The sequence below is a fragment of the Citrobacter sp. Cpo100 genome, assembly GCF_030332595.1.
Taxonomy (GTDB): domain Bacteria; phylum Pseudomonadota; class Gammaproteobacteria; order Enterobacterales; family Enterobacteriaceae; genus Citrobacter; species Citrobacter portucalensis.
This window is the reverse complement of sequence record NZ_JAOWHM010000037.1, coordinates 912,481-1,027,823: the sequence shown is the minus strand read 5'-3', so window position 1 is coordinate 1,027,823 and position 115,343 is coordinate 912,481. Positions and strand designations below refer to the sequence as shown.

112 protein-coding genes and 3 tRNA genes (1 of these 115 running past the window's edge) are annotated in these 115,343 nt (G+C 53.1%); 65 read left to right on the top strand and 50 right to left on the bottom strand.

What is annotated here, in order from left to right; genetic code table 11:
* Nucleotides 1-21: 21 nt before the first annotated feature.
* Entirely contained in the window at nt 22-1,242 is a 1,221-nt protein-coding gene (gene mdtG / locus OGX96_RS20650; RefSeq protein ID WP_048235661.1) for a multidrug efflux MFS transporter MdtG, read from the bottom strand.
* 155 nt (nt 1,243-1,397) lie between these two features.
* The gene (locus OGX96_RS20645) at nt 1,398-2,318 is read right to left on the bottom strand and encodes a Kdo(2)-lipid IV(A) acyltransferase (RefSeq protein ID WP_003036136.1); all 921 of its coding nucleotides are present in this window, start codon (nt 2,316-2,318) and stop codon (nt 1,398-1,400) included.
* A 220-nt stretch (nt 2,319-2,538) separates the two neighbouring features.
* Between OGX96_RS20645 and trhO the strand changes: the two genes are divergently transcribed.
* Entirely contained in the window at nt 2,539-3,591 is a 1,053-nt protein-coding gene (trhO, locus tag OGX96_RS20640) for an oxygen-dependent tRNA uridine(34) hydroxylase TrhO (protein ID WP_048226980.1), read from the top strand.
* Between the two features lie 45 nt (nt 3,592-3,636).
* On the opposite strand, the gene OGX96_RS20635 is transcribed toward trhO, so the two are convergent.
* The 9 genes from OGX96_RS20635 to mdtH all read right to left on the bottom strand — a co-directional run bounded on the left by OGX96_RS20635 (nt 3,637) and on the right by mdtH (nt 10,383).
* A complete protein-coding gene (locus OGX96_RS20635) occupies nt 3,637-4,212 on the bottom strand; it encodes a YceI family protein (protein WP_286584151.1) in 576 nt (191 codons plus the stop codon).
* Between the two features lies 1 nt (nt 4,213).
* Entirely contained in the window at nt 4,214-4,780 is a 567-nt protein-coding gene (locus OGX96_RS20630; RefSeq protein ID WP_286584150.1) for a cytochrome b, read from the bottom strand.
* 262 nt (nt 4,781-5,042) lie between these two features.
* Nucleotides 5,043-5,156 (bottom strand): YceO family protein, encoded by a 114-nt coding sequence (locus OGX96_RS20625; RefSeq protein WP_003036148.1) that lies wholly within the window; start codon nt 5,154-5,156, stop codon nt 5,043-5,045.
* Nucleotides 5,157-5,211: 55 nt separating this feature from the next.
* Nucleotides 5,212-6,327 (bottom strand): N-methyl-L-tryptophan oxidase, encoded by a 1,116-nt coding sequence (solA, locus tag OGX96_RS20620; RefSeq protein WP_286584149.1) that lies wholly within the window; start codon nt 6,325-6,327, stop codon nt 5,212-5,214.
* 114 nt (nt 6,328-6,441) lie between these two features.
* The gene (gene bssS / locus OGX96_RS20615) at nt 6,442-6,696 is read right to left on the bottom strand and encodes a biofilm formation regulator BssS (protein WP_003036154.1); all 255 of its coding nucleotides are present in this window, start codon (nt 6,694-6,696) and stop codon (nt 6,442-6,444) included.
* A gap of 340 nt (nt 6,697-7,036) precedes the next feature.
* Nucleotides 7,037-7,282 carry a DNA damage-inducible protein I gene (gene dinI, locus OGX96_RS20610; RefSeq protein ID WP_003036157.1) on the bottom strand — a complete coding sequence of 82 codons (246 nt, stop codon included), beginning with the start codon at nt 7,280-7,282 and terminating at the stop codon, nt 7,037-7,039.
* A gap of 65 nt (nt 7,283-7,347) precedes the next feature.
* The gene (gene pyrC / locus OGX96_RS20605) at nt 7,348-8,394 is read right to left on the bottom strand and encodes a dihydroorotase (protein ID WP_032942952.1); all 1,047 of its coding nucleotides are present in this window, start codon (nt 8,392-8,394) and stop codon (nt 7,348-7,350) included.
* A 105-nt stretch (nt 8,395-8,499) separates the two neighbouring features.
* Nucleotides 8,500-9,060 (bottom strand): lipoprotein, encoded by a 561-nt coding sequence (locus OGX96_RS20600; RefSeq protein WP_020996498.1) that lies wholly within the window; start codon nt 9,058-9,060, stop codon nt 8,500-8,502.
* Between the two features lie 114 nt (nt 9,061-9,174).
* Nucleotides 9,175-10,383: a multidrug efflux MFS transporter MdtH gene (mdtH, locus tag OGX96_RS20595; protein WP_003832142.1), complete on the bottom strand. Its 1,209-nt coding sequence runs from the start codon at nt 10,381-10,383 to the stop codon at nt 9,175-9,177.
* A gap of 259 nt (nt 10,384-10,642) precedes the next feature.
* Here mdtH and rimJ point away from each other — a divergent pair, with 259 nt between their 5' ends.
* The 4 genes from rimJ to murJ all read left to right on the top strand — a co-directional run bounded on the left by rimJ (nt 10,643) and on the right by murJ (nt 14,592).
* Complete coding sequence (rimJ, locus tag OGX96_RS20590) at nt 10,643-11,227, top strand: ribosomal protein S5-alanine N-acetyltransferase (protein ID WP_003832145.1); 585 nt, start codon at nt 10,643-10,645, stop codon at nt 11,225-11,227.
* 34 nt (nt 11,228-11,261) lie between these two features.
* The gene (locus OGX96_RS20585; RefSeq protein ID WP_020996497.1) at nt 11,262-11,909 is read left to right on the top strand and encodes a YceH family protein; all 648 of its coding nucleotides are present in this window, start codon (nt 11,262-11,264) and stop codon (nt 11,907-11,909) included.
* 1 nt (nt 11,910) lies between these two features.
* Nucleotides 11,911-12,834 (top strand): Gfo/Idh/MocA family protein, encoded by a 924-nt coding sequence (locus OGX96_RS20580; protein ID WP_008784356.1) that lies wholly within the window; start codon nt 11,911-11,913, stop codon nt 12,832-12,834.
* A gap of 222 nt (nt 12,835-13,056) precedes the next feature.
* A complete protein-coding gene (gene murJ, locus OGX96_RS20575) occupies nt 13,057-14,592 on the top strand; it encodes a murein biosynthesis integral membrane protein MurJ (RefSeq protein WP_003832150.1) in 1,536 nt (511 codons plus the stop codon).
* A gap of 85 nt (nt 14,593-14,677) precedes the next feature.
* Here murJ and flgN read toward each other — a convergent pair whose 3' ends face one another.
* The 3 genes from flgN to flgA form a co-directional block, all read right to left on the bottom strand.
* Nucleotides 14,678-15,100, bottom strand: coding sequence for a flagella biosynthesis chaperone FlgN (gene flgN / locus OGX96_RS20570; protein WP_003036178.1), 423 nt, complete (start codon nt 15,098-15,100; stop codon nt 14,678-14,680).
* A 3-nt stretch (nt 15,101-15,103) separates the two neighbouring features.
* A complete protein-coding gene (gene flgM, locus OGX96_RS20565; protein ID WP_032942956.1) occupies nt 15,104-15,397 on the bottom strand; it encodes a flagellar biosynthesis anti-sigma factor FlgM in 294 nt (97 codons plus the stop codon).
* Nucleotides 15,398-15,490: 93 nt separating this feature from the next.
* Nucleotides 15,491-16,150 carry a flagellar basal body P-ring formation chaperone FlgA gene (flgA, locus tag OGX96_RS20560; protein WP_286584148.1) on the bottom strand — a complete coding sequence of 220 codons (660 nt, stop codon included), beginning with the start codon at nt 16,148-16,150 and terminating at the stop codon, nt 15,491-15,493.
* A gap of 157 nt (nt 16,151-16,307) precedes the next feature.
* On the opposite strand from flgA, the gene flgB reads away from it, so the two are divergent.
* The 11 genes from flgB to flgL all read left to right on the top strand — a co-directional run bounded on the left by flgB (nt 16,308) and on the right by flgL (nt 26,183).
* Nucleotides 16,308-16,724: a flagellar basal body rod protein FlgB gene (flgB, locus tag OGX96_RS20555; RefSeq protein ID WP_003036189.1), complete on the top strand. Its 417-nt coding sequence runs from the start codon at nt 16,308-16,310 to the stop codon at nt 16,722-16,724.
* A gap of 3 nt (nt 16,725-16,727) precedes the next feature.
* A complete protein-coding gene (gene flgC / locus OGX96_RS20550; RefSeq protein WP_003036191.1) occupies nt 16,728-17,132 on the top strand; it encodes a flagellar basal body rod protein FlgC in 405 nt (134 codons plus the stop codon).
* Between the two features lie 11 nt (nt 17,133-17,143).
* On the top strand, nt 17,144-17,842 hold the full coding sequence (gene flgD, locus OGX96_RS20545) for a flagellar hook assembly protein FlgD (protein WP_008784359.1): 699 nt from the start codon (nt 17,144-17,146) through the stop codon (nt 17,840-17,842).
* A gap of 26 nt (nt 17,843-17,868) precedes the next feature.
* Nucleotides 17,869-19,104, top strand: a complete 1,236-nt coding sequence (gene flgE / locus OGX96_RS20540; protein ID WP_286584147.1) for a flagellar hook protein FlgE — start codon at nt 17,869-17,871, stop codon at nt 19,102-19,104.
* A gap of 20 nt (nt 19,105-19,124) precedes the next feature.
* Nucleotides 19,125-19,880, top strand: a complete 756-nt coding sequence (locus OGX96_RS20535; protein WP_198801998.1) for a flagellar basal body rod protein FlgF — start codon at nt 19,125-19,127, stop codon at nt 19,878-19,880.
* Between the two features lie 13 nt (nt 19,881-19,893).
* Nucleotides 19,894-20,676 carry a flagellar basal-body rod protein FlgG gene (flgG, locus tag OGX96_RS20530; RefSeq protein WP_003036202.1) on the top strand — a complete coding sequence of 261 codons (783 nt, stop codon included), beginning with the start codon at nt 19,894-19,896 and terminating at the stop codon, nt 20,674-20,676.
* A 57-nt stretch (nt 20,677-20,733) separates the two neighbouring features.
* Entirely contained in the window at nt 20,734-21,432 is a 699-nt protein-coding gene (locus OGX96_RS20525) for a flagellar basal body L-ring protein FlgH (protein ID WP_032934415.1), read from the top strand.
* Nucleotides 21,433-21,465: 33 nt separating this feature from the next.
* Complete coding sequence (locus OGX96_RS20520; RefSeq protein ID WP_050579918.1) at nt 21,466-22,542, top strand: flagellar basal body P-ring protein FlgI; 1,077 nt, start codon at nt 21,466-21,468, stop codon at nt 22,540-22,542.
* Nucleotides 22,542-23,492: a flagellar assembly peptidoglycan hydrolase FlgJ gene (gene flgJ / locus OGX96_RS20515; RefSeq protein ID WP_016152632.1), complete on the top strand. Its 951-nt coding sequence runs from the start codon at nt 22,542-22,544 to the stop codon at nt 23,490-23,492. The genes OGX96_RS20520 and flgJ overlap by 1 nt, the downstream gene beginning before the upstream one ends.
* 64 nt (nt 23,493-23,556) lie before the next feature.
* Nucleotides 23,557-25,215: a flagellar hook-associated protein FlgK gene (gene flgK, locus OGX96_RS20510; RefSeq protein ID WP_071444809.1), complete on the top strand. Its 1,659-nt coding sequence runs from the start codon at nt 23,557-23,559 to the stop codon at nt 25,213-25,215.
* Between the two features lie 14 nt (nt 25,216-25,229).
* Entirely contained in the window at nt 25,230-26,183 is a 954-nt protein-coding gene (gene flgL, locus OGX96_RS20505) for a flagellar hook-associated protein FlgL (RefSeq protein WP_048226966.1), read from the top strand.
* A 78-nt stretch (nt 26,184-26,261) separates the two neighbouring features.
* Here flgL and OGX96_RS20500 read toward each other — a convergent pair whose 3' ends face one another.
* On the bottom strand, nt 26,262-27,461 hold the full coding sequence (locus OGX96_RS20500) for an MFS transporter (protein WP_286584146.1): 1,200 nt from the start codon (nt 27,459-27,461) through the stop codon (nt 26,262-26,264).
* A 21-nt stretch (nt 27,462-27,482) separates the two neighbouring features.
* Between OGX96_RS20500 and OGX96_RS20495 the strand changes: the two genes are divergently transcribed.
* Entirely contained in the window at nt 27,483-28,508 is a 1,026-nt protein-coding gene (locus tag OGX96_RS20495) for a LysR family transcriptional regulator (protein ID WP_286584145.1), read from the top strand.
* 40 nt (nt 28,509-28,548) lie between these two features.
* Here the strand turns inward: OGX96_RS20495 and rne are convergent, their stop codons facing one another.
* On the bottom strand, nt 28,549-31,812 hold the full coding sequence (gene rne / locus OGX96_RS20490; RefSeq protein WP_286584144.1) for a ribonuclease E: 3,264 nt from the start codon (nt 31,810-31,812) through the stop codon (nt 28,549-28,551).
* A 574-nt stretch (nt 31,813-32,386) separates the two neighbouring features.
* Here rne and rluC point away from each other — a divergent pair.
* On the top strand, nt 32,387-33,340 hold the full coding sequence (gene rluC / locus OGX96_RS20485; protein ID WP_003036228.1) for a 23S rRNA pseudouridine(955/2504/2580) synthase RluC: 954 nt from the start codon (nt 32,387-32,389) through the stop codon (nt 33,338-33,340).
* An 82-nt stretch (nt 33,341-33,422) separates the two neighbouring features.
* Here the strand turns inward: rluC and OGX96_RS20480 are convergent, their stop codons facing one another.
* On the bottom strand, nt 33,423-34,007 hold the full coding sequence (locus OGX96_RS20480; RefSeq protein WP_198802001.1) for a Maf family protein: 585 nt from the start codon (nt 34,005-34,007) through the stop codon (nt 33,423-33,425).
* Between the two features lie 197 nt (nt 34,008-34,204).
* On the opposite strand from OGX96_RS20480, the gene yceD reads away from it, so the two are divergent.
* From yceD to ptsG, 14 genes are all read left to right on the top strand, one after another.
* Nucleotides 34,205-34,726 carry a 23S rRNA accumulation protein YceD gene (gene yceD / locus OGX96_RS20475; RefSeq protein WP_003036239.1) on the top strand — a complete coding sequence of 174 codons (522 nt, stop codon included), beginning with the start codon at nt 34,205-34,207 and terminating at the stop codon, nt 34,724-34,726.
* Nucleotides 34,727-34,742: 16 nt separating this feature from the next.
* Complete coding sequence (rpmF, locus tag OGX96_RS20470; protein WP_003036242.1) at nt 34,743-34,916, top strand: 50S ribosomal protein L32; 174 nt, start codon at nt 34,743-34,745, stop codon at nt 34,914-34,916.
* Between the two features lie 123 nt (nt 34,917-35,039).
* Nucleotides 35,040-36,119, top strand: a complete 1,080-nt coding sequence (plsX, locus tag OGX96_RS20465) for a phosphate acyltransferase PlsX (protein ID WP_071846967.1) — start codon at nt 35,040-35,042, stop codon at nt 36,117-36,119.
* Between the two features lie 77 nt (nt 36,120-36,196).
* The gene (gene fabH / locus OGX96_RS20460; protein ID WP_003832181.1) at nt 36,197-37,150 is read left to right on the top strand and encodes a beta-ketoacyl-ACP synthase III; all 954 of its coding nucleotides are present in this window, start codon (nt 36,197-36,199) and stop codon (nt 37,148-37,150) included.
* A gap of 15 nt (nt 37,151-37,165) precedes the next feature.
* Nucleotides 37,166-38,095, top strand: a complete 930-nt coding sequence (gene fabD, locus OGX96_RS20455) for an ACP S-malonyltransferase (protein ID WP_003832182.1) — start codon at nt 37,166-37,168, stop codon at nt 38,093-38,095.
* 12 nt (nt 38,096-38,107) lie between these two features.
* Nucleotides 38,108-38,842: a 3-oxoacyl-ACP reductase FabG gene (fabG, locus tag OGX96_RS20450; RefSeq protein WP_003036255.1), complete on the top strand. Its 735-nt coding sequence runs from the start codon at nt 38,108-38,110 to the stop codon at nt 38,840-38,842.
* A 154-nt stretch (nt 38,843-38,996) separates the two neighbouring features.
* Nucleotides 38,997-39,233 carry an acyl carrier protein gene (acpP, locus tag OGX96_RS20445; protein ID WP_000103754.1) on the top strand — a complete coding sequence of 79 codons (237 nt, stop codon included), beginning with the start codon at nt 38,997-38,999 and terminating at the stop codon, nt 39,231-39,233.
* A gap of 85 nt (nt 39,234-39,318) precedes the next feature.
* Nucleotides 39,319-40,560: a beta-ketoacyl-ACP synthase II gene (gene fabF / locus OGX96_RS20440; protein WP_003036260.1), complete on the top strand. Its 1,242-nt coding sequence runs from the start codon at nt 39,319-39,321 to the stop codon at nt 40,558-40,560.
* A gap of 135 nt (nt 40,561-40,695) precedes the next feature.
* Nucleotides 40,696-41,505 carry an aminodeoxychorismate lyase gene (gene pabC, locus OGX96_RS20435; RefSeq protein ID WP_032942963.1) on the top strand — a complete coding sequence of 270 codons (810 nt, stop codon included), beginning with the start codon at nt 40,696-40,698 and terminating at the stop codon, nt 41,503-41,505.
* A 2-nt stretch (nt 41,506-41,507) separates the two neighbouring features.
* On the top strand, nt 41,508-42,530 hold the full coding sequence (yceG, locus tag OGX96_RS20430) for a cell division protein YceG (RefSeq protein ID WP_008784373.1): 1,023 nt from the start codon (nt 41,508-41,510) through the stop codon (nt 42,528-42,530).
* Nucleotides 42,520-43,161 carry a dTMP kinase gene (gene tmk / locus OGX96_RS20425; protein WP_008784374.1) on the top strand — a complete coding sequence of 214 codons (642 nt, stop codon included), beginning with the start codon at nt 42,520-42,522 and terminating at the stop codon, nt 43,159-43,161. Before yceG ends, tmk begins: the two co-directional genes overlap by 11 nt.
* Nucleotides 43,158-44,162, top strand: a complete 1,005-nt coding sequence (gene holB, locus OGX96_RS20420) for a DNA polymerase III subunit delta' (protein ID WP_286584143.1) — start codon at nt 43,158-43,160, stop codon at nt 44,160-44,162. Before tmk ends, holB begins: the two co-directional genes overlap by 4 nt.
* 10 nt (nt 44,163-44,172) lie before the next feature.
* The gene (locus tag OGX96_RS20415) at nt 44,173-44,970 is read left to right on the top strand and encodes a metal-dependent hydrolase (protein ID WP_020996495.1); all 798 of its coding nucleotides are present in this window, start codon (nt 44,173-44,175) and stop codon (nt 44,968-44,970) included.
* Nucleotides 44,971-45,386: 416 nt separating this feature from the next.
* The gene (gene ptsG, locus OGX96_RS20410) at nt 45,387-46,820 is read left to right on the top strand and encodes a PTS glucose transporter subunit IIBC (protein WP_003836725.1); all 1,434 of its coding nucleotides are present in this window, start codon (nt 45,387-45,389) and stop codon (nt 46,818-46,820) included.
* Between the two features lie 55 nt (nt 46,821-46,875).
* Here ptsG and OGX96_RS20405 read toward each other — a convergent pair whose 3' ends face one another.
* The 4 genes from OGX96_RS20405 to OGX96_RS20390 all read right to left on the bottom strand — a co-directional run bounded on the left by OGX96_RS20405 (nt 46,876) and on the right by OGX96_RS20390 (nt 51,867).
* Nucleotides 46,876-48,654: an aminopeptidase P family protein gene (locus OGX96_RS20405; RefSeq protein WP_286584142.1), complete on the bottom strand. Its 1,779-nt coding sequence runs from the start codon at nt 48,652-48,654 to the stop codon at nt 46,876-46,878.
* Nucleotides 48,655-48,669: 15 nt separating this feature from the next.
* Nucleotides 48,670-50,124, bottom strand: coding sequence for an AMP nucleosidase (locus OGX96_RS20400; RefSeq protein ID WP_032942969.1), 1,455 nt, complete (start codon nt 50,122-50,124; stop codon nt 48,670-48,672).
* 118 nt (nt 50,125-50,242) lie between these two features.
* Nucleotides 50,243-51,559, bottom strand: a complete 1,317-nt coding sequence (shiA, locus tag OGX96_RS20395; RefSeq protein WP_003832199.1) for a shikimate transporter — start codon at nt 51,557-51,559, stop codon at nt 50,243-50,245.
* An 80-nt stretch (nt 51,560-51,639) separates the two neighbouring features.
* Nucleotides 51,640-51,867 carry a hypothetical protein gene (locus OGX96_RS20390; protein WP_286584141.1) on the bottom strand — a complete coding sequence of 76 codons (228 nt, stop codon included), beginning with the start codon at nt 51,865-51,867 and terminating at the stop codon, nt 51,640-51,642.
* Between the two features lie 97 nt (nt 51,868-51,964).
* Between OGX96_RS20390 and OGX96_RS20385 the strand changes: the two genes are divergently transcribed.
* Nucleotides 51,965-52,186, top strand: a complete 222-nt coding sequence (locus tag OGX96_RS20385) for a hypothetical protein (protein WP_003036289.1) — start codon at nt 51,965-51,967, stop codon at nt 52,184-52,186.
* Nucleotides 52,187-52,380: 194 nt separating this feature from the next.
* Here the strand turns inward: OGX96_RS20385 and OGX96_RS20380 are convergent, their stop codons facing one another.
* The 11 genes from OGX96_RS20380 to OGX96_RS20330 all read right to left on the bottom strand — a co-directional run bounded on the left by OGX96_RS20380 (nt 52,381) and on the right by OGX96_RS20330 (nt 63,854).
* On the bottom strand, nt 52,381-53,535 hold the full coding sequence (locus tag OGX96_RS20380) for an MFS transporter (protein ID WP_286584140.1): 1,155 nt from the start codon (nt 53,533-53,535) through the stop codon (nt 52,381-52,383).
* A 78-nt stretch (nt 53,536-53,613) separates the two neighbouring features.
* Nucleotides 53,614-54,216, bottom strand: a complete 603-nt coding sequence (locus OGX96_RS20375) for a TetR/AcrR family transcriptional regulator (protein WP_032942979.1) — start codon at nt 54,214-54,216, stop codon at nt 53,614-53,616.
* Between the two features lie 371 nt (nt 54,217-54,587).
* Nucleotides 54,588-55,355 (bottom strand): Fe(3+) dicitrate ABC transporter ATP-binding protein FecE, encoded by a 768-nt coding sequence (gene fecE, locus OGX96_RS20370; RefSeq protein WP_103014541.1) that lies wholly within the window; start codon nt 55,353-55,355, stop codon nt 54,588-54,590.
* Nucleotides 55,356-56,312 (bottom strand): Fe(3+) dicitrate ABC transporter permease subunit FecD, encoded by a 957-nt coding sequence (gene fecD / locus OGX96_RS20365; protein WP_286584139.1) that lies wholly within the window; start codon nt 56,310-56,312, stop codon nt 55,356-55,358.
* Nucleotides 56,309-57,307, bottom strand: a complete 999-nt coding sequence (gene fecC, locus OGX96_RS20360; protein WP_286584138.1) for an iron-dicitrate ABC transporter permease FecC — start codon at nt 57,305-57,307, stop codon at nt 56,309-56,311. The genes fecD and fecC overlap by 4 nt, the downstream gene beginning before the upstream one ends.
* The gene (locus OGX96_RS20355) at nt 57,304-58,203 is read right to left on the bottom strand and encodes a Fe(3+) dicitrate ABC transporter substrate-binding protein FecB (RefSeq protein ID WP_286584137.1); all 900 of its coding nucleotides are present in this window, start codon (nt 58,201-58,203) and stop codon (nt 57,304-57,306) included. Before OGX96_RS20355 ends, fecC begins: the two co-directional genes overlap by 4 nt.
* Before the next feature lie 73 nt (nt 58,204-58,276).
* Nucleotides 58,277-60,601 carry a TonB-dependent Fe(3+) dicitrate receptor FecA gene (gene fecA, locus OGX96_RS20350; protein ID WP_286584136.1) on the bottom strand — a complete coding sequence of 775 codons (2,325 nt, stop codon included), beginning with the start codon at nt 60,599-60,601 and terminating at the stop codon, nt 58,277-58,279.
* 86 nt (nt 60,602-60,687) lie between these two features.
* A complete protein-coding gene (fecR, locus tag OGX96_RS20345) occupies nt 60,688-61,641 on the bottom strand; it encodes a ferric citrate uptake sigma factor regulator FecR (RefSeq protein ID WP_100272623.1) in 954 nt (317 codons plus the stop codon).
* Nucleotides 61,638-62,159 (bottom strand): ferric citrate uptake sigma factor FecI, encoded by a 522-nt coding sequence (gene fecI, locus OGX96_RS20340; protein ID WP_008784388.1) that lies wholly within the window; start codon nt 62,157-62,159, stop codon nt 61,638-61,640. Before fecI ends, fecR begins: the two co-directional genes overlap by 4 nt.
* Before the next feature lie 290 nt (nt 62,160-62,449).
* Nucleotides 62,450-63,433 (bottom strand): alpha/beta hydrolase, encoded by a 984-nt coding sequence (locus OGX96_RS20335; RefSeq protein ID WP_286584135.1) that lies wholly within the window; start codon nt 63,431-63,433, stop codon nt 62,450-62,452.
* Between the two features lie 345 nt (nt 63,434-63,778).
* Nucleotides 63,779-63,854 (bottom strand) — tRNA-Asn (locus OGX96_RS20330).
* 326 nt (nt 63,855-64,180) lie between these two features.
* Here OGX96_RS20330 and nac point away from each other — a divergent pair.
* From nac to OGX96_RS20315, 3 genes are all read left to right on the top strand, one after another.
* A complete protein-coding gene (nac, locus tag OGX96_RS20325) occupies nt 64,181-65,098 on the top strand; it encodes a nitrogen assimilation transcriptional regulator NAC (protein ID WP_008784390.1) in 918 nt (305 codons plus the stop codon).
* Between the two features lie 101 nt (nt 65,099-65,199).
* The gene (gene cbl / locus OGX96_RS20320) at nt 65,200-66,150 is read left to right on the top strand and encodes an HTH-type transcriptional regulator Cbl (protein WP_286584134.1); all 951 of its coding nucleotides are present in this window, start codon (nt 65,200-65,202) and stop codon (nt 66,148-66,150) included.
* 410 nt (nt 66,151-66,560) lie between these two features.
* Nucleotides 66,561-66,752: a hypothetical protein gene (locus tag OGX96_RS20315; protein WP_008784392.1), complete on the top strand. Its 192-nt coding sequence runs from the start codon at nt 66,561-66,563 to the stop codon at nt 66,750-66,752.
* 16 nt (nt 66,753-66,768) lie between these two features.
* Here the strand turns inward: OGX96_RS20315 and OGX96_RS20310 are convergent.
* Nucleotides 66,769-66,844 (bottom strand) — tRNA-Asn (locus tag OGX96_RS20310).
* A 99-nt stretch (nt 66,845-66,943) separates the two neighbouring features.
* The gene (locus OGX96_RS20305; protein WP_003846749.1) at nt 66,944-68,431 is read right to left on the bottom strand and encodes an EmmdR/YeeO family multidrug/toxin efflux MATE transporter; all 1,488 of its coding nucleotides are present in this window, start codon (nt 68,429-68,431) and stop codon (nt 66,944-66,946) included.
* Between the two features lie 160 nt (nt 68,432-68,591).
* Here OGX96_RS20305 and OGX96_RS20300 point away from each other — a divergent pair.
* A tRNA-Asn gene (locus OGX96_RS20300) sits at nt 68,592-68,667 on the top strand.
* Between the two features lie 82 nt (nt 68,668-68,749).
* On the opposite strand, the gene paaZ is transcribed toward OGX96_RS20300, so the two are convergent.
* Nucleotides 68,750-70,795 (bottom strand): phenylacetic acid degradation bifunctional protein PaaZ, encoded by a 2,046-nt coding sequence (gene paaZ / locus OGX96_RS20295; RefSeq protein ID WP_286584133.1) that lies wholly within the window; start codon nt 70,793-70,795, stop codon nt 68,750-68,752.
* A 285-nt stretch (nt 70,796-71,080) separates the two neighbouring features.
* Here paaZ and paaA point away from each other — a divergent pair, with 285 nt between their 5' ends.
* From paaA to paaY, 13 genes are all read left to right on the top strand, one after another.
* Nucleotides 71,081-72,010 carry a 1,2-phenylacetyl-CoA epoxidase subunit PaaA gene (paaA, locus tag OGX96_RS20290; RefSeq protein ID WP_008784410.1) on the top strand — a complete coding sequence of 310 codons (930 nt, stop codon included), beginning with the start codon at nt 71,081-71,083 and terminating at the stop codon, nt 72,008-72,010.
* Nucleotides 72,011-72,020: 10 nt separating this feature from the next.
* On the top strand, nt 72,021-72,308 hold the full coding sequence (paaB, locus tag OGX96_RS20285; protein WP_032943000.1) for a 1,2-phenylacetyl-CoA epoxidase subunit PaaB: 288 nt from the start codon (nt 72,021-72,023) through the stop codon (nt 72,306-72,308).
* A gap of 7 nt (nt 72,309-72,315) precedes the next feature.
* Entirely contained in the window at nt 72,316-73,071 is a 756-nt protein-coding gene (gene paaC / locus OGX96_RS20280) for a 1,2-phenylacetyl-CoA epoxidase subunit PaaC (RefSeq protein WP_286584132.1), read from the top strand.
* Nucleotides 73,072-73,083: 12 nt separating this feature from the next.
* The gene (gene paaD, locus OGX96_RS20275) at nt 73,084-73,581 is read left to right on the top strand and encodes a 1,2-phenylacetyl-CoA epoxidase subunit PaaD (RefSeq protein WP_008784413.1); all 498 of its coding nucleotides are present in this window, start codon (nt 73,084-73,086) and stop codon (nt 73,579-73,581) included.
* 7 nt (nt 73,582-73,588) lie between these two features.
* Nucleotides 73,589-74,659 (top strand): 1,2-phenylacetyl-CoA epoxidase subunit PaaE, encoded by a 1,071-nt coding sequence (gene paaE, locus OGX96_RS20270; RefSeq protein WP_168978368.1) that lies wholly within the window; start codon nt 73,589-73,591, stop codon nt 74,657-74,659.
* Nucleotides 74,656-75,423, top strand: coding sequence for a 2,3-dehydroadipyl-CoA hydratase PaaF (paaF, locus tag OGX96_RS20265; RefSeq protein ID WP_286584131.1), 768 nt, complete (start codon nt 74,656-74,658; stop codon nt 75,421-75,423). Before paaE ends, paaF begins: the two co-directional genes overlap by 4 nt.
* Before the next feature lie 2 nt (nt 75,424-75,425).
* The gene (paaG, locus tag OGX96_RS20260) at nt 75,426-76,214 is read left to right on the top strand and encodes a 2-(1,2-epoxy-1,2-dihydrophenyl)acetyl-CoA isomerase PaaG (protein WP_286584130.1); all 789 of its coding nucleotides are present in this window, start codon (nt 75,426-75,428) and stop codon (nt 76,212-76,214) included.
* A 3-nt stretch (nt 76,215-76,217) separates the two neighbouring features.
* On the top strand, nt 76,218-77,636 hold the full coding sequence (gene paaH / locus OGX96_RS20255) for a 3-hydroxyacyl-CoA dehydrogenase PaaH (protein WP_286584129.1): 1,419 nt from the start codon (nt 76,218-76,220) through the stop codon (nt 77,634-77,636).
* A complete protein-coding gene (paaI, locus tag OGX96_RS20250; RefSeq protein ID WP_003832239.1) occupies nt 77,629-78,051 on the top strand; it encodes a hydroxyphenylacetyl-CoA thioesterase PaaI in 423 nt (140 codons plus the stop codon). The genes paaH and paaI overlap by 8 nt, the downstream gene beginning before the upstream one ends.
* The gene (pcaF, locus tag OGX96_RS20245) at nt 78,051-79,256 is read left to right on the top strand and encodes a 3-oxoadipyl-CoA thiolase (RefSeq protein WP_286584128.1); all 1,206 of its coding nucleotides are present in this window, start codon (nt 78,051-78,053) and stop codon (nt 79,254-79,256) included. The genes paaI and pcaF overlap by 1 nt, the downstream gene beginning before the upstream one ends.
* Nucleotides 79,257-79,284: 28 nt before the next feature.
* The gene (gene paaK, locus OGX96_RS20240) at nt 79,285-80,604 is read left to right on the top strand and encodes a phenylacetate--CoA ligase PaaK (protein ID WP_003832244.1); all 1,320 of its coding nucleotides are present in this window, start codon (nt 79,285-79,287) and stop codon (nt 80,602-80,604) included.
* Between the two features lie 157 nt (nt 80,605-80,761).
* Nucleotides 80,762-81,688, top strand: coding sequence for a phenylacetic acid degradation operon negative regulatory protein PaaX (gene paaX, locus OGX96_RS20235; RefSeq protein WP_286584127.1), 927 nt, complete (start codon nt 80,762-80,764; stop codon nt 81,686-81,688).
* Nucleotides 81,689-81,699: 11 nt separating this feature from the next.
* Nucleotides 81,700-82,296, top strand: coding sequence for a phenylacetic acid degradation protein PaaY (paaY, locus tag OGX96_RS20230; protein WP_198802019.1), 597 nt, complete (start codon nt 81,700-81,702; stop codon nt 82,294-82,296).
* A gap of 22 nt (nt 82,297-82,318) precedes the next feature.
* Here the strand turns inward: paaY and fhuE are convergent, their stop codons facing one another.
* A complete protein-coding gene (gene fhuE / locus OGX96_RS20225) occupies nt 82,319-84,505 on the bottom strand; it encodes a ferric-rhodotorulic acid/ferric-coprogen receptor FhuE (RefSeq protein WP_286584126.1) in 2,187 nt (728 codons plus the stop codon).
* 349 nt (nt 84,506-84,854) lie between these two features.
* Between fhuE and hinT the strand changes: the two genes are divergently transcribed.
* The 8 genes from hinT to OGX96_RS20185 all read left to right on the top strand — a co-directional run bounded on the left by hinT (nt 84,855) and on the right by OGX96_RS20185 (nt 90,900).
* On the top strand, nt 84,855-85,214 hold the full coding sequence (gene hinT, locus OGX96_RS20220; RefSeq protein WP_003030826.1) for a purine nucleoside phosphoramidase: 360 nt from the start codon (nt 84,855-84,857) through the stop codon (nt 85,212-85,214).
* A 2-nt stretch (nt 85,215-85,216) separates the two neighbouring features.
* Nucleotides 85,217-85,591: a YcfL family putative periplasmic lipoprotein gene (locus tag OGX96_RS20215; protein ID WP_008784425.1), complete on the top strand. Its 375-nt coding sequence runs from the start codon at nt 85,217-85,219 to the stop codon at nt 85,589-85,591.
* A 13-nt stretch (nt 85,592-85,604) separates the two neighbouring features.
* The gene (gene lpoB, locus OGX96_RS20210) at nt 85,605-86,246 is read left to right on the top strand and encodes a penicillin-binding protein activator LpoB (RefSeq protein ID WP_008784426.1); all 642 of its coding nucleotides are present in this window, start codon (nt 85,605-85,607) and stop codon (nt 86,244-86,246) included.
* Nucleotides 86,227-87,051: a thiamine kinase gene (gene thiK, locus OGX96_RS20205; protein WP_198802021.1), complete on the top strand. Its 825-nt coding sequence runs from the start codon at nt 86,227-86,229 to the stop codon at nt 87,049-87,051. Before lpoB ends, thiK begins: the two co-directional genes overlap by 20 nt.
* 10 nt (nt 87,052-87,061) lie before the next feature.
* Nucleotides 87,062-88,087, top strand: a complete 1,026-nt coding sequence (gene nagZ / locus OGX96_RS20200) for a beta-N-acetylhexosaminidase (RefSeq protein WP_048214423.1) — start codon at nt 87,062-87,064, stop codon at nt 88,085-88,087.
* Nucleotides 88,088-88,108: 21 nt separating this feature from the next.
* A complete protein-coding gene (gene ycfP / locus OGX96_RS20195) occupies nt 88,109-88,651 on the top strand; it encodes an alpha/beta hydrolase YcfP (RefSeq protein ID WP_003030817.1) in 543 nt (180 codons plus the stop codon).
* Between the two features lie 236 nt (nt 88,652-88,887).
* Nucleotides 88,888-90,192 (top strand): NADH-quinone dehydrogenase, encoded by a 1,305-nt coding sequence (gene ndh / locus OGX96_RS20190; protein WP_003832263.1) that lies wholly within the window; start codon nt 88,888-88,890, stop codon nt 90,190-90,192.
* A gap of 168 nt (nt 90,193-90,360) precedes the next feature.
* Nucleotides 90,361-90,900 carry a glycine zipper 2TM domain-containing protein gene (locus OGX96_RS20185; protein ID WP_003030814.1) on the top strand — a complete coding sequence of 180 codons (540 nt, stop codon included), beginning with the start codon at nt 90,361-90,363 and terminating at the stop codon, nt 90,898-90,900.
* 57 nt (nt 90,901-90,957) lie between these two features.
* Here the strand turns inward: OGX96_RS20185 and OGX96_RS20180 are convergent, their stop codons facing one another.
* Nucleotides 90,958-93,138, bottom strand: coding sequence for a TonB-dependent siderophore receptor (locus OGX96_RS20180; RefSeq protein ID WP_286584124.1), 2,181 nt, complete (start codon nt 93,136-93,138; stop codon nt 90,958-90,960).
* A 255-nt stretch (nt 93,139-93,393) separates the two neighbouring features.
* Nucleotides 93,394-94,029, bottom strand: coding sequence for a TetR family copper-responsive transcriptional repressor ComR (comR, locus tag OGX96_RS20175; RefSeq protein ID WP_008784432.1), 636 nt, complete (start codon nt 94,027-94,029; stop codon nt 93,394-93,396).
* A 243-nt stretch (nt 94,030-94,272) separates the two neighbouring features.
* Between comR and bhsA the strand changes: the two genes are divergently transcribed.
* Nucleotides 94,273-94,530: a multiple stress resistance protein BhsA gene (gene bhsA / locus OGX96_RS20170; RefSeq protein ID WP_003030810.1), complete on the top strand. Its 258-nt coding sequence runs from the start codon at nt 94,273-94,275 to the stop codon at nt 94,528-94,530.
* Nucleotides 94,531-94,616: 86 nt separating this feature from the next.
* Here the strand turns inward: bhsA and ldtC are convergent, their stop codons facing one another.
* From ldtC to OGX96_RS20155, 3 genes are all read right to left on the bottom strand, one after another.
* On the bottom strand, nt 94,617-95,582 hold the full coding sequence (ldtC, locus tag OGX96_RS20165; protein WP_032944376.1) for a L,D-transpeptidase LdtC: 966 nt from the start codon (nt 95,580-95,582) through the stop codon (nt 94,617-94,619).
* A gap of 155 nt (nt 95,583-95,737) precedes the next feature.
* On the bottom strand, nt 95,738-99,184 hold the full coding sequence (mfd, locus tag OGX96_RS20160; protein WP_286584121.1) for a transcription-repair coupling factor: 3,447 nt from the start codon (nt 99,182-99,184) through the stop codon (nt 95,738-95,740).
* Nucleotides 99,185-99,302: 118 nt separating this feature from the next.
* Nucleotides 99,303-100,367: an acyltransferase family protein gene (locus tag OGX96_RS20155; protein WP_167819818.1), complete on the bottom strand. Its 1,065-nt coding sequence runs from the start codon at nt 100,365-100,367 to the stop codon at nt 99,303-99,305.
* A gap of 261 nt (nt 100,368-100,628) precedes the next feature.
* Between OGX96_RS20155 and lolC the strand changes: the two genes are divergently transcribed.
* The 5 genes from lolC to cobB all read left to right on the top strand — a co-directional run bounded on the left by lolC (nt 100,629) and on the right by cobB (nt 105,604).
* Complete coding sequence (lolC, locus tag OGX96_RS20150; protein ID WP_032934420.1) at nt 100,629-101,828, top strand: lipoprotein-releasing ABC transporter permease subunit LolC; 1,200 nt, start codon at nt 100,629-100,631, stop codon at nt 101,826-101,828.
* Complete coding sequence (gene lolD / locus OGX96_RS20145) at nt 101,821-102,522, top strand: lipoprotein-releasing ABC transporter ATP-binding protein LolD (protein WP_003832278.1); 702 nt, start codon at nt 101,821-101,823, stop codon at nt 102,520-102,522. Before lolC ends, lolD begins: the two co-directional genes overlap by 8 nt.
* Nucleotides 102,522-103,766 (top strand): lipoprotein-releasing ABC transporter permease subunit LolE, encoded by a 1,245-nt coding sequence (gene lolE / locus OGX96_RS20140; protein WP_003030804.1) that lies wholly within the window; start codon nt 102,522-102,524, stop codon nt 103,764-103,766. Before lolD ends, lolE begins: the two co-directional genes overlap by 1 nt.
* 89 nt (nt 103,767-103,855) lie before the next feature.
* A complete protein-coding gene (nagK, locus tag OGX96_RS20135; protein ID WP_020996481.1) occupies nt 103,856-104,767 on the top strand; it encodes an N-acetylglucosamine kinase in 912 nt (303 codons plus the stop codon).
* Between the two features lie 15 nt (nt 104,768-104,782).
* Entirely contained in the window at nt 104,783-105,604 is an 822-nt protein-coding gene (gene cobB, locus OGX96_RS20130) for a Sir2 family NAD+-dependent deacetylase (protein ID WP_003832281.1), read from the top strand.
* A gap of 21 nt (nt 105,605-105,625) precedes the next feature.
* On the opposite strand, the gene OGX96_RS20125 is transcribed toward cobB, so the two are convergent.
* From OGX96_RS20125 to potA, 5 genes are all read right to left on the bottom strand, one after another.
* Entirely contained in the window at nt 105,626-106,132 is a 507-nt protein-coding gene (locus OGX96_RS20125; protein ID WP_008784438.1) for a methyltransferase family protein, read from the bottom strand.
* A 137-nt stretch (nt 106,133-106,269) separates the two neighbouring features.
* Nucleotides 106,270-107,316, bottom strand: a complete 1,047-nt coding sequence (gene potD / locus OGX96_RS20120) for a spermidine/putrescine ABC transporter substrate-binding protein PotD (protein ID WP_003030797.1) — start codon at nt 107,314-107,316, stop codon at nt 106,270-106,272.
* A gap of 27 nt (nt 107,317-107,343) precedes the next feature.
* Nucleotides 107,344-108,123 carry a spermidine/putrescine ABC transporter permease PotC gene (potC, locus tag OGX96_RS20115; protein WP_003030794.1) on the bottom strand — a complete coding sequence of 260 codons (780 nt, stop codon included), beginning with the start codon at nt 108,121-108,123 and terminating at the stop codon, nt 107,344-107,346.
* Nucleotides 108,120-108,977, bottom strand: coding sequence for a spermidine/putrescine ABC transporter permease PotB (potB, locus tag OGX96_RS20110; RefSeq protein ID WP_032943032.1), 858 nt, complete (start codon nt 108,975-108,977; stop codon nt 108,120-108,122). The genes potC and potB overlap by 4 nt, the downstream gene beginning before the upstream one ends.
* A complete protein-coding gene (gene potA / locus OGX96_RS20105) occupies nt 108,961-110,097 on the bottom strand; it encodes a spermidine/putrescine ABC transporter ATP-binding protein PotA (protein ID WP_003832287.1) in 1,137 nt (378 codons plus the stop codon). The genes potB and potA overlap by 17 nt, the downstream gene beginning before the upstream one ends.
* 250 nt (nt 110,098-110,347) lie before the next feature.
* Here potA and pepT point away from each other — a divergent pair, with 250 nt between their 5' ends.
* The gene (gene pepT, locus OGX96_RS20100; RefSeq protein WP_020996480.1) at nt 110,348-111,574 is read left to right on the top strand and encodes a peptidase T; all 1,227 of its coding nucleotides are present in this window, start codon (nt 110,348-110,350) and stop codon (nt 111,572-111,574) included.
* Between the two features lie 102 nt (nt 111,575-111,676).
* Here the strand turns inward: pepT and roxA are convergent, their stop codons facing one another.
* The 4 genes from roxA to purB all read right to left on the bottom strand — a co-directional run.
* Nucleotides 111,677-112,798, bottom strand: coding sequence for a [50S ribosomal protein L16]-arginine 3-hydroxylase (gene roxA, locus OGX96_RS20095; RefSeq protein ID WP_003030786.1), 1,122 nt, complete (start codon nt 112,796-112,798; stop codon nt 111,677-111,679).
* A 92-nt stretch (nt 112,799-112,890) separates the two neighbouring features.
* Nucleotides 112,891-114,354, bottom strand: a complete 1,464-nt coding sequence (gene phoQ, locus OGX96_RS20090; protein ID WP_008784442.1) for a two-component system sensor histidine kinase PhoQ — start codon at nt 114,352-114,354, stop codon at nt 112,891-112,893.
* The gene (gene phoP, locus OGX96_RS20085) at nt 114,354-115,025 is read right to left on the bottom strand and encodes a two-component system response regulator PhoP (RefSeq protein ID WP_003846709.1); all 672 of its coding nucleotides are present in this window, start codon (nt 115,023-115,025) and stop codon (nt 114,354-114,356) included. Before phoP ends, phoQ begins: the two co-directional genes overlap by 1 nt.
* A 195-nt stretch (nt 115,026-115,220) precedes the next feature.
* Nucleotides 115,221-115,343, bottom strand: partial view of an adenylosuccinate lyase gene (purB, locus tag OGX96_RS20080; protein WP_167819828.1) — the 3' portion only. It continues 1,248 nt past the right edge of the window; the window shows 123 of its 1,371 coding nt (coding positions 1,249-1,371); its start codon lies off the right edge, out of view; its stop codon occupies nt 115,221-115,223.

The window sequence follows — 115,343 nt, the reverse complement described above, 5'->3', positions numbered from 1 at the left end:
CGGCGAATACAAATACACAAATCATCCCACGACCTCTGTACTCCGACGACGGCGCAGGCTATTCCACGAGTACAGGGCGTTAAACAGTACGACGCCCGCGGTCACACAGAAAACGGCACGAAAACCGTAGTTGGCGGATATCGCTGCCCCCATTAGAGGTCCTGTTACGTTACCGATATCGCGAAATGACTGGTTATAACTGAAAATACGTCCAGCTATTTGATTGGTCGAGTTGTAAACCAGCAGCGTTTGTACCGCCGGGAGCAGAGCGCCGTCGGCCGCACCCAATAAAAAGCGCAGAACACCAAGCTGCAAGGGCGTATGGACAAATGACATTGGAATAAGCAGTAACACAGAAACGATCAGCGCGACGATCAGGATCTTCTCCGGGCCAATTCGATCGCCTAATTTGCCAAGTTTCGGGGCGCTGATTAATGCCGCAACGCCGGGGACAGAGGCTATCATCCCACTGATAAATGCAATATTGCTGACGTTGCCAGCCAACTCTCGAACGTACAGGGTCAGTATTGGCGCGATAGAACCGGTGGCTACCTGAATGATCAAAGTGGTGATAAACAGGCTCAGCACCAGTTTGGGGTTCTTTAAAGAGGCCACGACTTCACGAATGTGCAGCATCTCCTTCTTGCTCACCGGCTGGAAACGCTCGCGGATAAAAAATAGCGTCAGGATGAAGCAGACCAGCAGCACGCTGGCGGTGATGAAAAATACAGGGCGTAATCCGTACTGATCCGCGAGCAGCCCGCCAGCTAGCGGCCCGAGCAGTGCGCCACTAACGCCACCGGTTGAAAGCGTTCCCAGTGCCCAACCGCTTTTATTGCGTGGAACCTGGGTGGCGATCAGTGCATTCGCATTGGGGATGAATCCACCAAGCAGCCCTAACAAGGCGCGCAGGATTAAGAACTGCCAGATATTTTGCGCCAGTCCCATCAGCAGCATCACAATTGCCATGCCCAACGCGGAACGCAGCAGCATGATTTTTCGTCCTTTGCGATCGGCAAGGCCACCCCAGAAAGGAGAGGCAATGGCTGAAAAGAGAAAGGTGATGCTGAAGACCAGGCCTGACCACATATTCAGGGCGCTATGACCCGTGACGCCGAGACTCTCGACGTAAAGAGGCAAAAAGGGCATGACCAGGCTAAATGCTGCTCCGGTTAAAAAACAACCTAACCAGGCAACGGTGAGGTTGCGTTTCCAGTTTATGGGGGCATCTGAGGGTGACATAGCGATCCGCAGTGTGATGCGCTGTTTGCGCTATCGATTGAATATAAGTAAGCAGGCTAATTATGCGCCTGGTTGATAGTTGCTGCAATGCGGATAGCAGTTAAACCTAAAACGGGTAGGGAGCGGGTTGCAGCCCATTGGGCTGCAACTCTGCGTCAGTACAGAGAAGGGGAGCCTTCAGGACGCGTCTTGAAGCGACGATGCAACCACATATACTGCTCTGGCGCCATCATGATGCATTGCTCAACAATTTTGTTCATCCACGCAGCTGTAGTCTCTGCGTCGTCCAACGGTGGTGAACATTCTGGAGGCAACATAATCAATTGATACCCTTTACCGTCAGGTTTGCGGCGGGGAACAAACGGTACCAGGCAGGCATTGGACATGCGCGAAAGCATCCAGGTCCCTGAGGTTGTTGCGGCTTGTTCAACGGCAAAAAGTGGTACAAACACGCTGGCGCGAGGGCCGTAATCATGATCCGGCGCGTACCAGACCACTTCGCCCTTTTTCAAGGCTTTAATCATCCCTTTCAGGTCTTTACGATCGAGCATTGATTTATTCGAGCGCATGCGGCCCCAGGTTTGTAGCCAGTCCAGCAGCGGATTGTCATTAGGGCGATACACACCAATACCCGGCTCCTGCAAGCCAAACTGGCGCGCACCCAGTTCCAGAGTCAGAAAGTGCAGACCCACTAACAGAATCCCGCGTTTTTGCGCCTGAACATCACGGATATGTTCCATTCCGATCACTTCCGTCCAGCGCGAAATACGCTTATCGGACCAAAACCAGGCCATCCCGGTTTCCATTACGCCCATGCCTACTGATTCAAAGTTCTTGACGACCATCTGCTGGCGTTCCTGCTCACTCATCTGCGGGAAGCACAGTTCCAGATTTCGGGAAACAATTTTTGCCCGACGTTTCATCAAACGTAGCGCCAGTCGACCTAACGCACAGCCCAACTTAAAGAGGATGGGGTAGGGTAACTGCACGATTAACCAAAGGATGCCAATACCCAGCCAGGTTAACCAATAACGTGGATGCAGTAACGCAGCCGAAAACTTGGGTAAATTCGTCATGTCTATCCTGTCTTCAAACGACCAATTCCCTGTATTGTCGCATTTTTTCGCGCGTATCAAAAATTTGTGACGGGAGAACGGTGATTAATTCCGCAATTGTTGTTGCGATTTTATCGTAAAGTATGAAATGTAGCGTAAAATGTGTGGATGTAAATTGGCGATGTTTGCTTTATTATGCCGCCGATTTTCATTTATTCCTTATTTGCAGGATACGTACACCATGCCAGTGTTACACAACCGCATTTCGAACGACGCCCTCAAAGCCAAAATGCTGGCCGAGACCGAGCCGCGCACGACGATCTCATTCTATAAATATTTCACCATTGCCAATCCTCAGCACACGCGTGATGCGCTGTACCAGATGTTCACCGCATTGAACGTCTTCGGGCGAGTATATCTTGCCCATGAAGGAATTAACGCGCAAATCAGCGTACCGCAAAGCAACGTCGAGGCATTTCGCCAGCAGCTCTATGCGTTTGATGCTGCATTGAAGGATTTACGTCTGAATATTGCGCTGGATGATGACGGTAAATCGTTCTGGGTACTGCGTATGAAAGTCCGCGAACGTATCGTGGCGGATGGTATTGACGATCCAGATTTTGACGCCAGCAACGTGGGTGACTACCTGAAGGCGGCTGAAGTGAACGCCATGTTGGACGATCCTGACGCGGTATTCATTGATATGCGCAACCACTATGAATATGAGGTGGGTCATTTCGAGAATGCGCTGGAGATACCGGCAGACACGTTCCGCGACCAGTTGCCGAAAGCGGTTGAAATGATGCAGGCGCATAAAGATAAAAAAATCGTGATGTACTGCACGGGTGGGATCCGCTGTGAGAAAGCCAGCGCCTGGATGAAACACAATGGATTTAGCAAAGTCTGGCACATTGAGGGCGGTATTATTGAATATGCCCGCAAGGCGCGTGAACAGGGGCTTCCGGTACGTTTTGTCGGTAAAAACTTTGTCTTTGATGAGCGTATGGGCGAAAGGATCTCTGAAGATGTTATCGCGCATTGCCATCAGTGCGGCACGGCGTGCGATAGCCATACTAATTGCAAAAATGATGGCTGCCATCTGTTGTTTATTCAGTGCCCGGCTTGTGCGCAGAAATATAAAGGCTGCTGTAGCGAGCTGTGTAGCGAAGAGAGTGAGTTGCCGGAAGAGGAACAACGGCGTCGTCGTGCGGGGCGTGAAAATGGCAATAAAATCTTCAATAAATCACGCGGTCACCTGAATACCAAACTGGGTATTCCAGACCCTGCGCAATAACATGATGCCGGATGAGGGGTAGTACCTCATCCGGTAATTCATGCGTTACTTCTGCTGAACACCTTCCACTGAGATGATCAAATCGACTTCCTGCGATGCAGGGCCGAGATCGGTGGTGATGTTGAAATCCTTCAGCTTAATCTTACCTTGCGCTTCAAAACCAGCGCGCGTACCGCCCCAGGGATCGCCACCCTGACCGATGAGCTTCGCGTCCAGCGTAACCGGTTTGGTAACGCCGTTCAGGGTCAAATTACCGGTGATATCCAGGTCATTTCCCTCTTTTTTCACGCTGGTGGAGCTGAAGGTCGCCTGCGGGAATTTTGCCACGTTAAGGAAATCTGCACTGCGCAGATGCTTGTCGCGTTCGGCGTGATTAGTGTCAACGCTGTTGGTGTTGATGGTTATGTTAACCTTATCGGCTGCGGGATTTTTCTCATCAAAGGTAAACGTACCGTCGAAATCTTTGAAAGTGCCGTACAGCCAGCTGTAACCCAGATGCTGAATACGGAAATTAACAAAGGCATGCTGTCCTTCCTTGTCAATTTTGTAATCTGCCGCCACGGCCGACCCGGTGGTGAATAACAGAGAAGCGAGTGTAAGTCCCAGCAGGTTTTTTTTCATTTTAAGCTCCATAGTCAGATGACGATTTTCCCAACATGCGATTGAGGGTATCGTCGTTATCAATAAAGTGATGTTTCAGGGCCATCAGTCCGTGTAGTAGGGATAAAATCACCACGGTCCACGCAAGCCACAGGTGCAAGCTACCGGCGAGGTCGGCCTGGGAACCCGCATTGGCCAGGGTGGCGGGAATGTCGAACCAGCCAAAGACGCTTATCGCTTTGCCATCTGCGGTGGAAATCAGATATCCGCTGATGACTATTGAAAAGAGCAGCAAATAAAGTACGAGGTGACCCATTGCCGCGACGATACGGGTTAAACGGGAGTAGCTTGCCAACGCAGCAGGCGGAGGGGAGAACAACCGCCAGATAACGCGGATAACCAGTCCCATCATGAGTAGGATGCCGATGCTTTTATGCAGTTCGGGGGCCTGGTGATACCAGCCATCATAGTAGCTAAGCGTGACCATCCATAACCCCAACGCAAACATGCCATATACAGCAATCGCAACCAGCCAATGTAATGTGGCTGACACTACACCATAGCGCTGTGGAGTATTATTGAATTGCATAAGCACACCGATTGATATTTCAGAAGTGAATGAAAATGGCGTGTAAAAGACATTAATGCAACTAATAAATAACAATAGTGATGATATTTATTTTTTGTTCAATAAAGTTGATTGATTGTTGAGGTAATCATCAAGGGATTAGTGCGAAAATATGTGGCGGGGCTTAGTCTATGGGGTGTTATGGTTTTTGTTATTATTCAGTTTATTGCAATAAAAATTAAGCTAATCTCAATTTTTGTCAACTATTGTCAGCGCGCAGGAATTAGAAAAACATAATATATATTACATCCATAATGGCCAGCAGCGACCATAAAATAATGTAGAGCATAAGGTGCTCGCGAATATTATTAACCAGATAGTGAAAGATACGGCGCATTGACGTTATTCCTGTCATTAAAAATGGCCTCACCAACGAGGCCATTCATTTATTATCACTTAAAACGGCTTAGCCTGAAGGGGGTCAGGTCAAATTCAGACGGTTTGTCCTGAGCGAAGTCTGCCGCAATCTCTCCCAGTACAGAAGCAAACTTAAAGCCATGTCCGCTCAGTCCGGTAATGATCAGCGTGTTGTCATGTTCCGGCAGAGTATCAATTATAAAGTCTTCATCTGGTGAATTATCGTAAGTGCAGGATGCGCCGTGCAGGCAACAGCCAACGCCAGGCAGAATTGTGCGCAGGAATGGGAAGGCTTCAGAACCGTCGCTGGCTACAGCGGCAAATGGCTTACGCTCTTCTGCAGAGTGAATTACCTGTCCGCCATTGTGCTTACCAATTTTCAGCTCGTCGTTTTCAGCCGGGAAACCGTAGTATTGATCGCCATTTGGCAGTTCGCCGGTGAAGGCCGGAAAGTTATTCTTAACGCTGTAGCGCCCATCGGCCTGATACCAGGCGAACACTTTGCGCACCGGTTGTATCGGTAGTTCAGGAACTAAAGCCTGCACCCAGGTACCGGCGCTGATCACTGCTTTCTTCGCGTGGTAGTCACCGTCAACCGTTTCTACCGTGATGCCATCATCAACGTGATGAATTGCGCTGACCGGGCATTTAAACAGTTGCGCACAGCCTGCTTCTTCCGCCAGACGGATCCAGGTTTTAATTGCTAACTCACTGCGTAAAAAACCGGACTCCGCTTCAAACAGACCGATATAGTTGTCAGGTACGCGAATTTCCGGCCAGCGAGCCATGATGGCCGCTGCATCTAATTGTTCAACGTTAAGTTGCCACTGTTTTGCGCTTTGCGCTGCAGTTGCTAAGAAGGTTGACTCTGCCGGACCGAGGTTGATAACTCCGGAGCGAACAAAAATCGGTTCTTCATTATGGGTGGACAGTTCATCCCACAATGTTTGCGCACGTAGCACCAGCGGAACGTATTTTTCGCCTTCGCCATAAGCATGACGAATTAATCGAGTATCGCCGTGGTGACTGCCCTGTTGATGTGGTGGCATATGCGCATCGATCATCAGAACCTTCAGACCGGCACGAGTGGCATAGTATCCAGCTGCGGCGCCTACCGAACCGCTGCCAATAATGATTAAGTCGTATTTCATCCGCTTCTCTCTGCAATCGCGATAGTAGAAGGGTAAATAACTGACCTGGAATATTCAACCTGGAAATAAGAAAGGCACCGCTAAGGTGCCTTTTGATGGTTGGATGTATCAGGTTTAATGTCGCTGATACTCATTTACCTGGTAATCGCCAGATTCAATTTTGGCGATTCCTGCTTCTAATATCGAAATAAATTGCCTGGCAACATCAGTGGTTAACCAGAGCGTTTGACCAACTTCAGTCCCATCCGGGTCAGGGCGGTTCGGGGTTTGGTAGTGCAAACGCAGCATCAGCGCATCGTAGCTATCAACAGTGCTGATGTCCCACCCTACAAGCGGATGAGTCTGAATGACTTCATTATTCTTTTCCATCATGCCCCCTAATTCGTGTTACTAGACAACGGTTTTCGAGGTTCAATGCGTTTTTTTCTGAAGCAACTTCAGTATATCAATAAATAAGGGTATTCATTGAAAATTTAAAGAGGGAAGGGCATAAATTTTTTGTTTTCAGCGTTATCTGACTAAGAAACCGACATGTTATTCATTTTTTTTTAGTATGTTGCACAATTATTTTGTTGTTTTGGTTAAAAGATAATCGGTGGGTTAATATTAAATTAAATGCTCGTCAGAAGAAATGCGCGATTGATTACAAGATAGCGTGTATAAAAAAGCCGGGGCGACCCGGCAAACAAACATCACTGCATATCATTATTTATTCGTTGATGAACCAGTCATCCGCGCTTTCCCAGGTTTCCTGTAGGATCTCGCTGATGCGCTCTTTGTCCTCTTTGGTCGCGCCAATAACCGACAGATTGTTTGCGCCGGCATAACGGACGGTAACGTTACCTTCGTTATCCGGAAAATGGTGCTGAATACGGCGGGAGAGTTCACCTGCCAGTGCGTCAATTGCACCGGCAGGTAAAGGTGAAGTTTTGGCAATAGTGACTTCAATACGCATAGTAGCCCCCTGTGGAATATACTGTTTATTTATACAGTTATTCGAATCGGTTGGCTACACTTTTTTTAGCTTTTTACTGACCAGCGTACCGTTTCGCCACCCAGGAAAGGCACCAGCGTATCGTCTTCCAACGCTATGCTCTCAGGAACCAGGTGCTCCACGCGTTCCAGCTCAATAAAGGTCTCATTTACCGGCAAACCATAGAACTGTGGGCCGTTGAGTGAGCAGAAGGCTTCGAAATGGTCCAGCGCATTCATCTCTTCAAACACGGTGGCATAGCTGCCTAGTGCGGTCGGTGCATTAAAGCATCCAGCACAGCCACAGCTTGACTCTTTGCGATGACGTGCGTGCGGCGCTGAGTCGGTACCGAGGAAGGCGCGCGTAAACCCGCTGGCAACCAGTTCACGCAGCGCCTGTTGGTGGACGTTACGTTTGAGGATCGGCAGGCAGTACAGGTGAGGACGAATCCCGCCAACCAGCATGTGGTTGCGGTTAAACATCAGGTGCTGTGGCGTAATAGTCGCTGCCAGAAGCTCGTTACCGTCGCGCACGTATTCGGCAGCATCTTTGGTAGTGATATGCTCGAACACTACTTTCAGCGAGGTCAAACGCTGGCGCAGCGGTTCCATCACTGTTTCAATAAAGCGCGCTTCGCGATCGAAAATATCGATATCTGCATGCGTCACTTCGCCGTGCACCAGCAGCGGCATACCCAATTTTTCCATCCTCTCCAGCACCGGCATGATGGCGTCAATAGAGGTTACGCCATGCGTCGAGTTGGTGGTGGCATTGGCCGGATAGAGTTTTGCTGCGGTGAATACGCCTTCGTTAAATCCACGTTCCAGCTCGTTGGGATCCAGCGTATCCGTTAAGTAGCAGGTCATTAATGGTGTGAAGTCGTGTCCGGCAGGTACCGCGTCAAGAATGCGCTGGCGATAAGCGATAGCCGCGTCAACCGTGGTGACGGGCGGTGCCAGGTTCGGCATGACAATGGCGCGACCATAAATTTCACTGGTGTAGGGCACGACAGTTTTTAACATGTCGCCATCGCGAAAGTGAAGATGCCAGTCGTCTGGGCGGCGGATCTTTAAAACCTGGGATGGTGCAGTCATTAATATGCTCCGGCTGAGGATAGTCTTTTTTGCCGGAAACAAAGGATAAGCGGAAACGTTTTCGTTTGCACGAAAAAAAAGGGCGCATCGGCGCCCTCAGTTTTATTAGTCGGTGAACGGGATGATGATTTCCCCCGGTTTCACCTCAATTCCCTTCGCCAGTTTTTTCGCCAGTGCTTCACCCTGGCTACTGTCATCCTGCAGAATGTAGGCTGGCTGCTGGTTGAAATAGTTACGCAGCGACTGGTTTAAATAAGGCATCAGCGTTTGCAGTACCGACTGCATTTTTTCTGGTGTAACGGTCGCATCCACGACTTCCATCTCTTGCAGATAAATTGCGCCTTTCTCTTTGTTGAATACCGGTAAGGCTTTTAACTTCAGCTTCATGGTCGCTTTTTGGCTGCCAAACAGGGAATTCATGTCCAGGTTGGCGTCACCGGTCAGGGTCACTTTATTGGGTTCTTCACGGCCAATCTGACTGGCGAGATTATTTAGTACGATGTGTGCTTCAGCAACGCCGGGCAAGCCGATATCTTTAGAAAAGTTATTATGCTTTGCCAGGGCCTGATTAATTTCTTGCTCGCTAACCGTGTATTGCGTGAGTTGATTACAACCAACCAACAGGCCGCTGACAATCAGTGCAGCGGCAAAAAAAAACTTTTTCATGGGGTTCCTCAACATGATGCATGTGGCGTAATCGTGACACAAAGCATCATCGAGTACCAGCGCCCCGGACGCCAGCAGAAAAAACTGAAAAGCGCCCGGAAGCAGGTTCGGCTATCAGGCGTCTGGCTCCAGCATGCCTCTCGTTGGGCGTTTGAGACTGAATTGCCAGCCCAGCGCCAGGAAGGTGATGAGGCCGATAATACCGAGCATCATCCAGGGCAACTCAGGCTGTGCCAGGGCTTTGCCCATGTCAAACAGCCAGCCGCCGCCGATATATCCAATTGCGCCTCCGATAGCGAGCCCCAGTCGACTGAAGCCCATATAGCTTCCTCTGGCACGTGCATTCGCCAGTGAGGCGCTAAGGGTTTCACGCGCTGGTTCGGCGATGATCGAGCCAATATAGAACGTACAGATCAGGGTGAACAACTGCTGCAAATTCCCCACCAGACCGATCGGCATCATGCTCAGAGACATCACCAGCAGACCGGCCATCAGACGATGTTCAAGGCGAAAACGTTTTTCACTCCAGCGGGCAATTGGGTAGAGCAGCGTCAATGAGAGGCACGCCTCGATGGCATACATCCATTTCACAGCGGCCGGTGAACCTGCGATGTCGTTCACCATGATTGGCAGCATCAGCATCACCTGTACCGCCAGCATGTAATAGCCCGCCAGTGTCAGCACATAGGTGACAAAGCGCTTGTCATGCATCACGTGGCTCATCCCTTCGCGCACTGGAATTTTCACTGTCGACAGCTTCCATGCCGGGAGCAGCCAGGCGTTAAACGCCGCGCACAGAACGAACAAAATTGCGCCGGTGGCACAGACAAGACGGAAATCGTATTGCAATAACCAACTGCCAAGCAACGCGCCAACCACGGCCCCGGCGCTATCCTGCATCATCAGAATAGAGAAAAAGCGCCCGCGCTTTTCCGGGCGGATCAGTTTAACCACCAGCGCCGAGCGGGGTGGGTCAAATAGTGTACCGCCCAGTCCGGAAAGAAAGCAGGAAAACCACAGCAGCCACGGCTCATGGGCAATGCCCATGGTGGCGAACCCGGCAGCGCGCATCAGCATGCCGGTGACGATCATCGGTTTTGCACCGAAACGGTCCGCAATAGCACCGCCGAAAATACCCAACCCCTGCTGGATAAATTGACGTAATCCTAGTGCAATACCGACCATCACGGCGGCCCAGCCCATTTGGTCGACGAAACGAATTGAGATCAGCGGGAAAACGACGAAGAAACCCAGCACGACCAGCATATTATCGATGAGAAGGAAGTATTTACCCAGGTTCCTTGCCTGCGAGACTTGCGACATTTCCCCTCCAGGGAAAAACTCGTCACTCTGGATAGAGTTTAAAAGATAAGCACCTCCTATTCTGCGGTGTCGTCATCGCTTTTCCCACCCTTCGCGGGACAATATTTTTTTATCAAAAGTCCGTCTTGATAGAGAGTTTTCATCAAAATGTGTGAATAATTCAAAAAATGGCATTTTGCTCTTTTCACAGGGCGTATTCGCACAGGTATAGTAATGCGAATAGCGTATTGAAGACGTTACGGGAAGGAGTAGGTATAGAATGTTTGGCTATCGCAGTAACGTGCCAAAAGTGCGCTTAACCACCGACCGCCTGGTCGTGCGTTTAGTGCATGAGCGTGATGCCTGGCGTCTGGCAGATTATTACGCAGAAAATCGTCATTTCTTAAAACCCTGGGAACCTATTCGCGATGAAAGCCACTGCTATCCGTCCGGCTGGCAGGCGCGTCTGAGCATGATCTCTGAGTTTCATAAACAGGGCACCGCCTATTATTTTGCGCTGCTCGATCCGGACGAAAAAGAGATTATCGGCGTTGCGAACTTCTCAAACGTGGTGCGGGGATCCTTCCATGCCTGTTATCTCGGCTACTCCATTGCGCAGAAATGGCAGGGGCAGGGGCTAATGTATGAAGCCTTAACCTCGGCCATTCGTTATATGCAGCGCACGCAGCATATTCACCGCATTATGGCTAACTACATGCCACATAATAAGCGCAGCGGTGACCTGCTGGCGCGATTGGGTTTTGAAAAAGAAGGGTATGCCAAAGACTACCTGCTGATTGACGGGCAGTGGCGCGATCACGTGCTGACGGCGTTGACCACATCAGAATGGACCCCCGGCCGCTAAGTTTCAGATGCAGCCATGATTAATGGAGAAGACGATGAAATACGAATTAACCGCCACCGAAGCACGAGTGATTGGCTGTTTATTAGAAAAACAAGTGACCACGCCGGAACAGTACCCACTCTCCGTTAATGGAGTCGTAACAGCCTGCAATCAAAAAACGAATCGTGAACCGGTGATGAACCTGTCGGAATCGGACGTGCAGGAGCAGTTGGATAACCTGGTTAAGCGACATTTTCTGCGCACGGTGAGCGGTTTTGGCAATCGCGTCACGAAATATGAGCAGCGTTTCTGCAACTCTGAATTTGGCAATCTGAAGCTTAGTGCCGCAGAGGTGGCCATAATCACCACACTGCTGCTGCGGGGCGCTCAGACGCCTGGTGAACTGCGTAGCCGCGCATCCCGTATGTACGAATTCAGCGATATGGCCGAAGTGGAGTCGACGCTGGAAAATCTGGCGAACCGGGAAGATGGGCCTTATGTGATCCGCCTGGCGCGTGAGCCGGGCAAACGTGAAAGTCGCTATATGCACCTGTTTTGTGGTGAGGTTGATGAAGCCATTGCCGCGGCAGATGAACCCCCTGTAGCCTCCGGTGATCTGCAGGCGCGCGTGGAAGCGCTGGAAACGGAAGTCGCAGAGCTTAAGCAGCGACTTGATTCCTTGCTGGCGCACCTGGGAGACTAACGTGAAAAAATTACGTATCGGCGTAGTCGGCCTGGGCGGTATTGCACAAAAGGCCTGGCTACCCGTGCTAGGCACCTCCGCGGACTGGACGCTGCAAGGCGCATTTTCACCTTCGCGCGATAAAGCACAGCGTATCTGTGACACCTGGCGAATACCCTACGTGGATTCATTGAAGAATCTGGCGCAAACCTGCGACGCGGTTTTCGTCCATTCCAGTACCGCGACGCACTATGCGGTAGTTAGTGAATTGCTGAATGCCGGAGTTCACGTGTGTGTGGATAAACCGCTGGCGGAAAACCTGCACGAGGCTGAGCAACTGGTCGAGCTGGCCGCGCGGAAAAAGCTCACGCTGATGGTCGGGTTTAACCGTCGATTTGCACCGCTGTACCAGGATCTCAAAACCCAGTTGAGCACCGCAGCGTCTGTACGTATGGATAAGCACCGTACGGATAGCGTTGGGCCGCACGATCTGCGCTTCACTCTGCTGGACGACTATCTGCACGTGGTCGATACCGCTTTGTGGCTGGCGGGAGGGCAGGCGCAGTTAAATAACGGCACGCTGCTGACCAATGAATCTGGTGCGATGCTCTACGCCGAGCATCATTTTTCTGTCGGTCAAATGCAGATAACGACCAGTATGCATCGCCGTGCCGGTAGCCAGCGCGAGAGCGTGCAGGCGGTGACGGACGGCGGCCTGATTGACGTCACTGATATGCGGGAATGGCGGGAGGAGCGTGGGCAAGGTGTTGTTCATAAGCCGATAGCGGGCTGGCAAACGACCTTAGAACAGCGTGGTTTTGCCGGATGTGCCCGTCATTTCATTGAGTGCGTGCAAAATCAGACGGTTCCTCAGACGGCAGGCGAGCAGGCGCTACTGGCCCAGCGTGTTGTTGAAAAGCTGTGGCGGGAGGCGATGGCTGAATAACCCCCTGTAACATCTGGCGGTAGTAATTCATTGTAATCCAGGTACTATATGCCCACTCAAAATAACACCTCTTTTCAACCATAGGCTGGTTTGTCGGCCTGATAAGGTGCCAGGGTGTCGCCATCAGGCACAGCAAAAGTGTCGGATGGCGGCGAGAATGCCTTATCCGACCTACGGGCAGGTTTGTCGGGGTTTTGCCTCAGAGTCTGGAATACAACATAGATGAATTTATTAAAGTCGCTGGCAGCCGTCAGCTCGATGACGATGTTTTCACGTGTGCTGGGTTTTGCGCGTGATGCGATTGTCGCCAGAATCTTTGGTGCAGGGATGGCGACAGATGCCTTTTTTGTGGCATTCAAACTTCCTAACCTGTTGCGCCGAATTTTTGCCGAAGGCGCATTTTCGCAGGCATTTGTGCCGATTCTTGCTGAGTACAAAAGCAAGCAGGGGGAAGATGCTACCCGCGTGTTTGTTGCCTACGTTTCCGGACTGTTGACGCTGGCGCTGGCCGTGGTGACAGTAGCCGGGATGTTGGCTGCGCCATGGGTGATATTAGTCACCGCGCCGGGATTTGCCGACACAGCGGATAAGTTTGCGCTGACCACTCAACTGCTGCGGATCACTTTTCCCTATATTCTACTGATTTCACTGGCCTCACTGGTTGGTGCGATCCTTAATACCTGGAACCGCTTTTCCATTCCTGCGTTTGCCCCGACCTTTCTGAATATCAGCATGATCGGCTTCGCGCTATTTGCGGCACCCTATTTTAACCCGCCGGTGCTGGCGCTGGCGTGGGCCGTTACGGTTGGCGGCGTGCTACAGCTGATTTATCAGCTTCCGCACTTGAAGAAAATTGGCATGCTGGTGCTGCCGCGCGTGAACTTCCGTGATGCGGGGGCGATGCGTGTCGTCAAGCAAATGGGCCCGGCGATCCTTGGGGTATCGGTCAGCCAGATTTCACTGATCATCAATACGATTTTCGCCTCGTTTCTGGCCTCTGGCTCAGTTTCATGGATGTATTATGCCGACCGTCTGATGGAGTTTCCGTCCGGTGTTCTGGGCGTGGCGCTGGGGACTATCCTGCTGCCATCGCTGTCCAAAAGCTTTTCCAGCGGTAATCATGATGAATATTGTCGTCTGATGGACTGGGGCCTGCGCTTGTGTTTCCTGTTGGCATTACCGAGTGCCGTAGCGTTGGGTATTCTGGCCAAACCGCTGACGGTGTCTCTGTTCCAGTACGGTAAATTTACCGCCTTTGATGCCGCGATGACCCAGCGTGCGCTGGTGGCGTACTCGGTAGGTTTGATTGGCTTGATCGTGGTGAAAGTGTTGGCTCCGGGCTTTTACTCGCGCCAGGATATTAAAACGCCAGTGAAGATTGCCATTGTGACGCTGATTATGACCCAGGTGATGAACCTGGCGTTTATCGGGCCGTTAAAGCATGCCGGGCTGTCGCTGTCGATTGGTCTGGCGGCATGTCTGAACGCTTCACTGCTGTACTGGCAACTGCGGAAACAGAAAATCTTTACCCCACAACCGGGCTGGAGCTGGTTCCTGGCGCGTCTGGTGATTTCCGTGCTGGTGATGTCTGCGGTGCTGGTTGGGATGCTCTACATCATGCCGGATTGGTCGCAGGGAACGATGTTGTGGCGTCTGCTGCGTCTGATGGCGGTCGTGGTGGCAGGTATTGCCGCTTACTTCGCAGCACTCGCCGTACTGGGCTTTAAAGTAAAAGAGTTTGTGCGTCGGACGGCGTAAAGGATCAATGCCGGATGGCGGCATAACGCCGTATCCGGCCTACAAAAGGCGTAGGCCTGATAAGCAAAACGTTATCAGGCTGACATCAAATAGAGAATTTTTTCCCGCCGCGGTGCGCAGCAGAGGTTTGACCGTTTGCGCCATACAACGCCGGTTCCTGGTGCGGTTTCAGCACTTGTATTGCTTGTTGATTACGCTCGATCTGCCCTTCCAGCAGCCAACCGTTGTGCTGGTTGAGGTCGCGTAAATGCTGTGTTTTCTTGGTGATAGTCTGCCAGCGTTCAGCAATCTCATCATTGGCGCTGCGCGTGGCGTCATGTTCCAGGCGGCGCTGCTGCTCAAGATAATCAAGGGTTGCCAGCAAGGAGCTTTTTTCTTCTGTAATACGCTGTAGCTGGCTGCCGTTGATATGCCCTGCGGAAAGCTGCTGCTGTTCAGCATCCATTACCGTTTTCAGGTCATTGAGGACGGTCGTCATCTGGTCAAGTATTTCTGACAAACGAGTCATACTTTATTTACTCTGTAGGTAGCTCTGCGCCTCGCGAATCAGCGAGTCGGCAATTTTTCCGGTATCCATTTTCAATTCACCGTTACGGATTGCGGTTTTCAGTGCTTCCACGCGTTCCATATTGATGTCATTGCTGCCGGGCTGCATCAGTTTGGCCTGGGCGTCGCTCAGCATGACGCTGGTGCTGGTGGTCGCGGTGGTTTTTTCCTTCCGCGCTTTTTGTACCGGCGCATCGCTGGTTTCACGCGGCTGAACGGTGCTTACTGGCTTCAATGGTGAGGTACGATCAATGCTCATTTTATTTTTCCTCATCGAGGGGTTACGCTATAGCGGCCCGCTGTAATCATTGGTTGTTTATCTATCGGCACACGCTAAAAAATCTTTAACCTATTATAGGTTAATAAGAATATTCCCATCAGAATCGACGACGCCGCTCACCACCTGGCCTGAAATCATCCGCACTCGCGCATTCTGTGCGACAGCGGCGTTGTTCAGCGCTTTACCTTCGGCATTGACCCGAAATCCATCTCCGTTGGCAATAACCAGTACGCGCTGACCGGCCTTGATCCGCCATGCCTGGCGCAACATCGAAAGCTGTATCGGTTGGCCCGGCACCAGATCGCGCAGGCTCACTGCATCCTGCACCTGACTTATATCCAGCACCGCGCGCGGCGGTAGTTGATCCAGTCGACCACGTTTCAGCGTTACGCTGGCTGGGGTCAGGGGGCTACCTCGCGCTACGGACGCAGCGGCAACAACGTAGTTTCCCGTCGCCTGCACGTTCACCTGCAGATAACGTTTTTCGTTGGCACAGCGGGCCAGCACATTCACATTACCCCACAGTTTCGCGCTACCTGACACGCTTAATGCTGGTTGCTCACAGCTCGGCAGTAAGTTAGGTGACGTTCGGATAGTGACTACCACCTCATCGCTAAATCCGGCCAGGCGCTGGGAAAACCATGCCGTTAGCTGCGAATTCAGGTCTTGTGCCAGCGTCATAGGGCTGAACAGCAGTGCTGCCACGACTATTCCACGTTTAAACGTTTGCATCAAAACCTCGCGCTTTTTCAGGTAGTGGCAGGATTTTACCTGTGTGACGCAGTCATCAACGCAACAAATAGCGACGCATTTTGCGTTTATTCCGGCGATAACGCGCGCGTAATGGGATTTAAGCTGTCGGCTGAATTTTGTCATTTGCGGAGGAGATATGCTCGATAAGCTCGACGCCGCCTTACGTTTTCAACAGGAAGCGCTGAATTTGCGCGCCCAACGCCAGGAAATATTGGCGGCCAACATTGCCAATGCCGACACGCCGGGGTACCAGGCGCGCGATCTGGATTTCGCCAGTGAATTAAAAAAAGTCATGGTGCGAGGACGGGAAGAAACCGGCGGCGTTTCGTTGACGCTGACCTCTGCACAACACATTCCGGCCCAGACCGTTTCTGCGCCGTCTACGGAGCTGCTCTACCGTATTCCTGACCAGCCATCTCTTGATGGCAACACGGTAGATATGGACCGGGAGCGCACGCAATTTGCAGACAACAGCCTCAAGTATCAAATGGGGCTGACGGCGCTGGGTGGACAAATCAAAGGCATGATGAACGTGCTGCAAGGAGGGAACTAATTCGTGGCGCTGTTAAATATTTTTGATATCGCAGGTTCTGCGCTGACGGCTCAGTCTAAACGCCTGAACGTCGCGGCCAGCAACATGGCGAATGCGGATAGCGTCAGCGGACCCGACGGTCAGCCGTATCGCGCGAAGCAGGTTGTTTTTCAGGTAGATGCTGCGCCAGGCGCGGCAACCGGCGGCGTAAAAGTTGCTGACGTCATTGAAAGTCAGGCGCCGGATAAGCTGGTTTATGAACCCGGTAATCCGCTGGCCGATGCGAATGGCTACGTAAAAATGCCGAATGTGGACGTTGTTGGCGAGATGGTCAACACCATGTCTGCCTCACGTAGCTACCAGGCAAACGTCGAAGTGCTCAACACCGTGAAAAGCTTGATGCTTAAAACGCTGACGCTAGGCCAGTAAAGGAGGCGCACATGTCTATTGCTGTAAAAATGAATGACCCGAGCACGACGGGGGTTAATGCCGCCACGGGGAATAGCTCCCTGACGGGCAGCAACGCCGCTGACCTGCAAAGCAGCTTTCTTACGCTGCTGGTTGCACAACTGAAAAACCAGGACCCTACCAACCCGTTGCAAAACAACGAACTGACTACCCAGTTGGCGCAAATCAGTACCGTGAGCGGGATTGAGAAACTGAACACCACGTTAGGGTCGATCTCCGGGCAGATCGACAACAGTCAGTCGCTGCAGGCCAGTACGCTGATTGGCCACGGGGTCATGATCCCGGGTACCACCATCCTGACCGGTAAAGGGACAGAAGAGGGTGCCAAAACCACGACAACACCATTTGGAATTGAGCTGCAGCAACCGGCAGATAAGGTTACCGCAACCATTACCGATAAAGACGGCAAAGTGGTGCGCACCATTGACATTGGCGGGTTGAAAGCAGGCGTTCATACCTTTACCTGGGACGGCACCATGACCGATGGCACGGATGCACCAAGCGGTTCTTACAACGTGTCAATTGCTGCCAGTAATGGCGGAACGCAACTGGTGGCCCAGCCGCTTCAGTTTGCGCTGGTGCAGGGCGTTATTCGCAGTAACGGCGGTAATACGCTGGATCTGGGCACCTATGGAACCACCACCCTCGACGAAGTACGGCAGATAATTTAAGCCTTCACACTTATCAGGAGTAAGTCATGGCCTTTTCTCAAGCGGTCAGCGGTCTGAACGCTGCAGCGACCAACCTCGATGTCATTGGTAACAACATCGCCAACTCCGCCACCTACGGTTTTAAATCTGGCACGGCATCATTTGCCGATATGTTTGCCGGTTCGAAAGTCGGTTTGGGCGTTAAAGTTGCGGGTATTACTCAGGACTTTACCGACGGTACGACCACCAACACCGGACGTGGTCTGGATGTTGCTATCAGCCAGAACGGTTTTTTCCGTATGGTAGACAGCAACGGTTCCGTTTTCTACAGCCGTAACGGTCAGTTCAAGCTCGATGAAAACCGCAATATCGTTAACATGCAGGGGCTGCAGCTGACGGGCTATCCGGCTACCGGTACACCACCGACGGTTCAGCAGGGGGCGAACCCGGCACCGATCACCATCCCGAATACGCTGATGGCGGCTAAATCAACCACCACTGCGTCAATGCAGGTCAACCTGAACTCCACTGACAAGGTCCCTACCAAGACCCCGTTTAACCCAAGCGATGCGGATTCCTACAACAAAAAAGGCACCGTTACCGTTTTCGATAGCCAGGGTAACGCCCATGACATGAACATTTTTTATGTCAAAAACGCAGAGAGCAACACCTGGGAAATTCACACTCAGGATGCTTCAACTGGCGAAGCTGCAAAATCAGCCGGGTTTATGAAGTTTAACAACAATGGCGCGTTTTTAGGGATGAGCGCCACGGCAACTGGGACGCCAGCAGGAACGGATATCACAATTACAACCGGTCCGATCAATGGCGCAGTTCCGGCGAACTTCTCCCTGAGCTTCCTGAACTCCATGCAGCAGAACACCGGTGCCAACAACATCGTCGCCACGAATCAGAACGGCTACAAGCCGGGCGATCTGGTGAGCTACCAGATTAATAATGACGGTACGGTGGTCGGTAACTACTCCAACGAACAGCAACAGGTTCTGGGGCAGATCGTGCTGGCAAACTTTGCCAACAACGAAGGTCTGGCGTCTCAGGGCGACAACGTCTGGGCGGCGACTCAGTCTTCCGGCGTGGCGCTGCTGGGTACCGCAGGCGAAGGTAACTTCGGCAAGCTGACCAACGGCGCGCTGGAAGCGTCAAACGTGGATTTGAGTAAAGAACTGGTGAATATGATTGTCGCCCAGCGTAACTATCAGTCGAACGCGCAGACCATCAAAACCCAGGATCAGATCCTCAACACGCTGGTCAACCTGCGCTAAGCGCCTGACGGGATGGCTTAATGGATCACGCAATTTATACCGCCATGGGCGCGGCCAGTCAGACGCTGAATCAACAGGCGGTGACGGCCAGCAACCTGGCAAACGCCTCCACGCCAGGGTTTCGTGCGCAGCTCAATGCACTGCGCGCGGTTCCTGTAGAAGGATTGTCTTTACCAACGCGTACGCTGGTCGTGGCCTCCACGCCGGGGGCCGATATGACGCCCGGTCAGATGGACTATACCTCCCGCCCGCTGGATGTGGCGCTGCAACAGGATGGTTGGTTGGCTGTGCAGACCGCAGACGGTAGCGAAGGATATACCCGTAACGGCGCTATTCAGGTAAGCCCTACGGGTGAACTGACTATTCAGGGACACCCGGTAATTGGCGAAGCCGGACCGATAGCCGTACCAGAAGGCTCGGAAGTCACCATTGCGGCGGACGGGACAATTTCTGCACTTAACCCTGGCGATCCGGCTAATACGGTCGCGCCAGTGGGGCGGTTGAAGCTGGTGAAGGCTACAGGGCTTGAAGTGCAACGTGGCGATGACGGTATGTTCCGTCTGACCCAGGCCGCACAGACCACCCGTGGTGCGACGTTACAGGCCGACCCCAGCATCCGTGTGATGTCTGGCGTGCTGGAAGGCAGTAACGTTAAACCGGTTGCTGCGATGAGCGACATGATCGCCAACGCCCGCCGCTTTGAAATGCAGATGAAAATTATCAGTAGCGTGGATGATAACGCGGGCCGCGCCAACCAACTGCTGTCGATGAGTTAATACAGGACATTTTATGATCAGTTCATTATGGATCGCCAAAACCGGCCTGGATGCGCAGCAAACCAACATGGATGTGATTGCCAACAACCTGGCAAACGTCAGCACCAACGGATTTAAGCGCCAACGTGCCGTATTTGAAGATCTGTTGTACCAGACGATTCGTCAGCCTGGCGCACAGTCTTCTGAGCAGACCACACTGCCGTCTGGTTTGCAGATTGGTACCGGCGTACGTCCGGTTGCGACCGAGCGTTTACACAGCCAGGGTAACCTGTCGCAGACCAACAACAGTAAAGATGTGGCGATTAAAGGCCAGGGCTTTTTCCAGGTCATGTTGCCCGATGGTACGTCCGCTTATACCCGCGACGGTTCTTTCCAGGTGGATCAGAACGGTCAGTTGGTGACGGCGGGTGGTTTTCAGGTTCAGCCTGCCATCACCATTCCGGCTAACTCGCTCAGTATCACCATTGGACGTGACGGTATTGTCAGCGTGACCCAACAGGGGCAGGCGGCGCCTGTTCAGGTCGGGCAGCTTAACCTGACAACCTTCATGAACGATACCGGTCTGGAAAGCATTGGTGAGAATCTGTACACCGAAACGCAGTCATCCGGTGCGCCGAATGAGAGCACGCCAGGGCTGAACGGCGCGGGTCTGCTGTATCAGGGCTATGTTGAAACCTCTAACGTCAACGTGGCGGAAGAGCTGGTAAACATGATCCAGGTTCAGCGCGCTTACGAAATCAACAGTAAAGCGGTATCGACCACCGATCAGATGCTGCAAAAACTGACGCAACTCTAAAGTGGAGCCCGGTGGGGTGAAAACCTCACCGGCACACTGATTTTGAAGATGACCGCAATGCGAAAATACGCGCTTCACCCATACCCAATTTTAGCCCTGCTGGTGGTTTCACTAACAGGATGTGCCTGGATCCCGGCCACGCCGCTCGTGCAGGGCGCAACGTCTGCCCAGCCCGTTCCAGGTCCAACGCCGGTGGCGAATGGCTCAATCTTCCAGTCGGCACAACCGATTAACTATGGTTATCAGCCACTCTTTGAAGATCGTCGTCCACGCAATATTGGCGATACGCTGACCATCGTATTGCAGGAAAACGTCAGCGCGAGCAAAAGCTCTTCGGCGAACGCCAGTCGCGACGGCAAGACAAACTTTGGCTTTGATACCGTACCGCGCTATCTGGAAGGATTGTTCGGTAACGAACGTGCAGACGTAGAAGCCTCCGGCGGTAACTCCTTTAACGGTAAAGGCGGCGCGAACGCCAGAAATACCTTCAGCGGTACGCTGACCGTAACGGTCGATCAGGTACTGGTGAATGGCAACTTACATGTCGTGGGTGAAAAACAGATCGCTATAAATCAGGGCACTGAATTCATCCGCTTCTCCGGGGTTGTTAACCCGCGCACCATCAGTGGCAGCAACTCCGTACCGTCAACCCAGGTTGCGGACGCGCGTATTGAGTACGTCGGTAACGGCTACATCAATGAAGCGCAGAATATGGGCTGGTTGCAGCGTTTCTTCCTTAACTTGTCGCCGATGTAAGCGAGGTACCCAGTGTTTAAATCTTTTGTTGGAATGGTACTGGTGCTGATAACCACCTTTGCGCATGCTGACCGTATTCGTGACCTGACCAGCGTTCAGGGCGTGCGGGAAAACTCGTTGATAGGTTATGGGCTGGTGGTGGGTCTGGATGGAACGGGTGACCAGACCACACAGACGCCGTTTACGACGCAAACGCTCAATAACATGCTTTCGCAGTTGGGGATAACCGTGCCAACTGGCACCAATATGCAGCTGAAAAACGTGGCGGCGGTGATGGTTACCGCGTCGTTTCCTGCATTCGGTCGTCAGGGACAAACCATCGACGTAGTGGTCTCCTCTATGGGGAACGCCAAAAGCCTGCGCGGCGGTACGCTGCTGATGACCCCGTTAAAAGGGGTCGATAGTCAGGTGTATGCCTTGGCACAGGGGAATATTTTGGTGGGCGGTGCGGGCGCGGCTGCAGGTGGCAGTAGCGTACAGGTTAACCAGCTCAATGGTGGACGCATTACCAACGGCGCGATTATCGAACGTGAATTACCCAGCCAGTTCGGCGGTGGTAACACCATTAATCTGCAGCTTAATAATGAAGATTTCACGATGGCGCAGCAGATTACCGACACCATCAACCGCGCGCGTGGCTTTGGTAGCGCAACAGCATTGGATGCCCGAACCATTCAGGTTCGCGTACCAAGCGGTAACAGCTCGCAGGTGCGTTTCCTCGCTGATATCCAGAATATTGAGGTGAACGTTACGCCGCAGGATGCGAAAGTGATTATCAACTCGCGCACCGGATCCGTCGTCATGAACCGCGAAGTGACGCTGGATAGCTGTGCCGTGGCACAAGGCAACTTGTCGATCACGGTGAACCGCCAGGCGAACGTCAGCCAACCGGACACACCGTTTGGCGGTGGACAAACCGTGGTGACGCCACAAACCCAGATTGACCTGCGCCAGAGCGGTGGTTCGCTGCAAAGCGTGCGTTCCAGCGCCAACCTGAACAATGTGGTGCGTGCGCTGAATGCGCTGGGGGCAACGCCGATGGATCTGATGTCCATTCTGCAATCGATGCAGAGCGCGGGTTGCTTACGCGCCAAACTGGAAATCATCTAATGATTGGTGACAGCAAACTGTTGACCAGCGCTGCCTGGGATGCGCAATCACTGAACGAACTGAAAGCGAAAGCGGGTCAGGACCCGGCGGCGAATATCCGTCCGGTCGCCCGTCAGGTTGAAGGGATGTTCGTGCAGATGATGCTGAAAAGCATGCGTGAAGCGCTGCCGAAAGATGGCGTGTTTAGCAGCGATTCAACGCGCTTGTATACCAGCATGTATGATCAACAAATTGCGCAGCAAATGACCGCAGGCAAAGGTCTGGGGCTGGCTGAAATGATGGTCAAGCAGATGACTGAAGGGCAAGCGCAACCTGCGGATGACGCGCCGCAGGTGCCGATGAAGTTTTCACTGGAAACGGTGACCAGCTATCAAAATCAGGCATTGACGCAACTGGTCCGCAAAGCCATCCCCCGGGCGACAGAAAGCAATGATGAGCCGCTGTCAGGTGACAGTAAAGACTTCCTCGCCCAGCTATCGCTGCCGGCTAAGCTGGCCAGCCAGCAAAGCGGCGTCCCGCATCATCTGATTCTGGCACAGGCGGCGCTGGAATCCGGATGGGGGCAGCGACAAATTCGCCGTGAGAACGGTGAACCAAGCTTTAACATTTTTGGCGTGAAGGCTTCAGGAAGCTGGAAAGGTCCAACCACTGAAATCACCACGACTGAATATGAGAACGGTGAGGCGAAAAAGGTGAAAGCCAGATTCCGCGTCTATAGCTCTTACCTTGAAGCGTTGTCGGATTATGTCGGTCTGATATCGCGTAACCCGCGCTATGCGGCAGTGACCGCTGCCGCGACCGCCGAGCAAGGGGCGCAGGCATTGCAAAATGCGGGTTACGCCACGGACCCTAACTATGCGCGAAAATTAACCAGCATGATCCAGCAGTTGAAATCGATGAGTGAAAAAGTGAGCAAAACCTACAGCACGAACATCGATAATCTCTTTTAAATAGCTCAAGTCTACCGACCTGCTGCCGATAATAACGAGTATTGAAGGATTACAAGGAACCTCCATGTCCAGCTTGATTAATAACGCGATGAGTGGACTCAGCGCAGCGCAGGCCGCGTTGAATACTGCCAGTAACAACATCTCCAGCTATAACGTTGCCGGATATACCCGACAGACGACAATTATGGCGCAAGCGAACAGCACGCTGGGTGCGGGGGGCTGGGTAGGCAATGGTGTCTATGTTTCTGGTGTACAACGTGAATATGACTCCTTTATCACTAACCAGTTGCGAGCAGCGCAGAACCAGAGCAGCGGTCTGACGACACGTTATGAGCAAATGTCAAAAATCGACAATCTGCTCTCCAGCAAAACCAGTTCTATTTCGACCTCCATGCAGGACTTTTTTACCAGCCTGCAAACGCTGGTCAGCAACGCCGAAGATCCGGCGGCACGCCAGGCGCTAATCGGTAAAGCTGATGGGTTGGTGAATCAGTTTAAAACGACCGACCAGTATCTGCGCGATCAGGATAAGCAGGTCAACACCGCGATTAAAGCCAGCGTTGATCAGATCAACAACTATTCGAAACAAATTGCCAGCCTCAACGACCAGATTTCTCGTATGACAGGCGTCGGCGCAGGCGCGTCTCCTAACGACCTGCTTGACCAGCGCGATCAGCTGGTCAGTGAATTGAATCAGATTGTCGGTGTTGAAGTCAGCGTTCAGGATGGTGGCACTTACAACCTGACCATGGCCAACGGCTATTCGCTGGTGCAGGGCAGCAATGCACGTCAACTGGCGGCAGTGCCTTCCAGCGATGATCCTAATCGTACAACCGTGGCATACGTTGATGGCGTTGCCGGAGCTGTTGAAATTCCGGAGAAACTGCTGAATACCGGTTCATTGGGTGGACTGCTCACCTTCCGTTCTCAGGAGCTGGATCAGACGCGTAATACCCTCGGTCAACTGGCGCTTGCATTTGCCAGTGCATTTAACGCCCAGCATAAAGAAGGTTTTGATGCCAACGGCGATCAGGGTAAGGATTTCTTTGCTATCGGCAGCCCGGAAGTCTTCAACAACGCGAAAAATACGGGCACAGGATCGTTAAGCGCTAAGATCACTGACAGCTCCGCTGTGCAGGCGACAGATTATAAAATCGTTTTTGATGGGACGGACTGGCAGGTTACTCGCCTGGCGGATAATACCAGCTTCAAAGCCACCGTTACCGGTGGAAAAATGTCTTTTGACGGGATGGAAATCACCGTTAATGCTGGCGCGAAAGCTAATGACAGTTTTACTGTAAAACCCGTGAGTAACGCTATCGTTGATATGAAAGTTATGGTGACCGACGAGTCGAAAATCGCCATGGCTCAAGTGTCTAAAAATGATACGGACCCCACCATCGATAAAGGCAAGAGCGACAACCGTAACGGTCAGAAACTGTTAGATCTGCAAACCAAAGCGACTGTCGGCAATAAGACCTTCAACGATGCATATGCCACGCTGGTAAGCGATGTCGGGAACAAAACCGCTACGCTGAAAACCAGTGCCACCACCCAGAACAACGTGGTGACACAGCTTTACCGGCAGCAACAATCTATTTCCGGCGTTAACCTCGACGAAGAGTACGGTAATTTACAGCGTTTTCAGCAGTATTACCTGGCTAACGCGCAAGTGCTGCAGACCGCGAATGCGTTGTTTGATGCACTGATTAATATCCGCTAAGGGAGAGGGACACAATGCGTATCAGCACCCAGATGATGTACCAGCAGAATATGCGTGGCATCACTAACTCTCAGGCTGAATGGATGAAGTTCGGCGAGCAGATGTCAACGGGCAAACGCGTGATCAACCCATCAGACGATCCGATTGCCGCCTCGCAGGCCGTGGTACTTTCTCAGGCTCAGGCGCAGAACAGCCAATATACGCTGGCACGCTCATTCGCGACGCAAAAGGTGTCGCTGGAAGAGAATGTTCTGAGCCAGGTGACGACGGCAATTCAGGCTGCACAGGAAAAAATCGTTTATGCCGGGAACGGAACGTTAAGTGATGATGACCGTGCATCGCTGGCCACCGACCTGCAGGGGATCCGCGATCAACTGATGAACCTGGCAAACAGTACCGACGGTAATGGTCGCTATATTTTCGGTGGATATAAAACAGAATCTGCACCGTTTGCCCAGGCAGATGGCGCTTACAGCGGTGGTACAACAAACGTTACCCAACAGGTCGATGCCTCCCGAACCATGGTGATTGGTCATACTGGCGATAAAGTATTCGCCAACCTGACCAGCAACGCTGTACCGGAACCTGGTGGCGGCACTCAGGAAAAGAACCTGTTTAAAATGCTGGATAGCGCGATTGCAGAGCTCAAAATCCCGATTGCGGGTGATGATGTGGCAAAAGACAAAGCCGCTGCTGCCATTGATAAAACCAACCGTGGCCTGAAAAACTCATTGAATAACGTCCTGTCTGTTCGTGCAGAATTAGGTACGCAGCTGAGTGAATTAAGCTCGCTGGATTCACTGGGTGCCGATCGTGCATTAGGCCAAACTCAGCAGATGAGTAATCTGGTGGATGTCGACTGGAACGCCGCGATCTCGTCTTATGTCATGCAGCAGGCTGCGCTACAGGCATCCTATAAAGCGTTCACCGATATGCAGGGAATGTCGTTGTTCCAGCTCAATCGTTAACGCCTCGTTTTGAAACATATCTTGAAACTGGGTATGTTTGTCTGCTCGCTCCTTTAACACCCCGGAGCGGGCATTTTTTTAGGCAACCGACGTCTTACTAAGCGACGGGTTCCCCGTCAGTCTTATGACCAACGCAATTGCACTGCTGAAGGTAGCCAACGCAACGACACCTTCCCAATTGGCCAGGGCGTAGACCTGACTTCCGAGAACCGAACCCAGCGACATACCGATAAACACCATCGTAAACAGCAGAGCGTTCAATCGTCCTCGTGCCAGAGGTTCCAGGCTATAGACCAGATTCTGGTGGGCAACCAGGCTGGATTGCAATCCGAGATCAAAACCTACAGCCGAAAGGGCGATGAGCAGCCACTGCCCCTGAACGGGCAGGGCGGGTAACAAAAACATCAGTGCGAAAGATACCGTTACCAGCAAAGCACCCAATTGCGCCACTTTTGCCGCACCCACTTTATCGGCAAGATGGCCTGCCATCGGTGCGGCAAGCGCTCCGGCTGCCCCCGCGATACCAAAAGCACCCGCTATAGCGCTACCCATGTGGTAATGCTCAGATAACATTACCGCCAGCGTAGACCAGAAGGCGCTAAAAGCAATGGACAGAAAGCCTTGTGCCAGTGCTGCGCGGCGCAAGGTGGAATATCGTTGCCAAAGTTGCGCCATTGAGAGCATTAATGATGGATAACTCAACGTGGAATGGACCGTAAAGCGAGGCAGTACTTTCCACATAATCGCGGTAATTACGGCAATGCTGACGGCAGCGAGTTGGTACATCTCGCGCCAGCCAAACGCTTCGCCCACCAGTCCACTGACGGTACGTGAGAGTAAAATCCCCAGCAGAAGGCCCGTCATCACCGTGCCCACCGTTTTTCCCTGCTTGCCTTCGGGTGCCAGTATTGCCGCCGCAGGCACAATATCTTGTGCCATGGTTGCCGCCATTCCCATCAGCAGGCTCACCAGTAATAGCGAATGCAACTGACCGGTAAAGCTACAGGCCAGCAGCAGCGCGGCAAGAGAGATGCTTTTCAGCAGGATTAATGTCCGGCGGTCATAACGATCGCCTAATGGCAATAAAAACAATATACCTAACGCATATCCCGCCTGGGTCAGCGTCGGGACCAACCCCATACCGGTGAGACTTAAGGCCAGATCCTGACCCATTAAAGGCAGAAGAGGCTGGGCGTAGTAGATAGCGGCCACGCTGAATCCGGTGCCCATTGCCAGAACAAAAATGACCCAACGGGAAAGTGCGGTATGTGTGTTCACAAATGATTCCTCAATCACAGGATGTGCGGCTATTTTTATCCTTCAGCGAGTGGCGCGGTAGCGAGCGCAGTGGTAAAACAGTTATACGTCAGACGTATGATGAAACTGAAAATGATAAAAAATGAGCGTATAGACAGGGTGGAGCTGATGCGTACGTTTGTACGTATTGTCGAAGCAGGATCGCTTTCGGCAGCGGCAAAACAGATAGGGACGACGCAGGCGACCGTTAGCCGACGGCTGCAATCGCTGGAAACGCTGCTGGGTGTGAAACTGCTTATGCGTACCACGCATGCGATGAAATTGACCGACGATGGTGAAAGAGGCTATCAGCATGCTAAGAAGATTATTGATGCCTGGCTGGCGCTGGAAGATGGACTTAATATCACAGAAGATGAACCGGTGGGGACGTTGCGAGTCCGCGCACCGCATGCGTTCGGGCAACAACAACTACTTGAGCCGCTTTTGCAGTTTCTTTCGCGCTATCCCCAGTTGGCAGTAGAGTGGATGCTCAACGATAAAACCGTTGATTTTCTGAGCGATAATATTGATTGCGCGATCAGGGTTGGTGCTGAGGTGGATCCGGCCACGGTTTCCGTCTTACTGGCTGAAGTTCCCCGTAGTATGGTGGTGAGTCCAGGACTGCTGGAGCAATATGGCGAGCTTTCTCATCCTGAGCAGTTATCAGCGCTGCCCTGGATTGCAGTGAACACGTTTTATCAGCATAGCGTTTCGTTGTTGCACCAATTGCGTAATGAGCCAGTCACGCTGAATATTTCACCCAGATTAAGCACAGACAGTATTTATGTCGCAAGAAATGCCGCGCTGGCGGGGTTGGGAGTGACAATTGTTTCAAGCTGGATGGTGGCGGAGGATATTGCCAATGGACGTCTGGTTGCGTTGCTACCTGAGTGGCATGCGGCGCCGTTGCCTGTACATTTGGTTTATCCGTGGGCGCGTTACTATCCGACCCGCTTACGCAAGTTTCTGGCCCTAATGAAGGATGTTATGCCGCAGCTGACGGGGATGAAAGGTGTAGATCAGATATAAAAAAGCCGACCCGAGGGCCGGCTTTGATATTGATTATGGCTTACTCAACAGGCTGTGGACGTGTTGCTGGCGCAGTCGCTTGATGCGTTGCGCTGTGTCCACCTGCGGCACCTTTGCCTTCAAAGGCGAATGCCGGACGCTGCCAGTCGCTATGACGCGGCGCTTCTGGCACATATTCCGGTGCCGGAGCGCGGGTCATTGGCGCGGTTGCATGGCTGTGCAGGTGTTCAGCATCAGCGCTGGCTGCGACAACTTCAGCCTTAACGACTTCAGTTTCGACGACAGGCGCGGCAACAACGTCTTTCGGCGCTGCAACCTCTTCAACAACTGGCGCTGTTTCCACAACCTCAGTAATCTCTTCAACCACTTCTGGCTGGGGAATAACAACCTCTGCAGGCTCTTCGGCAACCGGTGCAGTCACAACGTCAGCCACAGGTTCGGCTTCAGCGGCGATTTCTTCTGCTACGGGCGCATCAGATGCAGCGATAATTTGCGGTTGTTCCTCGACCGGGGTCGCAATCACTTCCGGATGCGTGGTTTCAACCTGTGTGGTTTCAACAACGGCGGCCTGAGGCTCAGCTACGACAACCTCTGGTTGCACGGCTTCAACCGGCGCAGGGGTATCCACAATGTGTTCAACGGCAGCGGCAGCAACCTGAGGTTCTACGGCGACAGGTGCAGCTTGCTGCTGGATCATTTCCTGTTCGCGCTGTTCTTCAACCTGCTGATCCTGAGGACGTGCAACAGGGTAGCGGATCCAAACCTTACCGGACGCTAATTCAGGAGATGCGCAGGCGACCGTTAACGGCATCGGCGACTGAACCGGATAACGCTCGTCACGGTAACGACGACGACGCTGTCCACTGACGCGCAGATGGCGAGGAGAGCGGCGAGAACGACGCGGCATACCGTTGGAGTCACGAGCTTCGCTGTTGTCTTCCTGCTCAGTCGCAACGACGGCTGGCAGATCAACTTTCGCCAGTTCGGTGCGCTGTGCCGGTACCGGCTGCTCTGTTGGTTGAGCAACAGCAGTTTCAGCGATTGCAGCAACAGTAGCCACTTCGGCTTCAAGCGCCGGACTGTCTGTGAAACGAACTTTCTGAGTCAACTGACGCTGTTTGCGGCGGGTTTGAGGCTGACGTACGCGCTCTTCCTGCTCGGTATCCTGCACAGGTTGTTCTGCCTGGTTCAGCTCTTTAACTTCCTGCTGAGCCTGACGCTTGTCATCGTTACGACGGCGGTTACGTTCGCGACGCGGCGCCTGCTGTTCATCACCGGATTTCGCTTTGTCTACAACATCAGTGGTTTGCTGGCGGTTATCGCGAGCTTCCGCATTTTGCTGCTGGGACTGACGACGGTTACGGCGGTTATCTTCACGGTTTTCGCCGTTTTCTGAACGTTCGCTACGGTTGTCACGGTCACCGCGATTATCACGGTTATCACGACGATCGTTACGGTCGCGACGATTGTTCTGACGCGGTTTACGACGATCCTGCTGGCGTTCGGTTTTCTCTTCAGCTTTCGGCGCAGGTTGTTCAACCGGTTTCACTTCTTCGCTACCACCGAAGATGGACTTCAGTGCGCCAAAGAAACGGCTAATCAAACCGGGCTGTGCGGCAACGGCTGCGGTTGCTGCTGCAGCTTTAGGCGCGGCGGCTTTCGCGGCAGGTTCCTGCAGAGCAGGGGCTGGCGGAACGTCTGGCATGGCGAAGGTGGCCAGCGCCGGTTGCTCAGGCTGTTTACGCTCGACGTACTCTTCTTCCGTCGGTAATGCCATTGCCTCTTCATGCAGTTTCGGCAGCAGGTAGCTCAGGGTCGGTGTTTCTTCCCCCTTGCGTACGCGCAGCACAGAATAGTGCGGGGTTTCCATCTGATCGTTTGGCACGATCACACAGCGCACGCCATTCTGACGCGTTTCGATAGCATTAACCGCGGTACGTTTTTCGTTAAGCAGGTAAGAGGCGATTGGCACAGGAACAATAGCGTGAACTTCTTGCGTATTTTCTTTCAGTGCTTCTTCTTCGATCAGACGCAGAATAGACAGCGACAGTGATTCGTTATCACGTACGGTACCGGTGCCGGAGCAGCGCGGGCACACGTGATGGCTGGATTCACCCAGAGACGGGCTCAGACGCTGACGAGACATCTCCAGCAGACCGAAGCGAGAAATATGGCTGATCTGAATACGCGCTCTGTCCTGGCGTACGGCCTCGCGCAGACGGTTTTCAACCGCGCGCTGGTGGCGAACCGGCGTCATATCAATGAAGTCGATTACAATCAGACCGCCGAGGTCGCGAAGACGCAGCTGACGGGCAATTTCATCGGCTGCTTCAAGGTTAGTGTTGAACGCTGTTTCTTCGATGTCGCCGCCGCGAGTTGCGCGTGCGGAGTTGATATCGATAGCGGTCAGTGCCTCTGTGCTGTCAATAACGATTGAGCCGCCGGACGGCAGACGTACTTCGCGCTGGAATGCGGACTCAATCTGAGACTCGATCTGATAGTGGCTGAACAGCGGGATTTCGCCGGTGTACAGTTTGATTTTGCTGCTGAAATCCGGACGACCCAGTGCGGCGATGTGCTGACGCGCCATCTCCATCACTTTCGGGTTATCGATAAGGATTTCGCCGATGTCCTGACGTAAGTAGTCTCGGAAAGCGCGAACGATAACGTTGCTTTCCTGGTGGATCAGGAACGGAGCAGGGCGGCTGTCAGCGGCTTTTTGAATCGCTTCCCAGTGCTTCAGGCGGAAGCTCAGGTCCCACTGCAGCGCTTCGGCGGATTTGCCGACCCCTGCGGTACGCACGATAAGGCCCATGCCATCAGGCAGTTCCAGGCTTGCCAGCGCTTCTTTTAATTCGGTACGGTCGTCGCCTTCAATGCGGCGGGAGATACCGCCCGCGCGCGGGTTGTTCGGCATCAGAACCAGATAACTACCCGCCAGGCTGATAAAGGTAGTCAGCGCAGCGCCTTTATTGCCGCGTTCTTCTTTATCGATCTGAACGATGACTTCCTGACCTTCGCGCAACACGTCTTTAATGTTGGGACGACCATGGGAGTTGTAGTTAGCGGGGAAGTATTCGCGGGCAATTTCTTTTAACGGGAGGAAACCGTGACGTTCAGCGCCGTAATCAACAAAAGCAGCTTCCAGACTCGGTTCAATACGGGTAATTTTGCCTTTATAGATGTTGGCTTTTTTCTGTTCGTGTCCAGGACTTTCGATATCCAGATCGTACAGACGTTGCCCATCTACAAGGGCGACACGCAACTCTTCCTGCTGAGTTGCGTTAATTAACATTCTTTTCATCGTAACTTACTCATTATTCTTACATTGACGACTAAGCTGCGGGCAGAGTAATGCCTTTCCGGGTGTGAACCGATGGCCTCGTGTCTATTCGCGTCGCCAACCTCACGGTTATCGTCAGCTCAAAGAGGCGCAGAGTGTCGGTTGCCTGCATTTCATACGGAAACACAGCGCAATTATCAGGGGAACAGTCTGGGTGTTACTCTCCAGAAAAGCTTCCATATTACCGGTAAGGACTGCAACCCGCAGCCCGCTAACTGCCTGAAAGATCAATACGTCTTACGCCATTGCTGCGTTGATGATCGGTCGGGCAAAATTGGGTCATTCCGGAAAAGTTCTTGTTTTAACAAGATTCAACACGGAAACAACCTCATTATTCCACTGCTAACCTTGTTATAGCAAGATGACTTTTGCCATTTATCACCCGGTTACTCACAGTTTTTTCACTTCCGCGTAGTGATTGCTTTAATAACCACCAAATCGGCTATGTCAAACTTAAGTAATAGGGTATAGCAGTTAATATAAGCATAGAAAAATGTGTGGCGCGAATCTTGATGGCTATTTAAAATCGGCCCCCATGAAAACAGAGACTCCAGCCGTAAAAACAGTTGCCATTACTGCCGACGAAGCAGGGCAACGCATCGATAACTTTTTGCGCACCCAGCTTAAGGGCGTGCCGAAAAGTATGATTTATCGCATTTTGCGTAAAGGCGAAGTGCGGGTGAATAAAAAACGCATTAAACCCGAGTACAAACTCGAAGACGGGGATATTGTGCGTATTCCACCTGTGCGTGTCGCTGAACGTGAAGAAGAGGCCATTTCACCGAACCTGCAAAAGGTCGCGGCGCTGACCGACGTCATTTTATATGAAGATGACCACATTCTGGTGCTTAACAAACCTTCAGGTACGGCCGTACATGGAGGAAGCGGGTTAAGCTTTGGCGTCATTGAAGGATTACGAGCACTGCGCCCGGAAGCGCGTTTCCTTGAACTGGTGCATCGCCTCGACCGGGATACCTCTGGCGTGCTGCTGGTTGCCAAAAAACGCTCAGCCTTGCGTTCATTGCATGAACAACTGCGTGAAAAAGGCATGCAGAAAGACTATCTCGCGCTGGTTCGAGGCCAATGGCAGTCGCATGTCAAAACCGTGCAGGCGCCGCTGTTAAAGAACATTCTGCAAAGCGGCGAGCGTATCGTACGGGTGAACCAGGAAGGCAAACCGTCAGAAACACGTTTTAAAGTGGAAGAGCGCTATGCGTTTGCCACGCTTGTGCGCTGTAGCCCGGTGACCGGACGTACGCACCAGATTCGTGTGCATACCCAGTATGCCGGTCATCCAATTGCTTTTGACGATCGCTACGGTGACCGTGAGTTCGATAAGCAACTGGCGGATACGGGGTTGAATCGACTTTTCCTGCACGCCGCAGCGTTGAAATTTACCCATCCGGGAACGGGTGAAGTGATGCGTATTGAGGCGCCGATGGATAAGCAATTGAAGCGCTGCCTCGAGGTTTTACGCAGTAAAGCCTGATGCGCGTTGCTTATCAGGCCTACAACCGTGTGATGCACCGTAGGCCTGATAAGACGCATCGCGTCGCCATCAGGCAGATCAATCAGGCATTCAACGGGTTCATCTCTTCCCGCCGCAGCATTTGACACAACGCGATAAGCGGCAAACCGATCAGGGTATTTGGGTCACGACCCTCCAGGCGTTCAAAGAGTGCAATACCTAACCCTTCACTTTTGAAACTACCTGCACAATGGAGCGGGCGCTCTTTACGCAGATAATCATCAATTTCCACCTCGCTTAAATGACGGAAATGGACGTCAAAAGGTTCTACTTCAGTTTGTAAATGTCCGGTCGCAGAATTATACAGCGCCAGTCCGGTGTAAAACGTCACAATATTGCCACGGGCTTTGAGTAATTGTTGGCGCGCATTTTCTTCAGTTAATGGTTTGCCTGTTATTTCACCATCAAGAACACAAATTTGATCGGAGCCAATAATCAGATGCGATGGGTAACGGTGGGCGAGAGATTGCGCTTTTTTCTGCGCCAGTCGCAAGACTAAATGGCGTGGTGCCTCGCCGGGCAACGGCGTTTCATCAACCTCTGGCGCAGCGCATTCAAACGGGATTGCCAGTTTTTCGAGTAAAGCGCGACGCCAGGGGGAGGTAGAAGCAAGAATAAGTTGAGGCATATTTTTTCCCTCGCATATAGCGTATTGATGAGAGCCATTTTAAACTATGGACTTCGACCTACAAGCTGGCTGTAGTGGCTTGTCTTGAGCGATTTTAAGTCGATGACCCGCAATGTGTGCGAATTATTGGCAAAAGGCAACCACAGGCTGCCTTTTTCTTTGACTATATGACGTTACAAAGTTAATATGCGCGCCCTATGCAAAAGGTAAAATTACCCCTGACTCTTGATCCGGTTCGTACGGCTCAAAAACGCCTCGATTATGAAGGTATCTATACTTCTGATCTGGTTGAGCGCGTCGCCGATTCTGTAGTCAGTGTGGACAGTGATGTGGAATGCTCCATGTCGTTCGCTATCGATAACCAGCGTCTCGCCGTTATAACCGGTGATGCGAAGGTATCGGTTACGCTCGAATGTCAGCGTTGCGGGAAACCGTTCCCACTTCATGTTCACACAACATATTGTTTTAGTCCTGTCCGTTCTGACGAGCAGGCTGAAGCACTCCCGGAAGCGTATGAGCCGATTGAGGTTAACGAATTCGGTGAAATCGATCTGCTTGCAATGGTTGAAGATGAGATTATCCTCTCCTTGCCGGTAGTTCCGGTGCATGATTCTGAACACTGTGAAGTGTCCGAGGCGGACATGGTCTTTGGCGAATTGCCTGATGAAGCGCAAAAACCAAACCCATTTGCCGTATTAGCCAGCTTAAAGCGTAAGTAATTGAGGAGTAAGGTCCATGGCCGTACAACAGAATAAACCAACCCGTTCCAAACGTGGCATGCGTCGTTCTCATGACGCTCTGACCGCAGTCACCAGCCTGTCTGTAGACAAAACTTCTGGTGAACAACACCTGCGTCACCACATCACTGCCGACGGTTTCTACCGTGGCCGTAAGGTAATCGCTAAGTAATCACGCATGACTCAATGGCTTTCCCACTTCTGGTGAGAAAGACAAAGAGTGAACGCGTGATGAAGCTTAGTGAGGCTTTCCCCGGGTGACTGGGGAAACACCTAACCGGGCAGCGACGATACCTTGACACGTCTAACCCTGGCGTTAGATGTCATGGGGGGAGATTTTGGCCCTACCGTGACAGTGCCTGCAGCATTGCAGGCACTGAATTCTAATTCGCAACTCACACTTCTTTTAGTCGGGGATCCCGATACAATCACGCCATTACTTGCCAAAGCTGACTTCGAACAACGTTCGCGTCTGCAGATTATCCCTGCTCAGTCAGTTATTGCCAGTGATGCCCGGCCCTCGCAAGCTATTCGCGCCAGTCGTGGAAGCTCAATGCGTGTTGCCCTGGAGCTCGTGAAAGAAGGTCAGGCACAAGCTTGTGTCAGCGCCGGTAATACGGGCGCACTCATGGGACTTGCGAAGTTATTGCTCAAACCTCTTGAGGGGATTGAGCGTCCTGCGTTGGTGACGGTGTTACCCCATCAGCAAAAGGGCAAAACGGTGGTGCTGGATTTGGGCGCCAACGTAGATTGTGATAGCACGATGTTGGTGCAATTTGCCGTCATGGGTTCCGTGCTGGCAGAAGAGGTTGTTGGCATTGCCAATCCTCGCGTAGCGTTACTCAACATCGGCGAAGAAGAAACGAAAGGTCTCGACAGTATTCGAGATGCTTCAGCTGTGCTAAAAACAATCCCTTCCATTAATTATATCGGCTATCTTGAAGCCAATGAGTTACTGACTGGCAAAACCGATGTGTTGGTCTGTGACGGTTTTACAGGTAATGTCACATTAAAGACGATGGAAGGTGTTGTCAGAATGTTCCTTTCACTGCTGAAATCTCAGGGTGAGGGCAAAAAACGGTCGTGGTGGCTTCTGTTATTAAAACGTTGGTTACAAAAAAGCCTGACAAGGCGATTTAGTCACCTCAACCCCGACCAGTATAATGGCGCCTGTCTGTTAGGATTGCGCGGCACGGTGATTAAGAGTCATGGTGCGGCCAATCAGCGAGCATTTGAAGTCGCGATTGAACAGGCAGTGCAGGCGGTGCAGCGACAAGTTCCTCAGCGAATTGCCGCTCGCCTGGAATCTGTATACCCAGCTGGATTCGAACTGCTGGACGGTGGCGAAAGCGCAAAATCACGAGCACACAGATAACGGTGCGTTTGTGAATGTGGCCAACGTATCAGCGATTTGCTCGTAGCGGTATATAACCAAAAAGTGACTGAGCGTACATGTATACGAAGATTATTGGTACTGGCAGCTATCTGCCTGAACAAGTGCGTACTAACGCCGATTTGGAAAAAATGGTTGAGACATCTGATGAGTGGATCGTCACTCGTACAGGTATCCGTGAACGCCATATTGCAGCGCCAAATGAAACAGTTGCGACGATGGGCTTTGCCGCCGCAAACCGTGCGATTGAAATGGCGGGCATCGACAAAGAACAAATTGGTCTGATTGTGGTTGCTACCACATCATCCACTCACGCATTTCCAAGCGCGGCGTGCCAGATCCAAAGTATGCTGGGGATCAAAGGCTGTCCGGCGTTTGACGTTGCAGCCGCTTGTGCTGGCTTTACTTACGCCCTGAGCGTTGCCGACCAGTACGTTAAATCTGGCGCAGTTAAGCATGCTCTGGTCGTTGGCTCCGATGTCCTGGCCCGTACCTGCGATCCAACCGATCGCGGAACGATCATCATTTTCGGTGATGGGGCTGGTGCGGTTGTACTGAGCGCATCAGAAGAGCCAGGCATTCTCTCCACGCATCTGCACGCTGACGGTCGCTACGGCGAACTGTTGACGCTGCCTAACGCCGATCGCGTGAACCCGGAAAACCCGATCCACCTGACGATGGCGGGTAACGAAGTATTTAAAGTCGCGGTGACCGAGCTTGCGCACATCGTTGATGAAACGCTGGAAGCCAATAATCTCGACCGTTCTGCGCTGGACTGGCTGGTGCCGCATCAGGCTAACCTGCGCATTATCAGCGCGACAGCTAAAAAGCTGGGTATGTCGATGGATAATGTTGTCGTGACGCTCGACAGACATGGTAATACCTCTGCTGCCTCCGTACCGTGCGCGCTGGACGAAGCCGTCCGCGACGGGCGTATTAAAGCTGGGCAGTTGATATTGCTTGAAGCCTTCGGGGGTGGATTCACCTGGGGCTCCGCGCTGGTTCGTTTCTAGTATAAGGATTTAAACATGACGCAATTTGCATTTGTGTTTCCGGGGCAGGGTTCCCAGACCGTTGGGATGTTGTCTGAAATGGCAGCAAACTACCCAATTGTTGAAGAAACATTTGCTGAAGCATCAGCTGCACTGGGCTATGATCTGTGGGCGTTGACTCAGCAAGGTCCGGCTGAAGAACTGAATAAAACCTGGCAGACGCAGCCCGCGCTGTTGACCGCATCCGTTGCGCTTTATCGCGTATGGCAGCAGCAGGGGGGTAAAACACCTGCGCTGATGGCGGGTCATAGCCTGGGCGAATATTCTGCTCTGGTATGTGCGGGTGTTATCGGTTTTGCCGATGCCGTACGTCTGGTTGAACTGCGTGGCAAATTCATGCAGGAAGCGGTTCCGGAAGGCACTGGCGGCATGTCTGCTATTATCGGTCTGGACGATGCCGCTATCGCTAAAGCGTGCGAAGAGTCTGCTGAAGGCCAGGTGGTTTCACCGGTAAACTTTAACTCACCGGGTCAGGTGGTTATTGCCGGGCATAAAGAAGCCGTAGAACGTGCTGGTGCTGCCTGTAAAGCCGCGGGCGCTAAGCGTGCGCTGCCGCTGCCGGTCAGCGTTCCTTCTCACTGCGCGCTGATGAAGCCTGCCGCTGAGAAACTGGCCGTTGAGCTGCAGAAAATCACCTTTAACGCGCCGACTGTTCCGGTTGTGAACAACGTCGACGTGAAGTGCGAGACCACGGCAGACGCAATTCGCGATGCGCTGGTTCGTCAGCTGTATAGCCCGGTTCAGTGGACTAAAACCGTTGAATTTATGGCATCCCAGGGCGTAGAGCACCTGTATGAAGTCGGTCCGGGTAAAGTTCTGACCGGTCTGACGAAACGTATTGTTGACACCCTGACTGCTTCGGCACTGAATGAGCCGGCGGCACTGTCTGCGGCGCTAGAGCAATAAAAGAGGAAGACCATGAGTTTTGAAGGAAAAATCGCGCTGGTTACCGGTGCAAGCCGTGGCATTGGCCGCGCAATTGCTGAGACACTTGTTGCCCGTGGCGCGAAAGTTATCGGTACTGCTACCAGCGAAAGCGGCGCGCAGGCCATTAGCGATTACTTAGGTGCAAATGGTAAAGGTCTGATGTTGAATGTGACCGATCCGGCATCTATCGAATCTGTTCTGGAAAATATTCGCGCAGAATTTGGTGAAGTCGATATCCTGGTCAATAATGCCGGGATTACTCGTGATAACCTGTTAATGCGCATGAAAGATGACGAGTGGAACGATATCATCGAAACCAACCTGTCATCTGTTTTCCGTCTGTCAAAAGCGGTAATGCGAGCTATGATGAAAAAGCGTCATGGGCGTATTATCACTATCGGTTCTGTGGTTGGTACCATGGGAAATGCGGGTCAGGCTAACTACGCTGCGGCGAAAGCGGGTCTGATCGGCTTCAGTAAATCACTGGCGCGCGAAGTTGCGTCTCGTGGCATTACTGTAAACGTTGTTGCTCCGGGCTTTATTGAAACGGACATGACGCGTGCGCTGTCTGATGATCAGCGTGCGGGTATTCTGGCGCAGGTTCCTGCGGGTCGCCTCGGTGGCGCTCAGGAAATCGCCAGTGCGGTTGCATTTTTAGCTTCTGACGAAGCAAGTTACATCACAGGTGAGACTTTGCACGTCAACGGCGGGATGTACATGGTTTAACCACGATGAAAAATATTTGCGTTATTGTAGGTCTTGGCCTCAAAATAACGTAAAATCGTGGTAAGACCTGCCGGGATTTAGTTGCAAATTTTTCAACATTTTATACACTACGAAAACCATCGCGAAAGCGAGTTTTGATAGGAAATTTAAGAGTATGAGCACTATCGAAGAACGCGTTAAGAAAATTATCGGCGAACAGCTGGGCGTTAAGCAGGAAGAAGTAACCAACAATGCTTCCTTCGTTGAAGACCTGGGCGCAGATTCTCTTGACACCGTTGAGCTGGTAATGGCTCTGGAAGAAGAGTTTGATACTGAGATTCCGGACGAAGAAGCTGAGAAAATCACTACCGTTCAGGCTGCCATTGATTACATCAACGGCCACCAGGCGTAAGTGAACATCTCCAGGCGGTCATTCGACCGCCTGAGTTTTATCTTTTTATCCCACTTGAATTATTTTCCCTCCCTGGAGGACAACCGTGTCTAAGCGTCGTGTAGTTGTGACCGGACTGGGCATGTTGTCTCCTGTCGGCAATACCGTAGAGTCTACCTGGAAAGCTCTCCTTGCCGGTCAGAGTGGCATCAGCCTGATCGACCATTTCGATACTAGCGCCTATGCAACGAAATTTGCTGGCTTAGTAAAGGATTTTAACTGTGAAGACATTATCTCGCGCAAAGAACAGCGCAAGATGGATGCCTTCATTCAATATGGAATTGTCGCTGGCGTTCAGGCCATGCAGGATTCTGGCCTCGAAATTACGGAAGAGAACGCTCATCGTATTGGCGCCGCTATCGGCTCTGGTATTGGCGGTCTCGGTCTTATCGAAGAAAACCATACCTCACTGGTAAACGGTGGACCGCGTAAGATCAGCCCGTTCTTCGTTCCGTCGACGATTGTTAACATGGTGGCTGGTCACCTGACCATCATGTACGGCCTGCAAGGGCCAAGCATCTCCATTGCGACAGCCTGTACTTCAGGCGTGCATAACATCGGTCATGCCGCACGTATCATTGCATACGGCGATGCAGACGCGATGGTTGCGGGTGGTGCTGAAAAAGCCAGTACGCCGTTGGGTGTGGGTGGCTTTGGCGCGGCACGTGCACTGTCTACGCGTAATGATAACCCGCAAGCGGCAAGCCGCCCGTGGGACAAAGAGCGTGACGGCTTTGTGCTGGGCGACGGCGCTGGCATGGTGGTACTGGAAGAGTACGAGCATGCGAAAGCGCGCGGTGCAAAAATCTATGCTGAAGTCGTTGGCTTCGGTATGAGCAGCGATGCTTACCACATGACGTCGCCGCCGGAAAACGGTGCAGGCGCTGCGCTGGCAATGGTCAACGCACTGCGCGATGCGGCTATTGAAGCGGGTCAGATCGGCTATGTCAACGCACATGGTACGTCTACGCCTGCAGGCGATAAAGCTGAAACCCAGGCAGTGAAATCTGTCTTTGGCGATGCGGCAAGCCGTGTGATGGTAAGCTCCACCAAATCCATGACCGGACACCTGTTGGGTGCGGCGGGCGCGGTAGAGTCTATTTTCTCTATCCTGGCGCTGCGCGATCAGGCTATTCCGCCAACCATCAACCTGGATAACCCGGATGAAGGTTGTGACCTGGACTTCGTACCTCACGAAGCGCGTCAGGTTAGTGGTCTGGAGTATGCGCTGTGTAACTCCTTTGGCTTCGGTGGTACCAACGGCTCTTTGATCTTTAAAAAGATTTAAGTCCGTCAGGTGATGCGCTAGCATCGATAGCAAATTGAAAAGGTCCGCTTGTCGGGCCTTTTTTTATTCGGTTTTCCGCCCTTGTCCTGTGTTACTCATCCTGCCAAACTAGCGGACCAGAAATAAGGAGCCACCATGTTCTTAATTAATGGCTGCGAGCAAGATATGCTGGCCGCAAGCGATCGAGCGACCCAATTTGGTGATGGCTGTTTTACCACTGCCTGTATTATCGACGGTGAAATTCCTCTCTTTGCAGCGCATCTTGAGCGTTTACAAGACGCTTGCCAAAAACTGCTGATCTCTTTTGAAGATTGGTCCGAGCTGCAAAATGAAATGAAAATGCTGGCGAAAGGGCACGTACGCGGTGTGTTGAAAGTGATTATCAGCCGTGGCAGTGGAGGCCGGGGTTACAGTGGCAAAAATTGTCATAGTGCCACACGCATCCTCTCCGTTTCAGCCTGGCCCGATCATTACGATCGTTGGCGGCAAGAAGGTATTACGCTGGCGCTAAGCCCAGTGCGGCTGGGACGTAATCCACTGCTTGCCGGGCTTAAACACTTGAATCGACTGGAGCAGGTGTTGATTCGCTCTCATCTTGAACAGACGGACGCCGATGAAGCGCTGGTTCTTGACAGCGAGGGATGGGTTACGGAATGCTGTGCGGCTAATTTGTTCTGGCGTAAAGGCGATGTGGTTTACACGCCCCGGCTGGACCAGGCCGGAGTGAACGGTATTATGCGACAATTCTGTATCCGGATGCTGGCACAATCGCCATTCAGTATTGTCGAAGTGTATGCCGGGTTGGAGGAGGTAATGCAGGCTGATGAAATCGTCGTCTGTAACGCGTTAATGCCCATTATTCCCGTGCGTGCCTGTGGCGACACGTTGTTGTCTTCACGTTTGTTATTCGATTATTTAGCCCCACTTTGTGAGCACCCGAATTAGTCATGAAAAAACTGTTACTTGTTGTCCTGTTATTGCTGGTTGTGCTGGGCATTGCCGCTGGAGTGGGAATGTGGAAAGTTCGCCATCTGGCGGACAGCAAATTATTGATTAAAGAAGAAACGATTTTTACGCTGAAAGCGGGAACGGGCCGTCTGGCTCTCGGCGAACAGCTGTATGCAGACAAAGTTATCAATCGTCCGCGCGTGTTCCAGTGGCTGCTGCGTGTGGAGCCCGAGCTGTCGCATTTTAAGGCCGGAACATATCGCTTCACGCCTGACATGACGGTGCGGGACATGCTGCAACTGCTGGAAAGCGGCAAAGAGGCGCAGTTCCCGTTACGTCTGGTTGAAGGGATGCGCCTGAGCGATTACCTCAAACAGCTGCGTGATGCCCCGTATATCAAACATACGTTAAGCGACGATAGCTATGAGACCGTGGCCGAGGCGCTGAAGCTGGAAAACCCGCAATGGGTGGAGGGCTGGTTCTGGCCAGATACCTGGATGTATACCGCCAATACTACTGACGTAGCGTTGCTAAAACGTGCGCATCAGAAAATGGTTAAAGCGGTGGATACTGTCTGGGAGGGACGCGCTGATGGCCTGCCTTATCAGGACAAAAATCAGCTGGTAACCATGGCTTCTATTATTGAAAAAGAAACTGCGGTTGCCAGCGAGCGCGACCAGGTGGCTTCGGTCTTTATTAACCGCTTACGTATCGGTATGCGTTTACAAACCGATCCGACCGTGATTTACGGGATGGGTACACGGTATAATGGCAAATTGTCGCGTGTGGATTTAGACACCCCGACCGCCTATAACACCTATACCATTACGGGACTGCCGCCAGGCCCGATTGCCATGCCGGGAGAGGCTTCATTGCAGGCCGCGGCGCATCCGGCAAAAACGCCGTATCTCTATTTTGTGGCTGACGGTAAAGGCGGCCACACGTTTAACACCAATCTTGCCAGCCATAACCGGTCCGTGCAGGATTACCTGAAAGTGCTTAAGGAAAAAAATGGGCAGTAACTATATCGTCATTGAAGGCCTGGAAGGCGCCGGAAAAACCACCGCGCGTAACGTGGTGGTGGAGACACTTGAGCAACTCGGTATTCGTGACATGGTTTTCACCCGTGAACCTGGTGGAACGCAGCTGGCTGAGAAACTAAGAAGTCTGGTGCTGGATATTAAATCGGTCGGTGACGAGGTCATTACCGATAAAGCCGAAGTTCTGATGTTTTACGCGGCGCGTGTACAGTTGGTCGAAACCGTTATTAAACCTGCACTGGCGAAAGGCGCGTGGGTAATTGGCGATCGTCACGATCTGTCGACCCAGGCGTATCAGGGTGGTGGACGCGGTATCGATCAAAACATGCTGGCAACCCTGCGTGATGCGGTGCTTGGTGATTTTCGCCCGGACCTGACGATCTATCTGGATGTGACGCCAGAAGTCGGGTTGAAGCGTGCCCGTGCCCGCGGCGAGCTGGATCGTATTGAGCAGGAATCTTTCGACTTCTTTAATCGTACTCGCGCGCGCTATCTTGAGCTGGCTGCCAAAGACACCAGCATTCGTACTATAGACGCTACGCAGCCGTTGGAGGCTGTGATGGCTGATATCCGTCATACCATCACCCAATGGGTGAAGGAGCAGGGCGCATGAAATGGTACCCATGGTTACGACCGGATTTTGAAAAACTGGTAGCCAGCTACCAGACGGGTCGTGGTCACCATGCGTTACTGATTCAGGCGTTACCCGGAATGGGCGACGACGCGCTGATTTACGCCCTCAGCCGCTATTTAATGTGCCAGCAGCCGGAAGGGCATAAAAGCTGTGGACAGTGCCGCGGCTGTCAGCTAATGCAGGCGGGGACGCACCCTGACTACTATTCGCTGCTGCCGGAAAAAGGCAAAAGCACGCTCGGGGTTGATGCGGTACGCGAAGTCAGTGAAAAGCTGTACGAGCATTCGCGTCTCGGCGGTGCGAAGGTCGTGTGGATCCCGGATGCTTCCCAGTTAACCGATGCCGCCGCCAACGCCTTGCTGAAAACGCTGGAAGAACCCCCGGCACAAACCTGGTTTTTCCTCGCCAGCACAGAGCCAGCTCGCTTGCTGGCGACATTACGCAGTCGTTGCCGGTTACATCATCTTGCGCCACCTCCGGAGTCGTATGCGATCTCCTGGCTTGCTCGTGAGGTGACTGCATCGTCAGAAGCGCTGCTGAGCGCGTTACGCCTGAGTGCAGGTTCGCCAGGCGCGGCACTCACGTTGTTACAGGCTGAAAGCTGGGCGCACCGCACAGATTTTTGTGCGGCACTGGTGAACACATTAAACACAGGCGACTGGTATATACTGCTCGCGGCGTTAAACCACGATCAGGCTGCCGCCCGTTTACACTGGCTGGCAACGTTGTTGACCGATGCGTTGAAACGTCCGTATGGCGTTTCCCATTTAACGAATCCTGATGCGCTGGACCTGATATCTTCTATCGCAGAACGGTTATCCGTTGCCCAGATACAGGCGATACTCGGTGACGTTTGTCATTGTCGTCAGCAACTGCTGAACGTAACAGGCGTAAACCGTGAGCTGGTGTTAACCGATCTTATTCTTCGTATTGAGCATTACCTGCAACCAGGCACCGTACTGCCTGTTCCCCATCTTTGAGAGAGACATTATGTTTTTAGTCGACTCACACTGCCATCTTGATGGCCTGGATTATCAATCTCTGCATAAGGACGTGGATGACGTGCTGGCAAAAGCGGCCGCACGTGATGTGAAATTCTGTCTTGCCGTCGCGACCACCCTGCCAGGATATCGCAGTATGCGCGAACTGGTCGGTGAGCGTGACAATGTCGTTTTCTCTTGCGGCGTGCATCCGTTAAATCAGGATGAAACCTATGATGTTGAGGACCTGCGTCGTTTTGCCGCCGAAGAGGGGGTTGTGGCGATGGGAGAAACCGGGCTGGACTATTTTTACACGCCGGAAACAAAGGTGCGCCAGCAGGAATCTTTTATCCACCATATTCAGATCGGCCGTGAGTTACAGAAGCCGGTTATCGTGCATACCCGCGATGCGCGAGCCGATACGCTGTCTATTCTGCGCGAAGAAAAAGTGACGGATTGTGGCGGCGTACTACACTGTTTTACAGAGGACAGAGAAACGGCGGGCAAATTACTGGACCTTGGATTCTATATCTCGTTTTCCGGCATCGTCACGTTCCGAAATGCAGAGCAGCTCCGTGATGCCGCCCGCTATGTTCCTCTGGACCGGTTATTGGTCGAGACGGATTCTCCCTACCTTGCGCCTGTACCGCATCGTGGAAAAGAGAACCAGCCCGCCATGACTCGTGACGTTGCAGAGTACATGGCCGTAGTGAAAGGTGTTGCCGTTGAAGAACTGGCGCAGGCAACCACTGATAACTTTGCCCGCCTGTTTCACATCGACGCTTCTCGCCTGCAATCTGTTCGTTAACTGACTTTTTTTAAAGCTCGTAATTAATTACTAATGCGAGTAAAGTTCACCGCCACAAAATGGGCGGTGAATAATCAGTTTGACACATTCAGAAACTCATTTTATCGGAATGTGCGGATTTTGCGGCCATTCACGACTGAACTGTGATAGCCGTCAAACAAAAACAAACTGAATTATTTTACTCTGTGTAATAAATAAAGGGTACTTAGATGCCCTGTACACGGCGAGGTTCTCCCCCCTCGCCAATGCGTGAGAACGTAGAATACACAAAGTCAATCAAGCTGCATCAAGGCGGCAAGTGAGTGAATTGCAGGAGCTTACTAGAGTAAGTGACTGGGATGAACGAGCGCAGCCCACCCTGAGGCGGTTTGAAGGATGAAGTGTATAAGCACAAATACTCAGGAGCACTCCTAATTATGTTTAAGAATGCATTTGCTAACCTGCAAAAGGTCGGTAAATCGCTGATGCTGCCGGTATCCGTACTCCCGATTGCAGGTATCCTGCTGGGCGTCGGTTCCGCTAACTTCAGCTGGCTGCCAGCCGTTGTATCGCACGTAATGGCAGAAGCAGGCGGTTCTGTTTTTGCGAACATGCCGCTGATTTTTGCTATCGGTGTTGCGTTAGGCTTCACTAATAATGACGGTGTATCTGCACTGGCATCCGTTGTTGCTTACGGCATCATGGTTAAGACCATGGCTGTTGTTGCGCCGCTGGTTCTGCATTTACCTGCTGAAGAGATCGCCGCTAAACACCTTGCTGATACGGGTGTTCTCGGGGGGATTATCTCCGGTGCGATTGCAGCGTATATGTTCAACCGTTTCTACCGTATCAAATTGCCTGAGTATCTTGGCTTCTTTGCGGGTAAGCGTTTCGTTCCTATCATTTCTGGTCTGGCTGCCATCTTCACAGGTGTGGTTCTGTCCTTCATTTGGCCGCCGATTGGTACTGCTATTCAGACGTTCTCTCAGTGGGCTGCATACCAGAACCCGGTCGTGGCGTTCGGTATCTATGGCTTCATTGAACGCTGCCTGGTACCGTTTGGTCTGCACCATATCTGGAACGTTCCATTCCAGATGCAGATCGGTGAGTACACCAACGCTGCGGGCCAGGTGTTCCACGGTGATATTCCTCGCTATATGGCGGGTGACCCGACTGCGGGCAAACTGTCCGGTGGCTTCCTGTTCAAAATGTACGGTCTGCCGGCTGCTGCTATCGCTATCTGGCACTCTGCTAAACCAGAAAACCGCGCGAAAGTGGGCGGTATCATGATCTCCGCGGCGCTGACCTCGTTCCTGACCGGTATTACCGAGCCGATCGAGTTCTCCTTCATGTTCGTGGCGCCGATCCTGTACATCATCCACGCGATTCTGGCTGGTCTGGCATTCCCGATCTGTATCCTGCTGGGTATGCGCGACGGTACGTCGTTCTCCCACGGTCTGATCGACTTTATCGTTCTGTCCGGTAACAGCAGCAAACTGTGGCTGTTCCCGATTGTCGGTATCGGTTATGCGATTGTTTACTACACCATCTTCCGTGTGCTGATCAAAGCGCTGGACCTGAAAACGCCAGGTCGTGAAGATGCTACCGAAGACAGCAAAGCAGGTGCGACCGGTGAAATGGCTCCGGCTCTGGTTGCTGCATTCGGTGGTAAAGAAAACATCACTAACCTCGATGCGTGCATCACTCGTCTGCGTGTCAGCGTGGCTGACGTTGCTAAAGTGGATCAGGCTGGCCTGAAGAAACTGGGTGCGGCAGGCGTTGTGGTAGCTGGTTCCGGTGTTCAGGCTATCTTCGGGACTAAGTCCGATAACCTGAAAACTGAAATGGATGAGTACATCCGTAACAGCTAAGCAGTAAGAAGTTGGGGAGAACTAAGGCAGCCTGCGGGCTGCCTTTTTTATTGCATTAATTAGCCTGAATGCGAATCGGTGCGGTGGCGGCGAACAGCCAGGGACGTGCCTCTGCGTTCACGCGCGGGGATAGCGTCTCTCTGACCTGCTGGTGGTAATCATCAATCCACTGTTTCTCAGCATCACTCAGCAGATGCAGTTCGACCAGATTCAAATCAATCGGTACCAGCGTCAGCGTTGAGAAACGACAGAAACCAGGACGACTGTTGATAATCTCCACCTGATTCTCAATACGGATCCCATATTGTCCGGCCAGATAATAACCCGGCTCGATGGTGATGATGTTGCCTGCGACCAGTGGCCACGGGTTTACTTTTTTGGCGATGCGATGGGGTTGCTCATGAATAAGCAACTGGTGACCCACGCCGTGTCCCGTACCATGATCAAAATCCAGACCCAGCTCCCACAACGCCCGGCGGCTAAAAGCATCCAGTTGATGGCCCTGAGTCCCGCTGGGAAACTGCAGCGAAATAAGCGACAAAAAGCCTTTCAACACGGCAGTGTAATGCAGGCGACGTTGCGGATCCTGTGGGCCAAACGCGAGGGTACGCGTCGTATCCGTCGTACCATTGTGGTACTGGCCACCGGAATCATTCAGATACATGGCCTGTGAGGTAATTGGCGTATTGGTTTTTTCACTGGAGTGGTAATGGCACATTGCGGCATTGCTGGCAGAGGCCGAAATCGTGCTGAAACTTTGCTCGATAAATCCCGGCTGCTGCTGGCGAAATTCCAGTTGCTTGGCCTGCGCTTCCAGCTCGGTGACCGGATTGCCTGCCGCTTCGCGCAAAGGAACTTCATGGGCCAGCCAGGCAAGGAAGTTTACCCAGGCTGCGCCATCTTGTTCATGGCATTCCCGATAGCCTGCCAGTTCAACGTCATTTTTGTGGGATTTCATCAGAGTGATGGGATCGGGCGCCCAAAGAACGTTGCCACCGTGTTCTTCAATGGCAAAACGCAATGCGACCGGGGCGTAGTCTTTATCGACCAGGAAACGCTTCCCATTAGCTAATTGCTGGCAGCGAGTCAGAAAATTCTCTTGCGGGGCCAAAGTAAGCGTATCCAGCAGTGATGCGGGGAGCTGTTGCGTTTTATTGCTATCCACAAACCATTCCAGCTCACCGCTGCGATGGAGCAGGGCAAACGAAAACGGCACTGGCACCATGGCCAGATCCGAACCACGCACATTCAATAACCAGGCAATGTTATCCGGCAGGGTAATTGCCAGCACGTCAGCCTGGTGTTGAGCGAGTTGTTCCACGACGCGGGCACGCTTTTGCGTGCTGCTTTCCCCGCTGATTTCAATGGGCATTTCACGAATGATGCCGCAGGGTGCTGCCGGGCGGTCTAGCCATACCTGGTCAAAAGGATCTTGCTCAAGAGGCACCAGCTCGCAGTGGGTTGCCGACAGTGCTTCAAACTGACTATTGACCATCAGCATTGGTTCAAAGCCGATACGTGTACCTGCTGCAACATGAGACTGCAAATAGTCGGCCAGCGGCTCATCGTGTAAATGATGAATCTCAAAATCATCCAGCGAGACTTCATTACGTACCTGGACCTGATAGCGTCCATCGACAAACATTAACGCGCGATCCCGAAGGACCAACGCGAGGCCAGCAGAGCCGCTAAAACCGGTCAGCCAGGCTAGTTTATTGTCATGCGGCGTACAATCTTCGCTTTGATGAGCATCGGCGCGCGGAACAATCATGCCATCCAGCCCCTGCGCTATCAGCAGGTTGCGCAGGGCGGAAAGAGGAGTTGAGTTGTGCATAGTTACCTTCAGGTCTTAACGGAACGGCGGTTCGTTGAATGTACGTAATTTACGGGAGTGCAGTCGGTCGCCTTCAGCACGCAAACGATCGATAGCCCGGATACCTATTTGCAGATGCTCAGAAATGGCACCTTCATAAAAACGGTTGGCCTGACCAGGCAGTTTGATCTCACCGTGCAGCGGCTTGTCGGAAACGCACAGCAGCGTGCCGTACGGAACGCGGAAACGATATCCTTGGGCGGCGATGGTGGCACTTTCCATATCGATAGCCACCGCGCGGCTGAGGTTAAAGCGTAGCGCAGAAGCGGAATAGCGTAGCTCCCAGTTGCGATCGTCAGTGGTGACGACGGTACCGGTACGCAGGCGTTGTTTAACCTCTTCGCCGGGCATACCGCTGACTTCTTTGGTAGCGTCATACAGTGCGCGCTGCACTTCCGCGATGCTCGGAATTGGAATATCTGGCGGTAGAACTGCATCCAGCACGTGGTCGTCACGCAGATAAGCGTGGGCCAGAACATAGTCGCCAATCGCCTGGCTTTCACGCAGTCCGCCACAGTGACCAATCATCAGCCAGACGTCAGGACGCAGTACGGCCAGATGATCGCAAATGGTTTTGGCGTTAGACGGGCCAACGCCGATATTGACCAGTGTGATCCCCTGACCGTCGGCGGTGATTAAATGCCAGGCGGGCATCTGGTGTTTCTTCCAGGCGAGATCGGAGATCGCTTCTTCAGGCGCTTCAGTTTCAGCGGTGATCCAGATCCCGCCCGCACAAGAAAGCGCGATATACGGGCTGTCCGGGTCGAGGATCTGGCTGCAACCCCAACGCACAAACTCATCGACGTAGCGGGTGTAGTTGGTGAACAGCACAAACGGCTGAAAATGTTCAACCGGTGTTCCCGTGTAGTGGCGCAGTCGCGCCAGCGAAAAATCTACTCGTCGGGCGTCGAAGTGCGACAACGGGGAGAATTCCGCCGGATGATAGGTACCGTCGGCTGTTTCATCGCCAATCTGTGACAGCTCGGTTGTGGGGAAGTGGCGCGTTAGGCCGGCACTCATCGAGCGGTCGAGCGTCAGTTCAGAACCGTCAATGACATACGGATAGGGGATTTCATGCTGCGACGGCTCAACGGAGATATGCGCATCATAATCCTGATACAGCAGCGTGAGTTGTTCTTCAAGATACGGACGAAAAAGCGACGGACGGGTAATCGTAGTGGTGTAGCAGCCCGCATGGGTAAAACGACCATAGGCGCGGGTTTTAGGGGGATTGGTGGCGCTGCCATCCCAGGTGACACACAGTGATGGGTAAACAAAAAGACCGTTATGGCGGGCGATTACGTCAGGGAGCGTCCCTGTTTCAATATACTTACCAATGGCGCTACGCAGTGCTTTTACCGACTGCTCGTACAGCGCGTCCAGTTTATCCAGTGCCTGAGCCGGGGTCAGGCTGGAGCCCTTATTGTTCATGTCTGTCTCCTTGTTCCACAGATGTACTGCTCTCCCGATAGTATGTCACAGGAATGTGAAACAAAAGTCAGACGTTGAGGAAGATTGTGCGAAGACCGGACGGCCTCCGCACCCGGGCTTAACCGTGCTGCTTATCCCGCATCAGCAATGCTGTAGTGGCGGAAATAAGACAACCCGCCATCAGATAAATGGCCACACTGTGCCAGTCTCCGCCGGAGAATGTTACCAGCGCAGCAGCAATGAAGGGGGTAAAACCGCCGCCAACCACGCTTGCTACCTGATAACCAACGCCCGCACCGCTGTAGCGATAGCTTGCGCCAAACAAACCGGTAAACATAGGTTGCTGCACGCAGACCACCATATCGTGTGCAATGTTGGCCAACATAATCGCGAAGAACACGATCCAGAAAATGGATTGCGCTTCTAACGCCATAAAGAACGGGAATGCGCTGAGCGTCCCGACCAGTGCGCCGGTAATGTAAACGCGCCGGCGACCAAAACGGTCGGCGAGCCAGGCGAAGCAGGGGATGGTCAGACAGCTCAGCCCACCCACCAACAAGCCGATATTCAGAAACAGTTCACGGGGTAAGCCCAGATTCTGCGTGGAGTAATTTAGGGCAAACGCAGTGACGATATACATCGTCAGCAGTTCACACAGGCGCAGAGCGATAATTTTCAAAAAGGCACCTGGATGACGGATTAACGCCTCGACTACCGGTAGTCTCTTTTTCTCTGGTTGCGGTGCCTGCTGCTGCTGTTCGAATTCGGCTGATTCATCCATTCGGTTACGCATCCACAACGCGCCCAATACCAGCACGATGCTGAACAGGAATGGAATACGCCAGCCCCAACTCAGGAACTGCTCATCGGTGGTTTGCGAGCTAATCAGCGAGACCAGACCGGTAGAAAGCAGTAGCCCGACGCCATAACCGACCTGAACACCGCTGCTGTAGAAGGCTTTTTTATTTTTCGGCGCGCTTTCGACCGAGAGCAACGCCGCGCCGCCCCATTCACCGCCAACGGCGAATCCCTGAATAGCACGCAGCGTCACCAGCAGAACGGGAGCCCACCAACCAATGGTGTCAAAGGAAGGAATAATCCCTATCAGTGCAGTGGCGATCCCCATCATCCAGACGGTGAGCATAAGCATACGTTTGCGCCCCAGGCGGTCGCCGAAGTGGCCGAAGATCACCCCGCCTAGCGGGCGGAACAAGAATCCGACGCCAAAGGTAGCAAATGCGGCAAGTGTCCCCATCGCCGGGCTGACCTGCGGGAAGAACTCGCGGTTAAAGACCAGTGCGGCAGTGATGCCGTAAAGCAGAAAATCATACCAGTCGACCACGGCACCCGCGAAGCTACCAAGCGCAGCGCGTCGGGCGCGGTTAAGTGAAGAGGCGTCCTGTTGGGGACCCGTGGAGGTGAGGGAGGAATCCATAGTTATCCTGTCTGTACTGTTTTTTAGTTATTAGTATTTGAGTTGGGTTACACACATTGCAGTCGCAATATTAACGACCGTTATGAGATTACCGCGACAGACGGGAAGTGAAAACGATTATCTCCCTCATCTGATGGCAACATGAAAAATAAGATGAATGAGAAAACAGAAAAGCAAAAAAACCGCTCGAAAGCAGGGTGTTCAAAAATTGTTGCCTTTTGTTCAAAGTGTGCGCAGTAGATGCGGTAGCCCAGCGCATTAAGCAACATCGCGTCGGCAGGTGTGGCTTCACGGATTTGTAATGTCATGAATGATTCCTGTCCTGGTAATAAATTAACGATTATTGAACTATATCAAAACTGTCAGTGATACAGTGGTATGCGAATATTTCAGAGGCTTATCAGTATGAAGATTGTTTTTATCCCTGCGTTGATCGTAGTTCTGATTGATAAAGAACAGGACATAGGACGGGAATTGACCCGCGATGAGGTTGAGTCCATTCGCGATGGCGCTACAGCCATCCGCCTGCCAGCCGAAGCAGCCGAGGATATAATCAGAGAGCGTGGCTACCGCGATATTGATCCTGAGAATGTCTGGCGCGAGTGGCAGGCGTATAAAGCTGACTGAATGTTGATGGGAGCACGCTGCTTAAGTAGCGCATGAAAATTGTGCACTTACACGGATGGGTTTACTCCGCACCTGTCGTGGAACTGAGGGGCAACTTTGAGCGACATGCAGCCAGTCAGTTTTGAATAAAATTTAACGGCTAAATCGACGCCCCGTAATTTTTATAAGTGGGGCGTTTTTATCTTCAGAACCTATTAACTCCAGCCTTGTTTACTACGACGGATATAAGGTAATACGGATAATAAAGCCAGAACCGCTAATACCATTCCAATCCATAGAGCTGAACGTAAACCGAATCCAGATGAAATTGCCATTCCACCTAAATAAGAACCGCCACCTAATCCAATATTGATCACGGAAGTATGAACGGCATTGACCATTGGCCCTGGATGTGCCACGCTGACAATTCTTGCCATCATTGCCGGATTCATTGGTACGCCAGATAAACCGATAAGTATAACAGCCAGAATAGCAATGACCTGATATTGAACAAATAGCGCCATGCCGAGCAAAGAAATACTCAATATTGTTAAGCCGACAACCATAACAGTTAAACTATGGCGATATGCAAGACGTCCCGTTACCATATTCCCGATGATATTGGCTAGTCCATAAAGCATCAGAATGAAGGGAACCGTCTGCATTGTAAATTCACTGGCATCCGTCAGCACGGGGACAAAATAACTGAATGCCGCAAAACTTGCTCCCAAAATCAAACAGCTGGTTGCACAGGCTTTCCAATAGGCTTTATTTTTAAATGCCTTAATCTCTTCAGCCATCTTGATAGCACTGCCGCCGCTCATATGTGGCAATAAACGTACTAATGCTAGCAGGCATATGAAAACCAGGACCGCGACCAGCCCAAAACTCATTTTCCAGCCCCAGTGCTGGTCAATGATTGTCGCGATAGGTACACCAAAGACATTGGATACCATAAAACCAGCTATCACTATTGATGCGGCACGAGGGCGATTTTCAACAGATACAAGAGCCATACTTGTCGCGAGTGAAAGACTTAAACACCCTGCACATAAAATACCTGTCACGATGCGAATGGCAACTAACACATTGTAATCAGAGGCAAAGACGCTTAATCCTTGTACGATAACATATAACCCTAACAGCCATAATAACGTTGAGCGATAGGGCGCTTTAAACTTAAGAAAGGTGTAGGTTAATACCGGGCCACCTAGCATTACACCGAATGCATAATATGAAATCAAATGCCCGACTTCGCCGACTGTAACACCAAATGCTTCCGATAGCGTGGTCATCATACCCGCCACCATTAACTCTGCTGTACCTAATGAAAAAATGGCTAACCCTAAAATATAAACGACTAATGGCATGTTTTTTTATTTTTCCTTGTATTGGAATGATCGTTACAAAAATGAGTGCAAGTAAATAATGAATTTTTTCGCTTAAATTTATAAATTGATTAACAGACCAGCGACGACATCTTCGAGGATTTTTCTATCTGTAATGTTTTTATTCAGTACACGTAAACCGTAATAGCCTGCCATAAAGCCTCTCGCCATTTCGACGGCTGATGCTTTATTGTTCAGTTCGCCGCTTCGTTGGCCTTCGATGAATACCGACACCAGCGTTTTTTCTAAATGCTGACGATATTCATTATTCAGGCTCGCAACGGCTTCATCTTTACTGCCCATCTCCAGGGCTGAAAATAAGACCATCGCATCATGCTGCTCTGGCTGAGAAAGATCTTCGGCAATACCCCAGAGCAGAAGGGTGTGCAATCGCTCTTTTACCAGACCTGGTTGTGTGAGTATTGTTAACTGTGCTGACATAGTTTGTTCGTGGCTTCGCAACAAAGCTTGCTCGTACAGGGCTTGCTTGCTTCCAAAGGCATTGTATAGGCTTCCCCGCCCTAATCCCGTACCATTGCATAAATCTTGCGCAGAGGTGCCTGCATAACCATTGGCGCTGAAAACAGCGACGGCAGCATCAATGACATCCTGATCTTCGAACTTTCGTGGACGACCTGGAAAGGTTGGTTTTTCAGCACTCATAGGGATGTGGGACTTGAAATGAGTTGAGGCGGCATAGTATTGATTATGGAACGATCAGTCAAATAATTTTCATAAATAAATCAGCGATGACGCGCAGACAGATTTTCTTATGAATTGCTATGCGTTTCTATAGAGGGATGTGTGGATTTTATCCTTTCCAGGATAGTACGTTGATACAACGGCAACCACGCGTAATGGTTAATCATCACACCGGAATCTGCCGTATTCTAGTGAACGTCCAACGTCCCCCTTCGATTAAGGATAGCGTTGCATCGACCGATTGAACTCACAGGGCAGAGTGAAGTCATCGCAGCATGAGTGATATGACAAGCGACCTGTTGAGACCCTGGTACCATTACAGACTGTATCATCTACCTCACTACACACATCGGCCTGCCAGATACTGGTTCGGGGTGTATCTCCGTATCCACGCTGAATACGGTTCTCAGCAATCCAGGGTTCATCACCTCTTCTGGTGTGCCTTGCGCCATAATATGTCCGTTCGCCATGACCACCAGATGGTCACAGTACCGGCTGGCCTGATTAAGGTCGTGCAGCACGGCGACCACCGTTTTCCCCTGAGCCCGGAGTTCGCCCATCAGCCGCATCAGTTCCACCTGATGATTGATATCGAGATAGGTGGTTGGCTCATCGAGTAGTACAACGGGCGTATCCTGCGCCAGGACCATCGCCAGAAATGCGCGCTGTCGCTGACCGCCAGAAAGATCGGTTAACCGTCGGTCGGCAAGATGTTGGATCCGGGTCTGGTTCATAGCATCATGGACCCGCGTATTGTCTTCAACGGAGAGACGCCCCCAGAGTGACAACCACGGGTTGCGACCGTACGAAACAAGCTCCTGGACGGTGATCCCCTCGGGAGTTAAATGGTGCTGGGGCAGCAGCGCCAGCCTGCGGGCTAGCTGGCGTGATGAGAGCGTATTGATGGCACTATCGCCGAGAAATACGCCTCCGGACTGCGGCGTTAACAGTCGTGAAAAACAGTTTAACAACGTTGACTTCCCGCAGCCGTTAGGGCCGAGCAGGGCGGTTGTCTTCCCCGCTGGTAGGGCGAGTGAAACGCCATCAAGCACCTTGTTTGTACCGTAACAGACCGTCAGATTTTCAGTTCGTAATGTCATTTATCGCATTCTCACAAGCAGCCAGACAAACCATGGTGCACCGATAATGGCGGTCAGCACGCCAGCCGGAAGTTCCAGAGGAGGATGAATAATTCGCGCCAGCAGGTCGGCAACCACCAGCAGTAACGCACCTGTCATGGCTGAAACGGGCAGCAGCCAGCGGTGACGTCCACCAGTAATGCTGCGCGCCATATGCGGCACCACAAGACCAATAAAGCTAATTGGGCCGCAGACGGCCACGCCGGTCGATGTCATGGCGACGGCCAGTAGCAAAGCCTGGAGCCGAATACGCGGCACCGACACACCGAGTGTGGTGGCGCGCGCATCGCCCAATGCCAGGAGGTCGAGATCGCGGCAAAAACGCAGACTCAGCGGCAGAAACAAAATCAGCAGTGGGGCGGCTATTTTCACAAAGCTCCAGTCACGGCCCCATAAGCTGCCGGTCAGCCACAGCAGGGCGCTGTTCACATCCTGCGGACGCGAAAGCATCAGATAATCCGTCAGGCTGGCCCAGCAGGCAGAGAGCGCAACACCCGTGAGCGCCAGCTTCATCGGCTGGCTGGTGTTCGCCAGTATTCTCAGCAGGATCAGGCCCGCCATGCCACCGGCAAAGGCCAGTAGCGGCAGAGTAATCACCGGTAGTGACGGTAAGAGAAGCAGCGCGCCCACAGAGGCCAGGCTGGCGGCATGGTTTACGCCGAGGATATCCGGTGATGCCAGAGGGTTACGCACGATCCCTTGCACCAGCACGCCTGCCACCGCGAGGGCTGCACCGACAAGCAGCGCCAGCAGCAGTCGCGGCAGGCGGTACGACGTTAATACGAAATGATATTCGCGCCCGGTCTGCCAGTCGCTCAGCAGAGCACGCCAGGGAACGGCGATCACCCCCATTTGTAGTGACAAAACCGAAAGTCCTGCCAGCGCGAGGGCGATGAAAATGACGAACGCAATTTTCATCCACGCCTCCTGACCAGCCAGACAAAACAGGGTGCACCAATCAGCGCCACTACTGCCCCCGCGGGCAATTCGCCAGGGAAGGCCAGCGCTCGGGCCAGAACATCAGCCAGCAGCAGCAGCGTGGCGCCCATAAGCATGCTCATCGGCAGGACCTTGCGCTGATCGAATCCTACCCAGAAGCGAGCCAGATGCGGCATCAGCAGACCGATAAACGCCACTGGACCTGCCACGCTGACGCAGGTACCGACCAGAAGCAGCACCAGAACATTGATGATCAAACGGAGCTTCGGCAGATTCACCCCCAGCGTGCGGGCGGTGCTGTCACTGACGTTAAGCAGGTTCAGTTGATTAGCCAGCAGCAATACCACCGGTACAGCAACCACTACCATTGGGAAAAGCTGCCAGAACTCCTGCCAACGTGCGTGGGATACGCCTCCCGCAAGCCAGTAAAAAATGCCGTAGGCGTGATCTTCCGTCAGCAGCAGGGTGATGCGGGTAAGGGCCATGCAGAAAGCCGAGAACGCGATGCCCGCGAGGATCAGTTTGTTTCTGTCCTGGGAGTGGCGAAATCCACCACCTGCGGTCATCACCATCAGCCAGCTTACGCCACCGCCGCAGGCGGCGATAAAGGCGATGGAGTAACCCGTAACGGGCGCAGGGCTGATAGCGCTGGTAAGCGCCATCGCCAGCGCTGCGCCACTGTTAATACCGAGTAGTGAAGGGGAGGCCATTGCATTATGCGTCAGGGTCTGCAGCAGCGTTCCCGCCAGAGCCAGGCTTGCGCCGATCAAAATGGCGACCAGGCTTCTCGGCAAACGAAGGTTTTGCACCAGCGCTTGTGGAAGCGTCGGCGTATGGCCTGGCAGCAGGGCGTGAATGGCATCAACGCCAGAAACAGGAATGGCCGAGTAGCAAAACAGACTCAGCCAGAAGATAGCGATAAGCGCGACAAGGGGAAGACCCCACTGAAGCGCTGGATGTTTGAAAATTGTCATTTCACATCGGATAAAGGCTGGTGGTGAAAGATTTTTACCGTGTCGCTGGCAATGCGTTCGGCTGCGAAAATGCCGCGCATCCGCGCCCAGGCGTTACTGTCGACCGACGCCGTCTGCTGTTTTTGCGCCGCAGTTAACATCTGCCACAGCGGGTCTTGTTGCCAGCGTTTCACGATGCTCTCTTCACGATAGTGCGCGACCAGCAGCCATGCCGGATTGAGCGCCAGCAGCTGTTCCAGACCGATGGACGGCATAGACGAACCCGCCATAGCTGCAGGCACCGTCAGCCCCAGAGAGGTCAGGACGCCCCCGGTCCAGGTCTCCTGAGTATGCAGGTTGAACTGCTGCTCTCGGGACGTACCAAACACCACCATCGTGTCTTTTGGCAGTTGGCTGGCCCACGCTGACATCTGTTGTTGGTGTTGCGCCAGGCGTGACTGCATCTGTGCTTTTTTACCCACAATTTCACCGATGATGGCCGCAGATTGCAGATTTTCAGCGTAGGTTTCATTGCGAGACTTGAGCAGCAGCACAGGTGCTATTTGCTGTAAGGCGATGCAAATACCCGCATGGCGGCTGCTGTCGGCAATGATCAGATCCGGTTTCAGCGCGCTGATGGCTTCTAAACTCGGCTGCGCACGCGTGCCGACAGACTGCCAGGGTTTCAGATGGGCACGAACCTCTGGAAGAATGCGTGTGGCATCGTTATCGTCGGCAATGCCGACCGGACTGACATCGACAGCAGCCAGTGCGTCCGCGAACGACAGTTCCAGCACCACTATCCGTTGTGGCGTTTTATCAAGCGTAAAGGTGCCATGTTCGTCATGAACCGTGGCGGCAAAAGCATGGCCGGTGAGCAGCAGAGCGGCGAATAGCGTGCGTAATGGTGTGAACATGTAAATTGCCTGCGTCGGGTGGCGTTTCGTTTGCCCGACCTACAAAACAGCATGCAGGCCGGGTAAACGGGGTTTAGAACTTCAACGAACCCTGCATATACAGCGTGCGCGGCTGGCCTGCGTAGATGCCTTTGTTGTTGTCGTCGTAAGAGCGGGTGAAATACTCTTGGTCGAAGATATTTTTCACACCGAACGCCAGGTTCAGGTCTGCCATCTGCGGGCCGAAGTCATAGGCTACGCGTGCGCCCCAGAGCATAAAGCCAGGGATGCGACCGGTACTGCCATCAGCGCTCTCTTTAACGGTGTTGGCGTTATCCGCAAACTGGCTGGACTGGAAATCGCTATTCAGATTGAAGGTCCAGTTGCCCGGCTTATAGTCCACGCCCAACGTGCCTTTGTGTTTTGGTGAGAAGGGCACCTGATTGCCATAGGTATCACCTTTCTCGCGAATCTCAGCGTTCACATACGCATAGCTTGCGTAGACTGAAACGTTGTCGAGCGTTGGCGTCAATGTGCCGAGATCATAGCGAGTCTGAGTTTCCAGTCCGGTATGACGCGTTTTACCGCGTGCAGTAACGGTGTCGTTGGTTTGGTTGGAATCGTACTGATTATTAAAGTTAATCAGGAACAGCCCCATTTCCGCCGTCAGCGCGCCATCGTCGTATCGGGTTCCGAGCTCCCAGGTTCGCGCTTTTTCCGGTTCCACATTGCCGCTTTGCACAGCCTTGCCAATTTGGCTGTACTGTACGGTGCCGAATGAGCCTTCAGTGTTTGCATAAAGATTCCAGCTATCAGTCAGGTGATAAAGCACATTTAGCGCCGGAAGTGGGGCGTTGTAGCTTACTTCCTCATGTGTCCCTTTGATGGCGTTGTTCTGGTATGACTCGATATGTTCAAAGCGCATACCCGGTGTGATAGTCCAGTTGCCAATGTCGATTTTGTCATCCAGATACCAGGCATGCGCTTCGGTGCCGGAACGAGTGTCGCGGTCGTAAGGGCTGGCGCTGGACGGCAGTTGTCCACTGCTGGTGGCAGTGTAGTAACGCATTTCATGCGTCGACTCGCTCACATAACGGTATCCCACGCCCACTTCGTGCGCGGAAGGACCCACCATAAAGCTCTGACTGTAGTGTGGTTCAATGCCGCGTACCCAGTAGTTACGCGGTGAAAGGGTGAGGCGTTTTCCCTGTTCCAGGTAGCCGCTGCGCAGGGTTTCAGTGTAGAAGCCCTGAATATTGAATTTATGTTGGCTGTCCGGCTGGAACTGATAGCCGAGGCTTGCCAGCTTGCGGCGCCCCCAGAAGCGATCGTAAGGGCGCGTGGATTGCCAGCGGTCGGCATCGTAATCCGCGCGAGACAGGCCGCCGGGCATGTCAGCTTCACCGTCGTAGTATTGCAACAGACTGTTGAAGGTATGCACTTCGTTTGGCGCATATTTGCTTTTCAGCATCAGGTCGTCGATGCGGGTCGCGCTGTGTTCGCGCCAGTCGCTTCCACGTGTACCGGAGTAAAGCAGGGCGGTACCAAAACCGTTATCCGCCGTGCCGCCCACCATCAGGTTGTGCGTTTCTTTTGGGTTATTTTGTGAAGATGTTGGGCTGAGCTGGCCTTCCACGCCGGCTTCCATGCCGAAGTCTTGCGGAATAGCGCGGGTAACAAAGTTCACCACCCCGCCCACGCTCTGTGGCCCGTAACGCACTGCGCCACCGCCGCGAACCACGTCGATGGCGTCCATATTTCCGAGTGAGACAGGCGCCAGTGAAAGCTGCGGCTGGCCGTAAGGGGCAAACGGCACGGGAATACCGTCCATCAGCACCGTTGAACGGCTGGCCAGGCGCGGATTCAGGCCGCGAATACCAAAGTTCATCGCCAGATCGTGGCTACCGGTGCCGTTGTTTTCTGGGGCGGTAACGCCAGGAATGCGGTTCAGTACCTCGCGCATGGATGTTGCGCCGGTTTTGGCGAAATCCTCACGGCGGATAACGTCACGTGCGCCAGCATGTTCGAAAACGTCGTTTTCGCGCGCATCCCCCAGCCAGTCGCCCACCACGGTCAGGGCATCTTCTTGCGGTGTTGGTGCGGGCTCCAGCGTCCAGCTGTTATTACCCAGCGGTTTCACCTGCAGACCACTACCGTTCAGCAGGTGTTGCAGGCCGGTTTCGACGTCGTAGTCACCGTGAAGACCGTTACTCTGTTTGCCGCGCGTCAGGCTGGCGTCAACCGACAGGGTAATTCCGCTGAGCGCGGCATACTGATTAAGGGCTTTGTCGAGCGAACCCGGTGCAATATCAACCTGCGCTGCGAAGGCGGATAACGACAGCACGGCCAGCGGCAGCAGGCTCAGGCGAACGGCGTTAACCAAAGGTGTTGTTTTGCGAAAAACGCGTAAAGGCGTCATACCTTCTCCATCATCATTTTTGTTGTGTTCATCTATGAGTCGAATGAGAAGGGGAAAAAGGACAATCGAAATGAGAATTATTTTTCTTACAATGCAGAGATATTTACCCAGTATCGCGTAACTGACTGAATTTTCACTGGAAGAGTCTTGGCAATAACATCCAGGATTGCATCAGTATTTTTCAGCGGGAAAGTGCCACTCAGGCGTAACCCGGCCACAGCCGGATCGCAGCGCAGCACGCCGTTGCGATAACGGCTCAGCGTGGCAATCACTTCACCCAAAGGTTTATCGCTGAAGCTCAGAATGCCCTGCGTCCAGGTGGCGCTTTCATCATCCGCTGAGGCTATTGCACCAAATTCAGACGCGCTAAACTGCAGGCTCTCGCCAGCGCTGACGATGCGTTTTTCCTGCGGACGATTTGCCAGTAAGACTTCAACAGCGTGTTGTTGAACGACAACGCGTGTGACGTTGTCCTGCTGGCAGACGGTAAATTCTGTGCCTAATGCGGTGAGCTGGCCCTGGCGGGTCACAACGCGGAAAGGTCTCTGCTGTGCGTCTTTTGCGGTAGTAATAGCAATTTCGCCATACCAGAGATGGACAGCGCGTTGACGCGTATCAAAACGAACGTCCGCGGCGCTTTGTGTGTTGAGCGTCAGCAGAGAACCATCTTCCAGCCGCTGATGGCTGACCGCGCCTTTAGCGGTGCGGTAATCCGCGCGCAGACCTTCACCGGCTTCAGACTGCCAGAGCTGCCAGCCGCCGCCCACGCCGAGCAGCAGCAGTAGCCCTTTCATGACATGACGACGGGTAAGGCGCGTATCGTGCAGCGCCCGGCTTGCAACATCGCCCGGTACGCGGCTGAGCTGGCTGCGCAGGTTTTCAACCTGTTGCCAGGCCCACTGATGATCTTTGTCCTCTTCGTACCATTGTTGCCAGCGCGCTTCTTGCTGTGGGCTGACACGCTCGCCGCTCAATACAGCATACCAGTGCGATGCCGAGCGCAATGCCTGGCGGCGAGAATCGGTGATAGAAGCGTTCACAGGCCGTGCTCCAGACGAAACAGCAGACAATGTTCGATAGCCTTTGCCATATACTTTTTCACCGAGCTGACGGAGATACCGAGCTTCAGCGCGATCTCGCTGTATGTCAGACCATCCAGTTGCGAAAGCAGAAACGCTTCTCGTGTTTTCCCGTTCAGCCCGTCAAGCATGCTGTCGATGAGTTGCAGGGTTTCGAGCTGGCTCTCGCGTTCCTCGGGGGAAGGCGCGAGCGCCTCCGGCATAAGCGCCAACATCTCCAGATAGGCTTTTTCCAGCGCGTTTCGGCGAAACAGGTCGACCATCACCCGTTTGGCGAGAGTGCACAGAAAGGAGCGCGGATCGCGGATCGTCGAGAGCGAGTCGCTGCCCATTACCCGTAGAAAAGTGTCCTGGGCAATGTCATCTGCATCAAAGGCGGACTGGAGTTTGCGCGTCAGCCAGCTTTTCAACCAGCCGTGATGTGCGCCATAAAGCGACTCGAGCGTAAAGGAAGCAGTGGTAGTGGCGTGGTCAGACATGTGGAATGTATCAAAAGTTAATTATCACGCGATTATAGTAATATGAGAATGGTTATCATTACAATTGGAAATATAATTGTATTACGTTGAACTTCTTAATGCGTTGTTATTTATAAAAATGTTATGAGGTGGATATCGGATGGGGATGGGGAGTCTGCTTCCGGCATGTGACAGTTGGAATGACATCTGACCATGTCTGCTGTGAGCATGGAGCAGACGAATGCTTTAAAGCATGCTGAACTCTTTAAAAGTAAACCGTTTTTGGGAGGACACCGAGAGCAGAGCAGCTGTTACTTTTCGGGAAAAAGTGAGTTGCGGATCAGGAAATGCTCAATCGAGTCGATTAAACCGGGAGCTAAGGGGAGCGCGGGTTCAGCGTATGTCGCGATATTCGCTTTGCGATCGTCCGAAGTCACCTCTTTCATAACATGGTTCATATTGGGCAGTATAACCAGGGACGCTTGAGGATTCGCGGCCTTAAGCAGTCTTGCATCCGTTTCTTCCACCTGGAGATCGCGTTGCCCTTGTAGCACTAACACGGGTTTGGAAATACTCGAAATGAGATGACCCGGATTATATGAAAACGCATTGATCAAAAACCCCTGAACAGCAGGATTAAAGATACTTTGCAGTGCTGGGTGAATATTCGTAATATCGACTCGCCGCCGATGCTCCAGAGCATCAATTATCGGCAGCGCCTGCTTTAATAGAATTTCATTTTCCGGATTAGCGTTAAGTTGCCCCCTCAACACCTCGCCCATCGGCCTCCCAGGCGTTGCGATAAGAACCACACCGCACACATTCTCTTCTTGAGCCGAGGCAAGTGCGACTAGGCCCCTTTCGCTGTGTCCTAAAACCCAAACACAGGGAGTGTGCATGTGACGTCTAAGCACGTCTACCCAGGATCGAATGTCGTCAACATAGTCAGCAATCGTCACCGCATTGGCATCGTCTACGGCCATTGCGCTAGCGAACATTCCACGTTTGTCGATACGAAGCGTCGCAAAACCTTTGGCAGCCAGGCCTTCAGCAAGAAGTCGGTAAGGCGATGCATTCACACCAAGCGGGTTGTTTCCATCCCGATCGGTTGGCCCGGAGCCAGGAACGATAAGAACAACGGCTGTTGGTTTTGAATTCGGGGTGAGTAACGTGCCTTTCAAAGGGCCTTTTGGCCCTGCGGCATCCAGGACAGTTTCGGAAAAGGTCACCGGTACTGCCGCCAGACTCACAAATGGGCAAGCGCCCAAAAGGGCAATTGAGGCGGCAATATTCATTGGAGATGTTCCTGTAAAATTCAGCGTATCCGTCAATTTATATTATAAATATGGCCTGCTCTCCATTGATTAATATATCAGCGGCGATAGAAAACGCCGCTGCTGGCACAGAACGGAGGTACTGGGTGAGTTTAAAGTCTGCAGTGAGCGAAGAGCGGACATCTCAACTCATTGTTGGTCCTGTCTATTGATATGGAAGCCCGGAACGGTAAGCGTCTGGAACAAATACCTGCGGCTATTATGAATGAAGTGTTGGCCAAACTAAGTTGAGGTTTTGATATGCGCAATGAGCAATGGCATAAAAGCAAAAAGCCTGCTTAGTTTCCTAAGCAGGCTTCTTAAATATGGCTCCTCTGACTGGACTCGAACCAGTGACATACGGATTAACAGTCCGCCGTTCTACCGACTGAACTACAGAGGAATCGTTTGAACGAGGCGCATATTAGCGAGGGTGGTGAGGCTTGTCAAAGGGGTAAATACATTTGTGTGTTCGTTTGCTGACAAAATCAGCAAAGCGGCGATCTTTCCGTCTTTTTATGCTTTTGCCCCATTCTGGTGCGTGTCTACCTCTTCCAGGGCAGACTGAATGAGATACTTAGGTGTGCAGAATGATCTTCCTTCGCTTTTACTCCTGACTTTATGCGGCTTTAACCGTAAAACACCGTTTTAGAAGAAAGTGGCAAGCATCTTGCAATCCTGAATTCAATGACTGCCAGCACGGGTTCTGGTATTCCGACAGGAGGCAAAATGAACTTCAGACGACTGAAATATTTCGTGAAAATCGTCGATATTGGTAGCCTGACCCAGGCAGCGGAAGTGTTGCACATTGCGCAACCCGCGCTGAGCCAGCAGGTCGCTACGCTGGAAGGTGAGCTGGATCAGCAATTGCTGATTCGTACCAAGCGTGGCGTCACGCCGACGGAAGCAGGAAAAGTGCTATATACCCACGCCCGGACGATTTTACGTCAGTGCGAACAGGCGCAACTTGCGGTTAATAACGTGGGCCAGACCTTGAGTGGACAGGTCTCTATCGGCCTTGCGCCGGGGACAGTCGCGTCATCCATTACCATGCCGTTATTACAGACGCTACGTGCCGAATTGCCTGATGTGCTGGTCTATTTGCATGAAAACAGTGGGGCAGTGCTGAATGACAAGCTGCTCAGCGGGCAATTAGATATGGCTGTGCTCTATGAGCGTTCTCCTGTGGCGGGCATCAGCAGTCAACCGTTGCTTAAAGAGGATCTGTACCTGGTCGGCACGCGTGAGTGTCCGGGGCAAAGTGTTGATTTAGCCGCAGTGGCGCAGATGAATTTGTTCTTGCCACGGGATTACAGCGCGGTTCGCCTGCGCGTGGATGAAGCTTTTTCGCTACGTCGCTTAACGGCTAAAGTGATTGGCGAAATTGAGTCTATCTCCACCCTAACGGCCGCCATTGCCAGTGGTATGGGTGTCACAGTGTTGCCTGAGTCGGCCGCCCGTTCATTATGCAATGCGGCTAACGGCTGGATGGCGCGCATCACAACACCGTCGATGAATCTGCCATTATCGTTGAACGTATCCGCCAGAGGGAGCTTATCGCCCCAGGCGCAGGCCGTGAAGGAGATCCTGTTGTCGCTGGTCAGCCGTCCGGCGCTGGAAAATCGCGAGCTGCAGCTGGTCAGCTAAACCTTATTCCCGCAAGGAATAAGATGCAGGTTTTTATTATTTGTTATGCCGGGCATCAGACTTTAACAATAGCGTAATGTCTGATGTGCCCGGAGCGAAACGTGAATTTCCAGCAACTTAAAATAATCCGCGAGGCGGCCCGTCAGGATTACAACCTGACAGAGGTCGCGAATATACTGTACACCTCGCAGTCGGGCGTCAGCCGACACATTCGTGAACTTGAAGATGAACTTGGCATCGAGATTTTTATCCGTCGCGGTAAACGCCTGTTGGGCATGACCGAACCGGGTAAAGCCTTGCTGGTTATTGCCGAGCGTATTCTGAATGAGGCCAGCAATGTTCGTCGACTGGCGGATCTGTTTACCAATGACACGTCCGGCGTTCTGACGATTGCCACCACGCATACCCAGGCACGCTATAGCTTGCCTGCGGTGATAAAAGCTTTTCGTGAGCTGTTCCCTGAGGTGCGTCTGGAACTTATTCAGGGTACGCCACAGGAGATTGATGTCCTGCTACAAAATGGCGGGGCAGATATCGGAATTGCCAGTGAGCGGCTGAGCAGCGATCCATTGTTGGTGGCTTTTCCCTGGTTTCGTTGGCACCACAGCCTGCTTGTTCCTCATTACCATCCGTTAGTGAAAGCCTCTCCGCTCACGCTGGAGTCTATTGCTCACTGGCCGTTAATTACCTATCGTCAGGGGATTACAGGGCGTTCCCGCATCGATGAAGCATTTGCTCGCAAAGGGCTGATACCGGATATTATTCTCAGCGCCCAGGACTCGGATGTGATTAAAACTTACGTGTCGCTGGGGTTGGGGATTGGGCTGGTGGCAGAGCAATCCAGCGGCGAGCAGGAAGAGGGGACCTTAACCCGTCTGGATACCCGGCATTTGTTTGATGCAAATACCGTTTGGCTAGGGCTTAAACGCGGACAGCTGCAGCGCAACTACGTCTGGCGATTCATCGAGCTATGCAATGCAGGGTTATCCGTCGATGAAATTAAGCGCCAGGCGATGGAGCCAGATGAAGCGGTGATTGATTATCAGATTTAACTACCAAAGCCCGTGAGTAAACGGGCTTCTCTGACGTCACCGAATGGCGGGTAGAACTCTGCGTTACCTCAAGGTCTCCAGCCTCAGATCCTGCGTCGGCACCCGCGACAATATCAAGCAAGACACCGCCCGGCCCGAATCCGCATAAATAAACTGAAATCCATTCTTCACCGAAAGAACATCTCGATTGGTAAACGTATAGAATTTATTACTCTGACTACGCCGGGCATCGGAAACATAAAAACTATTGTTTTCCCACAGCACGCTAACGTGCTGGAACAAATGAAATGTCACCTCCGCCCAGCCTCTGTCCGGGCAACGTAGCGTGACTTTCTCACCGGCTATTGTACTCAGTGGGATTACTAATAAAGCGGTTAGCGCTGCTTTCAGCAGTATCGGCATGGGCAAGTATGGGTCTCATTCTGATGTCGTTGCACGATAAGATACTTAACCCTGACGTTAACGAATTGGATCATAGAGACATTTTGCATAAGCAGACGGACATTCTCCCGTCGGCAGTATGGAAAAACCTGGTGTGGAGTGAAGCGCTCTACCTGGCGAATGGGATCGCAGAAAAGCAAAAAGCCTGCTTAGTTTCCTAAGCAGGCTTCTTAAATATGGCTCCTCTGACTGGACTCGAACCAGTGACATACGGATTAACAGTCCGCCGTTCTACCGACTGAACTACAGAGGAATCGTTTGAACGAGGCGAATATTAGCGATGCCGCTCAGCGTTGTCAAAGCCTGAATGGATAAATGCGATCGTTTGCTGAAATATTCCCCATTTCGCCGCTTATTCAGACGCAACCGGTTGTTTTATGCACTTTTCGCGTTCGGGGCGCGGGTATTTCCACAGCCAGCGGCCGGTGACCATACGCCAGTAAAATAACGCGGCGCGTACGGCCCAGTCGAAGAACATGCCTAACCAAACGCCGACAACTCCCCATCCTAATACGATACCCAGGGTGTAACCCGCGACTACGCGGCAGCCCCACATGCCCAGCATCGATACCCACATAGCAAAACGTGCATCTCGCGCACCTTTAAAGCCTGCTGGTAATACCCAGGAGGCTGCCCATATCGGCATAAATGCTGCGTTGAGCCAAATCAGGATGACTATGACCTCTTTTACATCCTGATCGTGGGTATAAAATGAGGCCATCACCCCGGCGAAAGGAGCGGTTAACCAGGCAATTGCCGTCAGGCCGATCGTCGACAGCCAGAATACATGCCGTAGCTGGATTTCAGCCTGGGCAATCTGGCCATTTCCCAGACGCCTGCCGGTAATGATTGTCGACGCGGAACCTAAAGCATTCCCCGGTAAGTTGATAAGCGCGGCGATAGAAAATGCAATAAAGTTCCCGGCGATAACGCTGGTTCCCATGCCTGAAACAAACATCTGCGTCAAAAGTTTACCGCCATTGAACAGCACTGACTCGATACTTGCCGGAATGCCGATCCCCATCACCTCCCAGATAATGGCGAGATTGAGTGGCTTAAAATAGCTTTTGAAGGGAATTCGCAGCGCGGGGTTAAAACCAATCATCAGTACCCAGATGATGGCAATCGCCCCGATGTAGCGCGAAATGGTCAGTCCCAGGCCTGCTCCCACAAATCCCAGACCTTGCCAGGAAAAGATCCCGTAAATCAGGATGCTACTGATGATGATATTCAGGATGTTCATGCCGCCGTTAATCAACAACGGTATTTTTGTATTTCCGGCTCCACGTAGTGCGCCACTGCCAATCAGCGCAATGGCTGCTGCCGGGTAGCTGAGCACCGTCAGCTCCAGATAGGTGAGTGCCAAAGCTTTAACGTCTGGCGTTGCTTCACCTGCGACAACGTCAATAATCTGTTGACCAAAATAGTGAATGACCGCTGCCAGAACGGTAGCAAAAATTGTCATGATCACCAGTGATTGTCTGGCCGCGGCTCTGGCCCGTCGACGATCTCGTTTCCCGAGGCTAAATGCTACAACCACGGTGGTGCCCAGATCGATGGCGGCGAAAAATGCCATGATGACCATATTAAAGCTGTCGGCGAGGCCGACACCGGCCATCGCTTCTTTTCCCAACCAGCTGACCAGGAAGGTACTGAGAACACCCATCAATAGCACACAGGTGTTTTCCAGAAAAATGGGGACAGCCAGCGGAGTGATTTCGCGCCAAAAGAGAACCTTATAACTCTTGCGTTTGGCATACCAGGGCGTGCGGGAAGCGACCTGGCGTAAGGCAGCGGAGACGTTCAAAGTGGACCTTAACGAAGAAAGTTGAAACCTCATTTCAAATGATGAGGGAGAATCAAAAAAGCTGCAAAGTTTTTTCTATTTAAAATGTCTGTAAATGCAACAAACTGTCGAGAGAAGCATCAATTGATTCGCATTCGAGGAAATGGGGTTTGACAAAATTTTTTTCGCCGCTAAGATAAGCCTCCACAACGATTCCTCTGTAGTTCAGTCGGTAGAACGGCGGACTGTTAATCCGTATGTCACTGGTTCGAGTCCAGTCAGAGGAGCCATATTTAAGAAGCCTGCTTAGGAAACTAAGCAGGCTTTTTGCTTTATGTTTCAAGCCTGATCGAGCGAAGCTACGCCGGAATCTTACGCCGGGAAATCCCCATGCTGACGCGCAACCAACGTCAGAATGGAATACAGCGCCACCGCCTGCTGGTGCTGATTAAAGATCTCCACCGACCACTCCACCACGCCGGTCGCTTTTTCTTCGGCATTGCGCTGACGTTTCACCGTTTTGCGTTTGCAGGTTAAACGCACCTGGATAGTGTCGCCCGGCTTAACCGGCTCGATAAAGCGCAGGTTTTCCATGCCATAGTTGGCAATCACCGGACCGACGCCCGCGTCAACAAACAGACCGGCTGCGGCGGAAATCAGGAAGTAACCGTGCACCACGCGCTCGCCGAAAATGGAATCGGCTGCTGCAATCTTGTCCATATGGGCGTAGAAGTGGTCACCGCTGAGGCAGGCAAAGTTAACGATATCCGCTTCGGTCAGTGTACGACGTGGCGTCAGCAGGCTGTCGCCCGGCTGGATCTCTTCGAAGTATTTACGGAACGGGTGAATACGATCTTCCTCCACCCGAGCGCCACGCACCCACTGTTGGCTTACCGCCGCGAGCATGGTTGGGCTGCCCTGAATGGCGGTGCGTTGCATGTAGTGTTTCACCGCGCGCAGACCGCCCAGCTCTTCACCGCCGCCTGCACGTCCAGGCCCGCCGTGGACCAACTGTGGCAGCGGAGAGCCGTGACCGGTCGATTCCGCCGAGGACTCTTCGTTCAGCACCTGAATACGCCCGTGGGCGCGGGCCGCACCGAGGACAAACTCTCGCGCCAGTTCGCCGCTCGCCGTCACCAGCGTTCCTGCCAGACTGCCTTCACCGGCGCGCGCCAGCGTCATGGCATGCCCGGTATTCTGATACGGCATCAGCGTGGCGACCGGACCAAAGGCTTCAATTGCATGTACCGCGCCAATTTCATCCGGCTGCGGACAAAACAGCAGCGTTGGGGGGAAGAAAGCCCCAGCCGTGCTCAGATCTGCTTTTCCGCCCAGCAGCACCTCACACCCGGCTTCAACCAGACGATTCACATTATCCTGCACGTCCTGACGCTGATCGTTATTCACCAGCGACCCCATCTTCACGCCTTCCTGCGCCGGATCGCCCACTACCACTTTTTGCAGACGGGTAATCAGCGCCTCGCTGACCGCTTTCACCTGCGCCTGTGGCACGATAATGCGGCGGATAGCGGTACATTTCTGCCCGGCTTTGGTCGTCATCTCGCGCACTACTTCACGTACAAACAGTGCAAACTCAGGCTGTTCTGGGGTGACGTCATCACCAAGCACACAGCAGTTGAGTGAATCCGCTTCCATGGTGAATGGAACCGATTTAGCCACCAGATTGGGGTGCACGCGCAACTGTTGCCCGGTATGAGCAGAACCGGTAAAGGTCACCACATCCTGGCTGTCGAGGTGATCGAGCAGGTCGCCCGCGCCGCCACAGATAAGGCTAATTGCGCCGTTCGGTACCAGGCCACTGTCGATAATCGCTTTCACCATTGCCTGAGTGAGCTGCGCGGTGGCGGTTGCAGGTTTGATAATGGCTGGCATCCCGGCAAGCCAGGTTGGCGCCAGCTTCTCTAACATACCCCAGCAGGGGAAGTTAAAGGCGTTGATATGCACCGCAACACCGGATTTGGAGGTCAGCACGTGGCGTGCGGCAAAACCGCCCTGTTTGGACAGCGGGATCAGTTCGTCTTCCGGCCACAGCGTATCGTCCGGCAGCTCGCGGCCACCGAGACTGGCATAAGTGAAAAGCGTGCCAATGCCGCCTTCGATATCGACCCAGCTGTCACCGCGCGTTGCTCCGGTTTGCGCGGATATGGCATAGAAATCGGCTTTCAGTTCCATTAAATTCTTCGCCACCGCTTTTAGCATCGCGCTGCGCTCAATAAAACTCATCGCCTGTAACGCTTTGCCGCCGTGCTCAATAGCAAAGCGGCGCGCCTGCGCCATATCCAGTCCAACGCTTGTCACTTCCCAAAGCGCTTCACCGGTAAGGGCGTGGTGGATGGTGCGGGTGCGGCCCCGGCCTGTCTGCCAGGCACCGGATAAATAACTGGCTAACTGCTGCATCGTTAATCTCCAGATGTGTTCCGTAATATCTCTTTAAATAGTTATTTTATGAATCACAAAATGCAAGAGAGATTTTAATAATTTATTAACAATGAGATCGCGAACACTTTACCTTCATTGGTTATCTATCTGTTATTAATGGATAAACAAAAACCATTTGCGACAAGTATCGCAAAACCAGCAAACAAAATTTGTGGTTTTATTTAACCAAGATGTAACTTTTATAAAACAAAGTGATTCACAAATATTGATTTGTTGAAATTATCGGAATCATAAGGTGATGACGTGACAGAAGAACAACGCTTTGACCAGCGCATCGCGCAGGAAACGGCCATCGAGCCGCAGGACTGGATGCCGGACGCATACCGTAAGACGCTGATCCGCCAGATTGGCCAGCATGCGCACTCGGAAATTGTCGGCATGTTACCGGAAGGCAACTGGATAACCCGCGCACCTACGCTGCGGCGTAAGGCCATTCTGCTCGCAAAAGTACAGGACGAGGCCGGACACGGTCTGTACCTCTACAGCGCGGCGGAAACACTGGGCTGCGCGCGTGAAGATCTGTACCAGAAGATGCTCGACGGCCAGATGAAATACTCCTCCATCTTCAACTACCCAACCCTCAGTTGGGCGGATATCGGTGTGATCGGCTGGCTGGTCGATGGCGCGGCGATTGTTAACCAGGTGGCGCTGTGTCGTACCTCCTACGGCCCGTATGCCAGGGCGATGGTCAAAATCTGCAAAGAAGAGAGCTTCCATCAGCGTCAGGGCTTCGAAGCGTGTATGGCGCTGGCTACCGGTAGCGAGGATCAGCGTCAGATGCTGCAGGACGCCATCAACCGTTTCTGGTGGCCTGCACTAATGATGTTTGGCCCGAACGACGACAACTCACCGAACAGCGCCCGCAGCATGGCGTGGAAAATCAAACTGCACTCCAACGACGAACTGCGTCAGCGCTTTGTTGATAACACGGTCCCGCAGGTAGAAATTCTCGGTATGACCGTGCCGGACGCCGACCTACAGCTTGATGAAGCGACGGGGAAATATCGATTCGGTGAGATCGACTGGCAGGAATTTAATGAGGTCATCAACGGTCGTGGTGTCTGTAACCACGAACGTCTGGGCGCAAAGCGTAAGGCCTGGGAAGAAGGGGCATGGGTGCGCGAGGCCGCACTGGCGCACGCCGAAAAGCAACAGGCCCGCGACGCGGCGTAAGGAGAGAGTCATGAGCAAAACATACTGGCCGTTATACGAAGTTTTTGTCCGCAGCAAACAGGGGTTATCACACCGTCACGTTGGCAGTCTGCATGCCGCCGATGACCAGATGGCGCTGGAAAATGCACGCGATGCCTATACACGCCGCAGCGAAGGCTGCTCCATCTGGGTGGTGAAAGCCAGCGAAATTGTTGCGTCACAGCCGGAAGAACGCGGTGAGTTTTTTGACCCGGCGGAGAGCAAAGTCTATCGCCATCCCACGTTCTACACCGTGCCGGACGGCATGGAACATATGTGAGGCAACGATGAATAACCTGAATCCCGTTGCAACCTATGCCCTGCGTCTGGGCGATAACGGCCTGGTGCTGACTCAGCGTCTGGGTGCCTGGTGCGGTCATGCGCCGGAGCTGGAGATTGATCTGGCGCTGGCTAATATCGGCCTCGACCTGCTGGGGCAGGCGCGCAACTTCCTCAGCTACGCAGCCGAACTGGCGGGTAGCGGCGACGAAGACACGCTGGCTTTTGGTCGTGACGAGCGTCAGTTCCGCAATCTGTTGCTGGTGGAACAGCCTAACGGCAACTTTGCCGACACGATCGCTCGCCAGTTCTTTATCGACGTCTGGCATGTGGCGCTGTTCACTCGTTTGGTTAACAGCCGCGATAAGCAGATTGCGGCTATCGCTGCCAAAGGACTGAAAGAAGTGCGTTATCACCTGCGCTTCAGCCGCGGCTGGCTGGAGCGACTGGGGAATGGTACTGACTACTCCGCGCAACTGATGCAGAAGGCGGTGGACAATCTGTGGCGTTACACCGGCGAATTGTTCCTTGCCGACGAACTGGAGATCGCTCTGGCCAGGCAGGGCATTGCCGTCGATCCGCGCGAACTGCAAACCGAATGGCAGACGACGGTACACACTGCGCTGATTGATTCTGGTTTACACGTTCCGCAAGAGGCGGCGTTTCGCAACGGCGGTAAGCAGGGGCTACACAGCGAACATCTCGGGCCGATGTTGGCCGAGATGCAGTACTTGCAGCGTGCGTATCCTGGTCAGCAGTGGTAGCAGGGGGTGGCTATGCAACGTCTTACCGCGGTCGCACCGCCAGAGGTGCACACCGTTTGGGGGCTGTTAAGTGCGATTTCCGATCCGGAAGTGCCGGTGCTGACCATCACCGATCTCGGCATGGTACGCAGCGTTGAGCGCTGCGGCGACGGCTGGGTAATCGGCTTTACGCCGACATACTCCGGCTGCCCGGCCACCGAGCATCTACTGGGTGAAATTCGCATGGTGATGGCGGAGCACGGCTATACGCCAGTACATATCGTCCTGCAGCTTGACCCACCGTGGACCACTGACTGGATGAGCCCGGACGCCCGCGAACGCCTGCGCCAGTATGGTATCAGCCCGCCGCAGGCCCACGCCTGTCATGCCGAAATGCCAACTGACGTACAGTGCCCGCGCTGCGCCAGCACCCATACCTCGCTGATTAGCGAATTCGGATCCACGGCCTGTAAAGCGTTGTATCGCTGCGACAGCTGCCGTGAACCCTTTGATTACTTTAAATGCATCTGAGGTTGCAATGACAACATTTCATTCGCTTACCGTGGCCAACGTCGAAGCGGAAACGCGCGATGCGGTGACCATCACTTTCACCATTCCCGACGCGCTGCGTAATGCCTACGCCTTCCGACCGGGCCAGCATTTGACGCTGAAAGCTCACCTCGGTGGAGAAGAGCTGCGTCGGTGTTACTCCATTTGTCGCAGCCGCTCGCCGTCGGAAATTAGTGTCGCGGTTAAAGCTATCGACGGTGGGCGTTTCTCCCGCTATGCCCAGCAGGATATCCAGCAGGGTATGGCGCTGGAGGTGATGGTGCCGCAAGGGCACTTCGGCTACCAGCCGCAGGCCGAGCGCGAAGCCGAATATCTGGCGATTGCCGCCGGGTCCGGCATTACGCCGATGATGGCGATTATTGAAGCGACGCTGACGACCGAACCGGCCAGCCAGTTCACCCTGATCTACGGCAACCGCAGCAGCCACAGCATGATGTTCCGTCAGGCGCTGGCCGATCTGAAAGACCGCTATCCGCAGCGTTTACAGGTGGTGCACCTGTTCAGTCAGGAGTCGATGGACAGCGATCTGCTACAGGGTCGTATCGACGGCGACAAACTGCGTGCGCTGGGCAAAAACCTGCTCGATTTTAGCCGCTTTGACGACGCCTTTATCTGTGGCCCATCGGCAATGATGGATGAAGCCGAAGTGGCACTGCGCGAACTGGGCATAGCGGAAAAATCCATTCACCTTGAGCGTTTCAATACGCCGGGGACCAGCGTGAAACGCGCCACCGGCGTGCAGGCGGAAGGCCGCACGGTCACCCTTCGTCAGGATGGGCGCGATCGCCTGATTTCACTGAATGCGGAAGATGACAGCATTCTCGACGCCGCGCTGCGCCAGGGCGCTGACCTGCCGTTCGCCTGTAAAGGCGGCGTGTGCGCCACCTGCAAATGCAAGGTGGTCAGCGGCGAGGTGGCGATGGCCGCCAACTACAGCCTTGAAGCCGATGAACTGGCGGCGGGCTATGTGCTGAGCTGCCAGGCGCTGCCAACCAGCGGTGACGTAGTGGTCGACTTCGATGCGCGGGGGATGGCATGAGCGAACTGCTGATTTCCCGTCACGACCGTGTACTGCAACTGACCCTGAACCGTCCGCAGGCGCGTAACGCCCTGAACAATGCGCTGCTAACGCAGATTGCTGACGCGCTGGAAAGCGCGGCGGCGGACGCCAGCATCAGCGTTTGCGTGATTGGCGGCAACCCGCGCTATTTCGCCGCCGGGGCCGATCTCAACGAAATGGCGGAAAAAGATCTGCCCGCCACTTTCGACGATGTTCGTCCTCGCCTGTGGGCACGTATTGATGCCTTCAACAAGCCGCTGATCGCGGTGGTTAACGGTTACGCGCTGGGTGCCGGGTGCGAGCTGGCTCTTCTGTGCGACCTGGTGATTGCCGGGGATAACGCGCGTTTTGGTCTGCCGGAGATTACTCTCGGCACCATGCCAGGGGCGGGCGGTACGCAGCGGCTTATCCGTTGTGTTGGCAAAGCGCTGGCCAGCCGAATGGTGCTGAGCGGTGAAAGCATTGATGCCGAACGAGCACAACGGGCCGGGCTGGTGAGTGACATTCACCCGGCGAACCTCTCCGATGAATACGCGCTCAAGCTGGCGGCGACCATCGCCCATCACTCACCGCTGGCGCTGCGGGCGGCAAAACAGTCTCTACGCGCTGCGCAAGAAATGGGTCTCCAGGCCGGTCTGGTGCAGGAACGTCAGCTGTTTACGCTGCTGAGCGGCACCGAAGATCGTCGTGAAGGCGTCAGCGCCTTTTTAGAAAAACGCACACCGGAATTTAAAGGACGCTAATCGTGGACGCATTTATTCTCAGCGAAGTGGAGCAGGGCGTGATGACTATCACCCTGAACCGCCCGGACCGACTCAACAGCTTTAACGACGTGATGCACCAGCAGCTTGCCGATTGCCTGAAACAGGCCGAGCGAGACGACACCATTCGTTGCCTGCTGATCACCGGTGCCGGACGCGGATTTTGCGCCGGACAGGATTTGAACGACCGTAACGTTGACCCGAGCGGCCCCGCGCCGGATCTGGGCATGTCGGTGGAACGCTTCTACAACCCGCTGGTGCGCCGCTTAGCCGCGCTGCCGAAGCCGGTTATCTGTGCCGTCAACGGCGTTGCCGCTGGTGCCGGTGCCACGCTGGCCTTGGGCTGCGACATCGTCCTCGCCGCGCACTCGGCGAAGTTTGTCATGGCCTTCAGCAAGCTCGGTCTGGTGCCGGACTGCGGCGGAAGTTGGGTGCTGCCGCGCGTAGCCGGTCGCGCTCGCGCCGTGGGTTTGCTGATGCTTGGCGATAACCTCAGCGCCGAACAGGCCGCGCAGTGGGGCATGATCTGGCAAGTGGTCGACGATGCCGAGTTGAAAGATACCGCGTTGACCATGGCGCGCCATTTCGCGACGCAGCCGACCTATGGCCTGGGGCTGATTAAGAAAGCCTTGCAGCTTTCCGAAACCAACACGCTGGATCAGCAGCTTGAGCTTGAACGCGACTACCAGCGCATGGCCGGTCGCAGCGACGACTACCGCGAAGGGGTCAGCGCCTTCCTCGGCAAACGTCCACCACAGTTCAGCGGGAAATAAGCCATGACGCAAACTCTTCATCGCGTTGCCGTGATCGGCGGCGGAACAATGGGTGCAGGTATTGCCGAGGTGGCTGCCAGCGCCGGACATTCGGTCCTGCTGTATGACATTTCCGCTGAGGCGATTACTCGCGCCATTGAGGGTATACGCCAGCGACTCGACGTTCGTGTTGGTCGTGGAAAAATCAGTGCGGAACAGGCCAGTGAGCTGCTGGGACGGATCGCACCCGCGACTGAACTGAATCAGCTTGCCGATGCACAACTGGTGATTGAAGCCGCTTCCGAGCGGCTGGAAATTAAAAAAGCGCTGTTTAGTCAGTTGGCGGAGATCTGTTTGCCGTCAACGCTGCTGACCAGTAATACCTCGTCGATCTCAATTACCGCAATTGCGGCGGGAGTGAAGCATCCGGAACGTGTGGCGGGGCTGCACTTCTTTAACCCTGCACCGGTGATGAAACTGGTGGAAGTGGTGAGCGGCCTTGCCACCTCAACCGAGGTAGTCGAGCAGCTTTGCCAGTGCGTAATCGCCTGGGGCAAGCAGCCGGTGTGCTGCCGCTCAACGCCGGGTTTTATTGTCAACCGCGTGGCGCGTCCGTACTACGCTGAAGCCTGGCGCGCGCTGGAAGAACAGGTTGCGTCAGCGGAAGTGATTGATGCGGCGCTGCGTGACGGCGGCGGCTTCCCGATGGGACCGCTGGCGCTGACCGACTTGATTGGTCAGGACGTCAACTTTGCCGTGACCTGTTCGGTGTTTAACGCCTTCTGGCAGGACCGCCGTTTTCTACCGTCTTTGCTGCAACAGGAGCTCGCTCTGGCGGGGCGTCTGGGCAAGAAGAGCGGCCACGGCGTCTATTGCTGGCCTGCTGAGGTATCGCCTGAACTGGCTGTTGCAGCGGTAGCGCCTGAAAATGCAGCAAAAAATATCAAGCGTGACGTTGTCACTGAACTGGATGATGTGCTGCTCCTTGAAACTACCGGTGAAACCGCGCTGGCCTTAAGCGCGCAGCACCAGCGCCCGGTGGTGGTGTATGACCATGCTGCGGGCGACACCGTCGTGCTGGCAAGCGCACCAACCAACCCGGCTTCAGCCACCGACAAAGCGGTTTACTACTTCCAGCAGCAGGGCAAAAAAGTGCTGCGTATTGCCGACTACCCAGGGCTGCTGGTATGGCGCACGGTAGCGATGCTGGCGAACGAGGCGCTGGATGCGCTGCAAAAAGGAGTCGCCAGCGCCGAGGATATCGATACCGCCATGCGCTTGGGGGTCAACTACCCGCACGGGCCGCTGGCCTGGGGCGAATCGCTCGGCTGGGGACGTGTGCTGCGTCTGCTGGAAAATCTACAACAGCACTACGGCGAAGAACGCTATCGCCCGAGTGCGCTGCTGCGCCAGAAAGCGCTGATGGAGATGCGTCATGAGTAACGAAGCCTGGCGCAACGCCCGCGCCATGTATGTGAAAGACACCTGCGCGCAGGCGCTGGGGATTGAAATTATTGAGATGGACGACGGTTATTCACAGATGACCATGACCGTGTCGCCGTCGCAGCTGAATGGCCATCAGACCTGTCACGGCGGGCAACTGTTTTCACTGGCAGATACTGCCTTTGCTTACGCCTGCAACAGTCAGGGACTGGCAGCAGTAGCCTCAGCGGCCAGTATCGACTTTCTGCGTCCGGCCTTTGCAGGTGACAAACTGACCGCCACCGCGCGGGTCAAGCAGCAAGGCAAACTCACTGGCGTTTACGACATTGAAATTGTCAATCAGCAACACAAAACCGTGGCTCTGTTTCGCGGCAAATCCCACCGCATCGGTGGCACGATTACAGGAGAAGTCTAATGCGTGACGCATTTATTTGTGACGGTATTCGTACCCCGATTGGTCGCTACGGCGGGGCGCTGGCAGGCGTGCGTGCCGACGATCTGGCGGCCATCCCGTTGCGTGAATTACTCAACCGCAACCCACGCCTGGATCCCAGCGCTATTGACGATGTGATCTTCGGTTGCGCCAACCAGGCGGGCGAGGATAACCGCAACGTGGCGCATATGGCGACCTTGCTGGCGGGGTATCCGCACAGCGTTGCCGGCACGACCATCAACCGTCTGTGCGGCTCCGGGCTTGATGCGATCGGCTTCGCTGCTCGCACGATCAAAGCCGGTGATGCCGACCTGCTGATCGCTGGTGGTGTTGAGTCAATGTCACGCGCGCCGTTTGTAATGGGCAAAGCGATCGCGCCGTTTCAGCGTCAGGCAGAAATGTTTGATACCACCATTGGCTGGCGTTTTGTGAACCCGCTCATGCAGCAACAATTCGGAACTGACAGCATGCCGGAAACGGCGGAGAATGTAGCTGAATTGTTAAATATAAGCCGAGAGGACCAGGACGCCTTTGCGTATCGCAGCCAGCAGCGCACGGCGAATGCCCAGCGTGACGGCATTCTGGCGCAGGAAATTGTGCCGGTACAAATCATTGGCAAGAAAGGGGCAGTTAGCGCAGTACGTGAAGATGAACATCCGCGTGCAGAAACCACGCTGGAGCAACTCGCACAACTGAAAACACCGTTTCGTAAGAACGGCGTGGTCACCGCAGGCAATGCCTCTGGGGTGAACGACGGCGCGGCAGCAATGATCGTAGCCAGCGAGCAACACATAAAGGCCCAGGGACTAACGCCGCGTGCACGCATTGTCGCGATGGCGACGGCGGGCGTGGAGCCGAAGTTTATGGGGCTTGGGCCAGTTCCTGCGGTACGAAAAGTGCTGGAGCGCGCCGGGCTGAATATCAACGATATGGACGTGATTGAGCTGAATGAAGCCTTTGCCGCCCAGGCGTTGGGTGTGATGAGACAGCTTGGACTGGCAGATGACGCAGAACACGTGAATCCCAATGGGGGGGCTATCGCTTTAGGTCACCCGCTGGGGATGAGCGGTGTGCGGTTAGCGCTGGCTGCAACGCTGGAGCTGGAACGACGCAATGGACGTTATGCGCTGTGTACGATGTGTATTGGCGTGGGTCAGGGCATTGCCATGATCCTTGAGCGAGTGTGAGCTAATTGACCTGCGAGTGCCCTACAAAATGACAACGACAACAACAAAATTAGATCCGATTGAAACCGCATCGCGTGACGAATTACAGGCTTTGCAAACCGAGCGCCTGAAATGGACGTTAAAACACGCCTATGAAAATGTCCCGATGTACCGCCGTAAGTTCGACGCGGCGGGGGTTCACCCGGATGATTTCCGTGAGCTGAGCGATCTGAGCAAGTTTCCCTGCACCACCAAGCAGGACCTGCGTGACAACTATCCCTTCGACACCTTCGCGGTACCGATGGAGCAGGTGGTGCGTATCCATGCATCATCCGGCACCACGGGTAAACCGACGGTGGTGGGCTATACGCAAAATGATATCGATACCTGGGCTAACATCGTCGCCCGCTCGCTGCGTGCCGCAGGCGGTACCGCGAAAGATAAAATCCACGTCGCTTATGGCTATGGCCTTTTCACCGGCGGACTGGGCGCGCACTACGGCGCGGAACGCCTGGGGGCAACGGTTATCCCGATGTCCGGCGGTCAAACCGAGAAACAGGCGCAGCTGATTCGCGATTTCAAACCTGACATGATTATGGTCACGCCATCCTACTGTCTGAACCTGATTGAAGAGCTGGAGCGCCAGATGGGCGGTGACGCGCGGGGTTGTTCGCTGCGTACCGGTGTCTTTGGCGCAGAGCCGTGGACAACGGGGATGCGCGCGGAGATCGAACGTCGTCTGGGTATTACGGCGCTGGATATTTATGGCCTCTCGGAAGTGATGGGGCCGGGCGTGGCGATGGAGTGCATCGAAACGGGTGATGGTCCGACAATATGGGAGGATCATTTCTTCCCGGAAGTGGTCAATCCGGATGACGGTACGCCACTGGCCGACGGCGAGCACGGCGAACTGCTGTTCACCACGCTGACGAAAGAAGCGCTACCGGTCATTCGTTATCGTACCCGCGACCTGACGCGCCTGCTGCCGGGTACCGCGCGCACGATGCGTCGTATGGATCGCATTAGCGGGCGCAGCGACGATATGCTGATTATTCGCGGCGTCAACGTCTTCCCATCGCAGGTGGAAGAAGAGATCCTCAAGATTGAACATCTGGCTCCGCATTACCAGTTGGAAGTGGATCGCCGAGGACATCTTGATTCGCTTTCGGTACGCGTGGAGCTTAAAGAGAGTAGCCTGGTGCTAAGCCATGAGCAGCGCTGCCAGATTTGCCATCATTTGCGTCATCGTATTAAGTCGATGGTTGGTATTTCAACGGACGTAAGCATTGTTAACTGCGGCAGCATTCCGCGCTCAGAAGGAAAGGCGTGCCGGGTGTTCGACCTGCGCAAAGTTGCCGCCAACGGTTAAGACTCGTAGGCCTGATAAGCGCAGCGCCACCAGGCGAGAGCGCACAAGTTGCCGGATGGCGGCGTTGCCTTATCCGGCCTACAAATTCCTGCCATATCGCGGAAATTATCCTGTGCTATGATTCAAAAAGGACAAAAAAGACAACAGTATGAATCATATGGAAAAACTCGATAGTTTTATTCAGCAGGCGGTAACCGTAATGCCGGTCAGCGGCACCTCTCTTATCGCCTCGCTTTACGGGGACTGTTTATCGCAACGCGGTGGAGAAGTCTGGCTCGGTAGCGTTGCCGCGCTGCTGGAAGGGCTTGGCTTCGGTGAGCGTTTTGTACGTACCGCGCTGTTTCGCCTTAATAAAGAAGAATGGCTGGACGTAGTACGTATCGGCCGCCGCAGTTTCTACCGCCTGAGTGATAAAGGGCTACGCTTGACGCGCCGCGCCGAGAGCAAAATCTACCGTGCCAGCGCCCCTGAGTGGGACGGTACCTGGCTGCTGCTGCTGTCGGAGGGGCTGGAGAAAAATACCCTGGCCGAAGTTAAAAAGCAGCTGTTATGGCAAGGTTTTGGCGTACTGGCGCCGAGTCTGCTGGCGTCGCCATCGCAAAAGCTGGCGGACGTACAGTCGCTGCTTCATGAAGCTGGGGTAGCGGAAAACGTCATCGTTTTTGAGGCGCATTCGCCGTTGGCACTCTCCCGCGCTGCGCTGCGTGAGCGGGTAGAAGGGTGCTGGCACTTAACCGAACAAAATGCCATGTACGAGGCGTTTATCATGCTGTTCCGTCCGTTTTTACCGCTACTGCGTGACGCCGGGCCGGACGAACTTACGCCAGAGCGCTGCTTCCAGATCCGCCTGTTGCTCATTCACTTCTATCGTCGGGTTGTGCTCAAAGATCCGCTGCTGCCGGAAGAATTGTTGCCTGCTCACTGGCTGGGTCAGACGGCGCGTCAGCTGTGCATTAATATTTATCAACGTGTTGCGCCCGGCGCCCAGGTTTTCGTCAGCGAAAAAGGCGAGAGCTCGGTGGGGGAACTGCCCGCGCCGGGTCCGCTCTATTATCAACGCTTCGGCGGATTAGCCGAGGTGTAACAGGAGAAGCCATGCCGATTTACCAGATTGACGGGATGATCCCGGTAGTTCCTGCAGAAAGCTATGTTCACCCAACCGCAGTGCTGATTGGCGATGTCATTCTCGGCAAAGGTGTTTATGTTGGTCCCAACGCCAGCCTGCGCGGAGATTTTGGGCGTATCGTGGTTAAAGATGGGGCGAATATCCAGGATAACTGCGTGATGCACGGATTTCCCGGCCAGGATACGGTGGTGGAAGAGGACGGACATATCGGCCACGGCGCGATTCTGCACGGCTGTGTGATTGGGCGTAACGCGCTGATCGGCATGAGCGCGGTGATTATCGATGGCGCGACCATCGGTGAAAACAGTATCGTTGGTGCTTCGGCGTTTGTGAAAGCGCGCGCTGAGATGCCCGCCAACCATCTGATTGTCGGCAGCCCGGCAAAAGCGATTCGCATGTTAACTGAGCAGGAACTGGTGTGGAAAAAACAGGGCACTCGCGAGTATCAGGTGCTGGTGGAGCGCTGTCAGCAGACGCTTGCAGAAGTGGAGCCGCTGACTGCGGTAGAACCCGACAGAAAGCGGCTGGAGTTTGATGAGAATTTGCAACCTAAGTCAGTGAGTTAGCGATTCTACACAATACCCGGTGTCAGAACTGATAGCTGGCGGTAACGCTGACGTTGCGCGGCTCACCATAAACGATAGAACCGTCGATATTCGTGTCGTAGGTTTTATCGAACAGGTTATTAAGGTTACCCTGCACTGAGAAGTTTTTTGTTACCTGGTAGCGGGTGAACAAATCTACCAGGGCGTAGCTTCCTTGTTCCGCGCGGAATGTGCCATAAGGCGTGACCGTATCGCTGTAAACACGATTCTGCCAGTTAACTCCACCGCCGACGGTCAGTTCCGGCATGGCTGGCAGGCGATAACGGGTAAACAGTTTTACCGTGGTCCGCGGCAGGTTTGGGTTTACTGCATTGCCTTCGTTGTCTTCTGCAACATAGCGTGTCGCACCAAACGTCATCTGCCAGTTATCAGTGATCGCACCGTTAATCTCGAATTCGACCCCTTTGCTGACCGTACCATCCATCGCTTTAAAGGCCGTGTCGCCATTGCTACCGGCGATTGGCACGCCGGTTGATTGCGCTACGTTATCCTGTTCAATGCGGAACACCGCGAGCGTGGTGGTTAAACGGCTGTTCATCCAGTCGGACTTCAGGCCAAGCTCATAGTTGTTGCCGGTGATCGGAGAGAGATATTTACCGGAACTGTCGCGCTTGTTCTGCGGCTGGAAGATTGAGGTATAGCTGGCGTAGGTAGACCAGTTATCGTCAATGTCATAGACCAGACCCGCATACGGCGTGGTGTGGTTTTGCTCCATGCTGTAGGTCAGGGTGTCGATACGCCAGTTGGTGTAACGTGCGCCAACAATCAAATGCAGTGGGTCGGCCAGCGAAATACGCGTTGCGGCGTACAGCGATTTCATGTGCGTGGTATCGTCCTGAGCCAATGACTGCGGGTTCCAGTTGGTTTCAGGGAAGTTACCATCGTAGGTATAGAAGCTGCCGATTTCGTTGGGGAAAACGTTCGTCCACGAGCTTTCATAACGGTTATTCTGTTTACTGTAGCTGCCGCCCAACATCAGATTATGCTGGCGACCAAACAGATCGTAACCGCCGTCGGCGAATAGATCGACAGCATCCACTTTACGTTTGCCGCTGTTCCAGCCGGTTCCTCCGACGTAGTCATATCCCGGACCATAGTTGCCATATGGGCCAATCAGCGTGCCGTCGGCCTTGTTAACATAGGCATCGACGTACATCATTTTACTGTCGAACTTGACCTCGGAGTGGGTGGCGTTCATGGTCGCCTGCCAGGTATCGGCAAAACGCTGTTTGATGGTGACAAACACTTTGTTGAAGTCTTTATCGTTGTAAGCCCAGTCCGGCGCAGTGCTGCGCGAACGGTCGTAGCTGTTTTTACTGCCATCGGTATTCCAGCGCGGCAATCCACCCCAGGTTGGGCTGTTGATATCAATGCGCTGATATTCATAGCCCGCAGACAGGCTGGTGGTGTCACCCAAATCGGCATCGACAATCCCGGAGAAGAACATTTTTTCGCTATTGTAGCGATCAAGCCAGGAGTCGTTATTCTGGTAACCCGCCACGATGCGACCGCGCACGTTGCCGTCTGCCGTAAGCGGGCTTTGCAGATCGGTCACATAGCGTTGTTTGTTCCAACTGCCATATTCCGCTGAAACATTACCGGTGAACTCGCGGCTGGTGGCATGCTTACGGATCATGTTAATGGAGGCTGAAGGGTTACCCGTCCCGGTCATTAGCCCGTTTGCGCCACGGACCACTTCGACACGCTCAAAAAGGGCGGTGTCAGAAAGGGCGTCACCGAGATTCCAGCGGGATTCAAAATAGGTCGGGATCCCATCGACCATATAGTTATCAATCTGAAATCCGCGCGAGTAATAGCTGCTGCGATCTGAATCCGCCTGGCTTTTGCTTATCCCCAACGTGTTGTCCATCACATCGCCCAGCGTTTGCAATTGCTGATCTTCCATGCGTTGCTGGCTGACAATGCTGACCGATTGCGGAATATCGCGCTGTGTCATTTGCATTTTTGTGCCAGCGGTCGTTGATTTAACGCTGTAATCTTGCTCCTCACTGGATGCCGAAGGAGCAGAACCTTCCACGATCACTGTCTCTTCTGCAGGGGCTGCGAGGCTGGTGGAAGGTAAAAGGGCTAGCGTGATGCATGCTGCCAGCAAAGAAGGGGCAAGCCCCGGTTGGCGTTGAACATTCCCGTTGAGTGTTGTGAAAGACATCGAAAAGTCCTTGATAATTATTAATATTAAGTTCGAATCACCGGTAGTTGTGATAAACCCTTTGGTTGTAAACTATTAAATGCGCATGTAAATACAAATGCGAAATATACGCATTAACATTCAATGTGTAAACAGATGCTACGCGATAAATGAAATATTGTTTCAGTACTATGCTTAAGCGATAGCGATGGGAAATGGTTATAAGAACAGCAGCGGCAAAGGATTTTGCTTAAATAATCGAGGGTTAAAGTTGAAAGAGCGTGAGTAACTCGCTCATACTCTATACTCGCAGAGTTACCCGGCGTAGCATGACAAAACGCTTGGGCTGATAATGAAAAAGGAAAACGTCGTGGCAGAAGAAACTATATTCAGCAAAATTATTCGTCGTGAGATTCCGTCGGATATCGTATACCAGGACGAACTGGTCACTGCGTTTCGTGATATTTCCCCTCAGGCACCAACGCATATCCTGATCATTCCTAACATTCTGATCCCAACTGTCAATGATGTGACGGCGGAACATGAACAGGCATTGGGCCGCATGATCACCGTTGCGGCGAAAATTGCTGAGCAGGAAGGCATTGCTGCAGATGGGTACCGCTTAATCATGAACACCAACCGCCACGGGGGGCAGGAGGTGTATCACATTCATATGCACCTGCTGGGTGGACGTGCGCTTGGCCCAATGCTTGCGCATAAAGGTCTGTAAGCATGACCAGAGGATGCATTGCGCTTTCACTGGGCTTGTTGTTGCTGGCGGGTTGTCGAACACATCCTGAAATCCCGGTAAGTGATGAACAGTCGCTGGTGATGGAATCAACAATTCTGGCGGCGGGTATTACAGCAGAGCAGCCCACGTTAACAACGTCTGATATTCAGGCTTCGGCATCCTCTCGACTCTATAACGAAAGACAAGAACCCGTTACCGTTCATTATCGGTTTTACTGGTATGACGCCAGAGGGCTGGAAATGCACCCTCTGGAAGCGCCACGCAGTGTGACTATTCCGGCTCATTCGTCGGTGACGCTGTACGGCAGCGCCAATTTTCTGGGGGCGCACAAGGTTAGACTTTATCTTTATTTGTAAGGGGTGAATCTTGATGAACAAAATGAATCGCTACGCACTGATTGCCGCGCTGGCGATGTTTCTCTCTGGCTGTGTGGCGCAACGTGAGCCCGCGCCGGTAGAGGAAGTGAAGCCGGTACCGGAACAGCCTGCGCAGCCGCAACAGCCGGTGCCGGTTGTGCCAACGGTGCCAAGTATACCGCAGCAGCCGGGCCCAATTGAGCATGAAGACCAAACGGCGCAGCCGACGCCACGTCAACGTCACTATGACTGGAACGGGGCTATGCAGCCGATGGTCGGCAAAATGCTGCAGGCAGACGGCGTCAAAGCGGGCGGCGTTCTGCTGGTTGATAGCGTGAATAACCGCACCAACGGCTCGTTGAACGCGGGTGAAGCCACCGAAACCTTACGTAACGCACTGGCGAATAACGGTAAGTTTACGCTGATTTCTGCCCAACAGCTGGCTGTCGCCAAACAGCAGTTAGGTCTGTCGCCGAATGACAGTCTGGGAACGCGCAGTAAAGCGATTGGTATCGCCCGTAACGTTGGCGCGCAGTATGTGCTTTATTCCAGCGCATCCGGCAACGTCAATTCGCCTGCGCTGCAAATGCAATTAATGCTGGTACAAACTGGCGAGATAATCTGGTCAGGTAAAGGTGCCGTTCAGCAACAATAACAGACTCACGCGCGGCGAAGTGTTGTCGCGCTATTTCCCGCAGTATCATCCCGTCGCAACCAGCCAAACCGGCCTGAGCGGCGGGAGCTGCATCATTGAACACCGTTCCCACCGACTGGTACTGCGCTGCCATCACGACCCTGACGCGCCGGAATCTCATTTCTTACGCCAATACCATGCGCTAAAACACCTGCCAGAAAGCCTTGCGCCACGTCCTCACTTTTATACGCGTGGGTGGATGGCAGTCGAGTTTTTTCACGGTAAGGTAGAATCCAGATTACCGGACGCCGACGAACTCGCAGGCTTACTGTATCATCTGCACCAGCAACCCCGATTGGGCTGGCGAATCAACCTGCTTCCGCTACTTGAACAGTACTGGCAGTGTGGCGATCCGGCGCGTCGTACACCATGCTGGCTGCGCGCGCTGAAGCGGCTAAGGAAACGAGGTGAGCCTCGACCTTTGCGTCTGGGGCCGCTGCATATGGATGTTCACGGTGACAACATCGTACGTACAACTTCAGGGTTGCGGCTGATTGACTGGGAATACGCCGGAGACGGTGATATTGCCCTGGAGCTGGCGGCAGTATGGGTTAGCGATGAATCCCAGCACCAACAGTTGGTTAGCACCTACGCCCAACGAGCGCACATTGAGCCAGACGTTTTGTGGCGACAGGTCAGACAATGGCAACCCTGGATAATGATGCTGAAGGCGGGGTGGTTTGAGTATCGCTGGCGGCAAACCGGCGATCGACAATTTATCAGGCTGGCCGATGAAACCTGGCGGCAGCTAACAATGAAAGGATAAGGAGAGCAGTGTGGGCCCAGTAATGTTGGATGTCGAAGGGTATGAGCTGGACGCTGAAGAGCGTGAGATTCTGGCACATCCGCTGGTAGGTGGGTTGATCCTCTTTACCCGAAATTATCATGACCCGGAACAGCTGCGTGAATTAGTGCGTCAGATCCGGGCTGCGTCACGTAACCATCTGGTGGTGGCGGTAGATCAGGAAGGCGGACGCGTACAGCGTTTTCGTGAGGGCTTTACCCGCCTGCCTGCGGCTCAATCCTTTGCTGCGTTGCACGGTCTGGAAGAGGGCGGCAAACTGGCTCAGGACGCAGGGTGGTTGATGGCCAGCGAAATGATCGCGATGGACATTGATATCAGCTTTGCACCCGTGCTGGATGTGGGCCATATCAGCGCGGCAATCGGCGAGCGTTCTTACCATGCCGATCCGCTAAAAGCGCTGGCGATGGCGACCCGCTTCATTGACGGGATGCATGCTGCTGGCATGAAAACGACCGGTAAACATTTCCCAGGACATGGGGCGGTGACGGCGGATTCACACAAAGAAACCCCAACCGATCCACGCCCAGAAGCCGAGATTCGTGCGAAAGATATGTCCGTGTTCCAGACGTTGATTACGGAAAACAAACTGGATGCCATTATGCCTGCGCATGTCATCTACAGTGATGTCGATCCGCGTCCGGCGAGTGGTTCACCTCACTGGTTGAAAACGGTGCTACGCCAGGAGCTTGGCTTCGATGGTGTCATTTTCTCCGACGATTTGTCGATGGAAGGGGCGGCGATTATGGGAAGCTATGCGGAGCGTGGACAGGCCTCGCTGGATGCAGGTTGCGATATGATCCTGGTCTGCAATAATCGTAAGGGAGCGGTCAGTGTGTTAGATAATCTGTCGCCGATCAATGCAGAACGTGTTACACGTTTGTATCATAAAGGTTCATTTTCACGTCAGGAACTGATGGACTCGTCACGCTGGAAGACGGTAAGCGCTCAGCTTAACCAACTTCATGAGCGCTGGCAGGAAGAGAAAGCAGGTCATTAACGCAAGTTTGGCGAGGATGCGATGATTATCTATTTACACGGTTTTGACTCTAACAGCCCGGGCAACCATGAGAAGGTGTTGCAGCTGCAATTCATCGACCCGGATGTCAGGCTGATTAGCTACAGTACGCGGCATCCTAAACATGATATGCAGCATCTGCTGAAAGAAGTGGACAAAATGCTGCAGCTGAATGTGGATGACCGTCCGCTGATTTGTGGTGTGGGGCTCGGGGGATATTGGGCTGAACGGATTGGTTTCCTGTGTGATATTCGTCAGGTAGTGTTTAATCCCAACCTGTTCCCGTATGAGAACATGGAAGGCAAAATCGACAGACCTGAGGAGTATGCAGACATCGCAACAAAATGCGTGACCAATTTCCGTGAGAAGAATCGCGATCGCTGCCTGGTGATCCTGTCACGTCATGATGAAGCGCTTAACAGTCAGCGTTCGTCGGAAGAGCTGCATCATTTTTACGAGATAGTCTGGGACGAAGAGCAGACGCATAAGTTTAAGAATATCTCTCCGCATTTGCAGCGCATCAAAGCGTTCAAGACGTTAGGTTAATTCTTATTGAGTGTGTAAAAAACCAGCCATCGGGCTGGTTTTTTTGTTCTTAAAGTTCCGGTTGTCTATCTTTTCAGCATCAAAACTTGATACATATCAATTTTGGTATGACCAATGCACCGTTCGTGTTATTCTCACTCTCGAAGAACATTTTCATTGCCGTAACTTGTTGTTAATTAAAGGCTATGCTTATAACTTTTAATTAACAATTGGTTAATAAATTTGAGGGGGTCACGTTGACTACACCATTGAAAAGGATCGTGATTGTCGGCGGCGGTGCTGGCGGACTGGAAATGGCGACGCAGCTGGGTAAAAAACTCGGGCGTAAGAAAAAGGCCAAAATCACACTGGTAGACAGAAACCACAGTCACTTGTGGAAACCGTTACTGCATGAAGTGGCGACGGGTTCACTGGACGAAGGTGTGGATGCGCTGAGTTATTTGGCTCATGCCCGTAACCATGGCTTCCAGTTCCAGTTAGGCTCGGTGGTGGATATCGATCGTGAAGCGAAGACCATTACTCTCGCTGAGCTGCGCGATGAGAAGGGTGAGCTACTGGTTCCTGAGCGTAAAGTGCCGTATGACACGCTGGTGATGGCGTTGGGCAGTACGTCTAACGATTTCAACACCCCTGGCGTGAAAGAAAACTGCATTTTCCTCGATAACCCGCATCAGGCGCGTCGTTTCCACCAGGAGATGCTGAATCTGTTCCTGAAGTATTCCGCGAATCTGGGCGCTAACGGAAAAGTGAATATCGCCATTGTGGGCGGCGGTGCGACGGGTGTTGAACTCTCCGCTGAGCTGCACAATGCGGTAAAACAACTGCACAGCTATGGTTACAAAGGGCTGACCAATGACGCGCTGAACGTTACGCTGGTCGAAGCCGGTGAGCGTATTCTGCCTGCGTTGCCGCCGCGTATTTCCGGTGCTGCGCATAATGAGTTAACCAAACTGGGCGTACGCGTACTGACCCAGACGATGGTAACCAGCGCTGACGAAGGGGGACTGCACACCAAAGATGGCGAATACATTAAAGCCGATCTGATGGTGTGGGCAGCGGGTATCAAAGCGCCAGACTTTATGAAAGACATTGGCGGTCTGGAAACGAACCGTATTAACCAACTGGTGGTTGAGCCAACTCTGCAGAGCACGCGCGATCCTGACGTGTACGCGATTGGCGACTGCGCTTCCTGCGCTCGCCCGGAAGGCGGTTTTGTGCCTCCGCGCGCTCAGGCAGCACACCAGATGGCGACCTGCGCGATGAACAATATTCTGGCACAGATGAACGGTAAGCCGCTGAAAGCGTATCAGTACAAAGATCACGGCTCTCTGGTCTCGCTCTCTAACTTCTCTACCGTGGGTAGCCTGATGGGCAACCTGACCCGTGGTTCGATGATGGTGGAAGGACGTATTGCGCGCTTTGTGTACATCTCACTGTACCGCATGCACCAGATTGCTTTGCACGGCTACTTCAAAACCGGCCTGATGATGCTGGTCGGCAGTATCAACCGGGTGATTCGCCCGCGTCTGAAACTGCATTAATATCGACCTGTGGCGTCGGATGATTTTACGCATCCGACGCCTTCCTTCAGAGTTGTCTGAATCATTCCGCTTTCGCTCCACCTCCCGCTATTTTCATCCGTAATCTGATTGGCATTCCTTACCTTCTGTTGCAAAGTTGTTGCTAATAGCAAAAAAGGAGGTAGTCCCGTGAATAAATCAATGTTGGCGGGTATAGGGATTGGCGTAGCTGCTGCGCTGGGTGTTGCAGCGGTGGCCAGTCTGAACGTTTTCGAGCGTGGCCCACAGTATGCGCAAGTTGTCTCTGCAACACCGATTAAAGAGTCGGTAAAAACACCGCGTCAGGAGTGCCGGAACGTAACGGTCACCCACCGCAAGCCGGTACAAGATGAAAACCGTATCGCGGGTTCCGTACTGGGCGCGGTTGCGGGTGGTGTTATTGGGCATCAGTTTGGCGGTGGACGTGGTAAAGATATTGCTACCGTAGCCGGTGCTTTAGGCGGCGGCTATGCAGGTAACCAGATTCAGGGTTCGATGCAGGAAAACGATACTTACACCACCACGCAACAGCGTTGTAAAACGGTGTATGACAAATCTGAAAAGATGCTGGGCTACGACGTGACGTACAAAATTGGCGATCAGCAGGGGAAAATCCGTATGGATAAGGACCCCGGCGCGCAAATTCCGTTGGATAACAACGGACAGTTGGTACTGAATAACAAAGCGTAAAATAGCATTATCCTGAACATTAGCCCCCCATTCGCTCAGGCTGGGGGGCTTTTTTTATCAGAAGGTTAAGGCGTAGTTCAGACCAAAAGTACGACCCCGGCCCTTGTATTCATACAGTGACGGGCTGCCGTAGGTTGGGCTATACAGCAGTGGCGCACGTTGTCCCCACAGTGTGGTGTACTCTTCATTCAGCAGGTTTTCCACGCTGAAGGTCAGCTTACCCAACGGGAGCTGATAGCTGCCGATAAAGTCCATCGTGTTATAGCCATCCAGCTTGTTACCGCTGGCGTCGGTCAGATCAAATGTTTGCTGGCTCTGTACGCGCAAGGTCCACGGTTCTGGTGCCCAGCCGACCCACGCGGTTGCTTTGGACGGTGAGGCCAGCGTGACATCCCATTTTTGCCATTTACCGTTCTGTTTCACTTCCGATTTAATGACGTTGAAGTTGCCACCCAGGCTCCAGTCCGTGTCCGCAATGAAATAATCCACCGCACCTTCAACGCCATAAATGCGGCGATCGTCGGGCTGAACGTTAATGGTCATATCGCTGCGGTTGATAACGATCGATTTATCTGAAGTCGAGTAGTAAGCGGCCAGTTGCGTGCGCAGACTATCGCCGGTGTAGCGCCACCCCAGTTCGTACGAGTTAACTTTAATCCCTTCCAGACGTGAATCCGCCACGTTGACGCTGCGCTGGAGCTGGTAATGATCGCCAACCAGCGAATAGGTACCGTTACCGTAATATTTCCCTGGGTCCGGAAGCTCCACGCCCTGAGAAAAGTTAAACCACGTTTGCTGACGGTCGGTCAGGTGGGCAAGGATACCGGCGTTGAACAGGAAATTATCGTAATCGGTTTTGCCGCCCGGAATAGTATCGGCAGAGTTCGCAAGCCCGGTCGCGATTCCCTGCTGTTGAGCATAGCCAACGAAATCATCAACCCTGTTTTCGGTCCACTGATAGCGCACGCCGACGCTGAGGGTAAAGATATCGTTAATGTCATAGCTGTTTTGCAGGAAAGGCGCGAAGTTGGTGATGCTGTAACCGGGGTAACGTCCGGTGGTATAAGCGGTACGGTTGTCCATGCCGCCGGAGGGCAGGGACCAGGCCAGATCGAAGAATTTCTGATTGGAGTCGAAGGTTTCGTGATCGGCATCGACACCCCACGTCAGCTCCCAGTTATCCATCAACTGGCTGTTGAGGGTAATTTTGGCACCAAACTGGTCGGTGTCCTGCTGTGATGCGGAGAAACTGGTGACTTTGCCTTTGCTGAGCGTAGGGAAGGGGTAGAATTTCAGCGATTCGTCACGGTAATAGATTTGGCTGACCAGGTTCTGGCCAAAAAAATCCGCATCTGAATATTGCAGACTAATAAGATGACGTTCGGTGCCGGGAATACGATCGGAATTCAGTCCGCTGCTGGTATATGCTTTGCCGTTTCCGGTCACGGCGGACATGTTCTCGCCGAGATCCAGCCCGTAATCGTCATCCCCCTGACTTTTATAGTACTGCGTAACCAGTTGCAACTGACGGTTGTCGTCAAGTTCAATTGTCCCGGTGCCCATGACGTCCAGACGATCGGAGTGCTGTAGCCCGGTTTGGGTGTTATCGAGCAGCAGGGCATCGTGATTACCGTCATACCAGCCGCCAAATCGTTGATACGCGACGGACATACGCCCGGAAGCGCGATCGGTTCCGCCACTCACCGCCGCGGCAACGCGTTCATCATGATCGTTGCTATTGTTGAAGCCGCTTTTGCTCCCCAGTTCGAGTTCTACTTCACGCTCCGGCTGACCTTTTTTGGTGACAATGTTGATTAATCCGCCGGTACTGCCACCGCCATAAAGAGAGGTTGCGCCTGAAATGACTTCAATATGCGCAATGTTAAATGGGTCAATGGAGTCAAGCTGACGGCTGTCGGTTCGCGAGGAGTTCAGACGGACGCCGTCAATTAGCACGACAATGGCGCGACCGCGCATGTTCATGCCGTAGTTTGTGCGTCCCTGGCTACTAACATCGATTCCTGGGATTAGCTGAGCAAGAACATCCTTGAACTCTTTTCCTCCCTGAACCTGTTGTTCAATCTCGCTTCCTTCAATAACCCAGGTCGTTTGCGCCATTTCTGCCACGGTGCGCTGGCTACGGTTGGCGCTGACGATGAGGTTCTCTTCCTCAGCCGCAACAGCGGGTAAAGTTAAAGATAACAGAAGAGGATTGAGCACCCAGAGACGCTTATGCATTTGTATTCCTTTTAAAAAAAGTCGGTCTGTTTTTGTTATAGCGGTAGAGAAACCGATGGTTACATTGTGAAACAGGCATTAAAACAAATGCGAATATTGCTGATAATAATTGTCGTTATCAATACTTTTTACAAAAAATGATCGGGTAACACGATGAAAACAATGAGAAATGTAGGGACAATAGAACGGGAATCTAACCGGGAGCGTTATCAGCTCCCGGTGGTGTGAGTACAGCGGGGGAATTGCGGGAAAGGGTTAAGCTTTGACGAGTTCGGGCCACAGCCGCAGAGTTGTGTGTGCGATCTGCATCAGTTTTTCAAACGTTGCGCCTTCACGGGCGCTGATCGACATACCTTGTAAAATACAGTTCAGGTATTCGGCCAGTTTTTGCACGTCGCAATGGGCCGGAATTTCGCCTCGTTGCTGGCGCTGGTGAAGGAACTGGGTAAGCGTCTGTTCCTGCATTGCATGGCGGGATTTCACCGTGTGCGCAATATCGCGGGAAGAGGCTGCCAGCGTCGCAGAAGTATTAATCATGAAACATCCCGCCGGGGTGTCCTTGCTGGTAAAGCAGGTCGCTATAGCGGTGAAATAGTCTTCAAGTGCGGACTCAAGGCTTTTTTCTTCACAAAACAGCTGGGCTTCGTGTTTCGCCGCAAAGCGGGTGATGTAGCGGTCCAGTACGGCACGGAACAACCCTTCTTTATTGGTGAACTCCGCATACAGCGTGGGCGCTTTTGCGCCGGTGGCTTCCACAAGATCGGCGAGCGAGGTCGCTTCATATCCGTGCTGCCAGAAGAGTGTCATGGCCTTATCAAGCGCGGCTTCCCTGTCGAACACTTTTGGTCGGCCACGGCTTTTTTTTGCACAACCTGTCGTTTCAGTTGTCATGGCGCCGATGTACCTTTGTTGGGTTTATTGAATAACCATTATAAAAATATTCGACTGCACACTCCAGCGGATTCACGATAAAAATAATTTATAGCTATTAGTATGAAAAATAAGACCTTTATTTTTTATATAACGATCATTATAAAAAAATGTTGACGTGTGACCTGGATCACATCTATGATTTACCTATCGATCGTTAAGTTAATCTTTTCGACACCCATTCATCTGCTAAAGGTCACTATTATGAAAAACGTAAAAACACTGTTTGTTGCTGCTGTTCTTAGCTCACTGTCATTTGCAAGCTTTGCCGCTGTTGAAGTTCAATCCACTCCTGCGGGCCAAGAGAAAGTCGGTACTATTTCTGCGAATGCGGGGACTAACTTAGGTTCTTTGGAAGATCAACTGGCGCAGAAAGCCGATGAGATGGGTGCGAAGTCTTTCCGTATTACTTCCGTTACCGGTCCTAACACTCTTCACGGAACTGCTGTTATCTACAAATAAGATTTAACCCATCGCAATGCCACTGCGAGTTAAATAAAAAACCCCCGCGGAATAAAATCCAGCGGGGGTTTTTTTATACACTACGTTTACAGCGGTTGTTGAGCAACGTCATGATGACGGGTCACATCGACCGGCATGCCTGAGCGAATCTCCATCGCATGATCCATGACGGCGGTATCTGTTTGCGCCGCATTTTTAAATGTCTGCATGGACGCGTTCAGCACGATCGGCAGCAGTTGCGGGTCGTCATTGATTTTTTCGGACAGCGGTTGGTGTACTTCCACCAGGCGCACGCCGTTAGGCTCAACGGATGCTTTGATCGGCGTATTGATAATATTGACCTTAGTTCCTGGCGTTACCTGACGGAACAGGGTTTCGATATCACCGTCGCGCAGACGAATACAGCCGGAACTGACGCGCATTCCGATGCCAAAATCAGCATTTGTACCGTGCAACAGGTACACGCCGCCGTATGCCGCTAAGCGAATCGCATGATGGCCCATCGGGTTATCCGGACCGGCAGGCACAACGGCAGGCAGGTCAATCCCGTTTGCTTTGTATCGCGCGCGGATATTTGCCGTCGGCGTCCAGGTGGGGTTGGCGCGTTTATCAGAGATGGTGGTTACCATCGTAGGCGTCAGCGTGTCACCACCTAACTGGCCAATACCAATAGGATACACGGTCACCGAATTGGTCCCCGGCTGGTAATAATAAAGACGCAGTTCGGCGAGGTTGATAACAATACCTTCGCGCGGGGCATCAGGTAGCAGAGTTTGTAACGGGATCGTCAAAACGCTGCCCGGACGTGGTACGTAAGGGTCAACGCCAGGGTTGGCCTGCAGCAGCGCGAGAAAGCCGACATTGTACTTTTTCGCAATCGCTTCCAGAGAACCGCCATTGTCTTCAACAACGTGAACGGCATTCTGACCCACCAGACGGCTTCCCGGTGGCGGCAGCGGCCAGGTGTTTGCCTGAGCCGGAAGTGCTAACGCGAATGTCGCTGCAAGCGTAAAAAACGCGAGCCAGCGAGAGAGTCGTTTATTGTTTAACATCACCATAAATCCATTGTTTTTACGTGGTTTTTATTATGTAAAAGTAAACGAGAATTATGGCTGTTTGCTGTGTCGGGAAGTGCAGGGAAGTGCAAAGAGTTTGTAAATTCATCAGGCCGGGTGAGTGGTGTGCTCACCCGGCCTGTTCACTATGCTTATGCTACGGCGTTTTCTTCAAGCTGACGCATAAACTGGCGGACCCAGTCGATCCGCGTTTTACGCTCGCTTAACTCCTGCATAAATTTCAGCCGGGTTGGACCGTCCAGACGGAAGTGCTGCGGCTGCTTTTGCAGTAAACCAATCAGCCAGACCGGGTTGACGTGGTTTTTCTCGGCAAATTCAATGGTACCGCCTTTTTCATTGCCTTCGAGCTTTCTGATCCCCAGTTTCTGCGCCTGCTGGCGTAAACGGGCGATATCCAGCAGCGTACGAGCCGGGTCGGGCAGCAAGCCAAAACGGTCTATCAGCTCAACCTTAATTTCTTCCAGTTCGTTTTCGCCTTTCGCACTGGCAATGCGCTTGTAGAACGACAGTCGGGTGTTTACATCCGGGATATAGTCATCCGGCAGCAGAGACGGCATGCGCAGTTCAACTTCGGTTTGCTGGCTGGTGAGATCTTCCAGTGACGGTTCACGCCCTTCTTTGAGCGCATCGACCGCGTTTTCCAGCAGTTCCATATACAGCGAGAAGCCGATGCTTTCCATGGAACCACTCTGATCTTCACCCAGTAATTCCCCGGCGCCGCGAATTTCGAGGTCGTGGGTCGCCAGCGCAAAACCTGCGCCCAAATCTTCCAGCGAGGCGATGGCTTCCAGACGTTTTTGCGCGTCGGTGGTCATTGCTTTCGGATGCGGCGTCAGCAGCCAGGCGTAAGCCTGGTGGTGAGAACGTCCCACACGACCGCGCAGCTGGTGTAATTGCGCTAAACCGAAGTGATCCGCTCGTTCGATGATGATAGTGTTAGCGGTGGGGATGTCGATCCCGGTTTCGATAATGGTGGTACACACCAGCACGTTAAAACGCTGATGGTGGAAATCATTCATCACGCGTTCCAGTTCGCGCTCGCGCATTTGTCCGTGACCGATACCAATACGCGCTTCCGGCACCAGTTCTGCTAATCTGTCAGCGGTTTTCTGGATGTTTTCGACGTCGTTAAACAGATAATAAACTTGTCCCCCGCGCAGAACTTCACGCAGGATCGCCTCGCGTACCACCAGGTTGTCGTATTCGCGCACGAAGGTTTTGACCGCCAGACGACGAGCGGGCGGCGTGGCGATAATCGACAGATCGCGCATGCCGCTCATTGCCATATTGAGCGTACGTGGAATTGGCGTTGCCGTCAGGGTCAGAATATCGACATCTGCGCGCATCGCCTTGATGCGTTCTTTGTGGCGAACGCCGAAACGGTGCTCTTCATCGACAATCAGCAGACCCAGATCTTTTAACTTCACATCCGCTTGCAGCAGTTTGTGCGTGCCGATGAGAATATCAATTTTTCCCTCGGCAACTTGCTCCAGAATCTGCGCTTGCTCTTTGGCGCTACGGAAACGGGACAACATCTCAATGCGTACCGGCCAGTTGGCAAAGCGGTCGCGGAAGTTGTCGAAGTGCTGCTGTGCGAGCAGGGTGGTCGGCACCAGCACGGCAACCTGCTTGTGGTTCTCTACGGCGAGAAAGGCCGCGCGCATCGCGACTTCGGTTTTACCAAAGCCGACGTCGCCGCAGACCAGGCGGTCCATGGCCAGCGGTTGACACATATCGCTGAGTACCGCGTTAATCGCCTGCGCCTGGTCAGGCGTGGTTTCAAACGGGAAGCTGTCGCAAAACAGCTGGTACTGTTCACGGTCATGCTTAAAGGCAAAGCCTTCTTTCGCCGCGCGCTGGGCATAAATATCCAGCAGCTCTGCCGCAACATCGCGCACCTTCTCAGCGGCTTTCTGTCGGGCACGTGACCAGGCATCGCCGCCAAGTTTATGCAGCGGCGCATTCTCTTCTGCGCCACCTGCATAGCGGCTGATCAGATGCAGTGACGACACCGGCACGTACAGTTTGGCGTCGTTGGCATAGGTGAGCATCAGATATTCACCGGTGATACCGCCCGCTTCCAGCGTGGTCATACCGGCATAACGACCCACGCCATGCTCCAGATGCACCACCGGCTGACCGGGATGCAGCTCTGCGAGGTTACGAATTAACGTATCCGGGTTGATGGTGCGACGAGAATCCTGGCGGCGGCGCGCCACGCGTTCCCCAAGCAGATCGCTTTCACAAATCAGCGCCAGATTGCGTTTGCTATCGATGAAGCCGTGCTCAGCTGCGCCAATCATCAGATAACGACCGTTATCTACGGCTTCATCGAGTCGCAATATCCGCTTCGGCGCCACTTTGATACGGGCGAGCAGTTCGCCAAGTGCTTCACGGCGGCCTTCACTTTCCACCGAGAAAATCACCGGACCGGTGAAGCCTTCAAGGAATTTACGTAACGCATCTAACGGCGCTTTTTGCTGTGCCTGAACGGCGATATCCGGCAGCTTCTGGAACCCGAGGTTAGTATTCGCTGCTTTGTTCGCCAGACTCTCGGTTTTCAGTTGAACGCGCGGCCAGCGTTTAAGTTCAGAAAACAGCTCATCAACCCGCAGCCACAGCGATTCCGGCGGCAGAAGCGGGCGCATCGGATCAACACCGCGATTTTCAAAGCGCGACAGGGTATCGGCCTGGAAGCGTTCTGCGCTGGTCTCGATATCACCGGTATTCACCAATAACGTATTGGCGGGGAAGTAGCTGAACAGCGGCGGCAGCGGCTCGCTGAAAAACAGCGGTTGCCAGTATTCAATACCCGCAGGTAACGTGCCTTTGCTGACCTGCTGGTAAATATGTTCGGCGTCGCGTTTCACCTCAAAGGTATCACGCCACTGGCTGCGGAATAGCTCGATGGCCGTTTTGTCAGTCGGGAATTCGTGTGCGGGAAGCAAATTAATGGCATCGACTTCTTCCAGCGTGCGCTGGGTGTCGGTATCAAACAGACGCAGGCTGTCGATTTCGTCATCAAAGAAATCCAGACGATAAGGCAACTCGCTGCCCATCGGGAACAAATCCAACAACGCGCCGCGCGTGGCATATTCGCCGTGTTCCATGACCTGATCAACATGGCGATAGCCCGCACTGTCCAGCTGTTCACGCAGAGCATCACGTGAAAGTCGTTGGCCCTTTTTCATGACCAGCGCATGACCGTGCAGATAGCTGTGCGGACAAACGCGCTGCATCAGTGTATTTACCGGAACGATCAGCACGCCGCGCTGCATGGCAGGCAGCTGATACAGCGTGGAGAGCCGCGAGGAGATAATCTCCTGATGGGGAGAAAAGCTGTCGTAGGGTAGCGTTTCCCAGTCGGCCAGGTTCATCACCATCTGCTCAGTAAACTGACGAATTTCATCATGCAAACGCAGCGCATTTTGCATGTCCGGCGCGATCAGCACCACTGGACCCGCGTGATGTTCGGCGATTTCGGCGACCAGCGTTGCGCAGGCGGCGCCGGTAAGCTCACCCAACTGGCGCTGATCGCCTGCTTTCGCTGGGAGCGTGTAACGATGTTGTTCAGGCATTCGGTTGTCAGGATCTCGTTTAGATATACATCTGATAAGCAATGTTCTTTATTATCCGTGATCGTTTCTCATAAGCAAATTGATTCGCCCCCTGATGGGGGCAAAAAGCGCGTAGGGGTTAGCGCGAGACAGCCGATAAAGAAGGCGGGGAAAAGAGCAGGTCGGCCACTGTTTTTTGTGAAATTTTACGTACCAACAGGCCAAACAAGGTGCACAGTAGCAGGCAGGCGAACGGATACACCAGCAGCAGGGCCAGCTCCGCATAGGCAGGCCAGGCGGTATGATTGATTTTGGGGATTAGCGTTAAGCTGAACAGCTCAACCAGAATACGGTGGGTGGTGTAGATGGCGATGGTATTGGCACCAATCACGCTTAACGGGCCGGACTCACGCATACCAAAGCGCAGCTCAAATTGATAAAACAGCTTCATGATCAGCACAATGGAAAGCAGAGAAAGTAATAGTGAGACATTTGCCAGCCACGCGACGACGGCGGCGATTGCGCTAACCAGAACAATGACCGCATGGCGGCGCAGGGGCACCTCCTTGATCCATACCATCAGCGTTGCACCAAACCATGCACCGAGGCTGTACCAGGGCAGATTGCGAATCACGCTGTTCATTCCCCACCACGGCGTCGGGACAAAATTGATCGCCACGCTCAGCACCACAAATAACGCCAACAGCGGCACCGCCCAGCGGCTGAAAATTTTACACAGAACAAAATAGACAATCAGCGCGTACAGATACCACAAGCTGGTGCTGGCGGTCAGCATTCCGTGGGTAAAACCCGCGATCGAATCGGCATACGCGGCGTTGGCGGCATGACTCAGATCGCGCTGTGGGGCCAGCCAGTTATTGAGCGCGACTAACGCCAGCCATTGCACCACTCCCCAAAGCACCAGCACCCAGGCAATGTTCCAGATCCGCTTATCCACGCAGGTGGTCCACGGGACGCTATCAATGTAGCGACGGATCAGATACCCCGAAATAAAGAAAAAGACCGGCATGCGAAACGGCGCTAGGTACAAATTGAGGTAAATCCAGCATTTGCTCAGCAGCTCTGAAAGCGGATGCTGAAAAGTAGTGAGGTGCGGGTAAAACGTGATTACCGAGTGGTAAATCACCACCAGACAAATACATAACCCTTTGATTTGATTAATCCATAGTTCTTTTTTCTTCATCGAGACGGCGTATCCATATTGTTGGCTATAGCCTGCCATCCTGCGCAACCCGCTGTGCGCTGTAATGCGTAACTGTCTGCATTTTGTTTTTTTAAGATAAAGATCAGGGATCCGGGCTGAAGGGTTGAGGGACAACTTTAGCGAATTGATTTATTTATACTTTTAGGAATAGTGCTGACGAACACTTACGGTTCAGTCATTTACCCATTCCGCTTTCGCTTATATACTCGTGACTTTGCTAACAGCAACCAGACGGATTTCATGTACCAACCTGTCGCTCTATTCATCGGCCTGCGTTATATGCGTGGGCGTGCAGCAGATCGCTTCGGTCGCTTCGTTTCCTGGCTCTCCACCATAGGCATTACTCTCGGGGTAATGGCGCTGGTCACGGTGTTGTCGGTGATGAACGGTTTCGAGCGCGAGCTGCAAAACAATATTCTTGGCCTGATGCCTCAGGCCGTACTCTCGTCTGAACAGGGTTCCCTCAACCCGCAACAACTGCCGGAAAAAGCGGTGGTGTTGAACGGCGTCAACCGCGTTGCACCCATAACTACGGGAGATGTGGTGCTGCAAAGTGCGCGTAGCGTGGCGGTCGGCGTGATGCTCGGTATCGATCCGGCGCAAAAAGATCCGTTAACGCCGTATCTGGTCAATGTGAAGCAAACAGATCTGCAACCGGGTAAGTATAATGTCATCCTCGGCGAGCAGCTTGCCGGGCAGTTGGGCGTGAACCGTGGCGATCAAATCCGTGTGATGGTGCCCTCGGCCAGCCAATTTACGCCGATGGGGCGTTTGCCGAGCCAGCGTTTGTTTACGGTGATTGGCACTTTCGCCGCCAACAGCGAAGTCGATGGCTACCAGATGCTGACCAACATTCAGGATGCCTCGCGTCTGATGCGCTATCCGGTGGGTAATATCACTGGCTGGCGTCTGTGGCTGAACGAACCGTTAAAAGTTGACACGCTGAGCCAGCAAACGCTGCCGCAGGGCACCAAATGGCAGGACTGGCGCGAGCGCAAAGGGGAACTGTTCCAGGCCGTGCGCATGGAAAAGAACATGATGGGGCTGCTGCTTAGCCTGATCGTGGCGGTGGCAGCTTTTAATATTATTACCTCGCTGGGTCTGATGGTAATGGAGAAGCAAGGGGAAGTGGCGATTTTACAAACGCAGGGGCTAACGCCGCGGCAGATAATGATGGTGTTTATGGTTCAGGGGGCCAGTGCCGGGGTGATTGGCGCGCTGCTGGGCGCTGTACTGGGTGCCTTGCTCGCCAGCCAACTGAACAATCTGATGCCAATTATTGGTGTGCTGCTGGATGGCGCTGCGCTGCCGGTCGCCATTGAGCCGCTGCAGGTTATCGTCATTGCGCTGGTGGCGATGGCCATCGCGCTGCTGTCTACGCTTTATCCTTCCTGGCGCGCTGCCGCCACTCAACCCGCTGAGGCTTTACGTTATGAATAAGATCCTGTTGCAATGCGACAACCTGTGCAAACGCTATCAGGAAGGCACTGTGCAGACCGATGTACTGCACGATGTCAGTTTTTGCGTCGGCGAAGGTGAGATGATGGCGATTGTCGGCAGCTCAGGCTCCGGCAAGAGTACGTTGCTGCATCTGTTAGGTGGGTTGGATACCCCGACTTCCGGCGACGTCATTTTTAGCGGTCAGCCAATGAGCAAGCTCTCGTCGGCGGCGAAAGCGGAACTGCGCAATCAGAAGCTGGGCTTTATTTACCAGTTCCACCATTTGCTGCCGGATTTTACCGCGCTGGAAAACGTAGCGATGCCGCTGCTGATCGGCAAGAAAAAACCGGCTGAAATCACCGAGCGCGCACGGGATATGCTGAAAGCGGTAGGGCTGGATCATCGTGCCAGTCATCGCCCGTCTGAACTGTCTGGCGGCGAACGCCAGCGGGTGGCCATCGCGCGTGCGCTGGTGAATAACCCGCGTCTGGTCCTGGCGGATGAGCCAACGGGTAACCTGGATGCGCGTAACGCGGACAGCATTTTCGAGCTTCTGGGTGAGCTGAACCGCTCTCAGGGCACGGCATTTCTGGTGGTGACGCACGATCTGCAACTGGCGAAGCGGATGAGTCGCCAGCTTGAAATGCGCGATGGTCGCCTGACGGCTGAACTGAGCCTGATGGGAGCTGAGTAATGGCTTCGCCTTTATCGTTATTGATTGGTCTGCGCTTTAGCCGTGGTCGGCGGCGCGGCGGTATGGTTTCGTTAATTTCGGTGATATCTACCGTTGGCATAGCGTTGGGTGTGGCGGTGTTGATCGTCGGTTTAAGTGCCATGAACGGATTTGAGCGTGAGCTGAACAACCGTATTCTGGCCGTAGTCCCACACGGAGAGATTGAAGCCGTAAATCAGCCGTGGAATAACTGGCAGGAAGCGCTCGACAAGGTACAAAAAGTGCCGGGTATTGTCGCCGCGGCGCCTTATATCAACTTTACCGGACTGGTGGAGAGCGGGGCGAACTTACGCGCGGTGCAGGTGAAGGGCGTAGACCCGAAACAGGAACAGCGTTTAAGCGCGTTGCCATCCTTTGTGCAAAACCACGCCTGGGATAATTTTAAAGCCGGTGAACAACAAATCATCATTGGTAAGGGTATTGCCGATGCGCTGAAGGTGAAGCAGGGTGACTGGGTATCGATTATGATCCCTAACGCCAGTGCGGATCATAAGCTACAGCAGCCTAAACGCGTGCGTTTGCACGTGACGGGGATCCTGCAACTGAGCGGTCAGCTCGATCACAGCTTTGCCATGATCCCAATGGAAGATGCGCAGCAATATCTTGATATGGGAACCAGCGTTTCCGGGATCGCGCTGAAGGTTAACGACGTGTTTAACGCCAATAAGCTGGTGCGAGACGCGGGTGAAGTCACCAATAACTATGTTTACATCAAGAGCTGGATCGGCACCTACGGCTATATGTACCGCGATATTCAAATGATCCGCGCCATTATGTATCTGGCTATGGTGCTGGTGATTGGCGTGGCCTGTTTTAATATCGTTTCCACGTTAGTGATGGCGGTAAAAGACAAAAGCGGCGATATTGCGGTATTAAGAACCCTCGGGGCGAAAGATGGGTTGATCCGTGCCATTTTTGTCTGGTACGGCCTGCTGGCGGGTCTGTTCGGTAGCCTGATAGGCGTCGTCATCGGGGTGGTTGTCTCGTTGCAACTGACGCCGATCATAAACGGGATTGAGGCGCTTATCGGCCATCAGTTCCTGTCCGGCGATATCTATTTCATTGACTTCCTGCCATCGGAATTACACTGGCTGGATGTGATTTACGTGCTGGTGACAGCACTCGTGCTGAGTCTTTTGGCAAGTTGGTATCCGGCGCGTCGCGCCAGCAATATTGATCCTGCGAGAGTACTTAGCGGCCAATAACAACAATAATACACGACAGCATTCATGCTGCATCAAGGCGTAACTAACGTAGAGGCATCTTGAAGGATGACGTGTATCAAGGAGCGGTGATGTATTACGGATTTGACATCGGCGGGACCAAAATTGCGCTGGGCGTGTTTGATAAGCAACGTCGTCTGCAATGGGAAACTCGCGTTCCTACGCCTCGCGACAGCTACGACGCTTTCCTTGATGCGGTCTGCAATCTGGTGACGGAAGCGGATCAGCGGTTCGGCATCAAAGGTTCGGTAGGCATCGGCATTCCGGGCATGCCGGAAACCGAAGACGGCACGCTGTACGCGGCCAATGTTCCTGCCGCCAGTGGCAAACCGCTCCGCGCCGATCTCAGCGCTCGCCTTGACCGCGATGTGCGTCTGGATAACGATGCGAACTGTTTTGCTCTCTCCGAAGCCTGGGATGACGAGTTCACCCAATATCCGCTGGTGATGGGGTTGATCCTCGGTACGGGCGTCGGCGGCGGCCTGGTGCTTAACGGGAAATCCATCACCGGACGCAGCTATATCACCGGTGAGTTTGGTCATATTCGTTTGCCGGTCGATGCGCTGACGCTGATGGGCTTTGATTTCCCGCTGCGCCGCTGCGGATGCGGTCAACTGGGATGCATCGAAAGCTATCTTTCCGGCGGTGGATTTGCGTGGTTGTATCAGCATTACTACCATCAACCGCTGGATGCCCGCGAAATTATCGCGCTGTGGGAGCAGGGTGATGAACACGCGCGTGCCCACGTTGAACGCTATCTGGATTTGCTGGCGGTGTGTCTTGGGAATATCCTGACTATCGTCGATCCTGATTTGGTGGTGATTGGCGGAGGCTTGTCGAATTTTACCGCTATTACGACGCAACTGGCGGATCGACTGCCACGTCATCTGCTGCCGGTTGCCCGGGTACCGCGTATTGAGCAGGCACGGCACGGTGATGCCGGCGGGATGCGCGGGGCTGCTTTCCTACATCTTACCGATTAATACAAAGAGGTTGTTATGCTGTCGCGTCGGGGTCATCGGTTAAGCCGCTTTCGTAAAAATAAACGCCATTTGCGCGATCGCCTGCGTCAACGAATCTTTTTCAGAGACAGAGTGGTGCCTGAATTGATGGAAAAACCAAGAGTGCTGGTACTGACTGGAGCGGGAATCTCCGCTGAGTCAGGAATTCGAACATTCCGCGCGGCGGATGGTCTCTGGGAAGAACATCGGGTAGAGGACGTTGCGACTCCGGAAGGATTTAGTCGAAACCCGGAACTGGTTCAGTCGTTTTATAACGCCCGTCGCCATCAGTTGCAGCAGCCTGAAATCCAACCCAACGCGGCGCATATCGCACTGGCAAAACTCGAAGCCGAGCTGGGCGATCGTTTTTTACTGGTGACGCAGAACATTGATAATCTGCATGAGCGTGCGGGCAGCCAGAACGTTATCCATATGCACGGCGAGTTGCTCAAAGTTCGCTGTTCGCAAAGCGGGCAGATTCTGGAATGGACGGGCGATGTGACACCGGAAGATAAATGTCATTGCTGCCAGTTTCCGGCACCGCTGCGACCACACGTAGTGTGGTTTGGTGAAATGCCGCTGGGTATGGATGAAATTTATATGGCACTGGCAATGGCAGATGTGTTCATTGCGATTGGCACATCGGGACATGTTTATCCGGCAGCGGGTTTTGTGCATGAGGCGCGGCTGCATGGGGCACATACGGTAGAACTCAATCTCGAACCGAGCCAGGTAGGCAGTGAGTTTGAAGAGAAGTATTACGGTCCGGCAAGCCAGGTAGTGCCTGAGTTCGTTGAGAAGTTATTGAAAGGGCTGTAACGGCTATCCGGATAATACTGTTTAAGCCTGTACAAGCTGGCGGTCCTCACGCAGGGCCGCCATAATCAAAAATCCAACGATGTAAAAACAACAGATCAGCCCCAGTGCGCTCAGCCATATGGGTAGTCGGGTAATGTAAACCAGGCTGCACGAGATAATCACCAGAATAATTCCGGTATACATGGGGTGCGCAATCCAGGCAAAAATGCCGCGCGTAACCCTTTTTGCACGAGGTAAATAGTAGCCTGTCCATGTGTGGCTCTCCCCCAAATCCCATTTTCCTTTGATGACCAGCGCGTTACCTACGATCGCCAAAATCAGACATCCCCACTCCACCGGACCAATCTGATGACTGAAAAACAGGCTATAACCAAAAACCAGGATCGGTATTAAAAAGGTGAGCCGTAGCAGGCGGGTTGCGGTGACAGGCAGCAAAGGACGAGCGTTTACCGGCTGCTTACGTGGGAGAATCACCAGCGTAAATACGATCAGATTAGCCAACTCAAGTAGCAGCCAGAGCGTTGTCATTGGAAGCCTCAGAAGCCGGCCTGGAATACTGTAAGCATAGCCAGAAACTGGGGAGCGGGAATCAGCCGAAAGGCGTAAAAAGTAGGGATTTGCAGGTAGCAACCCGGCGCAGCGACGCCTGCCGGGTTGCACGAGTATTAGCGTCCTGCTTTTAGCTTCTGATAATACTCTTCGTAGATAGCGCTGGCGGAACCGACATCGTTTTGCCATTCCCCTTTGTTGATGGTTTCCGCGTCAGGGTAGAGCGTTTTGTCGTTCGCGACCTCAGGACTTAACAGCTTGCGTGCTGCCAGGTTCGGCGTCGGGTAACCGATAGTTTCTGCGACTTCTTTCGCGACGTCCGGGCGCAGCAGGAAGTTAATCAGCTTCAGCGCACCTTCTTTGTTTTTCGCGTTAGCCGGAATAGACAGGCTGTCCATCCAGAAAATGCCACCTTCTTTCGGCCATACCACTTCCAACGGTGTGCCCGCCTGACGCGCAACATACGCGGAGCCGTTCCACACCATCCCCAGATTAACTTCGCCTTCCATATACGGGTTGGCCGGGTTGTCAGAGTTAAATGCCGCAACGTTAGGCATCAGCTTCTTCAACTCGTTATAGGCGGCTTCAATCTCTTTAGGATCGGTGGTATTGCCGGAATATCCCAGCTTGCGCAGCGCCATCTGGAACACTTCTCGCGCATCATCCGTTAACAGCAGACTGCCTTTGTACTCCGGCTTCCACAGATCGGCCCAACTGGTGACGGTTTTCGGATCGATAGCATCGCTGTTGACGCCAATGGCCGTCGCACCCCAGATATACGGGATGGAGTAGTCATTGTTTGGGTCAAACGGCTTGTTGAGCATTTCCGGATCGAGGTTGTGGAAGTTGGTCAACGTCGACTTGTCGATCTTCTGGATCATGCCTTCTTTACGCATTTTATCGACGTAATAGGTGGACGGAACCACCAAATCGTATGCGCCGTCTTTATAGGTTTTGAGCTTGGCGTACATGGTTTCATTCGACTCGTAGGTCGAATAGATAACCTTAATGCCGGTTTCTTTAGTGAACTGTTCCAGCAGACCCGGTGGGACGTATTCAGTCCAGTTATAGAAATAGAGCGTGTTGTTGTCATTCGCGTGAGCGGCGCTCATGCCCAGTGCCAGAGCACCCGCCGCGAGCAGGTGGCGTGACCATTTTTTCATCATTTAACGTCCCCTGAATTAAGGGCCTTAGCGGCCCTTGGTTTTATCACGTGCAATAAGCTGGCTGGCAATAACCATAACCAGCGACAGAACCAACAAAATGGTCGCCAGCGCGTTCACCTCTGGTGACACGCCGACTTTAACCATTGAGTAGATTTTTAATGGCAAAATTTCATAACCCGGTCCGGTGACGAAAGATGAAACAACAACATCATCCATCGACAGCGTAAAACTCAGCAACCAACCCGCAGCCACCGCAGGCATAGCCAGTGGCAGTATTATCTTGCGCAGAATAGTTACTTCGCTGGCACCCAAATCTTTAGCTGCCTCAAGCATGCGGACATCAAAACCTTTCAGGCGAGAGTAAACCGTCACCACCACAAAAGGCAGACAAAAAGTGATATGCGAGAACAGCAGCGACCAGAAGCCCAGTTGAATGCCGATCAGCATAAACAGCACCAGCAGAGATATTGCCATCACAATATCCGGCGACATCATCACCACGAACAGCATGCCACTGACGAACGGTTTACCGCGAAAACGGTAGCGGTATAGCGCAACCGCAGTGAGTGAGCCGATCAAGGTGGCAAACGTGGCGGATAGCACCGCCATCGTCAGCGAGTGCTGTGCCGCCTGCAACAGGCTGTCGTTATTCATCAGCAGGCCGTACCATTTGGTAGTAAAACCCTGCCAGTTGATGCCAAAGCGCGAACTGTTAAAGGAGTTCACAATCAAAATAATGATTGGAATGTACAGATACGCGTAGATAGCGGTCATAAAACCGCCGCGAAGCAGTCGACCGATCATTCGAGTTCCACCTTCTTGTTCAGTAAGCGGGAGGCGCGCCAGTAGATCAGCAGCATCAGACCCATCACGATGGTCAGTGTAATGCTGGTGGCTGCACCAAACGGCCAGTCGCGGATGTTCAGGAACTGAACTTTAATTACGTTACCAATCAGCAGGTTTTTCGCGCCGCCCATTAAGTCGGAAACGTAAAACAGCCCCATTGCGGGCAGCATGACCAGCAGGCATCCGGCGATAATCCCCGGCATCGTCAACGGAATAATGATGCGGGTGAAGGTCTGAAGCTTACTGGCGCCTAAATCGCGTGCGGCTTCCAGCAGCGGTTTATCGAGCTTTTCAATGCTGGAATAGAGCGGCATCACCATAAACGGCAGCAGGATGTATACCAGCCCGATAATCACCGCGCTGGGAGTAAACATAATGCGAATGGGTGTATCGATAACGCCGAGCCATAACAGAAACTCGTTGAGATAGCCTTTGGTGCTGAGGAAAATTTTGAGTCCGTAGATGCGAATAAGGGAATTGGTCCAGAACGGAACAATCAGCAGGAACAGCAGCAGCGGGCGTACTTTTTCCGGCAGTTTCACCAAAAACCAGGCAAACGGGTAGCCGAGTACCAGACAGGCGAGCGTGGCAATCAGCGCCATATTGAGGGAGTGAACCAGTACCTCAAAATAGAGCGGATCGAGCAGGCGCGTATAGTTCTCCAGCGTAAAGACCATTTTGACGAAATTGGCGTCGTCACGGGTCAAAAAGCTGGTGCCGATGATCATCAGGTTGGGCAGAAAGACAAATAACACAAGCCAACCGACAATGGTGAAGATCACCACACTCTGGAATTTACTTGTGCTCTTCATCAGCCAGTACGACCTCCCAGCTTTCTACCCAGTTAATTGCCATTTTCTGGTCGAGCGAGTGGTCAAAGTCAGGATCGTCTTCGTTGAAGAATTCGCTGACCATCACCATCTTGCCATTTTCCAGTTCTACAACCGACTCCAGCGTCATGCCTTTGTAGTTGCGTTCGCGCACGTAGCCGATCAGGCCTTCGATATGATTATCATCATTGATTTCATCAACGCGCAAATCTTCAGGGCGTAACAGGACGTGCAGCTTTTGTCCGGGAACTACCGCGAAGTTGACATAAATATTGCACTCGCGGCCTTCAACGTTAGCACGAACACGCTGTTCATCCAGACGTTCAATCACCGTGGCGTTAAACATATTGATCTCGCCGATAAACCCGGCGACAAACAGATTCTTTGGCTCTTCGTAGATTTCGCGCGGCGTACCGTCCTGCTCAATCTTACCATCGCGCATCACCACGATGCGGTCGGACATGGTTAGCGCTTCTTCCTGATCGTGTGTGACAAAGACAAAAGTGATACCAAGCTTACGCTGCAGTGCTTTCAGTTCATTCTGCATCTGCTTACGCAGTTTGTAGTCCAGCGCAGAGAGGGATTCATCTAACAAGAGTAAGCGGGGTTTGTTGACCACTGCTCGGGCAATCGCTACGCGCTGCTGCTGTCCGCCGGAAAGTTGATGCGGTTTTCGCTGGGCGAACTCTTCCAGTTGCACCATGCGCAGGGCTTCGGTAACGCGGGGAGAAATGTCGGCTGCGGGCGTTTTTTGCATGCGCAAACCAAAGGCCACATTCTCAAACACAGTCATGTGGGGGAATAGCGCATAGCTTTGGAAGACGGTATTCACGTAGCGGTTTTCCGCTGGAACGTGAGTAATGTCCTCGTTGTCCAACAAAATATGACCGGAATCAACCGTTTCCAGACCGGCAATCAGGCGAAGAACGGTTGTTTTACCGCAGCCAGAGGGGCCAAGCAGCGTAAGAAACTCGCCATTATTGATGGTCAAATCCAGGCTGGAAATCACCTCTTTGCCATCGAAACTTTTGCGAATTCCCGCTAATTGCACCAGTGGAGAAAGCGAACGCGGTTGTTTATTCAATTTTTTACTCTGTCCCATGTAAACGCAACGGATGGCTGACCGATGCGGGGTTTGTGGTTAACCACCTTGATGACTCTTAATGAGGGCCGTTATTCTACGGCAAACCATTGTAATCGCCAATCCTTGTTGCGAATTACTGACTTAGCCCTATAGTCAGAGGGGATGTCAGGGCGAAATATTCTCACTTGCGGGGATAAAAGTGACCTGACGCAATATTTGTCTTTTGTTGCTTATTGATAATGTTGTCACAAAAAGTGAGGGTGACTGCATGGATAAACTACTTGAGCGTTTTTTACACTACGTGTCGCTGGACACCCAATCAAAATCGGGCGTGCGGCAGGTTCCCAGCACCGAAGGACAGTGGAAATTATTACAACTGCTCAAACAACAGCTCGAAGAGATGGGGCTGGTTAATATTTCACTGAGCGAAAAAGGTACGCTGATGGCAACGTTACCCGCGAACGTTGCTGGTAATATTCCTGCGATCGGCTTTATTTCCCATGTGGATACCTCACCGGATTTCAGCGGTAAAAATGTCAATCCGCAAATCGTTGAAAACTATCGCGGTGGCGATATTGCGTTAGGCATTGGTGATGAAGTTTTATCGCCGGTGATGTTCCCGGTGCTGCATCAACTTCTGGGTCAGACGCTGATCACCACAGACGGTAAAACGTTGCTGGGCGCGGATGATAAAGCAGGCGTGGCGGAAATCATGACCGCGCTGGCTGTGCTTATCCAAAAAGATATTCCGCACGGTGATATCCGCGTGGCCTTTACGCCGGACGAAGAAGTGGGTAAAGGGGCGAAGCATTTTGATGTTGCGGCATTCGATGCGCAGTGGGCCTATACCGTTGACGGTGGTGGCGTAGGTGAGCTGGAGTTTGAAAACTTCAACGCCGCGTCGGTCAATATCAAAATTGTTGGCAACAATGTGCATCCCGGCACCGCAAAAGGGGTGATGGTGAATGCGCTGTCGCTGGCGGCGCGTATTCACGCTGAGGTCCCGGCAGATGAAAGCCCGGAGAAGACGGAAGGCTACGAAGGCTTTTATCATCTGGCGAGCATGAAAGGGACGGTCGATCGGGCGGATATGCACTACATTATTCGTGATTTTGACCGTAAGCAGTTTGAAGCGCGTAAACGCAAGATCATGGATATCGCCAAGAAGGTCGGCAAAGGGTTACACCCGGACTGCTATATCGAACTGGTGATTGAAGACAGTTACTACAATATGCGCGAAAAAGTGATTGAGCATCCGCACGTGCTGGATATCGCCCAGCAGGCGATGCGCGATTGCGATATTGAGCCGGTGCTGAAACCGATCCGTGGCGGCACTGACGGCGCACAGCTGTCATTTATGGGATTACCGTGTCCGAATCTGTTCACCGGTGGCTACAACTATCATGGTAAGCATGAGTTTGTAACCCTGGAAGGAATGGAAAAAGCGGTGCAGGTGATTGTGCGTATTGCTGAATTGGCCGCGAAACAAAAATAAAGCATGTGTAGTTGCCGGATGGCGCTTTGCTTATCCGGCCTACAATATTTCACTCCAGTAGGCCTGATAAGACGCATTGCGTCGCATCAGGCACAGTCCGCATTACCCTTCGAAGAACCAGTACCCGCTGTTGACCAGCGCGGCAAGCATGGCAAGGAAAGAAGGATCTTCCAGCGCATCCTCAAAGTTCTCAGCCGTCAGCACAATATGACTGGCCAGCGCTTCCAGCGCAGGACGATGCGGTGAATCAATTTTCTCACCGTTAGCGTAGACGTCGTCGCCAATGCGCAATACGCGCAATCCGCCCAGACGCACTAACACATCACCTTGTTTCAGGGCATCATAAATTTCGTCTGGCTGATACGGTGGCTCCGGCGGGGCAATATCCAGCTCATGACGAGACTGAGAAATAAACTCGCCAAACCACTGCTGGAAATGTTCTGGCTGATTAATCAGGCCCAGCATCATTTCGCGCAGCTTGTCCATTTCCTGCGGCAGAACATCTGCCGGATGATCGCGCGGTGGCAGATCAGGATCGCTGTAATAGGTGCTGCCCAGTTCGCGTTGTAAAACGTAATCGGCGAACCCGCTGATCAGCTCGCGAGTGTTTGGCGCACGGAAGCCAACCGAATAGTTCATCGCGTTTTCTAACGCATAGCCTTCGTGCGGGAATCCCGGTGGAATGTACAGGATATCGCCGGGTTCCAGCTCTTCATCGATGATAGCTTCAAACGGGTCGACCTGAAGGAGATCCGGGTGAGGGCAGTGCTGCTTCAACTGCAGCTTTTCGCCTACGCGCCAGCGACGACGACCGGTTCCCTGAATGATAAATACATCGTACTGATCCAGGTGCGGGCCAACGCCGCCACCGGGTACAGAGAAAGAAATCATCAGATCGTCGATACGCCAGTCCGGTAATTCACGGAACGGGCGCATCAGCGCGGCGGTAGGTTCGTGCCAGTGGTTGACCGCCTGCACCAGCAAAGACCAGTTGTTCTCGCCAAGATGGTCGTAGCTTTCGAAGGGACCGTGGCTAACCTGCCATTTACCATCCTGATGGCTGACGAGTCGGCTGTCGACTTCGCTTTCCATTGCCAGTCCAGCCAGTTCGTCAGGAGAAAGAGGATCAATAAAGTTGTTAAACCCGCGTTTTAAGACCACCGGGCGTTTCTGCCAGTGGCGTTCAAGAAAATCGGGCCAATTAAGTGTGAGTTGGTATTCCATAGTGAGCATCCCGCAGGCTGGTATCTGCAACCGATTATAACGGATACTTAACCTCAAGCGTGAAGTCAGTACATATTTATTACATGCGACGATTACTCGTCTTTCTGGCCCGGCTGCTGGCGGCCAAAAATAACTTCCATGCGTGCACCACCCAGCAGGCTATCACCAGCAATAATCTGCCCGTCATACTGTTCGGTGATTTCTCGCGCCACCGCCAGACCGACGCCTTGTCCTGGACGTAGCGTATCTACGCGCTGTCCGCGGTCAAACACCACTTCCCGTTTGCTTTGCGGAATACCAGGACCATCGTCTTCGACCAGAATATGCAGCTGATCCTCAGACAGTTGCGCCGAAATCTCGACAAACTCCAGACAATATTTACAGGCGTTATCCAAGACGTTGCCCAATACCTCGACAAAATCATTCTGTTCGCCCACAAAGCTGATCTCAGGTGAGATATCGAGATTAATGTTGACCCCTTTGCGCTGATATACCTTATTCAGCGCCGAGGTGAGCTTATCCAGCAACGGCGCGACCGGGTGCAGCTCGCGGCTGAGTAGGGCACTGCTGCCACGCATACTGGCGCGATGCAGGTAATAGCCTATCTGTTGGGAAATACGGCTGATTTGTTCCAGCATGATAGGCTCTGCGTCGCTGACGTTCATCTTTTCATTACGCATTGAGCGCAACGTACTTTGCAGTACCGCCAGTGGCGTTTTCAGGCTATGAGTGAGATCGGTTAACGTGGTGCGGTATTTATCGTAGCGCTCACGTTCACTTTTTAAAAGTCGATTGAGATTACGAACCAGGCTGGTCAATTCGCGTGTGGTAGCGGGGTTTAGCATCTCACGATGATGTTCCTCAAGCTCACGGACTTCGCGGGCCAGCGATTCAATCGGCCGCAGGCTCCACCAGGCGGCCACCCATAACAGCGGAATGACCAGCAACAGATTGGCGACCAGCACATAAATAAACCAACTCCAGACCATATAAGAGCGCTTCAGCTCTATAGGAATGGTATCGACAACTACAATGGTCAGTTGCGGCATTCTGGCAGTGGCGGGGTAGACGTTCACCGCCACGGAGTGGGTCATTTCGGCGTCGTCATCATCTTCTCTGACTTCTTTTAACTGCTGCTGAGCGGAGTGATCTTCGCCCAGTAAAGTGCTGGTGGCGTCTACATTGGCTTCAATTTCATGAAAACCGTTCGTTTTTAGCCAGTCCGGTTGGATACTTTTCGTCAGCCAGGGAACATTGCGCTGAGCCCACAACAACTCACCGCTTTCGTTATAGATCAGCGACATTGTTGGGCTTTGCATATCGAGATTTTCAGGCAGCTCGACGTTTATCTTGCCGTTTTCCCACTTTGCCAGGGTATAAAACAGATTACTTTCACCCCGCAGCAGGCGAAACGTTGTCTTATCAAAGCTGACGCTGTAGCCCACCAGAGCAACCATGCCGTAGGCCAGCGAGAGCACTAATACAACGCCTGCGGTTGCCAGTAAAAAGCGCAACCGTAGCGATAGCGGGAAAAAATGACGCAATAGTTTATTCATTAGCGCAGTTCAAAAAGATATCCCTGACCACGCACGGTGGTGATGACGTCGTCCGGATATTGCGCCTGAATTTTCTTACGCAGACGTCCCATTAGAACATCAATGGTGTGACTTTCGCGCAGCTCGGCATCCGGGTAAAGCTGCAGCATGAGCGAATCTTTACTGACCACTTTGCCATTATTACGGATGAGCGTTTCCATAATGGTGTATTCAAACGCAGTGAGCTTGATAACTTCATCATTGACGGATAACTCGCGTCGAGAGAGGTCTACCTGAAAAGGCGGAAGGGAGATAATTTGCGATGCCAGACCGCTGTTGCGGCGCATCAGTGCCTGCATGCGCGCAGCCACTTCTTCGATGTGAAACGGTTTGGTGACGTAATCGTCAGCACCGGCGCTGAGGACTTCCACTTTATCCTGCCAGCCTTCGCGCGCGGTTAATACCAGAATCGGCAGCGAAACCTCATTACTGCGCCAGCGGCGGATCAGCGACAAACCATCTTCATCGGGGAGTCCTAAATCAACGATCGCGATATCCGGCAGATGTTCATTCAGATAATAGTCCGCTTCCTTCGCATCTTCTGCATCATCCACCTGATGCCCTAAATCCTGTAACTGAACCTTGAGGTGGTGGCGTAATAAAGCATTATCCTCGACAACCAGTACGCGCATCATCGTTTCTCCCTAAAATAATGGTATGAATAGTTTAACGCTGATTATGTGGCTGTGGGGATAAACATTTAATAAACCGGGCAAAGGGATAATCTCGTGGGCAATAAAAAAGCCGGAAACGCTGATGCTTTCCGGCTTACTACGATATGAACGGAAGGCCGGAACAGGCGCAAGCGCGCTCCGGCATCAAACAGATTACTTCAGTTCATCAACCATTGTGATGGCGCGACCAATATAATTGGCGGGCGTCATTGCTTTCAGGCGAGTTTTCTCTTCTTCCGGCAGCGCCAGACCGTCGATAAACAGCTTCATACCTTC

Bases quoted from the DNA above. Each gene is read 5' to 3' on its own strand.
- mdtG (WP_048235661.1), bottom strand. From the start codon at position 1,242: ATGTCACCCTCAGATGCCCCCATAAACTGGAAACGCAACCTCACCGTT.
- OGX96_RS20645 (WP_003036136.1), bottom strand. From the start codon at position 2,318: ATGACGAATTTACCCAAGTTTTCGGCTGCGTTACTGCATCCACGTTAT.
- trhO (WP_048226980.1), top strand. From the start codon at position 2,539: ATGCCAGTGTTACACAACCGCATTTCGAACGACGCCCTCAAAGCCAAA.
- OGX96_RS20635 (WP_286584151.1), bottom strand. From the start codon at position 4,212: ATGAAAAAAAACCTGCTGGGACTTACACTCGCTTCTCTGTTATTCACC.
- OGX96_RS20630 (WP_286584150.1), bottom strand. From the start codon at position 4,780: ATGCAATTCAATAATACTCCACAGCGCTATGGTGTAGTGTCAGCCACA.
- OGX96_RS20625 (WP_003036148.1), bottom strand. From the start codon at position 5,156: ATGCGCCGTATCTTTCACTATCTGGTTAATAATATTCGCGAGCACCTT.
- solA (WP_286584149.1), bottom strand. From the start codon at position 6,327: ATGAAATACGACTTAATCATTATTGGCAGCGGTTCGGTAGGCGCCGCA.
- bssS (WP_003036154.1), bottom strand. From the start codon at position 6,696: ATGGAAAAGAATAATGAAGTCATTCAGACTCATCCGCTTGTAGGGTGG.
- dinI (WP_003036157.1), bottom strand. From the start codon at position 7,282: ATGCGTATTGAAGTCACTATTGCCAAAACTTCACCTTTACCTGCCGGT.
- pyrC (WP_032942952.1), bottom strand. From the start codon at position 8,394: ATGACTGCACCATCCCAGGTTTTAAAGATCCGCCGCCCAGACGACTGG.
- OGX96_RS20600 (WP_020996498.1), bottom strand. From the start codon at position 9,060: ATGAAAAAGTTTTTTTTTGCCGCTGCACTGATTGTCAGCGGCCTGTTG.
- mdtH (WP_003832142.1), bottom strand. From the start codon at position 10,383: ATGTCGCAAGTCTCGCAGGCAAGGAACCTGGGTAAATACTTCCTTCTC.
- rimJ (WP_003832145.1), top strand. From the start codon at position 10,643: ATGTTTGGCTATCGCAGTAACGTGCCAAAAGTGCGCTTAACCACCGAC.
- OGX96_RS20585 (WP_020996497.1), top strand. From the start codon at position 11,262: ATGAAATACGAATTAACCGCCACCGAAGCACGAGTGATTGGCTGTTTA.
- murJ (WP_003832150.1), top strand. From the start codon at position 13,057: ATGAATTTATTAAAGTCGCTGGCAGCCGTCAGCTCGATGACGATGTTT.
- flgN (WP_003036178.1), bottom strand. From the start codon at position 15,100: ATGACTCGTTTGTCAGAAATACTTGACCAGATGACGACCGTCCTCAAT.
- flgM (WP_032942956.1), bottom strand. From the start codon at position 15,397: ATGAGCATTGATCGTACCTCACCATTGAAGCCAGTAAGCACCGTTCAG.
- flgA (WP_286584148.1), bottom strand. From the start codon at position 16,150: ATGCAAACGTTTAAACGTGGAATAGTCGTGGCAGCACTGCTGTTCAGC.
- flgB (WP_003036189.1), top strand. From the start codon at position 16,308: ATGCTCGATAAGCTCGACGCCGCCTTACGTTTTCAACAGGAAGCGCTG.
- flgD (WP_008784359.1), top strand. From the start codon at position 17,144: ATGTCTATTGCTGTAAAAATGAATGACCCGAGCACGACGGGGGTTAAT.
- flgE (WP_286584147.1), top strand. From the start codon at position 17,869: ATGGCCTTTTCTCAAGCGGTCAGCGGTCTGAACGCTGCAGCGACCAAC.
- OGX96_RS20535 (WP_198801998.1), top strand. From the start codon at position 19,125: ATGGATCACGCAATTTATACCGCCATGGGCGCGGCCAGTCAGACGCTG.
- flgG (WP_003036202.1), top strand. From the start codon at position 19,894: ATGATCAGTTCATTATGGATCGCCAAAACCGGCCTGGATGCGCAGCAA.
- OGX96_RS20525 (WP_032934415.1), top strand. From the start codon at position 20,734: ATGCGAAAATACGCGCTTCACCCATACCCAATTTTAGCCCTGCTGGTG.
- OGX96_RS20520 (WP_050579918.1), top strand. From the start codon at position 21,466: ATGGTACTGGTGCTGATAACCACCTTTGCGCATGCTGACCGTATTCGT.
- flgJ (WP_016152632.1), top strand. From the start codon at position 22,542: ATGATTGGTGACAGCAAACTGTTGACCAGCGCTGCCTGGGATGCGCAA.
- flgK (WP_071444809.1), top strand. From the start codon at position 23,557: ATGTCCAGCTTGATTAATAACGCGATGAGTGGACTCAGCGCAGCGCAG.
- flgL (WP_048226966.1), top strand. From the start codon at position 25,230: ATGCGTATCAGCACCCAGATGATGTACCAGCAGAATATGCGTGGCATC.
- OGX96_RS20495 (WP_286584145.1), top strand. From the start codon at position 27,483: ATGTGCGGCTATTTTTATCCTTCAGCGAGTGGCGCGGTAGCGAGCGCA.
- rne (WP_286584144.1), bottom strand. From the start codon at position 31,812: ATGAAAAGAATGTTAATTAACGCAACTCAGCAGGAAGAGTTGCGTGTC.
- rluC (WP_003036228.1), top strand. From the start codon at position 32,387: ATGAAAACAGAGACTCCAGCCGTAAAAACAGTTGCCATTACTGCCGAC.
- OGX96_RS20480 (WP_198802001.1), bottom strand. From the start codon at position 34,007: ATGCCTCAACTTATTCTTGCTTCTACCTCCCCCTGGCGTCGCGCTTTA.
- yceD (WP_003036239.1), top strand. From the start codon at position 34,205: ATGCAAAAGGTAAAATTACCCCTGACTCTTGATCCGGTTCGTACGGCT.
- rpmF (WP_003036242.1), top strand. From the start codon at position 34,743: ATGGCCGTACAACAGAATAAACCAACCCGTTCCAAACGTGGCATGCGT.
- fabH (WP_003832181.1), top strand. From the start codon at position 36,197: ATGTATACGAAGATTATTGGTACTGGCAGCTATCTGCCTGAACAAGTG.
- fabD (WP_003832182.1), top strand. From the start codon at position 37,166: ATGACGCAATTTGCATTTGTGTTTCCGGGGCAGGGTTCCCAGACCGTT.
- fabG (WP_003036255.1), top strand. From the start codon at position 38,108: ATGAGTTTTGAAGGAAAAATCGCGCTGGTTACCGGTGCAAGCCGTGGC.
- acpP (WP_000103754.1), top strand. From the start codon at position 38,997: ATGAGCACTATCGAAGAACGCGTTAAGAAAATTATCGGCGAACAGCTG.
- pabC (WP_032942963.1), top strand. From the start codon at position 40,696: ATGTTCTTAATTAATGGCTGCGAGCAAGATATGCTGGCCGCAAGCGAT.
- yceG (WP_008784373.1), top strand. From the start codon at position 41,508: ATGAAAAAACTGTTACTTGTTGTCCTGTTATTGCTGGTTGTGCTGGGC.
- tmk (WP_008784374.1), top strand. From the start codon at position 42,520: ATGGGCAGTAACTATATCGTCATTGAAGGCCTGGAAGGCGCCGGAAAA.
- holB (WP_286584143.1), top strand. From the start codon at position 43,158: ATGAAATGGTACCCATGGTTACGACCGGATTTTGAAAAACTGGTAGCC.
- OGX96_RS20415 (WP_020996495.1), top strand. From the start codon at position 44,173: ATGTTTTTAGTCGACTCACACTGCCATCTTGATGGCCTGGATTATCAA.
- ptsG (WP_003836725.1), top strand. From the start codon at position 45,387: ATGTTTAAGAATGCATTTGCTAACCTGCAAAAGGTCGGTAAATCGCTG.
- OGX96_RS20405 (WP_286584142.1), bottom strand. From the start codon at position 48,654: ATGCACAACTCAACTCCTCTTTCCGCCCTGCGCAACCTGCTGATAGCG.
- OGX96_RS20400 (WP_032942969.1), bottom strand. From the start codon at position 50,124: ATGAACAATAAGGGCTCCAGCCTGACCCCGGCTCAGGCACTGGATAAA.
- shiA (WP_003832199.1), bottom strand. From the start codon at position 51,559: ATGGATTCCTCCCTCACCTCCACGGGTCCCCAACAGGACGCCTCTTCA.
- OGX96_RS20390 (WP_286584141.1), bottom strand. From the start codon at position 51,867: ATGACATTACAAATCCGTGAAGCCACACCTGCCGACGCGATGTTGCTT.
- OGX96_RS20385 (WP_003036289.1), top strand. From the start codon at position 51,965: ATGAAGATTGTTTTTATCCCTGCGTTGATCGTAGTTCTGATTGATAAA.
- OGX96_RS20380 (WP_286584140.1), bottom strand. From the start codon at position 53,535: ATGCCATTAGTCGTTTATATTTTAGGGTTAGCCATTTTTTCATTAGGT.
- OGX96_RS20375 (WP_032942979.1), bottom strand. From the start codon at position 54,216: ATGAGTGCTGAAAAACCAACCTTTCCAGGTCGTCCACGAAAGTTCGAA.
- fecE (WP_103014541.1), bottom strand. From the start codon at position 55,355: ATGACATTACGAACTGAAAATCTGACGGTCTGTTACGGTACAAACAAG.
- fecD (WP_286584139.1), bottom strand. From the start codon at position 56,312: ATGAAAATTGCGTTCGTCATTTTCATCGCCCTCGCGCTGGCAGGACTT.
- fecC (WP_286584138.1), bottom strand. From the start codon at position 57,307: ATGACAATTTTCAAACATCCAGCGCTTCAGTGGGGTCTTCCCCTTGTC.
- OGX96_RS20355 (WP_286584137.1), bottom strand. From the start codon at position 58,203: ATGTTCACACCATTACGCACGCTATTCGCCGCTCTGCTGCTCACCGGC.
- fecA (WP_286584136.1), bottom strand. From the start codon at position 60,601: ATGACGCCTTTACGCGTTTTTCGCAAAACAACACCTTTGGTTAACGCC.
- fecI (WP_008784388.1), bottom strand. From the start codon at position 62,159: ATGTCTGACCACGCCACTACCACTGCTTCCTTTACGCTCGAGTCGCTT.
- OGX96_RS20335 (WP_286584135.1), bottom strand. From the start codon at position 63,433: ATGAATATTGCCGCCTCAATTGCCCTTTTGGGCGCTTGCCCATTTGTG.
- nac (WP_008784390.1), top strand. From the start codon at position 64,181: ATGAACTTCAGACGACTGAAATATTTCGTGAAAATCGTCGATATTGGT.
- OGX96_RS20315 (WP_008784392.1), top strand. From the start codon at position 66,561: ATGGGTCTCATTCTGATGTCGTTGCACGATAAGATACTTAACCCTGAC.
- OGX96_RS20305 (WP_003846749.1), bottom strand. From the start codon at position 68,431: ATGAGGTTTCAACTTTCTTCGTTAAGGTCCACTTTGAACGTCTCCGCT.
- paaZ (WP_286584133.1), bottom strand. From the start codon at position 70,795: ATGCAGCAGTTAGCCAGTTATTTATCCGGTGCCTGGCAGACAGGCCGG.
- paaB (WP_032943000.1), top strand. From the start codon at position 72,021: ATGAGCAAAACATACTGGCCGTTATACGAAGTTTTTGTCCGCAGCAAA.
- paaC (WP_286584132.1), top strand. From the start codon at position 72,316: ATGAATAACCTGAATCCCGTTGCAACCTATGCCCTGCGTCTGGGCGAT.
- paaD (WP_008784413.1), top strand. From the start codon at position 73,084: ATGCAACGTCTTACCGCGGTCGCACCGCCAGAGGTGCACACCGTTTGG.
- paaE (WP_168978368.1), top strand. From the start codon at position 73,589: ATGACAACATTTCATTCGCTTACCGTGGCCAACGTCGAAGCGGAAACG.
- paaF (WP_286584131.1), top strand. From the start codon at position 74,656: ATGAGCGAACTGCTGATTTCCCGTCACGACCGTGTACTGCAACTGACC.
- paaH (WP_286584129.1), top strand. From the start codon at position 76,218: ATGACGCAAACTCTTCATCGCGTTGCCGTGATCGGCGGCGGAACAATG.
- paaI (WP_003832239.1), top strand. From the start codon at position 77,629: ATGAGTAACGAAGCCTGGCGCAACGCCCGCGCCATGTATGTGAAAGAC.
- pcaF (WP_286584128.1), top strand. From the start codon at position 78,051: ATGCGTGACGCATTTATTTGTGACGGTATTCGTACCCCGATTGGTCGC.
- paaK (WP_003832244.1), top strand. From the start codon at position 79,285: ATGACAACGACAACAACAAAATTAGATCCGATTGAAACCGCATCGCGT.
- paaX (WP_286584127.1), top strand. From the start codon at position 80,762: ATGGAAAAACTCGATAGTTTTATTCAGCAGGCGGTAACCGTAATGCCG.
- paaY (WP_198802019.1), top strand. From the start codon at position 81,700: ATGCCGATTTACCAGATTGACGGGATGATCCCGGTAGTTCCTGCAGAA.
- fhuE (WP_286584126.1), bottom strand. From the start codon at position 84,505: ATGTCTTTCACAACACTCAACGGGAATGTTCAACGCCAACCGGGGCTT.
- OGX96_RS20215 (WP_008784425.1), top strand. From the start codon at position 85,217: ATGACCAGAGGATGCATTGCGCTTTCACTGGGCTTGTTGTTGCTGGCG.
- lpoB (WP_008784426.1), top strand. From the start codon at position 85,605: ATGAACAAAATGAATCGCTACGCACTGATTGCCGCGCTGGCGATGTTT.
- ycfP (WP_003030817.1), top strand. From the start codon at position 88,109: ATGATTATCTATTTACACGGTTTTGACTCTAACAGCCCGGGCAACCAT.
- OGX96_RS20180 (WP_286584124.1), bottom strand. From the start codon at position 93,138: ATGCATAAGCGTCTCTGGGTGCTCAATCCTCTTCTGTTATCTTTAACT.
- comR (WP_008784432.1), bottom strand. From the start codon at position 94,029: ATGACAACTGAAACGACAGGTTGTGCAAAAAAAAGCCGTGGCCGACCA.
- bhsA (WP_003030810.1), top strand. From the start codon at position 94,273: ATGAAAAACGTAAAAACACTGTTTGTTGCTGCTGTTCTTAGCTCACTG.
- ldtC (WP_032944376.1), bottom strand. From the start codon at position 95,582: ATGTTAAACAATAAACGACTCTCTCGCTGGCTCGCGTTTTTTACGCTT.
- mfd (WP_286584121.1), bottom strand. From the start codon at position 99,184: ATGCCTGAACAACATCGTTACACGCTCCCAGCGAAAGCAGGCGATCAG.
- OGX96_RS20155 (WP_167819818.1), bottom strand. From the start codon at position 100,367: ATGAAGAAAAAAGAACTATGGATTAATCAAATCAAAGGGTTATGTATT.
- lolC (WP_032934420.1), top strand. From the start codon at position 100,629: ATGTACCAACCTGTCGCTCTATTCATCGGCCTGCGTTATATGCGTGGG.
- lolD (WP_003832278.1), top strand. From the start codon at position 101,821: ATGAATAAGATCCTGTTGCAATGCGACAACCTGTGCAAACGCTATCAG.
- lolE (WP_003030804.1), top strand. From the start codon at position 102,522: ATGGCTTCGCCTTTATCGTTATTGATTGGTCTGCGCTTTAGCCGTGGT.
- nagK (WP_020996481.1), top strand. From the start codon at position 103,856: ATGTATTACGGATTTGACATCGGCGGGACCAAAATTGCGCTGGGCGTG.
- cobB (WP_003832281.1), top strand. From the start codon at position 104,783: ATGCTGTCGCGTCGGGGTCATCGGTTAAGCCGCTTTCGTAAAAATAAA.
- OGX96_RS20125 (WP_008784438.1), bottom strand. From the start codon at position 106,132: ATGACAACGCTCTGGCTGCTACTTGAGTTGGCTAATCTGATCGTATTT.
- potD (WP_003030797.1), bottom strand. From the start codon at position 107,316: ATGAAAAAATGGTCACGCCACCTGCTCGCGGCGGGTGCTCTGGCACTG.
- potC (WP_003030794.1), bottom strand. From the start codon at position 108,123: ATGATCGGTCGACTGCTTCGCGGCGGTTTTATGACCGCTATCTACGCG.
- potB (WP_032943032.1), bottom strand. From the start codon at position 108,977: ATGAAGAGCACAAGTAAATTCCAGAGTGTGGTGATCTTCACCATTGTC.
- potA (WP_003832287.1), bottom strand. From the start codon at position 110,097: ATGGGACAGAGTAAAAAATTGAATAAACAACCGCGTTCGCTTTCTCCA.
- pepT (WP_020996480.1), top strand. From the start codon at position 110,348: ATGGATAAACTACTTGAGCGTTTTTTACACTACGTGTCGCTGGACACC.
- roxA (WP_003030786.1), bottom strand. From the start codon at position 112,798: ATGGAATACCAACTCACACTTAATTGGCCCGATTTTCTTGAACGCCAC.
- phoQ (WP_008784442.1), bottom strand. From the start codon at position 114,354: ATGAATAAACTATTGCGTCATTTTTTCCCGCTATCGCTACGGTTGCGC.
- phoP (WP_003846709.1), bottom strand. From the start codon at position 115,025: ATGCGCGTACTGGTTGTCGAGGATAATGCTTTATTACGCCACCACCTC.